Here is a 112157-nt window from a genome sequence, read left to right on the forward strand (position 1 = left end):
TTCATGCTCATCTTGACGTTGGCGATGTCCACACCCGTGCCGTCCGACTTCACGCGGACCTTGACGTTGTAGTCCACGACACGTTTGACGGGTACAAGGATTTTCATGAGAAAGCTCTTTCCTGGTTGATGAAGAGAGGCGGTCAGCGGGCCAGGCCGGCCAACCGCTCGTTGATCAGTGCATGGGCCTGGTCCATGATGCCGGCGATCAGTTGCGCAACCGTAGGCACATCGTGGATCAGGCCCGCGACCATGCCGCAGGACCAGACGCCGGCATCCATGTCGCCGTCGTGCATGATGCGCGGATAGACGCCGGCCACTTCGGGCGCGATGTCGGCAAAGGTGATGGCGGCGCCCAGTTCGCGCTCCTTTTGCAGCAGGCGTTCGGTGGCGAGGTTGGTCAGCACGCGTTCGGTGTTGCGCAACGGGCGCATGACCAGGCGGGTGTCCAGCTCGCTGGCCGCCACGATGGCCTGCTTGACCTTGTCGTGCACGGGTGCCTCTTGCGTGGCGACGAAGCGCGTGCCCATGTTGATGCCTTCGGCGCCCAGCGCCAGCGCGGCCACCAGGGAGCGGCCATCGGCCATGCCGCCCGAGGCGACAAAGGGAATCTTCAGCTCTTCGGCCGCGCGCGGCAGCAGGATGAAGTTGGGGATGTCGTCCTCGCCCGGATGGCCGCCGCATTCGAAGCCGTCCACGCTGATGGCATCGCAGCCTATGGCCTCGGCCTTGAGCGCATGGCGCACCGAGGTGCACTTGTGGATCACCTTGATGCCGGCCTCCTTGAGCGCGGGCAGCCATTTCTGCGGGTTGTTGCCGGCAGTCTCGACCACCTTGACGCCGCCTTCGATGATGGCCTTGACATAGCCCGGGTAGTCGGGCGGGTTCACCGAGGGCAGGAAGGTCAGGTTGACGCCAAAGGGCTTGTCCGTCATCTCGCGGCAGCGCGCAATCTCGCGCGCCAGCAGCTCGGGCGTGCGCTGGGTCAGGCCCGTGATGATGCCCAGCCCCCCGGCGTTGGAGACAGCAGCGGCCAGCTCGGCCAGGCCCACATGGTGCATGCCACCCTGGATGATGGGGTGCTCTATGCCAAAGAGTTCGGTGATGCGTGTCTTCATGTCGATGTCACTCCATTGCGATGCCCTTGTCGCGGATCAGCTGACCCCAGCGCGTGTAGTCCTGCTGGATGCGCTGACCCAGTTGGGCGGGATTCTGGAAGGCGGCGATGGCGCCCGCGTGGAGCAGCTTGCTCTGGACGTCCTTGTCGGCCAGGATCTGCTGGACTTCCGAGGCGATGCGCTCGACCACGGCCTTGGGCGTTCCCTTGGGCGCGAGCAGTGCGCCCCAGGAAACGGCGTCATAGCCCTTGATACCCTGCTCGGCAATGGTCTTGATGTCGGGCAGCATGCTCACGCGCTGGGGCGAGCCCACGGCGATGGCACGCAGCTTGCCGGCCTGGATATGAGGCAGCGCAGCCACAAGGTCGGCATACATGATGGGCACCTGGCCGCCGATGGTGTCGGTGATGGCGGGCACGCCGCCCTTGTAGGGCACATGCTGCATGTCGAAGCCGGCCATCTGCTTGAGCAGCTCCATGCTCAGATGACCAAAGCTGCCGGCCCCCGAGCTGGTGTAGTTGAGCGCTGATTTCTGAGCCTTGGCGTGCTCGATCAGGCTCTTGAGATCGGTGACATCGGGCAGCAGCGCAGGGTTGACCACGATGACGATGGGCAGGTCATAGACCGTGGCCACGGGCGCGAAATCCTTGACGGTGTCGTAGCCGGCCTTCTTGTACAGATGGGGAGCCAGCAGCGTGGGCGTGGCCAGCATCATCAGCGTGTAGCCGTCGGCCGGACTCTTGGCGACCTGCACGGCCGCGATGGAGCCCGAGGCGCCGGGACGGTTTTCCACGACCACGGTCTGCTTGAGGCGCTCGCCCAGCTTCTGCCCCACGATGCGCGATGCCGTATCGGTGGGGCCGCCTGCGGGGAACGGCACGACCAGGCGCAGCATCTTGCCAGGCCAGTCGGTCTCGGCCAGCGCGCCGCCGGCCATACCGGCCAGCAGCGGCGCTACGGCCAGTGTCAGAACGTGGCGCCGGGTGGCACCGGCCCGAGGTGCGGTATTGCGCGTGTACATGAAGTCTCCTGTCTGGACTGTCTGAGCAGTCGTCGGTAGCGGCCTGCTGCCGCAGGCCGGAAAAATCGGTGATGTGCGTGGCATCAGTCCAGCTTGGCGCCGGCTTGCTCGACCAGCGCTTTCCAGATCGGCATATCGCGCTGGTAGTTGTCGCGGAAGACCTGGGGGCTGTTCATCATGGGTATGAAGCCTGCGCCCGTGATGCGCTCCAGCACCTTGGGGTCCTTGATGATCTCGCGCAGATGGCCGTAGAGCTGATCCACGACCTCCTTGGGCGTGCCGGCGGGAGCGCCCATGGCCACCCAGCCGTAGATCGAATAGGCGTCGTCGGTCACTCCCTGCTCGAAGATGGTCGGCAGCTTGGGCAGGATTTCCATGCGCTCCTTGCCGGTCACGCCGATGGCTTTGAGACGGCCGGAATCGATGAAAGGCTTGGTGTTGAGCGCACTGGAAAAGCACAGCTGCAGCTGGCCGCCGATCAGCTCCTGGATCATGGGTGCCTCGCCCTTGTAGGCCGCATGGTTCATGTCGGCATCCATGGTCTTGCTCATATAGGCACCGGCCAGATGGGCATACGAACCCACGCCCCAGGAGCCATAGGACAGCTTGCCCTTGTGTGCTTTCACATAGGCCAGCAGCTCCTTCATGTTATTGGCCGGCACCGAAGGATGGACGACCAGCGTGACGGGCGCCGCCGCGACCTGGGTGATCAGCGCGATGTCCTTTTGCGGGTTGTAGGGCAGCTTGGTATAGAGGAACTGGTTGATCAGCATGGAGGTGCTGAGCGACAGCAGCAGCGTATGGCCGTCGGGCGCGGCCTTGGCCACGGCATCGGTGCCGAGGATGCCGGCCGCACCGGCCTTGTTGTCCACCACCACGGGCTGGCCCAGGCGCTTGGCCAGCACCTCGCCGATGGTACGCGCCATGATGTCGGTGGCGCCCCCTGCATTGAAGGGAACGACCACGCGGAGGGGCTTGCTGGGCCATGCCGGCTTGCCGGCCTGTGCGAGGGCGCTGCTGGCGCCCGTGGCCAGCAGGCTGCCGCCGCCGATGGCGGCCAGACCTTGCAGAAGATCGCGGCGTGTGACTGGGATGCTCATGGTTTGTCTCCTATGAAGTCGCTGTCTTTATTTGCCGTCTTATGCGGCCTTTAAACTTGCTTTTGAGTTATTTATGGCTCTGCCTGTGAGCCTGACACGGCCCAACAGGGACACCGAGCAAGGGCCGCCCCGCAGCGAGAGTGTCGTCCCCTCCCGCGAAGCGAGAGAGGGGAAGCCGCACAGCGGCTCAGGGGGTGCTTCATGAAGGCTCCTGGGGCAGCGTGAGAACGCCCTTGGCCTGCAGGTCCTGCAATTGCGCATCATCGAGCGTCAGCAGGCGCTGCAGCACTTCGCGCGTGCCCTCGCCCAGCGTTGGCGGCGCATGGCGGATGGGCAGGCGCTGGCCGTCCAGGCGGTAGGGCGGCGCGAACACGGGCGTGGTGCCGGCCACGGGATGGGGCATGTCGCGCAGCAGGCCGCTGCGGCGCGTGCGCTCGCTGGTCAGGGCCTCGTGCAGGCCGGCCACGCGGCCGCAGGGAATGCCGGCGGCCGTCAGGCGCTCGAGCAGCAGATCGCGCGGGAAGCTGCCGATCAGCTCCTTGAGCATGGGCAGCAGCTCCAGGCGGTTTCTGGCACGGTTGACGTTGGTGGAAAAACGCTGCTCCTCGACGATGTCGGGACGCAGCACGACCTGGCGGCAGAATTTGTCGAACTGGCTGTTGTTGCCCACGGCGATGATCAACGGCCCGTCGGCGGCCTCGTACATGCCGTAGGGCACGATGGAGGGGTGGGCATTGCCGTAGCGCTCGGGGTCGTGGCCCAGTTGCAGGGCATCCAGGCCGTAGTAGCCGGTGACCGTGATGCCGCTGTCGTACAGCGCCATCTCGATGAGCCGGCCCTTGCCCGTGCGCTCGCGGCGGAACAAGGCGGCCAGCACGGCCTGGGCCGCATACATGCCGGTCACCAGGTCCACCACGGCCACGCCGAATTTGAGCGGCGGCATGCCGGCATCGCCGTTGAGCGCCATCAGGCCCGCCTCGCCCTGGATCACCAAATCGTAGCCGGGACGCTTGGCCTCGGGGCCGCTGCTGTCGTAGCCGGCCACGGCGCAATAGATCAGGTCGGGCTTGATGGTCTTGAGCTGCTCGTAGCCCAGGCCCAGCTTCTCGGCGCCGCCGGTCTTGAAGTTGTGGATCACCACGTCGAACTGGGGCAGCAGTTCGTGGAGGATCTTCACGCCCTCGGGCGTTTGCAGATCCAGCGTGATGGACCGCTTGTTGCGGTTCATGCTGTTGTAGTAGGTGGTCTCGGTCTTGCCGATGCGCATGCCCCAGTCGCGCGTGTCGTCGCCACGGCCCGGGTGCTCGACCTTGACCACCTCGGCGCCGAAGTCGGCCAGCACCATGCCGCACAGCGGCCCGGCGAAGACGCGCGACAGATCGAGTACCTTCACTCCCTCCAGCGGGAAGTCGATGTCCGGGTTCTGTTCGGTATTGCTGTCGGCCATGAGCCTTGTCTCCTTGAAAATCTTGGTTTTGTTGAGCGCTCAAGCACGCAATTTGTTGAAATCGGCGCTGCGCTTTTCGAGAAAGGCGGCAATGCCTTCTCGGGATTCCTCGGTCCCCTGCGAGCGCACCATGTACTGCGCCTCCAGCTCCAGCTGCTGCTCCAGCGTGTTGCGCGGTGCCTGGCGGCACAGATCCTTGATCAGGGCCATGGCCTGGTCCGGGCCGGTCGCGATCTGGGCGGCCAGCGCGACGGCATCGGCCAGGGCCTGGCCGGGCTCGGCCAGCCGGTTGACGGGGCCCAGGGCGTGCAGGCGTTCGCCGCTGATGCGCTCGCCGGTTAGGCACAGCTCGGTCAGCACCTGGCGCGAGACGAACTCGGCCAGAAAGGCCGTGGCGCCGCCGTCGGGCGTCAACCCCACCTTCACATAGGCCACGGAGAACAGGCTGTTGCGCGCGGCCACCAGCATATCGCAGGCCAGGGCCAGCGACAGGCCTGCGCCCGCCGCCGCACCTTCGACGGCAGCGATGACAGGCTTGGGGCAATCGCGCACGGCGCGAATCAGGTCGTGCAGGCCTTCGAGCTTTTCACGGCGCTGCTCCACGGGCAGTTCGCGGCGCTTGGCCAGCTGGCGCAGATCGCCACCGGCGCAGAAATGACCGCCCTCGCCCGTGAGCACGACCGCGCCCACACTGGCGTCAGCCGCAGCCTCCGCCAGCGCCGTCGTGACGGCCGCGTAAAACGCGGGCGACAACGCATTGCGCGCAGCCGGGTTGTTATTGCTCAGCACCAGCACGGCACCTTCGCGGCGGGTCAGCAGGACTTCACTCATCTTCGTTCTCCAGTTTTAGGCAGCACTTACCGCCTGTAGCCGACCCACTCCGCCAGGGACAGCCAGCAAGGGCCTACGCCGGCCACGCCGCCCCGCAGCGAGGCTGTCGTCCCCCTCCCCTAGCGCGCAGCGCGTAGAGAGAGGGGGAAGGCGCGAAGCGACTCAGGGGGTAGCTCATTTCAGCCCAAGGCCATGAAACGCGCCAGGTGATGGTCCTCGTCGCCAAACTGGTGGTCGATCATGATCAGTCGCTTGGCGTAATGCGCCAGCGGCAGCTCCCAGGTCATGCCGATGCCGCCATGCATCTGTATGCTTTCCTCGGCCACCAGGGTCCCCACGGAGCCCACGGTGTACTTGGCAGCAGACAGCATCTTCTCGCGCTCGGTGCCCTGGGCGTTGTCGATGGCATCGGCCGCATTGATGACGGTGGAACGCACCTGCTCCACCTCCAGCAGCAGATCGGCCATGCGGTGCTGCAGCGCCTGGAAGCTGCCGATGGCCACGCCGAACTGCTTGCGCGTCTGCAGATACTCCAGCGTGTGCTGCTTGGCCACATCCATGGCACCCAGCGCCTCGGCAGCCAGCGCCAGCAGGGCAAAGCCCTGAACATGCTCGAGCACGCTATGACCCTGGCCCTCGGCACCCAGCAGCGCATCCTCGGCCAGTTGCACATTCTCGAAAGTCAGCTCGGCGGCGCGGCCGCCTTCCATGCGGCTATAGCCGCGCTTGGCGATGCCGGCGGCGTTGCCGTCGACCAGGAACAAGCTGATGCCGGCAGCATCGAACATGCCGCCTGCGGTGCGCGCGGACACCAGCAGCAGACCGGCTTTTTCGCCAAAGGCGACCACGCTCTTGGCGCCGTTGAGCACCCAGCCCGTGGCGCTCCGGGCCGCCGTGGCCGTGACCTTGTTGAGCTCGTAGTGGCTGCCTGGTTCGTCGTGCGCCAGAGCGGCGATCGCGCTGCCGGCGATGATGTCATCCAGCTGGCGCTTCTGCGCTTCGGTGCCGGCCGCAATCAGCGCCTGACCCACGACCAGCGCACCCAGCAGCGGCTCGGCCACCAGGCCACGGCCCAGGGCTTCGAACACCACGCTGATGTCAAAGCCCGAGCCGCCAAAGCCGCCCACCGCTTCGGGGAACAGCGCGCCAATCGTGCCCAGCTCGGCAAACTGCGCATACAGCGCAGGGCTGTGACCTTCTGCGCCATAGGCCAAATGGTTGCGCTGCTCGATGCCGTACTGCTCGGCCACAAAACGGTTCAGGCTGTCCGCCAGCATGCGGCGGTCTTCGGTGTGTGTGAAGTTCATATGCTCGATTCCTTCCCGTGCCCGATCACAGACCAAGGATCATCTTGGAGATGATGTTCTTCTGGATCTCGTTGGAGCCACCGAAGATCGACAGCTTGCGGTAGTTGAAATAGTTGGCCGAGGCCGTGGCGGCTTCGTCGATTCCGCCCACGGGCGCCTGGTTATAGCCTTCGTACTGGGCCTCGTCGATATAGGGCACGGCATACACGCCCATGGCGCGGCGGATCAGCGACAGGATTTCCTGGCGGATCTCGGTGCCACGGATCTTGAGCATGGAGCTTTCGGCACCGGGCACACCGCCACCGGCCACGGCGGCGATCACGCGCAGATTGGTGGTCTTCATGTTCTCCAGGTCGATCTCGACACGGGCCATGCGGGCCGCAAACAGCGGGTCCTGGTTCAGCGGCTGGCCGTTCTTGTGCACCTTGGCGGCGATGACCTTGAGCTTGGCCAGGGCCGAGATGCAAAAGCCCACGCCCGCAATGCCGGTGCGCTCGTAGGTCAGCAGATACTTGGCATAGGTCCAGCCCCGGTTTTCCTCGCCCACCAGGTTCTCGACCGGCACCTTCACATCGGTGAAGAAGACTTCGTTGACTTCCTTGTCGCCGTCCAGCGTGCGGATGGGACGCAACTCCACGCCGGGGCTGTTCATGTCCACCAGCAAAAAGCTGATGCCGGCCTGGGCCTTGGCCTCGCGGTTGGTGCGCACCAGGCAGAAGATCATGTTGGCATGCTGGCCCTGGGTGGTCCAGGTCTTCTGGCCGTTGACGATGTAGAAGTCTCCATCGCGCACGGCCGTGGTCTTCACCGAGGCCAGATCGGAGCCCGCTCCGGGCTCGGAATAGCCCTGACACCACCAGTCCTGCCCGCTCAGAATGCGCGGCAGCCAGTACTTCTTTTGCTGCTCGTTGCCGTACTTGATCAGCACCGGCCCCAGCATGTTCACGCCGAAGGGCACGATGCGCGGGCCGCCCGCCAGGGCGCACTCGGTGTCGAAGATGAACTTCTCGACCGCCCCCCAGCCCGGACCGCCATGCTCCTGGGGCCAGTGATTCGCATACCAGCCGCGCTCGTTGAGAATGGCATGCCATTCATCCTGATCAGCCTTGCTCAGGCGCTGGCCGGCCTTGACCTTGGCCGAAATATGCTTGGGCAGCTTGTCCTTGAGAAAGCTCTGCACCTCGGCGCGAAACGCCTCTTCCTGGGGGGTGAATTGCAAATCCATTGCTATTTCCTGGTAATCCATGGCGCTGCTTCTGGCGCCTTTAATCTTCAAACTGGCATGCCCTTGCGCCAGAGGCTGCAAGCAAGGGCCGCCCCGCAGCAATGCAGCCGTCCCCCCTTGGGGGAAGACGCGCAGCGGCTCAGGGGGATCAAAAGATTTCGAAGAGGCCCGCAGCGCCCATGCCGCCGGCGATGCACATGGTCACCACGCCGTACTTGACCTTGGGGTTGCGGGCCTTGCGGCGCTGGCCTTCAAGCAGGATGTGGCCGGTCAGGCGTGCACCCGTCATGCCGAAGGGGTGGCCGATGGCAATCGCGCCGCCGTTGACATTCAGGCGCTCGTTGGGAATACCCAGCTGACGCTGGCAATACAGGGCCTGCGAGGCAAAGGCTTCGTTCAGCTCCCACAGGTCGATGTCATCCACCGTAAGGCCGTGGCGCTTGAGCAGCTTGGGCACGGCAAACACGGGGCCGATGCCCATCTCGTCAGGCTCGCAGCCGGCCACGGCAAAGCCGCGGAAAGCACCCAGGGGCTTGAGGCCCAGGCGCTCTGCCAGCCTGGCTTCCATCACCACGCAGGCGCTGGAGCCGTCGGACAGCTGCGAGGCATTGCCGGCCGTGATGAAGTTGCCAGGGCCCTTCACTGGCTCCAGCTTGGCCAGGCCCTCCAGCGTGGTGCCGGCGCGGTTGCAGTTGTCCTGCGTGGCGACCACGTCGCGGTAGGTGACTTCGCCGGTTTCCTTGTTCTTCTCCATCATGCGTGTGGAGCAGGCAATGATCTCGTCCTTGAACAGATTGGCGGCCTGGGCTGCTGCCGTGCGCTGCTGGCTTTGCAGCGAGAACGCATCCTGGTCTTCACGCGTGATGCCGTAGCGCTTGGCCACCACATCGGCGGTGTCGATCATGGCCATGTACAGCTCGGGCTTGTGCTCCACCAGCCATGGGTCCATGTCGGTGGGCAGATTGTTGCCGGCCCGGATGCCGGAGATGGTCTCGATACCGCCGGCCAGCATCACGTCCACGCCCTCGGCCACAACGCGCCCCGCCGCGATGGCGATGGATTGAAGGCCCGAAGCGCAAAAGCGCGTGATCGTGGTGCCGGCGATCGACAGCGGCAGCCCGGCGCGCAACACGGTCTGGCGACCCAGATTGCGCCCCTGGAAACCGTCGGGGTTGCCGCAGCCCAGAATCAGATCCTCGATCATTTCGGGATCGACACCCGAGCGCTCCACCGCCGCCTTGACGGAGAAGGCAGCCAGCTGGGCGGCAGGAGTGATGTTGAACTCGCCACGATGCGACTTGGTCAGCGGTGTGCGGGCGGTGGAAACGATAACGGCTTCACGCATGGTGCTTGTCTCTGTGAATGTTGAAAACTATTTTTAATAGCTGTCTTCGCTTGTCATTCATTGTTTTCAGATACTTTTCATACTGAAATCAATACAAAAAAAGCGATAGCAGCTCCTATTTTTTATAAGCTGACCGCAAAAACTGGCGCGCTTTAAACGAAGGGACGCCGAGCAAGAGCCGCCTCGCGGTGGGGCCGCCCAGGCGAGGGCGTCGTCCCCTCCCGAAGAGAGAGGAGAAGCAGCGCAGCGGCTCAGGGGTGTTACTTGTTCAGGCTTTCGAAGTTCTTGCCCTCGGCCACCAGCTTCTGCAGCAGCGGCGCAGGCTTCCAGAACAGCGCGTCTTCCTTGGCAAAGGCTTCGATATCGGCCAGCACCTTGGGAAGGCCCTGCATATCGGCCCATTTCATGGGGCCGCCGCGGTGGCGCGGAAAGCCGTAGCCGGAGATAAAGGTCACGTCCACATCCAGCGGGCGCAGCGCAATGCCCTCGCCCACCACCTTGGCGCCTTCGTTGACCATGGCGGCCATGTAGCGGCGCATGATTTCCTCGGCCGTGAACGGGCGCGGTGTCACGCCCTTCCTGGCGCGCTCGGCATCCACAATCGCCAGCACCTCAGGGTCGGGCTGACCGATGCGCGCGCCTTGCGGGTAGAGGTAGAAGCCGCGCCCCGTCTTCTGCCCGAACCAGCCGTTTTCACAGATGCGGTCGGCAATCTCCACGTATCTGGCCTTGGGGTCGCGCGTGGCGGCGCGGCGCTTGCGCGTGGCCCAGCCGATATCGCCGCCGGCCAGGTCGGTGACCTGGAAAGGACCCATGGCAAAGCCGAAGCCGCGCACGGCCTCGTCGATCTCGTAGGGGCTGGCACCGTCCTCCATCAGGTAGTCGGCGGCCTGCTTGTAGGTGGCCAGAATGCGGTTGCCGATAAAGCCGTCGCAGACGCCGGCGCGCACGGGCACCTTCTTCATCTTCTTGGCCAGCTCGAAAGCCGTGGTCACCACAGCGGGCGCCACCTTGGCGGGCACGACGATCTCCAGCAGCTTCATGATGTTGGCCGGGCTGAAGAAGTGCAGACCGATCACGTCCTGCGGACGGCTGGTGACGGCGGCAATCGCGTCGATGTCCAGATACGAGGTGTTGGTGGCCAGCACAGTGCCGCTCTTGCAGACGCGGTCCAGCTCCTTGAACACCGCCTTCTTGACCTCCAGGTCTTCGAAGACTGCCTCGATCACCAGGTCCACATCGGCGATGTCGTCATAGCGGGTCGAGGGCGTATAGCGCGCAAGAATAGCGGCCTTGGCCTCCTCGCTCATGCGGCCCTTGGCGATCAGGCCGTTGTAGACCTTCTCCACATTGGCCTGGCCGCGTGCGATGGATTCGGCATCGCGCTCGATCATGGTCACGACCAGGCCGGCATCCAGCGCCGAGACGGTGATGCCCGCGCCCATGGTGCCGCCGCCGATGATGGCGATCTTGCTGAAGGCGCGCGGCTGGGCGGCGCGGGCTTCGGGAATCTTGGCCGTCTCGCGCTCGGCAAAGAAGGCGTGGATCAGGCCGGCGCGCTGCGGGCTGTCGATGCAGGCCAGAAACTGGGCACGCTCGAACTTCAGGCCTTCGGCAAAAGGCAGATCCAGCGCGGCCTGCACGCAGTCGATGATCTTCAGCGGCGAGAACAGGCCGCGCGACTTCTTGGCCGTGTCGGCACGCAGCGCATCGAGTTCCGCCTGGGCGGCGGCCTTGTCGGCCAGACGGCCCGGCGTGGCGCTGACGGGACGCAGCGGCGCGCCCTGCGCCAGCAACTCACGCGCATAGGCCAGGCCGGCGGCGACGGGGTCCGAGCCCTCTTCCAGCTTGTCCACCAGACCGGCTGCCAGTCCGGCCTTGGCGCCGATCTGCTGGCCGCTGAGCATCAGCTCGGTCGCGGCCTTGACGCCCATCAGGCGCGGTGCACGCTGCGTGCCGCCGGCGCCGGGAACCAGACCCAGGGAGACTTCGGGCAGACCCAGCTTCGCGCCAGGCAGCGCCAGTCGGTAATGCGCCGACATGGCGATCTCCAGACCGCCACCCAGTGCCGCGCCATGAATCACGGCCACCACGGGCGTGCTGCAGGCCTCGATACGGTTGCAGACATCGGGCAGGAAAGGCTGGACCGGAGGCTTGCCGAATTCGCGGATATCGGCACCGGCGATGAACGCCTTGCCCTGGCCCACGATCACCACGGCCTTGACCGCCGCGCTGGCATCGGCCTGCTCCATGGCCGCCATCAGCCCCTGGCGCACGGCAGCGCCCAGCGCATTGACGGGCGGATTGTTGACGCTGACGAGCAGGACGTCACCGTCTTGCCTGAGTTCAACGACAGAGGTGCTGGCTTGGGCGGTCATGCGTGTCTCCTGAATCTCTTTATGGAATGGGCTTTATTTTTACGACGACAATGTTTTCTAACAATCCCATGAATCATTGACAGACTGTCAAAGAAAATTAGACAAACACGCCATGGACTCCCAATCGCTGACCCTGCTGGTCGAAATCATTGATAGCGGCAATCTCAGCCAGGCCGCGCGCAAGCTCAAGATGACGCGTGCCAATGTGAGCTATCACCTGACCCAGCTGGAAAAGGCAGCGGGCGTGCAACTGGTCAAGCGCACCACACGCCGCGTGGAGCCCACGGAGATCGGCCTGCGCCTGTACGAGCACGGGCGCAACATCCACAACGAAATGCTGGCTGCGCGCGAGGCCATCACGGCGCTGGGCCAGAGCCTGCAGGGCCGCGTGGGCATCAGCGTGCCCAGCGGCTACGGCCAGATCGTGATGAGCGAATGGCTGATCGAGTTCAAGCGCCTGTACCCGGGCATCGTGCTCGACGTGCTGTTCGAGAACCGGGCCGACAATCTGCGCGACGATGTGGACATCATCGTCCGCGTGATCCAGGAGCCGCCGCTGTCCCTGGTGGCGCGCAGCCTGGGCACGGTGCGCTACCTGGCCTGTGCCTCACGCGAATACGCGCAGACCCACGGACTGCCCAAGACCTTGCATGCCCTGCGCGCCAGCCCGCTGATCACCGCCGGCGTGACCGGGCGACAGCTGCGCCTGGCCGCCTATCTGGGCGCCGAGCGCCACGAGGTGATGCTGGAGCCCACCATGATCTCCGAGCATTTCCCGTTTCTGCGCGACGGCATTCTGGCCGGCCTGGGAGTGGGCCTGGTGCCCGACTATGTGGTGCAGGACAAGCTGGCCAGCGGCGAGGTGCTGAGCACGCTGGACGAGTACCGGCTCAGCATTTTCGGCACCCATATGTATCTGCTCTACCTGCCCAACCGCCACCAGACCAAGGCCGTGCGCACCTGTATCGATTTTCTGCTGGCCAAGGCCCAACCCGAAGAGGCGGCCCTGGCGGCCGTGCAGCCAGGGCCGTAGAGCGCGGCATGGCGCGCCCTCGTCAGGCCGTCTTGCGCAGAAAGCCCTGGTTGCCGCCGTTGCGGTTGGGAGCGAAGCCGTTGGCGGCCAGGCTTTCTTCCACGCTGTCATAGAACACGCCGATGCGGCTGATCTCGCGAGCCTCCTTGGCCGTGGCGATCGGGCGGCCGAATTCGCGCGAGATGCGCACCAGCTGCTCGATCTGCGAAACCGTGCTGGCCTTCTCGCTACGCGTCTGGTTCCACAGGCAGTCCTCGGTGCCGCAGCGCACATGCAAACCGGCGGCAATACCCCACATATTCACGGGCAGCACGTTGCGCACATTGCTCTCCACGGTCAGCACCGCGCCATCGGGCACCGCACGCACGAAGTTGGCCAGGCTGTACAGGCTCGGCGTGTCCATGCCGCCGGCAATCGCCACCCAGTTCATCACCAGCGGACCCATGTAGAAGCCGCGGCGCATCAGGCGCTCCACCGATTCGAAGCTATTGAGGTTGTAGCACTGGAAGGCACTCTGGATGCCGGCCTTGGTCAGGCGCCGCACATGCTCTTCGACCCAGCCCGGCTGGGCCGGTACGGTCATCTCCTTGTAGGCATTGAACAGCACCGGATTCTGACGTGAGGTGCCGCGAAAGTCCTCATCCTCGGCCTGGTCGGTCACGTTCATCTGCGAGGTGTTCACCGTCACCGTCACCTGATCGGGCACCGGGTCCAGATCGGCCAGCATATGGCGCGTGTCGTCGGACAGCCATTTGGCGGCCTGGCCCTCGTCCTCGGGCGCAAAGCTGATGGAGCCGCCCACCTGGATGATCATCTCGGGCACGGCCTTGCGCACGCCGGCGATCAGCTCGTTGAACTTGGACAGGCGCTTGCTGCCCTTGCCGTCGAGTTCGCGCACATGCAGGTGCAGCACGGTGGCGCCGGCGTTGTAGCAATCCACGGCTTTCTGGATCTGCGCCTCCATGGTGACGGGGATGTCTTCGGGAAAATCGGAAGGCAGCCAGCCCGGCGCATAGGGCGCGGCGGTGATGATCAGGGGCTGCTGGTTTTCGGGGAACAGATGGCCGTCGAGGAAATTCATGAGTGTCTCCAGTGAAATGCAGGCTTCGGCGGACGGCAGAGGTCAGGCATGCGGCGAGACGCAGTCAGTCCCTGGGCAGTTGCCGGACAGCGGCAGCCCGTCGAAATCAAAAGCAAATTCAATGTAGGCCAGTTGCCTGGCAGAGCATTTGCCATATCGCGTTGCGGGCTTGGCAAAGTGCGCCAGCGATGCCCAGGCGGCCCATGCCCATGTGCTGGCGCTTCGGCCTCGGAAAGCAGGGAAGCAGGGAAGCAGGCCTTGCTCGATCCGGTCCGGACCAGATGCCTTCGCCTTTTGCCCCTCCGGCTGTTCTCCCGATCAAGGCGGCAAATCACTGCCCTATAATTTTTGCAGGAGCAAAGACTTCAGACCATGGTCTGCAATAGGCTTTCTTCAACGCAACAGGTGCCCGATTTTCCATCGGGTTAAACGGGAACAAGGTGGAAATCCTTGGCTGCCCCCGCAACGGTCAGCAGATCAACTCCATTTCAAGGCTCCTGCCAATGTCGGGAGCCAGCCACTGACGCTCCACGTGGCCTCGACGCATGAGGTGCGCGGCAGCGCCGGGAAGGCGAGATGGCATGCGTTCGCGCAATCTGCGAGCCCGGATACCGGCCTGTTGAGTGCTGCGCCGCCCGGAGTAAGACCTGGCGCTCGGCTTTCGTAATGGCCGCCTGCGGGGAGCAGCGTGATGGCAGCAAGCTGATACCGCCGCATTCCGCATGCGCCACGTGTAAGCATGGCCCCCTCACAAGCCGGCAGGCAGCCTCTTGGCTTGTCAAAAATGCGGTTCTTGTCTCTCGACCTGCCATTCGCACTGGCGATCACCCCATGATGGTGGCCGGCTTGTTCCTCCGACAGCGCCGTCAGCAGGCTCTATGGCTGGCAGCCCTGCTCATCGTGCTGCTGATATCGCTGACGCTGGCCATCACCCTGGGCCCGGTGCGCATGGCGCCACAGCAGGCCTGGCTCATCACGACCCATGAACTGGGCCAGCGGCTTGGCCTGGATTTGCAGCCCGGCAACTGGAGCACGGCCCAGTATCAAATCGTCTGGCGCGTGCGCCTGCCGCGCGTATTGCTGGCCGCACTGTCGGGCACAGGCCTGGCGCTGGTGGGCGTGGCGATGCAGGCCATGGTGCGCAATCCGCTGGCCGACCCCTATCTGCTGGGCGTGTCCTCCGGTGCCTCGGCGGGTGCGGTCAGCGTACTTGCCTTCGGCGCACTCGCATTTGCAGGAGAGCTCGCCCTGCCTCTGGGAGCCTTTGGAGGCGCGCTGGCCGCCTGCACGGCGGTCTACTTTCTGGCCTCGGCCAACGGAAAGCTGCTGGCTTCCCGGCTGATTCTGGGCGGCGTGGCCATCGCCTACTGCCTGGGTGGCCTGACCAGCCTGATTGTGCTGACGGCCGATCAGCGCGAGCTGGCCAACTCGGTACTGACCTGGACTCTGGGAAGCCTTGCCGGCACCCGCTGGAATGAGCTGGGTCTGCCAGCCATCCTGCTGCTGGCCGGCGTGGCTGCGCTGCTGACGCAGGCACGCTCGCTCAACGCCCTGCTCTCCGGCGAGGAGACGGCCGCCACGCTGGGCGTGGACACCACCCGCACGCGACGCTGGTTGTTCGTGCTGGTCTCACTGGTCACCGGAGTTCTGGTCTCGCTAACCGGCCCCATAGGCTTTGTCGGCTTGATCGTGCCCCATGTCACGCGCATGCTGGTGGGCACCGAGCATCGCCGCGTGCTGCCGGTCGCAGCACTGATAGGCGCCATCTTTCTGGTCTGGATGGACGTACTCTCGCGCATCAGCTTTGCACCGGCGGAAGTGCCCGTGGGCGTCATCACCTCGCTGCTGGGCGGCCCGTTCTTTGTCTGGATGCTGTGCCGCAGGAATACGCGCGAAAGGCTGAGCCTATGAACAGCGACAGCCCTTTGCTGCAAGCCAGCCAGCTGCGGTGGCAAGCCGCCGCAACCCATATCGTGCACGATGTCAGCCTGCATGTGGGCCAGGGCGAACTGGTCGGCCTGCTGGGCCCCAATGGCAGCGGCAAATCCACGCTGCTGCGCATGATCTACCGCATTCTCAGGCCAGCCAGCGGCACGGTACATGCGGACGGACGCAATATCTGGCAGCACGGCGCTCGCGACAACGCGCGCGCCATGGCCGTGCTGGCACAGGAAAATGGCAGCGAATTCGAGCTGTGCGTACGCGACGTGGTGCTGATGGGCCGCACCCCACACCAAAGCCCGTTTGCACGCGACAGCGCCGAAGACTTCCGCATCGTTTCCGAGTCGCTGGAGCGTGTGAGCGCCATGCCGCTGGCAGAGCGCATCTTCTCCACCCTCTCGGGCGGAGAGAAGCAGCGCGTGCTGATGGCCCGGGCACTGGCACAGCAGGCGCCGCTGCTGGTGCTGGACGAGCCGACCAACCACCTCGATGTGCGCCACCAGTTCGAGTTGATGAACCTGATTCGCGACCTGGGCCTGACAACCCTGGCTGCGCTGCACGAACTGCCGCTGGCGGCGCACTATTGTGATCGGCTCTACCTGCTCAAGAATGGACATCTGGTCGCGCAGGGGGCCCCCGCCGAGGTGCTGACGCCGGAGACCATTGCCGATGTCTATGGCGTCAAGGCTCAGGTACGGCCTAGCCGGCGCACGGGCAAGCCGCTGATTGAGTTCCTGCCGGATGAAATGCTCTGAACCGGAATCGATTGCCCCCACCAAGGGCTGATAGAATTTCTGCGCGCCTTGATGGCGCTTCGTTTCGGAAGGTGCTTGCTTTAAGAGCGAGTGAAACGGGAACAAGGTCTGATCCAAAGATCAGGAAGCCTTGGCTGCCCCCGCAACGGTAAGCAGGACAACACACTCACGCAAGTCGCAGCAGCGCTTGCAGCCACTGGAGACGACTCAAGCGCGCTTCGCCACGCATGAGTCTTCTGGGAAGGCGAGTTGTGCATTCGCACATGAATGACCTGTGAGCCCGGAGACCGGCCCGCCGATAACTCACACCCGCCCCTGGGCGGGTTTTGCCACAACTGTCTGCGGGGTGCGGATGGCCGCCAGATTGCTATAGCTTCCGCCCTTCGGGGCCGGGACTTTGTGCGCGCAGCTTTCCCATCAGGCAGTTCCGCCTTTTGTCGAAATGCGCTACACCACAACCCGTCTCTTCGCGTCCAACTCCTCACTCAAGAACCCACCTTTTGCGCTTCGCGCCGTGCAGCTGGCGCTGCTATGGCCTGCAGCCTCAATGGCGCAACAAACTCTGCCTGAAGTGACAGTGCAGGAAACACGCCAAGCGGAAGGCAGACTCGAAACCGATCGCCCGGCCACCTCGGCCACGCATGTCGATGTGCGCATTCTGAACCTACCTGCCAGCGTCAGCGGCGTATCGACCGAGCAAATGCAGGAGCGCGCCGACTATGGCGTCGTGGAGGCCGTGACGCGCACCGTGGGCCTGTCGGCCTCGGGCGAGCCCGGCAATGGTGGCCTGTCGTTCTCGAGCCGCGGCTTCGCGGGCCCGAATTCTGTGGGCGTGGCCGAGGACGGCATCATGCTGGGCGTGGCGGCCGGCACCATCGCCTATCCCAACAGCAGCTGGGGCTATGAGCGCCTTGACGTCCTGCGCGGCCCGGCATCGCTGATGTACGGTAGCGGCACCATGGGCGCCACCGTCAATGCCGTGCGCAAGCAGCCCGACCGCGAGCCCTCGACCGAGTTGCTGCTGAGCGCCGGCAGCCGTGGCACGGTGCGTGCGGGCCTGGGCAGCACCGGCGCCATCGGCGATACGCTGAGCTACCGCCTGGATGTCTATGGCGAGCGCTCCGACGGTGAACGCCCGCTCGACAACTCAAAAAGCGGAAAACTGATGAGTGCGCTGCGCTGGACGCCGCGCAGCGACCTCACCGTCGATCTGACGGCGGACATCAGCAACCAGGCCCCATCGCGCTACTACGGAACACCTACGGTGGACGGACGCGTGGTGCGCGAGCTGCGCAACATGAACTACAACGTGAGCGACAGCGACCTCCATTTTCAGGATCGCCGCTTCAAGGCCAAGGCCGAGTGGCGGGTGAACGACCTGGTCACGGTACGCAACGAGCTCTACCACTTCAGTGCCGATCGCCACTGGAAGAACATCGAGGGTTACGACTACAGCCCGGGCGCGGGCACGGTGAATCGCTACGACTATCTGGAAATCGGCCACGCGGTGCAGCAAAACGGCAATCGCATGGCGCTGGAGCTCAAGCCCGCCAACCACCGGATCGCCATGGGCTGGGATGCCTCGCAGGCCAATTTCCGCAGCTACAGCAATTCACCCTACACCGGTGATTCCACCGTGTCGGCCTTCAACCCGGTCAATGGCTACTGGGACAGCCCCGATCCCTATCTGCCTCGCACCGCTTCGCAACTCAAGCAGAACGCGCTGTTCATCGAGGATGCCTGGAAGATCAGCGAGCAATGGCTGCTGATGGGCGGCATCCGCCGCGACTGGTATGAATTCTCGCGCCTGGATCTGATCAGCAGTGCCGCATTCGACAAGAATCTGAACGGCACCTCATGGCGCCTGGGTCTCACACGCAAGCTGACGGAGAGCTCCAGCGTCTACGCCCAGGTCAGCACCGGCCATGATCCGGTCACCAGCCTGCTGTCCCTGTCCAAGTCGTCCACCGGCTACACCTTGAGCAAAGGGCGCCAGGAGGAGCTCGGCTTCAAGCAGCAATTGCCCGAAGGGCGCGGCGAGTGGACGGCGGCCTTGTTCCACATCGTCAAGAACGACATCATCACCAGTGATCCGAACAACCCGGCCCAGTCCATCCAGGGCGGCAAGCAATCGTCGCGCGGCCTGGAGCTGGCAGGGGCCTTCAATGTGAACCAGGCTTTCCGCCTGGAGGCCAATGCGGCCTATGCCGATGCCAGATACGACGAGCTGATGCGCGGCACGGTCAACCGCGCAGGCAACCGCCCGGCCAATGTGCCGCGTGTGACGGCCAATCTGTGGGGCCACTACCGCATCAACGACTGGCGCACCTCGCTGGGTCTGCGCTATGTGGGCGGCCGCTTCGCCGATGAGGCCAATTCCGAGCGCATGCCCGGCTACACAATGGTGGATGCGGTGCTGAGCTGGAACGTCAACCCCAAGACCACGCTGAGCCTGATAGGACGCAATCTGACCCATCGTGTCTACGCCACTTCCGCGTACAACACGCAGTGGTTTCTGGGCGCGCGCCGCAGCGTGGAGCTGATGGCGCAAATGCGCTTCTGATAGGCATGCTCAGGCCTTTGCTCACTGCCTGGACTCTGCCGCTGGCTCTGCTGGCGGCAGGATGCGGCGACCGCAATGCACCGCAGCCCGCGATGGCTCAGGCCCCGCAAAGCGCAGCGGCCGTTTCGATCGACGTCTGCGGCCAGCCCGTGCGCTATGCCAAGATTCCGCGGCGCGCTGTCACGCACGATGTGAACATCACCGAGATGTTCCTCTACCTGGGCCTGGGCAACAGGCTGGTGGGCTACTCCGGCATCCCTTCGCGCAAGGAAATCAGCCCGCAACTGCAGCCCTTGATGCAAGCCATCTCCAATCTTTCGTCCCAAGACATGAATCTGGAAGTGCTGCTGGGCGTAGAGGCCGATTTTGTCTTCGGCGGCTGGAGCTATGGTTTTCGCCCGGGCGGCGTAACGCCCGAGCGTCTGACCAGCCACGGCATCGCCTCCTATGTGCTGTCCGAATCCTGCATACGCGTGCAAAAGCGCGAGCGTGTTGCGCTCGACGACACCTTGCTGGACATGGAGAACATCAGCCGGATCTTCCGTGTCGCCGAGCAGACCCGACCGCGCATCGAGCAGCTGCGAGCCTCCCTGGCCCTGCTGCGCCAGCAGATGCAGGGCAATCGCACGCTGCCGCGCGTGTTCGTCTATGACAGCGGGCAGGACATTCCCGTCACCGTAGGCCACTTCGGCATGCCCCAGGCCATGCTGGACGAAGCGGGCGCCACCAATATCTTTGCCGACCTTCCCAACAACTGGCCGCGCGGCAACTGGGAAGACGTGATCGAGCGCAACCCCGAATGGATTGTGATCATCGACTATGGCCAACCCAACGCCCAAGGCAAGATCGATTTCTTGCTTCAAAAAAAGGAGCTGGAAGCCGTGGACGCCATTCGCAATCGCCGCTTCTTCGTGATGAGCTACGCCGAAGCCACGCCCGGCCCGCGCAATATGGAAGCAGCCCAGCGCCTGGCAGCTGCGCTGCATCTCGAGCGCAAGATCAGCATCCGGCCCGTGGAGTTTTCTGCAGGAGTGCTGCCATGAATGCGCCTCTTCCCATGCAACAGCTCGCAGACGCACAGAAGGCGGCGACAGCGTCGCTCTCCATCATCCTGCTCAGCCGCGGCGGCGCCTATACCGCCGGCCTGACGGAGCTGAACGATCTGGCAGCACGGCTGGAGACGGCCATGGCTGCCGCAGGCAAGCCCGTGCAGCAGATCACCACGGCCTATGTGGACCGCGCCCAGCCCACGCTGAACGAGGCGCTGGACCTTTGTGCCACTGCCCGGACCATTCTGATACTGCCCGTGATGGTGCCCGACGAGGCATCGCTGCGCCGCTGGCTGCACAAGCTCATCATGCGCTGGCGTGCAGCACGTGATTCCTCACGGCCCGCCCCGCGCCTGGTGTTCGGCCAGCCGCTGCTGCAGCTGTCTGGGCTAACCGAGCTGCTGACCCACACGGTGGACGAGGCACTGCGCCAGCCCGATGTTCCCGAGGTGCTGGGCGATGACCCATGGGAGCACGACCCCAAGGGCTGGTCGCTGGTGCCCGAACACCAGCACCATGTGCTGTGGTGCGTGGGCCCGCGCTGCGCGGCCAAGGGGGCGCTGCAGCTATGGCCCGCGCTGACGCGCGCGATACGCGAGACCCCGGCCCTCAGAAACTGCCTGCAGCCGCTGCAGACCGGCTGCCAGTACCCCTGCAACCATGGGCCGCTGATGATCGTCTACCCCGACGGCGTCTGGTACGGCCCCATGGATGCCGACAGCATCGCGCCCGTGCTGACCCGCCATGTGCAGCACGGCCAGGTGGACGAAGCCCGCCATGTTCACGGCCCTCGCCGCCTAGACCGCTCCTGAAGCGCTCCCGACCTTCACAATGTTCCCAACCGGAGATAGATTCATGCAAACCACCAAGATCCCCGCCACCATCGTCACCGGCTTTCTCGGCAGCGGCAAGACCACCTTGATGCGCCATATCCTCGAGCAGGCCAAGGGTCTGCGCGTGGCGGTCATCGTCAATGAGTTTGGCGAACTGGGCATAGACGGCGAAATCCTCAAGACCTGCGCCATAGGCTGCAAGGAAGAAGGCGGCGCGGATACGCAGTCGGGCCAGATCTACGAACTGGCCAATGGCTGCATGTGCTGCACCGTGCAGGAAGAGTTCTTCCCCGTCATGAAGGCCCTGGCCGAGCGCCGCGCCGACATCGATGTGCTGCTGATCGAAACCAGCGGTCTGGCCCTGCCCAAGCCCCTGGTCCAGGCCTTTCAGTGGCCCGATATCGCGAATGTCTTCACCGTGGATTCGGTGGTGACCGTGGTCGACACACCCGCCGCCGCCGCCGGCCAGTTTGCCCATGACCCGCATGCCGTCGACGAGCAGCGCCAGGCCGACCCCAATCTGGACCATGACGCCAGCCTGCACGAGCTGTTCGAAGACCAGCTCTCGGCCGCCGACCTGGTCGTGCTGTCCAAGGCCGATCTGGTCACGCCCGAGCAGCTCGGCCAGGTGCGCGCCATGGTGGCCGAAGAGGTGCCTGCCAGTGTGAAGATGATCGAAGCCGTGCAGGGCCAGGTGCCGCTGAACGTGCTGCTGGGTCAGCACCGCGCCGCCGAGCTGTCGATCAACGACAAGCACAGCCACCATGACCACGACGAGGATCACGAGCACGATGCCTTCGACTCCCTGCACATTGACCTGGGCGCCGTGGAGCGCGATCGCCTGATGCAGGCCCTGCAGGCCATCGTGGAGCAACATGGCGTGCTGCGCGTCAAGGGCTTTGCGGCTCTGCCGGGCAAGAAGATGCGCCTGCTGGTGCAGGGCGTGGGCCGCCGCTTCGATGCCTATTTCGACCGTGCCTGGGCCGAAGGCGAGGCTGCGGCCACGCGCCTGGTATTCATCGGCAAGCAGCTCGATGCCGCCGTGCTGCAGCAGGCGCTGAAAAGCGCCGAAGTCTGAGAACTTAGCCAAAACCGGCCCTAGCCCTTTGCTGAAAAGCGCCATCAGCTACTGTTTTTGAACCATGCATCTGCTCAGCACCCGCCCCGGCGGCTTTATCGAAGACGACAGCATCATCACCCGTCTGGACCAGACGCCTGCCGACATGGTGGTGCTCAGCTCTGCCGACACCACGCTGTCGCTGCTGGCAGATGCCTACCGGCTGTGGCTGCAGACCGAGCCCCAGGCCGCAGGGTCCATGCCCACGCTGAGGCTGGCCAATCTGCTGCATCTGCGCCAGAGCGCCTCGCTCGACCTGTATATCGACGAGGTGCTGCAGCATGCGAGGCTGGTCATCGTCGATCATCTGGGGGCCGAATCCACCTGGCCCTATGGCATAGAGCAGCTGCAAAGGCTGGCGCGCCGCAAGGGCCAGAAACTGGCCATGTTCTCTGGCGACAACCAGGAAGACCTGGAGCTGCTGGCCAAGGGCACGCTGGATCCCGAGCAAAGCCGTGCGCTATGGCAATACCTGCGCGCCGGCGGCCTGGGCAATGCACGTGAGTTCCTGCGCATGGCGGCGGCCTGGGGCCTGAACCAGGGCCGCGAGGGAGCGCCCGTGCGTGTGCTGCCCCCCGTGGCCGTGCATGTGCCGCAAAGCTGGCTGGATGACGATGCCGGACATCTGCCGGGCCTCGACGACCTGCAGGCCCGCTGGACGCCCGGCGCCCCCGTGGCCATGCTGGTGTTCTACCGCTCGCATCTGCTGGCGGCCAATACCGAGGCCTTCGACGCCATGGCCGAGGCCCTGCTCGCGCGCGGCCTGAACCCGCTGCCGCTGGCCCTGGAATCCCTCAAGGACGGGCTGTGCCTGCAGACGCTGCGCTCCCTGTGCATCGCCCACCAGGTGCAGATCATTCTCAACACCACGGCGTTTGCAGCCCTCGGAGAACATGCGCGCACCGGTGAAGCGGCCGATGCGCTGGCCGGCGACATTCCCGTGCTGCAGGTGATTGCCAGCGGCAGCAACCGCGAGGACTGGCTGGCCGACAGCCAGGGCCTGCGCCCGCGCGACATTGCCATGCAGGTGGTGCTGCCCGAGATGGACGGCCGCATCATGACGCGCGCCATGAGCTTCAAGGGCCTGGCCCATCGCTGCGAGCTGACGCAGACCGATGTGATCAGCTACCAGGCCGAGCCCGACCGCATTGCCTGGATTGCCGAGCTGGCCTGGCGCTGGTGCCAGCTGCGCAGCAAGCCCGCGGCACAGAAAAAAGCCGCGCTGATACTGGCCCACTACCCGGGCAGCGAGGCACGCATGGGCAGCGGCGTGGGCCTGGATACACCCGAGTCCGTCATGGCCCTGCTGGAACAGCTGACGCGCGATGGCTGGAACCTGGGGGATGCCTCCGCCCTGCCGGCATCGGGTCTGGCGCTGATGGACCAGCTGCAGCAAGGCATTGCCAACGATCCCGGGAAATGGCCGCTGCGCCCTGCGAGCCAGGGCTATTCCCTGCAAAGCTATCGCCAGCGGCTGGATCAGCTACCCGGTGATATGGCCCAGGCCATCGCCGCCCGCTGGGGAACGCCCGAGCAAGACCCCATGCTGCGCGATGGCTGGTTCATGATTGCGGGCCTGCAGCTGGGCCATGTGTTTGTCGGCATCCAGCCCGCGCGCTCTCTCGATGGACGCAATGACTATGCCAGCTACCACGATGCGGAGCTGGTGCCGCCCCATCACTATCTGGCGTTCTACTTCTGGCTGCGCGATGTGTTTGGCGTGGACGCCATGGTCCATGTAGGCAAGCATGGCAATCTGGAATGGCTGCCGGGCAAGAGCCTGGCGCTGTCGCAGCAATGCTGGCCCGACGCCATTCTCGGGCCTTTGCCGCATGTATATCCCTTCATTGTCAACGACCCCGGCGAAGGGGCTCAGGCCAAGCGCCGCAGCCAGGCCGTCATCATCGACCATCTGATGCCGCCGCTCACGCGCGCCGAAAATCACGGCCCCATGCAGGAGCTGGAACGACTGGTGGACGAATACTACGAAGCCTTGCTGGTCGACCTGCGTCGCTCCGGCCTGCTGCGCAAGCAGATTCTGGACTGTGCCAGACAGCAGGACCTGCTGCGCGAGCTAGGCCTTGAAGCAGCGAGCGCGCAACCCGATGCCGACGAGCAGTTGCTGGAACGCATCGATGCCTATCTGTGCGAACTCAAGGAAACCCAGATTCGCGACGGCCTGCATATCTTTGGCCGCTCGCCCGAAGGCGCTCTGCGCGACTCCACCCTGCTCTCGCTGGCGCGCTATCCCGGCAGCACCAGCAACGAGCAGGGCCTGCTCAATGCGCTGGCCGTCGATCTTTTCCCCGGCATGGACTGGAACCCGCTGGACATGGATGCAGCCGTCCCATGGAATGGCCCACGCCCGGCCGCGCTGCAACAACAGGATGGCGGCGCCTGGCGCCATGGCGGCGACACGCGCGAGCGGCTCGAGCTGCTGGCCTTGCAGGTCATTGCCAATCCCGCGCTGGCCCACGACTGGCCGCACACCCAGAAGGTGCTGACGCGCATAGAGCAGCAGATTGCACCTTCACTGGACGCCTGCGGCCCGCAGGAGTTGCTGCAGTTCTCGCGCGCACTGCAAGGGCGCTTTGTGCCACCCGGGCCCAGCGGCTCGCCCTCGCGCGGGCGCTGCGACACCTTGCCCACGGGGCGCAACTTCTACACCGTGGACACCCGTGCCGTCCCCACCCAGACCGCCTGGGCGCTGGGGCAGCAGTCCGCGCAGCGCCTGCTGGAGCGCTATCTGCAGGAGCATGGCGAATATCCGCAGGCCATCGGTCTTTCCGTCTGGGGAACGGCCACCATGCGTACCGGCGGCGACGATATCGCCCAGGCCTTTGCCCTGATCGGGGTGCGTCCCAAATGGGCCGCCGGCAGCCAGCGCGTGACCGACTTTGAAGTCATTCCTGCCGTGGGCCTGCGTCGCCCGCGCGTTGACGTGACGCTGCGCATCAGCGGTTTTTTCCGCGATGCCTTTCCCAATGTCGTGCAGATGTTCGATGCTGCGGTACGCGCCGTGGCCGAGCAGGACGAGGACGCCGAGGACAATCCCATCCGCGCGCGTGTGCTGCGGGATACGCAAACCGCCATGGACCAGGGCCTGGGCGCCGACGCGGCCCGCGAACAGGCGCTGTGGCGCGTTTTCGGAGCGCCCACCGGCAGTTACGGTGCCAGCATGCATGAGCTGCTGCGTACCGGCCAGTGGACCGATGCAGGCGACTTTGCACGCCACTATCTGCACTGGGGCGCCTACGCCTACGGCCAGCAGGCCGATGGCGTGCCGGCCCGCGCCGCGCTGGAGCGGCGTCTGCAGGCACTCGATGTGGTGCTGCAGAACCAGGACAGCCGCGAGCATGACCTGCTGGACTCCAGCGAGTACTACCAGCATCAGGGCGGCATGGTGGCGGCCGTGCGCCATCTGGGCGGTGCCGAGCCTGCCGTCTATCACGGCGACCATGGCAACCCTCAGTCGGCCAGAATTCGCTCCCTGGCCGAGGAGATCGGTCGCGTGGTGCGCGCCCGCGTCACCAATCCCAAGTGGATTGCCGGCGCCATGCGCCACGGCTACAAGGGCGCCTTCGAGATGGCGGCCACGGTGGACTATCTGTTTGGCTTCGATGCCACTACGGCGCTGGTCTCGGATGCCCACTACGCCATGGTCACCGAGGCTTATGTGCAGGATGATGCCGTGCGTCAGTTCATGCGCCGACACAATCCCCAGGCGCTGGGCGATATCGTCTCGCGTCTGCTGGAAGCCATAGACCGTGGCATGTGGGAGCAGCCCGGCGCGCTGCACCAGTGCCTGCTCGCCCAGATGCTGGAGCACGAAGAATTCATGGAAGGACAACTTTCCCAATGAGCCCGAACCACGATCCGGCACCCGTATTTCCACTCTCGGCCATACAAGGCCAGCCCGCGCTGGTGCAGGCCTTGCTGCTGGCCGCGATCGAGCCGCTGCTGGGAGGCGTGCTGATTCAGGGCCCGCGCGGCACGGCCAAGTCCACGGCGGCACGCGCGCTCGCAGATGTGCTGGCACCCGCGCCGTTTGTGACCTTGCCGCTGGGCGCGGCTATCGAGCATGTGATCGGCAGCCTGGACCTGGCCAAGGCGCTGGCAGGCAACGAGCTGGCTTTTGCGCCGGGCCTTGTCGCCAAGGCACACAAGGGCGTGCTCTATGTCGATGAAATCAATCTGCTGCCCGACGCCATCGTCGATGTACTGCTGGACGTGGCGGCATCGGGCGTGAACCGCATAGAGCGCGACGGCATCTCGCACAGCCATGCGGCGCGCTTTGTGCTGATCGGCACCATGAACCCCGAAGAAGGCATGCTGCGCCCCCAGCTGCTGGACCGGCTGGGCCTGTGCGTGCAGCTAGGCAACGCGCAAGATCCCCAGCTGCGCAGCAGCATCGTCAAGGCCAGGCTGCGCTTTGATCTGGATCCTCAGGCCTTTGTGCGCTCCCATGCGGCCCAGCAACTGCAGATCAGCGAGCGCCTGACACAGGCCCGCGACCGCTGTCGCGATGCCACCGAGCTGCCCTGGACCGATGCCGTCCATGAGGCCGTGGCCCGGCAGTGCATTGCCGCCCAGGTCGATGGTCTGCGCGCCGACCTGGTCATGCTGCGCGCCGCCCGTGCGCTGGCGGCCTGGCAAGGCTGCCCGGCCATCACGCCAGAGCATGCGGCAGAGGTCGCCCCTTTGGTGCTGCTGCACCGCACAGGCCGGCCGCATCCAGCCAGCAACCCAAGCCGGTCCGCACAGCCAACGGCCTCCACGCCTCCCAGCCCTGCTGTTCGCCCTCCTGCCCCGTCCGCCGCCGGCCCAGATGCAGAGGTCGGCACCCAGGCGCCCTCACCCAATGCCCAATCCTCTCTGCCCCAGGAAGCAGGGCCGGCCCCGGGCCTGAAGCAGCCGCCAGCGGACTGGGGCCAGCCTCGGCCTATCGGCAGCGCGGCCTTTGATGCGCAACAGGCCGATGCCATGGCACAGGCCGCCCTGGAGGCTCTGGCCGCAAAAAAAGCCCGAGCCCCCGGCTCGCAGCGCTGAGCGCCGGCCGGGGGCAAGCCGCTACCGCCAGCCATGGCGTGGCACTGGCCGGCCATGGAGCACCCTCTGCACGAAAAATAGCTGGCGCATCCGTCGACTGGCCCGCCACCTTGCGCGCGCGCCAGAACCGGCCATTGGCCCCCGAACATCTGCGCTGGCGTCAGCCCGAGAGGCCTTCGCGCAGCCAGCACCTGTTTTTGCTGGACTGCTCGGCCTCCATGGTGGAAAGCGGCGCGTTTGCGCAAGCCAAGGGACTGCTGCTGCAATGGCTGCGCTGGGCCTATCTGCAGCGCGAATCCGTGGCCCTGCTGTGCTTTGGCGCGGCTCAGGTGCGCTGGCTGCTTGAGCCCACGCGAGCTCCGCGCTGGAATGCAGATCTGATCGAGCCTTTGACGGGCGGTGGAGGCACGCCGCTGGCTTCTGCCTTGCAAGCGGCCTGGGACATGGCAGCCAGATATCCGCAACAGCCTTCCTGCCTGTGGGTGATCAGCGACTTCCGCAGCCCCGATGTGCTGCAGCTCAAGCAGCAGCCGGCACCCGCCGCAGCGCAGATATGGGTGGACTGTGAAGCGCCGTCAGGCGGCGCGCAACGCCGGTTTGACGGTGCCGAGCGACTGGCTAAGGCCTGGCCCGGCTCGCTGCGGCTGCCACTCGAAATATCGGCCCGATAAGCCTTTCGCACCCATACGGCAAGCGATACAAGCTATCTGTTTTTTGGGAATCGGCAGGCGCAGGCAGGTTTCGCAGGCATTCCAGAATTTGCCGGCCCGCCTCGTCGCCAAGCGGGTCAGGGCAAGAGAGCATCGAGGAAGCTCGCCGGAGTGGATTCCGAGCACTGCGATATCGCGTAAGATCCGTGCCACCACAGGTGCCTCATGGCGTGTTCTACGCCCTGGGGTGAAACGAGAAGCAGGTGATTGGACGCTCCATCAATCCTGCACTGCACCCGCAACGGTAATCAGAGATATAGAGATGCACGCCCTGGCTCACGGCCACGGCAGTCACTGCGAAAGCGGGAAGGCGCATCGAAATTCCACCTCGCAAGGTGGGCTCTGTAAGTCCGGAGACCGGCCTGATGTGTACAAGGCGCAGCGGGATTGCATGTGACTTGATAGGCCTGCACAGGCGTGCGCCAATCATCTGCATTTTTCCCCTGCACATTTCGTTTGTCTGGCCCGGGTACCGGCCATACCGACTGTGGATATCGCATGTTGCATGGAAATTACGGATCGAGTATGCCCTGGCGGGCCGGCTGTGCGCTGGCCGCACGGCATGGAGCAGAGCTTGTCCAGCCCTGACTCCATCCAGATTCGCGGCTGGTGCCCGAGCACATGGAGGCCCATGCAGGCGCAGGACGGCTGGATTGTGCGGGTGCGTCCCCATTGCGCATCGCTGACTGCCGCGCAATGGCTGGTACTGGCCAAACTTGCACAGACCCATGCCGCCCCCCAGATCGAACTGACCCGATTGGGCAATGTGCAGCTGCGCGGCGTGCATGAATCGGCCCTGCCCGCCCTGCGCTCAGAGCTCATCGCCTCAGGGCTGGCCCCTGCCGATGAACAGGCTGATCTGGCTCCGGCCGTGCACTGCACTCCCTTCTATGCCACGGGAGATCGCAGCCATGCGCTGGCGCAGGCGCTGTCTGCGGCGGCGGTCAGGTATCTAAGCCCTCTGGCTCTGCGGAAGCAGAGCGCAGGTGCCCTGCCCGGCAAATTCGGCATGCTGGTGGATGATCCGGAGCGGCGGCTACGCAGCATGAGCTCGGACCTGCATTTATGGGCGGCCCATGACGGCAGCTACGGCCTGGCTCTCGGTCAGGCGGATGAATGCTATTACTTTGAGAGCGACGAACATGCGGTGCAGGCGGCAATACAGGTCGCCCGGTGGTTTGCCCGTGAGCGCATGACGTCCGCAGCCCGGCCCGCTGCCCGTTTGCACCATCTTCTGAAGTCCCGCACGCCCAATGCACCGGCCCTCGGAGCTGCGCGGCATTACGCCATCTGGGCCAATGAAGGCGCCGGGCCGCTGCGGCCTGGAACGCCCAATCCGCAAGGCCTGCTCATCGGAGCTCCCCTCGGTCGCGTGGATGCCCCGGCCATGCAGAAGCTGGCAGCCGGCTTGCCCGCGCACTCCGAGATTCGGGTAACACCCTGGAAATCTCTCCTGGTGCTGCATGAGGAATCGCCTGCGCCTGTTCCTCTGCGCCATGCATCGCAATGGATTACCCGGCCCACGGACATGCGCTTGCGAGTTTCAGCCTGCACCGGCGCCCCCGGATGCCCGCAAGCCCATATTCCTGCCCAGTCCATGGCCTTGCAAATTGCAGACTGGCTGCTGGCCGACCAGCATCTTCACATCAGCGGCTGCGCCAAGCTTTGCGCGCTGCCTGCCGATGCCACTCACATTGTGTTTGCCGGCACCGATGCCAGCGGGCAGGTCTGGCTCAACACAGGCCCTGCTGGGCCACAACAACGGCCCCTGCCTGCGACCCGGTATCGGGCGTCGAGCTCCGATCTCCACGATATACAGCAACAGCTCCATGACCCACACCTATGAAAAGCGCGGTGAAGAGATTTACCGGCAATCGTTCAGCATCATCCGCCGCGAGGCAGATCTGAAACGTTTTAGCACGCTGGAAGAGCGTGTCGCCTGCCGCATGATCCATGCCGCCGGCATGGTGGAGCTGGCATCCCACATCCACTTTTCACCGAACTTCGCAGAAGTCGCTGAGGCGGCCTTGCAACGCGGCGCCCCGGTGCTCTGTGATGCACGCATGGTCAGCGAAGGCATCACGCGCAAGCGTTTGCCGGCCGGCAATCCCATCATCTGCACCCTGCAGGACCCGCGCGTGCCCGCGCTGGCAGCGGAAATCGGCAATACCCGCAGCGCGGCTGCGCTGGAGCTGTGGCGCGAGCATCTGGACGGTGCCGTGGTGGCCATCGGCAACGCCCCCACGGCCCTGTTTCACCTGCTCAACATGTTGCAGGACCCCGGCTGCCCACGTCCTGCGGCCATCATCGGCTGCCCCGTGGGCTTTGTGGGAGCGGCGGAGTCCAAGGACGCGCTGCGCGAATGGGGACAAGTTCCCTTCGCCATCGTCCAGGGCCGCCTTGGCGGCTCGGCGATCACCGTGGCCGCCGTCAACGCGCTGGCCACGCCGCTGGAGTGAAGGAAACACCATGAACCTCGGGAAGATTGTCTGTGTGGGCCTGGGTCCTGGCGATCCGGAAATGATGAGCGTGAAAGCCGACCGCCTGCTGCGCAATGCACGCCATGTGGCTTATTTCCGCAAGCGCGGCCATCCCGGCAAGGCAAGGCAGCTGGTCAATGGCCTGCTGCATGCCGAGGTCACGGAGTATCCGATGGAGTACCCGCTGACCACCGAAATCCCACATGACGACCCACGCTATATCGCCCAGCTGTCCAGCTTCTATCAGGACTGGCAGTCCAGGCTGACGGAGCTGACACGCAGCGAGGATGTGATCGTGCTCTGCGAGGGCGACCCTTTCTTCTACGGCTCCTTCATGCACCTGTATGTGCGCCTGCGCCAGGCAGGCCTTGTGGAGGTAGAAGTGCTGGCCGGCATTCCCGGCATGGTGGGCTGCTGGCATGCCACCGGCATCCCCATCACCTGGGGCGACGATGTGATGAGCGTTCTGCCGGCCACCCTGCCCGATGCTCCGCTGCGCGAGCATATGGCGCGCTCGGACGCGCTGGTCATCATGAAGGTGGGGCGTCATCTGGGCCGCATACGCACGCTGCTGACCGAACTGGGCAAGCTCGATCAGGCCTGGCTGGTGATCAACGGCAGCATGAGCGATCAGCAGGTGATGCCGCTGCGCGATGCGCCGGAGCGCTGTCCCTATTTCGCCATCGTGATCGTGCATGGACAGGGTCGCCGGCCAGCCAATGACCTTTAGCAGGCTCACGATGAACAGCAAGGAATTGCAGGGACAGTTGTGCGTCGTGGGACTGGGCCCCGGCGACGATGCGCTGCTGACGCAGCAGGTGCGCGCCAGCATCGCCAGCGCAACGGATGCCTTTGGCTACTTTCCCTATGTGGAGCGGCTGCAGGGCCTCGAGCACCTGCAGCTGCACGCCAGCGACAACCGCGAGGAACTGGAGCGCGCATGCAGTGCCCTGAATCTTGCGGCCCAGGGCCGCAAGGTGCTGATGTTGTCCTCTGGCGACCCCGGCGTGTTTGCCATGGCCAGTGCCGTGTTTGAGGTCCTGGAGCAGGCCTGCCCCGAGGAGCTGGCCCGCTGGCAGGCCGTGGACGTGCAGGTGCAGCCCGGCATCACCGCCATGCTGGCCGCCGCAGCCCGTCTGGGTGCGCCGCTGGGGCACGACTTCTGCACCATCAATCTGTCCGACAACCTCAAGCCCGCGCAGATCATCGAGCACCGCATCCGCCTGGCCGCGCAGGCCGATTTCGCCATGGCGTTCTACAACCCCTGCTCCAGGTCGCGGCCAGAGGGCTTTGTCCGCGCGCTGCGCGTGCTGCAGCAGGAATGCGAACCCGGCCGCCTGATCTGTTTTGCCCGCAATGTCAGCCGGCCCGATGAGAGCTTGCAGGTCGTCCGGCTGGAGCAGGCAAGCGCCGATATGGCCGATATGCGCACGCTGGTGATCGTCGGCAGCAGCCAGACCCGACGGGTGGGCAAGCATGTCTACACACCGCGCAGCTACGGAGTTGCAGCCCATGCCTGATCGCAGCGGTCCGCACTCAGCGCGTCTGACGCAACCAGTCCATGGCCTGCTGCGGAGTCTGGCATTGCTCGCGCCGGGTCAGCAAAGGCCTGTCCACCATGATGACCGGAATGCCCAGCGCACGCGCTGCCTCGATCTTCGCGTAGGTGTCCGCTCCACCGGCATTCTTGCTGACGATGCAATCAATGGCGCGCTGCTTGAGCAGCTCCAGCTCGTCGCCGAGCTGAAACGGGCCGCGCGCCACGATCAACTCATAGCTGGAGGCTGGCAACGGCAAGTCTTCCTCCAGCTGATCGATGACGCGCAGCACAAACCGGCGTGCATCGGTCTTGCCGGCAAATGCCGCCAGCTGCTTGCGTCCTATGGCAAGAAATACGCGTTGGAATTCCGGGCGCAGCATGCAGGCAGCCGCCGCCATGTCGGGGACATGGATCCACCGGTCCTGGGCATGGGCCTGCCAGGCGGGGCGCTCCATGGACAACAGAGGGACGCCGGCCTCCGCGCATGCGGCGATCGCATTGGCGCTCATCTGCGCGGCGAAAGGGTGGGTGGCATCAATCACATGACTGATGCGGTGCGCGCGCAGATACTGAAGCAGCCCCCGTACCCCGCCAAATCCGCCGACACGCATCGGCAATGCAGGCAGGCGCCTGGTCTGGGTGGCCCCCGCATACGAATAAATGGCCGGCACGCCCGCTTCATGCAGCAGGTTGGACAACACATGGGCATCGAAGGTGCCGCCTAGCAGGAGAACTTGAGTCATGGCCAATCCGTGGCTTTCAATTATCGGAATCCATCCGTCAGGGCTGCCAAGCTTGAGCCCCTCTGCCCGGAAAGACCTGGATGATGCCAGCATTGTGTTCGGCAGTCCTCGTCATCTCATGCTGGCGCAGGTGGGCGCGCGCGGCAGGACATGGCCGGTTCCCTTCAGCGTGGAGCCGGTGCTGCAGCTGCGCGGGCAAAGCCGGGTCGCGGTGCTGGCTTCCGGCGACCCCTTCCATTTTGGAGCAGGGGCATCGCTGGCCAGACACCTTGAAGTCGGCGAATGGCGCAATCACCCTCAGCCATCCACCTTTGCCTGGATTGCCGGTGAGCTGGGCTGGTCTCAGGAGCACAGCCATTGTCTCGGACTGCATGCCCGCAGCCTGCAAACCATGTCACCGCTGCTGGCCGGCGGCGAACGCTTTATCTGCCTTCTGCGGGACGCAGCGGCCGCGCAAACCCTGGCTTCATGGCTGACCGAGCAAGACTGGGGGGACAGCCCCATGTGGCTGGTTTCCCAAGCCGGCAGCCAGGAGCAGAGCATGCGCCGCGGCACGGCCCGGGAACTCGCGGCAAGCCTGCTCCAGCGGCCTGTGCCTGCCCCCGTCGCCGCGGCGTTCGAAGCCCGCGGCGGGCACGGCATGGTACAGGTGCCAGGCAGGCCAACAGCCTCATTTGCGCACGATGGCCAGATCAGCAAAAGTCCGGTGCGTGCCATGACGCTGGCAGCGCTGGCCCCACGCAGAGGCGAGTGCCTGTGGGATCTTGGTGCAGGCTCCGGATCCGTTGGCATCGAATGGTGCCTGGCGGGGGGCCATGCCGTCAGCGTGGAAAAGAATGCCGCGCGTGCGGCAAACATCTCGCGCAATGCCGAGCGCTATGCGGTGCCCTTGAAGCTGGTGCTGGGCGACTCCCTCTCCCTGCTGCCGACCTTGCACCCCGAGCCACAGGCGGTATTTGTCGGCGGTGGTTTCAACGCGGAGCTGTTCCAGGCACTGCGCACAAGACTGGTCCAGCCATGGCGCCTGGTGGTCAATGCGGTGGCGTTGCAGACCCAGTCGCTGCTGCTGGAGCTGCACCATGCCTACGGCGGCCAGTTGCTGCAGCTGCAATGGAGCGAAGCCTCCGGCCTCGGCAGCATGCATGCCTGGGCACCCGCACGACCGCTGGTTCAATGGGTGTGGAGCAGTTCATGACGCATCTGTTTGCAGGCTGGGGCTTCAAATCGGATGCCACGCAACAGTCATTTTCGGACTGCTGGACTCAGGCCTGTCAGCGGCTTTTGCCGCTCGGCAGCAGGCGATGCAGCTGGACATTCGCCATGCTGAGTTCCAGAGGCCACACCTCCGCCGCGATTGCCTTGCAGGACTGGGCGGCACTGACCTTGCTCCGCCCGCGCTGGCGCACCTACCAGGACACGGAGGTCCGGCACATGGCCACCCCCTCTGCCTCGGAGCGGCTGCTGCAGCGCTTCGCCACGGGAAGCGTTTCCGAAGCGCTGGCGCTGCGTGCCGGCGCCGAACAAGCTGGCAGCGAGCTGCTGTGGCCGCGCCTCGTCTCTGCAGACAGACGCGCAACGCTGGCCATTGCCGGCCTCATTCCGCTGTCTTCTCCTTTCACCACTGGAGCTTCTTCTTGACAGTTCACTTTATTGGAGCCGGTCCAGGAGCCGCCGACCTCATCACCGTGCGCGGGCGCAATCTGCTCGCCTCCTGCCCCGTATGCCTCTACGCCGGCTCGCTGGTACCCGGCGAGCTGCTCGCGCATTGCCCGCCCGAGGTGCGCCTGGTCAATACGGCGCCCATGTCCCTCGAAGACATCGTGGCCGAGATGCAGAGCGCTCATGCGCAGGGCCTCGATGTGGCACGTCTGCATTCGGGTGACCTGAGCATCTGGTCTGCCATGGGCGAGCAGCTGCGCAGTCTGCGGGCACTGGAGATTCCGTATACCGTCACGCCCGGCGTGCCCTCCTTCAGCGCGGCAGCGGCCGCCCTGGAGGCAGAGCTGACTCTGCCCGGCTCCTGCCAATCCGTGGTGCTCACTCGCACCTCGGGCCGAGCATCGAGCATGCCCGACGGAGAAACACTGGCCGCCTTCGCTGCAACAGGTGCAGTGCTGGCGATTCATCTGTCTGTGCATGTGGCTGCGCAGGTGCAGCAGGAGCTCATCCGACACTACGGTGCGCAATGCCCGGCAGCCATTGTCTGGCGCGCCTCATGGCCCGACGAGCTGGTGGTTCGCACCTGCGTGGGCGAAATCGCGGCCACCGCGCAGACAAATCCCTTGCAGCGCAGCGCGCTGATCCTGGTCGGTTCGACCCTGAGTCAGCAGGACTTCGGGGCTAGCCGCCTTTACGCGAACGACTACGACCGACGCTACCGTCCGCGCGGCGACGAGCCGCGCTTTCCCTCCGGATCCGAGGACGCCTGATGCTGGAGCTGTTTCTGATCGGCATCGGCACCGGCAACCCTGACCACATCACAAGACAGGCCGAGAAAGCCATTCGCGGCGCCGACCTGATCTTGCTGCCGCACAAAGAAGACAACAAAGCCGAACTGGCGCGAGTCAGACTGTCGCTTCTACGCGATCTCTCGATAGATGACCGCAGGATTTCCCACTTCGATATGCCTGTGCGCCGCCAGCAAGGCACAGACTACGACCGCCAGGTGGATGAATGGCATGACGCCATCGCCCAGCGCTGGCAGGCGAGCCTGCAAACCCATCTACCGGCCCATTCAGGGCGTGTGGCCCTGCTCGTCTGGGGCGACCCGGCCCTCTATGACAGCACATTGCGCATTGCTTCGCGCCTGGGCCTTGCCCATGACCAGGTTCAGGTTGTGCCGGGCATCACGTCCATGCAGGTTCTGTGCAGCGCCCACGGCATTGCCCTCAATGAGATCGGCGCTCCATTTCAAGTGACCACAGGCCGCCAACTGCGCGAGCACGGCTGGCCATCCGGCGTAGACACCTTGGTCGTTATGCTCGACGGCCAATGCTCGTACGAACAGGTGACGGAAGCCGACATCGACATCTACTGGGGAGCCTATCTGGGAATGCCCCAGCAGTTGCTCATGCACGGCAGGCTTGGCGACATCGCGCCGGACATCACCAGAAGGCGCGCTCGGGCCCGCGAGCAAAATGGGTGGATCATGGACATCTACCTGCTGCGCAGAACCTCACGGTGATCCCTCAAAAAGACCTGAGCCGGAGCGCCGTACCCCGCCCCACTCAACACCGCTGGGGAAAGTGACTTAGGCGGAATGAGCTTCAGCAAACCCGTGGCGGCAGCGCAGCCCTGCCCGCAGTCACGGAGCGGGCCCGCCAATTTCTACGGCACCAGAATGGAGCGCAGGCGGTCGCGCTCGCGGCCATTGCCGGCCAGCCCCTCGTCCAGACGCGACTTCAGGGCATCGATATGGGCAATCATCAGCTGCTCAGCCTTGGCGTTATCGCCGTCGGCCAGAGCCTCGACGATCGCTGCATGATCGTCATTGGACACCTGGGCCTCGGTCTTGGAATGGTAGAGCGCCGCAGCCAGCATGGACCGCGCCGACAGGTCGACGATCATCGACGTCAAAAAACGATTGCCCAGGCATTCGGCAAGGCAGATATGGAAATCCGCGAGCAACGAACTGCGCGTGGTGGCATCGTCGGCCGCAATGGATTCCTGCTCATCGGCAATATGTTGGCGCAAACGCTTGAGCGAAGCTTGTAGCGGCTTGCCTGCATCGCGCAGCATGCCCGACTCAATGACGCGCCGCGCGGCGTAGGTCTCCCGGGCTTCTTCAAAAGAAGGCTCGGCCACATACCACCCGACGCGCGAGCGCACCTCGACAAAGCCACGCGCCTGAAGCTGGATCAGGGCTTCCCGCACCAGGGTACGGCTGACTTCAAACATGTCGGCAATGTCCTGCTCGCCCAGCCTCAACCCGGGTCGCAGTCTGCCCGTCAGGATGGACTCGATCAGACGCTCCGCAATTTTGGTCTTGGTGATCACAGCAATACCTTCTGCATGGCTCTCCGTTCAATCAATAGGGGCCGCGGACAGGCCTTGAGCGGCAGCACCAATCACCGCTGCCGCTGTTTCGAGCCCAGCCGTCGCCCACTGGGTCGAAGCAATAGAGGCTGCAGTTTACCGTTGCTTACCTTGTCCCAGTCTCTCGTGGTTCAGAGCTCTTCCTTTCCATACCGCGTACCGCCAGCGCTCGCATTTTCATACCGCAACTCACCGCAAGCAGGCGCATTCGGAACTATTTGTCGGCACTCCAGTGACCAAGGGTTCCCACCAATTCGAGGCTGCTAGGGCTTGTATACATTTTTCGACTTATCTGATGTATACAAGATGATATTCAAGTTGGACACTTGACCCCTCTCATCTCCAAAGCATCGGAGTGCATGTCTGGCGCCCAACAGCCCAGGCATGCCAATGCCGCGTTGTCTGGGTGAGATGGGACTGATTGCCTAAGAAAAGCCCATGCACCGGACACGTGGTTGCTCCCCACAAAGGCAATAAATGAGAGACCTAGCAATCAACGAAGGCGGCCACTTCGCCCCCAGCCCGAGCACTGCAGCACCAAAGCCGCATGAAACCTTGCCAGCCGGGGTCTCACCGGCGCTCTACAACGCGGATCTGGCTCCCACAGCCAAGGAAGGTCGATCCTGGGGCGCCTACAGCCTGTTCACCTTATGGGTCAACGATGTCCACAACCTCGGCAACTACTCTTTTGCCATCGGCCTGTTTGCCCTGGGCTTCAGCGGCGGCCAGATCCTGACGGCCCTGCTTCTGGGAGCCGCATTTCTTTTCGCTCTTCTGAACCTCTCCGGCTTCATGGGCTGCAAGACAGGGGTCCCCTTCCCCGTGATGAGCCGAATCAGCTTTGGCACGCGCGGCGCCCAGATACCGGCCCTGATACGCGGCGGCGTGGCGATCGCCTGGTTCGGCATCCAGACCTATCTGGCCTCCAAGGTCCTCGATGTGCTGGTGCTGATGCTGCTGCCGCAACTGCAGCCTCTGAGCGAGCAGATCTTGCTGGGGCTGCCGCTGCTGGGCTGGATCAGCTTTACGCTGCTCTGGATGGTGCAGGTCGTCATCGCCTGCTGGGGCATGGAGAGCATCCGCAAATACGAGGCCTTCGCCGGCCCGGTGATCTTCATGACCTTTATTGCTCTGGCGGGCTGGATTCTCCACAGCTCGGGCGGACAGCTGCACTGGTCAGCTCCCTCCGTGGAGGCACATGGATCCAAATGGGTGCAAATTCTGGGAGCCGCCTCGCTGTGGGTTGCGCTTTACGGCACGTTCGTCCTGAATTTCTGCGACTTCACCCGAGGCACGACTTCGCGCCGTGCGGTGATCAAGGGCAATTTCTGGGGCATTCCCATCAATATGCTGATCTTTGGTCTGGTCGTCGTGGTCCTGACCGGCGGCCAGCTCTCCATCGACGGCACGCTCATCAACAGCCCCGTTGACATCATCCAGAAGATTCCCAGCAAGCCTCTGCTGGTTCTGGCCAGCTTCGCTCTGATCATCCTGACCATTGCCGTGAACCTGATGGCCAACTTTGTGGCACCCGCGCTGGCTCTGACCAATCTGCTGCCCAGAAAGCTCAACTTCCGCAAAGCCGCCCTGGTCAGCGCCATTCTCGGCTTTGTCATCCTGCCCTGGAACCTCTACAGCTCGCCGGTGGTGATTGTGTATTTCCTCGGCGGTCTGGGCTCTCTGCTCGGGCCTCTGTTCGGCATCGTCATGGCCGATTACTGGCTCATCCGCAAGCAACGCGTGGATGTTCTGGCTCTGTACACCCAGAACGCGAACGGCCCCTACCACTACCGCAACGGCTTCAACCCCAGGGCCATCCAGGCGCTGATTCCATCGGCCCTGATCTCGCTGCTCTTCGCCTTTGTGCCTTATCTGCAGTCCGCATCTGCATTTTCCTGGTTTATTGCCGCAGGACTGGGGGCCTTCTTTTACTGGCTGATCGCCCCCAAGGGCCAGACTTACGCCGATCAGGATGGTGAAGCCATCGCTGTTGCAGCAGCCAAGCACTAAACCACCCGGCCCATTTGCGACGGGCATAAGAAACGAGGCGCCTTGGCGCCTCGTTTTGCTTAAAGCCGTCTCTCAGCCCTGAGTAGCAGGCCGGCGGGCCATCGCCTCGGGCCTCAGAGCAGCACGATGTCGTACTGCTCCTGCGCCATCACGGTCTCGGACTGCAGCGAGATCGGCTTGCCGATGAAGTCGGAGAGACTGGCCAGATGCTGGCTCTCCTCGTCGAGGAACATCTCCACCACCTTGGGCGAGGCCACGACGCGGAACTCACGGGGGTTGAACTGGCGCGCTTCGCGCAGGATCTCGCGCAGCACCTCGTAGCAGATGCTGCGCGCGGTCTTCACATTGCCCTTGCCCGCGCAGGCCGGGCATGGCTCGCACAGCATATGGGCCAGCGATTCGCGCGTGCGCTTGCGCGTCATCTCGACCAGGCCCAGCTGCGAGAAACCGCCGGCCATGGTCTTGACGCGATCTCGGGCCAGCTGGCGGCGGAACTCGGACAGCACCTCGTCCTGGTGATCCTCGCGCACCATGTCGATGAAGTCCACGATGATGATGCCGCCCAGATTGCGCAGCCGCAGCTGGCGCGCGATCGCCTGAGCCGCCTCGAGATTGGTCTTGAAGATGGTGTCGTCGAAATTGCGCGCACCGACAAAGCCGCCCGTGTTCACGTCGATGGTGGTCAGGGCCTCGGTCTGGTCCACGATCAGGTAGCCGCCCGACTTCAGATCCACGCGCCGGCCCAGGGCTCTCGCGATTTCCTCGTCGATCGAATAGAGGTCGAAGATCGGTCGCTCGCCCTTGTACATCGCCAGCTTGGGCACGGCCGCCGGCATGTATTCCTGGCCGAAGCTCCTGAGCAGCGCGAACTGCTCCTTGGAGTCTATGCGTATGCTCTGGGTGTTCTCGCCCACCAGATCGCGCAGCACGCGCTGCAGCAGGTTTAGATCCTGATGCAGCACCGACATGGGCGGCAGCCTCTGCGCCGCGTCCTTGATGCGGGCCCAGGTCTTGCGCAGATAGCGGATGTCGTCGGCAAGCTCAGCATCGCTGGAGTCCTCGCCGTTGGTGCGCAGAATGAAGCCGCCGCCACCGCCGCTGTCCTTGGTGCCGACCAGCCCCTGCAGCCGTGCGCGCAGCGCATCGCGCTCGTTCTGCGGAATCTTCTGCGAGATGCCGATATGGTCGTCCTGGGGCAGAAACACCAGCAGCCGCCCCGCAATGCTGATCTGCGTGGACAGGCGCGCGCCCTTGGTGCCTATGGGGTCCTTGATGACCTGGACCATGATGATCTGGCCTTCGAACACCTGCTTCTCGATAGGCACCTGGGGCTGGTCCTTGCGCGCGAACATCGGGGCTTCGCCGTTTTCCTGGCGCTGCCAGACATCGGCCACATGCAGAAAGGCCGCGCGCTCCAGCCCGATATCGATGAATGCCGACTGCATGCCGGGCAGCACGCGCGAGACCTTGCCCAGATAGATGTTGCCGACCAGGCCCCGCTCCAGCGGGCGCTCCATGTGCAGCTCCTGCACGGCACCGTTCTCGACAATCGCCACCCGCGTTTCCTGCGGCGACCAGTTGATCAGAATATCTTGCTGCATTGACTGTCGTTCTTTCTTTATCTGTCTGGCTTTTTGCTGGGCCCAGTGTGCAACGCGCACATGGCGGGCGCAAGGCCGCCGCCATGTCTGGCCGGAGGACTCAGGACAAGAGTCCCGCCACCGGCAAAAGTTTCAAAGCGGCCAGCCCAGGCGGCGCAGAATCTCGGCCGTCTCGTAGACGGGCAGACCCATGATGGCCGAGTAGCTGCCCCGGATCTCGGCGATATGCGCGGCCGCCCGACCCTGTATGCCGTAGGCGCCGGCCTTGCCCATGGGCTCGCCCGTGGCCACATAGGCCTCGATCTGCGCCTCGCTCATGGGCGCGAAGCGCACCGTGGAGATGGACAGCGCCTGCAGGCGCTGCGCCCCGCTTTGCACCGCCACGGCGGTCAGCACCTCGTGCTCGGCGCCCGAGAGCAGGCGCAGAATACGGCGCGCATCTGCGCCATCCACGGGCTTGCCCAGAATCTGCATGCCCAGGGCCACCGTGGTGTCGGAGCACAGAATCGGCGCGGGCGCCAGGCCGCGGCGCGCATGGCGGGCCACGGCGGCATCGAGCTTGCCCGCGGTGACGCGCTGCACATAGCTGTGCGGCGACTCGCCGGCGCGCTCGGTCTCTATGGCCTCGGCGTCTTCGGCGATATCGCCGGCCGCATTGGGCAGCAGCAGTTCATGGGCCACGCCCAGCTGCTCCAGCAGCTGGCGACGACGTGGGCTTTGGGATGCGAGATAGATGAAGGGCGCCATGACTTTGATGAAAAGGCCGCTAGCGCATATGTACCAAGCGCATTAGGCTATCAAAATCATAGTATCACGCGCTGCGCAAAAATGCACGTGCGCGGGATCGCCGCCGCTTATTCGCGGTGATAGGGGTGGCCCGCATTGACCGACCAGGCGCGGTAGAGCTGCTCGATCAGCAGCACCCGCACCATGGCATGCGGCAGGGTCAGGTCCGAGAGGCGTATGCGCTCGTGGGCCGCAGCCTTGAACTCGGGGTCCAGGCCGTCGGGGCCGCCGATCACCAGGGCCACGTCGTCGCCTTCGAGCTGCCAGCCCTTGAGACGCTGGGCCAGGGCCTTGGTGGTCAGATTGGTGCCGCGCTCGTCCAGCACCACGATACGGGTGCCGCGGGCAATGGCGGCTTCTATGCGCTTGCGCTCGGCCGCGTACAGAGTCTCCACCGTCTTGGAGCCGCGCGGCTCGGTCTTGACGGCCTTGAGTTCGACCTTGAGTTCGGGCGGAAAGCGCTTGGCATAGTCGTCATAGGCCGTCTGTGCCCAGTCGGGCACATGCAGGCCTACGGCCACGATGGTCAGCCTCATTTAGGCCTTGGCGCGGGGGGCACGCTTTGCCGCAGGCTTGGCCGCTGCGCCAGCCTTGGCGGTGCGCGGCACGCTGGGCTTGACGACCACGGTCTTGACAGACTTGGCCGCAGGCTTCTTGGCTGCGGGCTTGGCGGCGGCGCTGGTCTTGGCCGCGGGCTTCTTGGCAGCAGCCTTCTTGGCCGCGGGCTTTTTCTCGACCACGGTGTTCTCGGCCGCGGCCTTGTCCACCGCCTTCTTGGCGGCCAGCTTCTTGGCGGCCACATCGGCGGGCTTGGGCTTGGCGGCACCGATCTTCATGCGCACCGGCGTCTCGCCCCAGATCTCTTCCAGACGGTAGTACTGGCGGATCGCGGGCTGCATGATGTGGCAGACGACGGGGCCGCAGTCCACGATGATCCACTCGCCGTTTTCTTCACCTTCCTGGCGCGGCACGGAAAAACCTGCGGTCTTCACGGCTTCGCGCACGCTGGAGGCCAGCGCCTTGGTCTGGCGGTTGGAAGTACCCGAGGCCACGATCACGCGCTCGAACAGCGGCGACAGCGCTTCGGTGTTGAACACCTGGATGTCGTGAGCCTTGACGTCTTCGAGGCCGTCGACAATGGCTCGCTGGAGTTTGGTGACGTCGCGCTTGGCTGCGGAATCCGCTTTGGTGGAGGTGGTCATCAGGCGATGGAATCTGTAAAAAATGGGCTCAATATAGCGTGAGCCGCGCCGCACCCGCATCAGGGTCGGACCGCGGCGGACTCCTGGGCTATTCGCAAGCCTTGTCCGTCACGCATTGAAAAAAGTCGATGCGCCAGTCAACCCGGCGCATCCAGCTATTGAAATTATAGTTTTCTAAAAATTTCCCTGCCGACAGTGCCTTATGCGCCATGGGCAGGGAAATCCGCGGTCACCCGGAACGCGTTCCTACAGCCAGTCACGGCGGATCAGGAATTTGTCCAGCAGCTCGCGCTCGGGCGTGCCGGGCGCATCCACGCGCTGATAGCTCCAGTCCGCATGCGGCGGCATGGACAGCAAAATGGATTCGGTGCGGCCGCCCGACTGCAGGCCGAAGTGGGTGCCGCGGTCCCAGACCAGGTTGAATTCCACATAGCGGCCACGGCGGTAGCGCTGGAAGTCCACCTGCTGCTGCGTGTACTCGGCATTCCGGCGGCGCTCCACGATAGGCAGATAGGCCTTCAGAAAGGCATCGCCCACCGAGCGCAGCATGGCAAAGCTCTGCTGCTGGCCGAGTTCGCTGAAGTCGTCGAAGAAGATACCGCCTATGCCGCGCTGCTCGTTGCGGTGCTTGAGATAGAAATACTCGTCGCACCACTGCTTGAAGCGCGGATAGAGCCGATCACCGAACGGCGCCAGCGCATCGCGGCAGGTCCGGTGGAAATGCAGCGCATCTTCTTCGTAGCCATAGACGGGCGTCAGGTCCATGCCGCCGCCAAACCAGCAGGTCTTGGGCTGGCCTTCATGGCCGGCAGCGATCATACGCACATTCATGTGCACCGTGGGCACCAGAGGATTGCGCGGATGGAACACCAGCGACACCCCCATGGCCTCGAACGGCGCACCCGCCAGCTCGGGCCGGTGCTGGGTGGCCGAAGGCGGCAGCTGCGACCCGCGCACATGCGAGAAGCCGCAACCCGCGCGCTCGAACACGCGCCCGCCTTCCATGATCCTGGTGATGCCGTCGCCCTGCAGCTTTTCGCCCGGCTCCTTGTGCCAGGCGTCGGCCAGAAAGCGCGCACCGCCCTCGCCTTCGATTTCCTCGAGAGCTCCGATGATGCGGGCCTGCAGCCCCGTCAGGTACTCGCGCACCTCGGCCACGGGCAGCATGTCGGCCGCGGAAGAAGACGCAGCTGCCGTCATCACTCGGCCTTCTTGATGGCGCGGAAGCCGATGTCGCGGCGGTACTGGGCACCATCGAAATGGATGCCGCGCGCCACGTCATAGACCTTCTGCTGCGCCTGCTTGACGCTGTCGGCCAGCACGGTCACGCACAGCACGCGGCCACCGCTAGTCACGGGCTGGCCGTCTGCCTGCAGTTGGGTGCCCGCATGGAAGACCATGGCGTCGTCGGCTGCCGCCGGCAGGCCGGTGATCACATCGCCCTTGCGCGGATCTTCGGGATAGCCGGCGGCCGCCATCACCACGCCCAGCGCGGTGCGGCGGTCCCACTGCAGCTCGACCTGGTCGAGCTTAGCGTCGCAGGCGGCCAGCATCACGTCCACCAGATCGCTCTTGAGGCGCATCATGATGGGCTGGGTTTCGGGATCGCCCATGCGGCAGTTGAACTCCAGCGTCTTGGGGTGACCGGCCTTGTCGATCATCAGGCCCGCGTAGAGGAAACCGGTGTAGGGCACGCCGTCTTTTTCCATGCCGCGGATGGTGGGCAGGATGATTTCGCGCATGGCGCGTGCATGCACGTCGGCCGTGACCACGGGCGCGGGCGAATAGGCGCCCATGCCACCCGTGTTCGGGCCCTGGTCGCCATCCTTGAGGCGCTTGTGGTCCTGGCTGGTAGCCAGGGCCAGCACGTTCTTGCCGTCGCACAGCACGATGAAGCTGGCTTCCTCGCCGTCGAGGAACTCCTCGATCACCACGCGGGCACCGCCCTCGTTGTGGGTCACGCCGTACTTGTTGTCCACCAGCATGAAGTCCACGGCATCGTGGGCCTCCTGCAGCGACATCGCGACGACCACGCCCTTGCCGGCGGCCAGGCCGTCGGCCTTGATCACGATGGGCGCACCCAGGCGGTCCACATAGGCGTGGGCGCCCACGGGGTCGCTAAAGGTTTCATATTGCGCCGTGGGAATGCCGTGGCGCGCCATGAAGTCCTTGGAGAAGGCCTTGGAGGACTCGAGCTGTGCCGCGGTCCTGGTCGGGCCAAAGACCTTGAGGCCATGGGCGCGGAACTCGTCCACCACGCCCGCGGCCAGAGGCGCTTCGGGCCCCACGACCGTCACGGCGATCTTTTCGGCCTGCGCCCATTCGCGCAAGGCCTTCACATCGGTGATGTCCAGGTTTTCCAGCTTGCCACCCGCCAGGGCGGTGCCGCCATTGCCGGGAGCCACATAGACCTTGGTCGCCTTGGGCGATTCGGCCAACTTCCACGCCAAAGCGTGTTCACGGCCACCGCCGCCAATCACAAGAATTTTCATAGTTCTGCGTTGTGGTAGACGTCCTGAACGTCATCCAGATCTTCAATCATGTCGAGCAGCTTTTGCATGCGAGCTGCGTCATCGCCTTCCAGAGCGATTGTATTTTCAGGGCGCATAGTCACTTCGGCCATGTCGGGCGTCAGGCCCGCGGCCTGCAGCGCATCGCGCACGGCTTCGAAGTCGCCGGGAGCCGTCAGCACCTCGATACCGCCCTCGTCATCGCTGATCACGTCCTCGGCACCGGCTTCGAGCGCCACTTCCATGACCTTGTCCTCGCTGGTGCCGGGCGCAAACAGGATCTGGCCCACATGCTTGAACTGGAAAGCCACCGAGCCTTCCGTGCCCATGTTGCCGCCGTATTTGCTGAAAGCGTGGCGCACATCGGCCACCGTGCGCACGCGGTTGTCCGTCATGGTGTCCACGATGATGGCCGCGCCGCCTATGCCATAGCCCTCGTAGCGGATTTCCTCGTAGGTCACGCCTTCGAGGTTGCCCGTGGCCTTGTCGATATTGCGCTTGATATTGTCGGCCGGCATGTTCGCGGCCTTGGCCTTGTCCACCGCCAAGCGCAGACGGGGATTGGCCGCGAGATCGCCGCCGCCCTGACGCGCCGCGACCATGATCTCACGGATGATGCGGGTCCAGATGCGGCCGCGCTTTTCATCCTGGCGACCCTTGCGGTGCTGGATGTTGGCCCATTTGCTGTGTCCTGCCACAGAGAGTCCTTTGATATTTGATTTAACCTTGCGGACGAGATTTTACTTTTGACTGCAAGCCCCCTTAAGAGGAAACCCGAAATGGCTTCACCCCTTTTGATTGCCCAGCACTCTGCCACAGAATGTGCGCTGCTGCCCGGCATGGCCAACCGCCATGGCCTGATCACCGGCGCCACGGGTACCGGCAAGACCGTGACCCTGCAGAAACTGGCCGAGAGCTTCTCACAGATCGGGGTGCCCGTGTTCATGGCCGACGTCAAAGGCGACCTGAGCGGCATCAGCCAGGCCGGCAAGCTCGGCGACAGGCTCGCGGCCTCGCTGCAGGAGCGCGGCATTGCTCCGCCCCAGTCCCTGGCCTGCCCCGCCACCTTGTGGGATGTGTTCGGCGAACAAGGCCATCCGGTGCGCGCCACGATCTCGGACATGGGGCCGCTCCTGATAGGCCGCATGCTCAATCTCAACGACACGCAGATGGGCGTGCTCAACATCGTCTTCAAGATTGCCGACGACAACGGCATGCTGCTGCTGGACCTCAAGGACCTACGCGCCATGCTCCAGCATGTGGGCGACAACGCCAAGCCGTTCACCACCCAGTACGGCAATATCAGCCCGGCCAGCGTGGGCGCCATCCAGCGCGGCCTGCTGCAGATCGAGCAACAAGGCGGCGACCAGTTCTTCGGCGAGCCCATGCTCGACATCAATGATCTGATGCAGACCGATGCCAACGGCAGGGGCGTGGTCAACATCCTGGCGGCCGACAAGCTGATGAATGCGCCGCGCCTGTACTCGACCTTTCTGCTCTGGCTTCTGTCCGAGCTGTTCGAGCAGTTGCCCGAGATCGGCGACCCCGAGAAACCCAAGCTGGTGTTCTTCTTCGACGAGGCCCACCTGCTGTTCAACGATGCGCCCAAGGTACTGCTCGAGCGCATCGAGCTGGTCGTGCGCCTGGTGCGTTCCAAGGGCGTGGGCGTGTATTTCGTGACCCAGAACCCGCTGGACGTGCCCGACTCTGTTCTGGGCCAGCTGGGCAACCGCGTGCAGCATGCGCTGCGGGCCTTCACCCCGCGCGACCAGAAGGCCGTGGCCGCAGCCGCCTCCACCATGCGCCCCAATCCGGGACTGGACATTGGGGCCGCCATCACCGAGCTGGCCGTGGGCGAGGCCTTGGTCAGCCTGCTCGACGAGAAAGGCCGGCCCGGCGTGACCGAGCGCGTGTTCGTGATTCCGCCCGGCAGCCAGATCGGCACTATCACGCCCGAGCAGCGCCAGGCCTTGATGCGCGACTCTCTGGTGGCCGGCGTCTACGAAAACGCGGTAGACCGCGAATCGGCCTTCGAGATACTGCGCGACCGCGCGGGCAGCGCCACTCCCGCCAAGCCCGGCGATGCGCCCGCGGCCGCCGGCGCGGCCCAGGCCGGCGCGTCCGACTCCATGATGGACGGCCTCAAGGAGCTGCTGTTCGGCCGCACCGGCCCACGCGGCGGCCAGCACGACGGACTGGTGCAGACCATGGCCAAGTCCACCATGCGCACCATGGGCAACAGCCTGGGCAAGGAGATTCTGCGCGGGGTGCTGGGCGGCATTCTGGGCGGCAAAAAGCGCTGACCTGCCACGCGCCAAAAGCCAAGGCCTTGGGCGCGGCCGTCAGGGAATCCCCCGGTTCGCGCAAGCCACATCCAGTCACCCGCGTGACTTGCGCGCGCCCAGGCCCGGGCCACCATCTGCGCATGCCCCATACCTCCGACACCCATCTGCTGACCGCAGGCCTGAGCTGCTTCCGCCTCGATCTGGCGGACCACATCGCGCATCTGGTGCTCAACCGACCGGAAGAGCTCAACACGCTGAACCCGCAGTTCTGGCACGAGCTGGACCGGGTGCTGGACACCCTGCACCGCAGCGGAGAATCCCGTGCCCTGGTCATCAGCAGCACCGGCAAGCATTTCTCGGCCGGCATGGCGCTGGACACTTTTGCCGATCCCAGGTTTGCGCCCGACGATCGCAGCCCCGAAGGCCGTGCCCTGCTCTGCGACACCCTGGCGCAGATGCAGGCCACCTTCAACAAGCTGGAGTCGCTGCGCATGCCCGTGATCTGCGCCATCCACGGCGGCTGCATAGGCGGTGCGCTGGATCTGGTTGCGGCCGCCTGCATACGCTATGCCAGCGCCGATGCCTTCTTCTGCATCCAGGAAATCAATATCGGCATGACGGCCGACCTCGGCAGCCTGCAGCGCTTGCCCAAGCTCATGCCGCTGGGCATCGTCAAGGAACTCGCCTATACCGGCCGGCGCATGGGCGCTCCGGAGGCCGCCTCCCACGGCCTGGTCAATGCCGTGCATGACAGCCAGGAGGCCGCCGTGCTCGCTGCCCTGGCCTGCGCGCGCGAGATCGCGGCCAAGCCGCCGATCGCCATCTGGGGCAGCAAGCAGGTCATCAACTATGCGCGCGACCACAGCGTGCAGGACTCCCTGCAGCAGATGGGCTGGGTGCAAAGCGGCATCTGGAGCAACCGCCATGTGATGGAGTCCGTCTCCGCCATGCAGGCCAGGCGTACCGGCGAGTTTCCGCCGCTGGCTACGCTGCGCGAGTTCCGCCCGCAGGGCCAGGAATCCTGATTTCATAGCTGGCAGCGCTGATGTAGAAAGCGCTTGCGAGCGATTCAAGCGAGTTTTAACTCCAAGCCTGTCCGCGGCGGCAGGCTTTTTTCATGGCCCGTGCCATCGCCGCCGCAGCGGTCCGGCGCCGTTATCATGGATTCATACCTCACCGCCACCTTGAATCACCATGAGCCTGACGCCCAATCTGCTTCCCACCTATGACGATGTTGTTGCCGCTGCCGCACGCCTGAAGGGCGTGGCCCACCAGACGCCGGTGCTGACCAGCCGCACCATGGACGAGCAACTGGGCGCCCAGCTGTTCTTCAAGTGCGAGAACCTGCAGCGCATAGGCGCTTTCAAGCTGCGCGGCGCCTACAACGCTCTGGCCCAGTTCACGCCCGAGCAGCGCAAAGGCGGGGCGCTGGCCTTTTCCTCGGGCAACCACGCCCAGGCGATTGCGCTGGCAGCCCAGATTCTGGACATGCCTGCGCTCATCATCATGCCCGAGGACGCTCCGGCCTCCAAAATGGCGGCCACGCGCGGCTATGGCGCCCAGGTGGTCACCTACAACCGCTTCACCGAGGACCGCGAAGCCATCGCCTGCAAGCTGGCCAGCGAACGCGGCATGACGCTGATCCCCCCGTACAACCACCGCGACGTGATTGCGGGCCAAGGCACGGCCGTGAAGGAGCTGCTCGAGCAGGTGCCCGACCTCGACTACCTGTTCGTCTGCCTGGGCGGCGGCGGCCTGCTCTCGGGCAGCCTGCTGTCGGCCAATGCGCTGGCGCCTCGCTGCAAGGTGATAGGCGTGGAGCCCGAGGCCGGCAACGATGTGCAGCAATCGCTGCGCGCCGGCCATATCGTCAAGATCGACACCCCGCGCACCATTGCCGATGGTGCCCAGACCCAGTCGCCGGGCGATCTCACTTTTGCCATCATCCGCCAGCGCGTGAACGATGTGCTGACCGTCAGCGACGAGCAGCTGGTCGAAGCCATGCGCTTCTACGCCGAACGCATGAAGATCGTGGTCGAGCCCACGGGTGCTCTGTCGCTGGCGGCGGCCATGAACAGCGATCTGCCCCTGGCCGGCAAGCGCGTGGGGATTGTGATCAGCGGCGGCAATGTGGATTTAGAGCGCTTCGCACAACTTCTGGGCGGCTGACGGCGAAAATAGCGCCTGTTGCGGCCTGCTCCGCATCCGATTCACCTCAAGGCAGGTGCCGGCCACAAGCCGGCCCGCCCCGTTTCCCCTACAAAGATCAAGAACATGAGCACTTTGCATCTGATCGACCATCCCCTGATCCAGCACAAACTGACGCTGATGCGCCGCAAGGAAGCCAGCACCAACAGCTTTCGCCGCATGCTGGGCGAGCTGTCCACGCTGATGGCCTACGAACTGACCCGCGACTTCCCGCTGCAGGACATCGAGATCGAAACGCCCATGGAAAAAATGGTCGGCAAGGTCATCGACGGCAAGAAGCTGGCCCTGGTCTCCATACTGCGCGCCGGCAACGGCTTCCTGGACGGCATGCTCAATGTAGTGCCGGGCGCCCGCATCGGCCATATCGGCCTGTACCGCGACCCCGAGACCCTCAAGCCCGTCGAGTACTACTTCAAGATGCCCGACAACATGGGCGAGCGCGATGTCATCGTGGTCGATCCCATGCTGGCCACCGGCAACTCTGCCGTGGCCGCCGTGCAGCAACTCAAGGACAAGTGCGCGCCCAAGTCCATCAAGTTCATGTGCCTGCTGGCCGCGCCCGAGGGCGTGAAGACCATGCAGGCCGCCCACCCCGATGTGGACATCTACACCGCCGCCGTGGACCGCGAGCTCAACGACCATGGCTATATCCTGCCGGGCCTGGGCGACGCCGGCGACCGTATCTTCGGTACGAAATAAGCGGTTCTGGCTGCAGTCAAAAAAGCCCCGGCAGTTCCCGGACTGCCGGGGCTTTGCATTGCCCGAAGCTTTCGTTCAAGCAGCAGCGCTTACCCAATCATCGCCCGAGCCGGTTTTACTCAAAGCTGGCGCAGCGCCACATTGTTGAGCTTGTCCAGCCGCGCGGGCCAGCTGCCCTCCTGGGCCGATTGCAGCAAGATACGCGTCCAGGCAATCCAGGCATCCCATTGCACACGCTTGTCCCAGGCATTGCCCCAGCTGCAAAAGCACTGCAGCGCGCTCTCGGCGGCCCGAGCGGCATCGGCGTTGCGACCCGCGCTCAGGTAAAGCTGGGCCAGCACCATCTGCGGCTCGCCCACCCAGGGGTTGAGGGCCACGGCCTGCTCCAACGTGGCGGTGGCAGCGTCCAGGTCGACCAGAGGCTGATCGAGCTGAATCACCGACCAGTACAGCGCCACGGCCGCAGCCTCGTTGCCTGCGCTCAGCAGCTGGCTGCAGTTCGCAAACACGGGCGGCAGCGGCAGCCGGGTCTTGAGTGCCGGATGCTGCAACGCCTGGCCCAGGCCGCTGATCTGGCTGAGCATGCGGCTACTGGGGCGCATGGGGCCGGGCCACAGCGACGCCGCCCAGTGCACGGCCTGCTGACGGCTGCTGTCCACGGCCGGAAAGCGCGAGTAGATATCCTCCTGCCAGCTGAACCACTGCTCCATGCTGTCGGCCATGCTGACGATCGCGAACACAGCCACTTCATAGGCCGTGAGCCTGATGCTCTCGTGCGGCTCGGGGCCGTTGCGCTCGATCTGCAGGCTGCCGTCGGCTCCCAGCTCGCCAGCCAGCAGCTTCTGCACGAACTGGGTACGGCTCATGGTGCAAAACAGATAGACCAGATGCTCGGCCTGCTCCCCGACCAGGCGCTTGAGCTGCTCGCGCTCGTTGCCGGCATCGAACTTGACCAGATCGACAAAGGCATTGCCGTAGACGCTGTGCAGCAGACCCAGCTGGCGCACCTCCCTGGGCTGCTGCCACAGCGCCAGAGAGCGCGCCACGCCTGCCAGATGGTGGCGAAAAGTGCCGGCCTTGTGCCAATCCTGGCCCACGCCGCGCTCCAGCACCACGGGCAGCAGCGGCGCCAGATCGGCGTCACGGCTCAGCCACTCCTCGTCCAGCAAGGCCTTGGCGCGCTCGAACAGCGCCGCATCCAGTTGACTCCAGGGCTGATTCATGCGCTCACCATGCGGTTGTGTAGGCACCCTTGAAGGTCTTTTCCACAAAGGCCTTGACCTCAGGTGACTGGTAGGCCTTCACAAAGGCCTGCAAGCCTTTGCTGTTTTCATGACCGGCGCGCGTGACGATGAGCACGGTCACATAAGGCGTGTTCACATCTTCCAGCGCCAGCGAGTCGCCCTGGGGGGACAGGCCGGCAGCCACGGCGTAGCTGCTGTTGACGGCTGCGGCATCGAGATCATCAAGGGCGCGGGCCAGTTGGGCCGCTTCGAGCTCGACAAACCTGAGCTTTTTGGGGTTGGCCGTGATATCCAGCACCGAGGCGCGCGCACCGGCATCGGCCTTGAGCGTGATCAGCCCCTGCTTGGCCAGCACCATCAGAGCACGCGAGCCATTGGTGGGATCGTTGGGAATGCCCACGCGTGCGCCGCTCTTGAGATCGGCCAGCTTCTTGACCTTCCTGGAGTACACGCCCATTTGCTGGTTCACGGCCTTGGCCACGGGCACCAGCTTGTAGCCACGGTCCTTGTTCTGGGCATCGAGGAAGGGCTGGTGCTGGTAGATGTTGGCGTCGATATCGCCGCTGGACAGCGCCGCATTGGGCTGGATGAAGTCGCCGAACTCCACCAGCTTGACCTTCAGGCCCTGCCTGGCCGCAACCTGCTTGGCCACTTCGGCAATCTGGGCATGGGGACCGGCCGTCACGCCAATGGTCACGGCCAGCTCCTGGGCCCGAGCCAGCAATGCGGCAGAAACCAAGGCGGCGACCGCCAGGGCTTTTACGAGAGAACGCTTGTGCACCATAGGCACCTTTCAAGACAGATCCGGGAAAACATTCGTCCGCAAAGCATGTACATGCTCAGGGACAGCGTCTTGAAACTTAACGCATAAAGCCAGCCGCAGCAGCCCCATCGGGGCCGGCGCCCATCACAAAGCGGGATGGCTGGCAGCGCGGCTCGGTAAATATTTAATAAGAATAAGCTTAAACCCTTATTCATCAAGCGCCAGACGCTATCAAATCAGGAATTCCACAAGGCATATATGGATGCCACGGCCCTGCAGCAGGCTCAGCTGCAGGGTTGATCGGGCTCACCCGCCTCATCGCCCTGCCCGAGCAGCCGCATTTGCGACAGCACGCGCCGCGCGTTGCTGGCGCAATCCATGTCTTCGTGCCTGGCCTCGATCTGCTCAATCAGCTCGCTCAGTTCTGCGCGGCTTTTCGTCAGCTGCGCCAGCATCAGGTCAATGCTCTGCAGCTTGCCGTGCAGCGTGGCCAGCAGCTCGTCATGCTGCCAATGCTCTAGATCGTCGGGCAGCAGCTGGCGCAGCTCATCCAGACTGAAGCCGGCCCGCTGCGCCGTGGCAATCAGCCTCAGCGCCAGCACCGCCTCTTCGGAATAGCTGCGATAGCCATTGGCCTGGCGCCGGGCGGCGCCCAGCAGGCCGATGCGCTCGTAAAAACGAATGCGCGATGCGGCAAGACCTGTGCGTTGGGCGAGTTCTCCTATCTTCATGCTCGCTATTCTCCTGCAATCTGCGCTTGACCTTGAACCGAGCTTCAAGCTTAGGCTTGCACTGTTTCCCGGCCATCGAGGCCGGTGAAGACTATTCTTCAAGGAGCTGGAATGCAGACCATTTTGGGCGCCAATGGGCAGATCGCCATAGAGCTGGCGCGCGAACTCAAGCGCAACTACGGCAGCGACCTCAAGCTGGTCAGCCGCCAGCCACGCAAGGTGCACGACACGGATAGGCTTCAAGCCGCCGATCTGCTCGATGCCGAGCAAACCGCCAGGGCCGTGCAGGGCAGCAGCGTGGTGTATTTCACCGCCGGCCTGCCGCCCGATACGCAACTCTGGGAGCAGCAGTTTCCGACCATGCTGCGCAACGCGTTGGCGGCCAGCCGCGCTGCGGGTTCCCCCTTTGTCTATTTCGACAACACCTATATGTACCCGCAGAACGCGCAGCTGCAGACCGAGCAGACGGCGTTTGCCCCCGTGGGGCGCAAAGGCCGGGTGCGCGCCGCCATGGCGGAGATGGTGCTGCAGGAGATGGCGCGCGGCGAGATCCCCGTGCTCATTGGCCGCGCCCCCGAGTTCTACGGTCCCGAGAAAACCCAGAGCATCACCAATACGCTGCTCATCGACAGCCTCAAGGCCGGCAAGAAGCCGCGGGTGCCGGTGCGCGACGATACCCTGCGCACGCTCATCTGGACGCCCGATGCCAGCCGCGCGCTGGCTGCGCTTGGCAATACGCCTGATGCCTTCGGTCAGACCTGGCATCTGCCCTGCTGGGACGAAAGGCTGAGCTACCGGCAGTTGGCGACCATGGCCTGCGAGGTTTTTGAGCGCAAGCCCTCCTACCAGGTGCTGAGCAAATGGATGTTGCAGGTAATCGGGCTGTTTTCAAAGCCGGTGGGCGAACTCCGTGAGCTCTTGCCCCGCTATGAGCAGGACAATCTGTTCGATTCGGGCAAGTTCAAGCGCCGCTTTCCCGAGTTTGAGATCACCAGCTACCGCCAGGGGCTGGAGCGGATTCGGCGGGAGTGGACAGAAAAACAGTCTTAGCACCCCGGGCCAGGGCGCAGATCCAGCCATCGGTGCAGGACTCATCGAGATCGATGCGTCAGCAGCAGCCATAAAAAAAGGAGCAGTGATCGCACTGCTCCTTGGGGCTGAAAGGCAAACAGCCTGAGATCAGTCCACCAGACCCGCGTACACATGCTGCACGTCGTCGTCGTTTTCCAGACCGGCCAGGAAGTCCTGCACTTCTTCCTGCTGCTCGGCAGACAGGCTGCTCATGCTGACGGGGTTCTTGGCCTTGTAGCCCAGCTTTGCCGACAACACCTTGATGCCCTGGGCAGGCAGGGCCTTGCTCACGGTATCCAGATCGGTAGGCTCGGTGATGAACAGGGTCACACCCTCTTCGTCGCCGGGCTCGAAGTCCTGCGCACCGGCTTCGATCGCGGCCAGCTCCACATCGGCGCCGCCCTCGGGTTCACCCTCGATCATGCCCACATGGTCGAAGTCCCAGGCCACGGCCGTCAGCTGGCCCTTGCGGAAGCACACGCGCATATTGGGGGCCGTGCGGTTGGGGTTGTCGGTCAGGCATTCGACCATCACCGGCACGCGGTGCGGCGCATAGCCTTCGAACAGCACGCTGGAATAGTTCACGGCATCGGCACCCGCGCCCGAGCCCTTCTTGATTGCACGATCCAGCGTGTCCTTGGGCATGGAGGCCTTGCGGGCAGCTTCGACGGCCATGCGCAGGCGCGAGTTTGCGGCGGGGTCGCCGCCGCCCAGACGGGCAGCGACCGTGATTTCCTTGACCAGCTTGCCAAACAGCTTGCCCTTGGCATCAGCGACCAGCGCCTTGCCCTTTGCTTTCCATTGCGCGCCCATGGGTGCGATTCCTTGATGAGTGGTGGATGGCCGACGCGAGCCGCGCGGCCTGCTGAAAAATTTCGAAGCGCGGTTATACACCCGCTGCACCGGCCCTGCTAGGCCCAGGGCCAGAGCTTGAGCGCCTGAAATAGCCTTCCGGCCCCTATCATCGGGCAGCACGATAGGCGACGGAACTGCGGATGGCGCCACAATCGGAGCTGATTCACGCAAAACCAGAAGATATCTCTATGCTCAATGCCTTGTGGCTAGGCTTTTTTCTCGTGGCAACCGTGGCCGCATTCGCGCAATGGCTGATAGGCGGCCAGGCCGAGGTGTTTGCCGCCATGGTCCAGGCCTTGTTTGCCATGGCCAGGCTCTCGGTCGAGGTCATGGTGCTGCTGTTCGGCACGCTCACGCTGTGGCTGGGCTTTCTGCGCATCGCCGAGAAAGCCGGCATCGTGGAATGGCTGGCACGCATGCTGGGCCCGCTGTTTGCCAAGCTCATGCCCGAGGTACCGCGCGGCCACCCGGCGCTGGGCCTGATCACGCTGAACTTCGCGGCCAACGGCCTGGGCCTGGACAACGCGGCCACGCCCATGGGGCTCAAGGCCATGCGCGCGCTACAGGAGCTCAATCCGCGGCCCGATACCGCCACCAATGCGCAAATCCTGTTCCTGGTGCTCAACGCCTCATCGCTCACGCTGCTGCCCGTCACCATCTTCATGTACCGGCTGCAGCAGGGCGCGCCCGACCCCACGCTGGTCTTTCTGCCGATTCTGCTGGCCACCTCGGCCTCCACGCTGGTCGGTCTGCTGAGCGTGGCCGTGGTGCAGCGGCTGCCGATTTTCAGTCCCGTGGTGCTGGCCTATCTGCTGCCCGTGGCGCTGGCCCTGGCCGCCTTCATGGCTTTTCTCACCACGCTGAGCGCGGCGGCGCTGGCCCACCTGTCCTCGCTGATGGGCAATCTCACGCTGTTTGCGCTGGTCGTGCTGTTCGTGGCCCTGGGCGCCTACAAAAAGGTGGCCGTGTACGACAGCTTCATCGAAGGCGCCAAGGAAGGCTTTGACGTGGCCAAGGGGCTGCTGCCCTATCTGGTGGCCATGCTCTGCGCCGTGGGCGTGTTTCGCGCCTCGGGGGCGCTCGAATACGTGCTCTCGGCCATACGCTGGACCGTCGATGCCGTGGGCATGGATGCGCGCTTCGTCGATGCCCTGCCCACGGCGCTGGTCAAGCCGTTCTCGGGCAGCGCCGCACGCGCCATGCTGATCGAGACCATGCAAAGCCATGGCGTGGACAGCTTTGCCGCGCTCACGGCCGCCACCGTCCAGGGCAGCACCGAGACCACCTTTTATGTGCTGGCCGTGTACTTCGGCGCCGTGGGCATACAGCGCGCACGCCATGCCGTGGCCTGCGCGCTGGTGGCCGAGCTGGCCGGCGTGGTGGCCGCGATCGCCGTGTGCTACCGCTTCTTTGGTTGACGCCTTACAAGGATGGCTGCATGACGAATTCAGAACCGCTGTTCGAGCGTTCCTGGCAGCGCGCCTGGCAAGGGCTGGGGGTCACACCGCCCGCGGGCCTGCTGCAGGCAATGCTGACCGCCTATGCCGAGCCCCAGCGCCGCTACCACACGCAGCAGCATCTGGCCGAATGCCTGGCCCATTTCGAGGCCGTGCAGAACCGGGCGCAGCACCCGGCCGAGGTGGAGCTTGCGCTGTGGTTCCACGACGCCGTCTACGACATCAAAGCCAAGGACAACGAACTGCGCAGCGCCCAATGGGCCGCCCAGGCCCTGGGCGAGGCCGGCCTTGCCGAAGCCATCTGCGGGCGCGTGCATGAACTCGTCATGGCCACGCGCCACGAAGTCCTGCCCAAGCATGACGATGCGAGGCTGCTGGTGGACATAGACCTCGCGATTCTGGGCGCGGACCCCGAGCGCTTTGCCGAATACGACGCCCAGGTGCGTGCCGAATATGCGTGGGTGCCGTGGCCGATCTACGGCATCAGGCGCAAGCAGGTGCTGCAGGGCTTTCTGCAGCGCCAAGCCATCTATGCGACGCCGTATTTCCACGCCCGGCTCGAACAGCAGGCTCGCGCCAATCTGCACCGCTCCATCGCGTTATAAGCATTCCAGCGCTCAGGTCGGCTCGGCTTTGATTGACGAGCACCACGCAGGGTTGTGGGTTGCCGCAGCCAATCACGACGCTACAATCCGGCCCATGTCGCGTGCGATCCAGAGACTTTCTCTGCGGAGCGCGGTGCTGCTGCTGATCATGGTGGCGCAACTGCTGATTCCGCTGCTGCACGGCCATTTCGGAACTCCGAATCAAGCTGGCCTGCATGTGCACGCGACGCCCTCGAGAATGGCTGATTCTCATTTCCATCTGTTCACCGGGCACGACTCCTCCAGCGATCTGCATGAACATCGGGCCCAGGCCGAGCCTTTCGAGGTCGATGTCCAGGATGCGCTGCAGCCGCTGGACCTGCTGCCCATGCCGCTGCTGGCCGTCATAGGTCTGGCCCTGCTGACCCTGGGCCTGCGCGCCGCACGCATGCGCTGCGTCGCCCCCCGGCCCTCACCGCGGCCCGAGCCCGCATGCCGGGTTCCGCTCTGGCGCGGTCGCGTGATACGGCCGTCGCCAGCCCAGGCCCCGCCTCTCGCTTCCTGATCTCCCAAGCCTTGCACAGGCTTGCCAGCATCCCTGCACGCGCGGGGATGGCTTTCATTGTTTTTCCGGAGTCAGGAATGTTCTTCCACCGATGGCTGCTGGCGGGCGCACTCGCGCTGCCAGCTTGCGTCCCCATTTTTGGCATGGCCGCCGAGGCCGTGACCCTCACCCCCGAGCAGGCGCGCACGCTGGGCGTGAGCTTCCAATCCATACAGAGCTCTGCCGAGCTCGAAATAACGGCCCATGCGCGCGTGGTGCTGCGTCCCGACGCCCAGGCCGTGGTCGCCGCGCCCTATGCGGGTGCCGTGCCGCGCGTGCTGGTGGCCCTGGGCCAGACGGTGCGCGCCGGCCAGGCCGTGGCCGTATTCACCAGCCCCCAGCTCTATGAAGCGCGGCGCGCACTGTCCGAGGCCGAATCGCAGTCGCGCCTGGCCCGGCAATCGCTGGCGCGCGACCGATCGCTGTACGACGACGGCATCATCGCGGCCAGCCGCTGGCAGGCCACTCAGGCCCGCGCCACGGAGGCCGCGGCCATGGCCCAGGCCAGGCGCGCCGAGCTGGCGAGCAGTGGCGTGACGCTGGCCGGCAACGAGGCCCAGCTGCTGACGCCTCGCGCCGGCATCGTGACCGAGGTCTTGGCCCAGCCGGGCGCGCGCGTCGAGGCTTCGGCGCCGTTGGTGCGCGTGGCCGACCCCAAGGCGCTGGAACTGGACCTGCTGCTGGGTCGCGAAGTGCCGCTGCCCGCCGTGGGCGACCGCGTGCAGGTGGGCTTTCGCGGTGCTGCGGGCCAGGTCGCGGGCATGGCGCCCGTGGGCGATGGCTCGGCTGGCATGCGTGTGCGCGTGGCCTTGAGCAAGAACGGCGATCTGCGCCTGGGCGAAAGCGTCACGGCCACGTTGGCCCTGAAGAATGCGGCCCAAACCGGCGAACGGCTGCGCATTCCGGCCGCAGCGCTTGCGCACTGGCAGGGCCAGACCGGTGTGTTCCTGGCCACCGACAAGGGCGTGCGCTTTGCTCCGCTGACGCTGGAAGCCAGCGACGAAGCCACGGCCGTGGTGCGCGGGGCGCTGCCGCCCAAGGCGCGCATCGCGGTCACCGGCATCGCCGCGCTCAAGGGCCTGCTGTCCGGAGGTGAGTGATGCTGGCCAGACTGATAGATTTCTCGCTGCGCCAGCGGGCTCTGGTGCTGCTCGCGGCCCTGGCCCTGGCGCTGGCCGGCGTCTGGGCCTATGTCCATCTGCCCATTGACGCTTTCCCCGACATCTCGCCCACCCAGGTCAAGGTGATCCTCAAGGTGCCGGGCATGACGCCCGAGGAGGTGGAGCAGCGCGTCTCCACGCCCGTGGAGCAGGAACTGCTGGGCCTGCCGCACAAGACCATCGTGCGCTCGGTCTCCAAGTACGGCATCAGCGACGTGACGGTGGACTTCGCCGAGGGCACGGACGTGTACTGGGCGCGCCAGCAGGTGTCCGAACGGCTGGCCGGCATACAGCGCGAGCTGCCGGCCACGGCCGAAGGCGGGCTGGCCCCCATCACCACGCCACTGGGCGAGATGTTCATGTTCACCATCGATGGCGAGGGCTATTCGCTGGCCGAGCGTCGGCGCGTGCTGGACTGGGTGATACGCCCCGCCCTGCGCACCGTGGCCGGCGTGGCCGATGTGAACGCACTGGGCGGTGCGGTGCGCGGCTACGAGGTGATTCCCGATCCGGCGCGGCTGCGCGCGCGCGGCGTGACGCTGGACCGGCTGCGCCAGGCACTGGAGGCCAACAACCGCAATGACGGTGCGGGCCGTCTGGACCGCGGCGAGGAGCACTGGGTGGTGCGCGTGGAAGGCGGGGTGCGCGGTCTCGAGGATCTGCGCGCCATCGTGGTCGAGCCGGCCCGTGGCGGACTGGCCGCAGCCACCGTGGGCGATGTGGCCACGGTGCGACTGGGCGAGGCCACGCGCAACGGCGCCGTGAGCCGCGACGGCCAGGGCGAGGCCGTCGAGGGACTGGTGCTGGGCCTGCGCGGCGTGGATGCGCGCAGCCTGGTCGAAGCCGTGCAGGCCAGGCTCGACGAGCTCGCGCCGCGCCTGCCCCGGGGCATGAGCACCCAGGTGTTCTACAACCGCGGCGAGCTGGTCTCGCGCGCGGCCGGCACCGTGGTGCGCGCGCTGGTCGAGGCCAGCCTGCTGGTGGTGGTCACGCTGTATCTGTTCCTGGGCGGCGTAAGCGCCGCTCTGGTGGTGGCGGCCACGCTGCCGCTGTCCATGCTGGCCACCTTCTTGCTCATGCACTATGTGGGCCTGACCGCGAATCTGATGAGCCTGGGTGGCCTGGCCATCGCGCTGGGCATGCTGGTCGATGCCTCGGTGGTGGTGGTGGAAAACATAGAGACCGCGCTGGCGCACAGGCCCGACGGCGCAACGCCGGCACAGCCCGCAGAGCGCCTGGCCCTGATCCGGGATGCCGTCTCCGCCGTATCCGCGCCCATGCTGGCCGGGGTGTCCATCATCGCCATCGTGTTCCTGCCGCTGCTCACGCTGCAGGGGCTCGAGGGCAAGCTGTTTTCCCCCGTGGCGCTGACCATAGTCCTGGCCCTGGGGGCTTCGGTACTGATAGCCTTCACCGTGGTTCCGGCGCTGGCCTCGCTGCTGCTGCGCGCGCATGCCAGCGACGCTCCCTGGCTGATGCGCAAGCTGGGTCATGGCTTTGCACGCCTGCAGCTCTGGAGCCTCGCGCACCGCCCCATGGTGTTCGGCATCGCGGTGGCGGCGCTGGCGGCAGCGGCCGCCCTGTATCTGTCGGTGGGCAAGACCTTTATGCCCACCATGGACGAGGGCGATCTCATCGTCCAGCTGCAGAAGGCGCCGTCCGTCTCGCTAGCCGCCTCGCTGGACATGGACCGGCGCGTGCAGCAGGCACTGCTCAGGGAGGTGCCCGAGATCCGCTCCATCGTCGCGCGCACGGGCTCGGACGATCTGGGCCTGGACCCCATGGGCCTCAACGAGACCGACACCTTTCTGGTGCTCAAGCCGCGTGCCGAATGGCGCGGCAGCAAGGAAGACATTGCCGTCGCCATACGCCGCGTGCTCGAAGGCTTTCCGGGCCTGATCTACGGCTTTACCCAGCCCATAGAGATGCGCGTGTCCGAGATGCTGACCGGCACGCGCGGCGACGTGGCCATCAAGATCTTCGGCGCCGACCTGGCCAAGATAGACGCGGCGGCCCAGGCGATTGCGGCCAGCATGCGCGCCGTGCCCGGGGCTTCCGAGGTCATCGCGCCCAGCAACAGCGGCGTGCAATACCTGCAGGTGGTGCTCAACCGCGCCGCCGTCGGCCAGTCGGGCTTCTCCGGCGACGCCCTGCAGGCCCAGCTGCGCGCCCTGGTCGAGGGCGAGCGCATAGGCATCGTGCCCGAGGGCATGGTGCGCACGCCGCTGGTGCTGCGCGGCGGCACGGCGCTGCGCCAGTCGCCAGAGGGCCTGGCCGGCCTGCTGGTAACCGCGCCCGACGGCACGAACTGGCCGCTGACCTCGCTGGCCACGCTGGCCGCCCAGGACGGCCCGGTGCGCATAGACCACGAGGACGGCGCACGCTTTGCCGTGGTCCAGGTCAACGTCGAAGGGCGCGACCTGGCCGGCTTTGTCCGCGAGGCCCAGGCCGCCGTGGCCCGGGACGCCGGCCTCAAGGACCTGCGCATCGTCTGGGGCGGCCAGTTCGAGAACCAGCAGCGCGCGGCCGCGCGCCTGGCTCTGGTGGTGCCGCTGGCGCTGGCCGCCATCTTCGTGCTCCTAGTGCTCACCTTCCGCTCGCCGCGGCAGGCGCTACTGGTCATTGCCAACATCCCGTTCGCGCTGGTGGGCGGCATGGCGGCGCTGCGCGCGGCCGGCGAATACCTGTCGGTGCCGGCCTCGGTGGGCTTTATCGCGCTGCTGGGCATCGCCGTGCTCAACGGCGTGGTGCTGGTCTCGCACTTCAACGCGCTGCTGACCGGCGGCATGGAGCTGACCCGGGCCGTACGCCAGGGCGTGCGCGACCGCTTGCGCCCCGTGCTGATGACGGCCTGCATCACCGCACTGGGCATGGTGCCCCTGCTGCTGGCCAGCGGGCCGGGCTCGGAAATCCAGCGGCCGCTGGCCGTGGTCGTGGCCGGCGGCCTGGTCAGCTCCACGGCGCTGACCCTGTTGCTGCTGCCGCTGCTGTTCGAACGCTTCGGCGTTCCCTACGCCGCCAAGGAGTCTCAAAAATGAGAGCTATCAGCACTTCACAGACAAGGGCTGAAGGCCTTTTTTATCGAGTTTTCAAGAAAATGAGCATGAAACCTCTGCTGCCTGCCTGGGGTGCGACCCTGCTGCTGGCGGGCGCGGCCCAGGCCCAGAGCTATCTGCCGCCCGAGGCTGCGGTGCGCGCGGCCGTGGAGCAGTCGCCCACGGTGCAGGCCGCCGATGCGGCCCGGCGCGGCACCCAGGCCAGAGCCGACGGCCTGCGCACCGGCCCGCATGAGACCGTGGTGCGTGCCATAGGCCAGCGCCGCTGGGTGCGCGATGGCTCGGGTCAGCGCTTTGGCGAAGGCCAGATCGCCATCGAACGCCCGCTGCGCCTATGGGGCAAGTCCGAGGCCGATGCCGAACTTGCCGACGCCACCCTGGCCACGGGGCGCGTGGCCGCGCAGGACGCAAGGCACGAAACCGCGCGCCAGTTGCTGGCGCTATGGTTTGCAACGCTACGCGCGGCTCAGGCCCGCCAGGCCGCACAGGACAATGCGAGCGCGGCCGCGGAGCTGGCCCGCATTACCGAGCGCCGCCTGCGCGCCGGCGACGCGGCCAGACTCGAAGCCGAGCTGGCCGCGGCCGAGCAGGCCCGCATGCAGGCCGCGCTGGCGGCCGCCGAGGCGACGGAAACCGCGGCCCTGGTCGAGCTGCAGGCACGCTTTCCCGGCCTATGCCCGCAGCGCTGCGCGCCCGCCGAAGCCCCGGCCGCCTTGCCCGAGCCGCCGGCCGCGTCTGTGGCCCAGATGCGCGCCCACTATATAGAGCACAGCCATGAGTACCTGCTGGCCCAGGCCGAGGAAGCGCTGGCACTGCGCCAGGCCCGCCGCATCGACCTGGAGCGCCACCCCGACCCCACGGTCGGCGTGTTTGCCACCAGCGAGCGCGGCGGCGCCGAGCGCCTTGCCGGTGTCAGCCTGAGCCTGCCGCTGGGTTCCGTCCACCGCGAAACCCAGGCCGCTGCGGCCCTGGCCGATGCCGACGCGGCCCTGTCGCGCCGCCTGGCCGCCGAGCGGCGCCTGGGCGCGGAGTTCGATGTACTCTGGAGCCAGCTGGGCGGCAAGCGTGCTGCGGCCCTGGCCCAGGCCCGGGCCGCCGCGCTGCAGCGCAGCGCCGCCGACCGCGCGCTGCGCGCCTACCGTGCCGGCGAATCGGGCTTGAGCGAGTTGCTGGCCGTGCGCCGCGTGCTGGCCGACGCGCTGCTGGCCGAGCGCCTGGCGCGCAGCGAGGCGCTGGAGAGCCACAGCCGCCTGCGACTGGATCTGCATGAGCTCTGGGACTTCGACGACTGATCTGCACCCCAGGCCACCTGGGCGTCTTGCCCCAAGAGGGCGGCGCCCAAGGACCTGATCGCGCCGGCCTTGCTCCCGGCGCGATAAATGACAGACATCAATACGCTGTTTAACTAAAGCGAAAAGAATCCATCATGACCCGTTCAGACACCTACCCCCGTCCGCTGGTGCTGCTGCACTGGCTGGTCTTTGCCGCGGCCGCACTGGCCGTGGCGGCCATAGAAATCAAGGGCTTTTTCCCCAAAGGCTCGCCCGAGCGCGCGCAGATGACCTTCTGGCACGAAAGCTTCGGCCTCGCCGTGCTGCTGCTCATGACGCTGCGCCTGGTGGTGCGCGCCAGCGTCAGAGTGCCGCCGCTGCCGCCCGGCCCGCGCTGGATGGAGCTCTCGGCCCAGGCCATGCACTGGCTGCTGTACCTGCTGATGCTGGCCATGCCGGTGCTGGGCGTGCTGGCCCTGGCCTGGTCGGGCAAGCCCGTGCCCTTCTTCGGAGCGTCATGGACGCTGCCGCTGACGGTGGATGTGCCGCTGGGCCGCAGCCTCAAGGATATCCACGAGGCGGGCGCCAACCTGGTGTTCGCCGCCGTGGGCCTGCATGCGGCGGCCGCACTATGGCATCAGTTCGTGCTCAAGGACGGGCTGCTGCGCCGCATGAGCTGAGGACCTCTGGCCGGCCCCCTGCTGGGGGCCTGCCCCGGCCTCAATCCGCTTCGGGCAGCATGGCGTCGGCATAGTCGTAGAGATCCCCCAGAATCTCCTCGCCGCGCTCGTCGGCGGTTTCGGACAGGGCGTCGATCATGGCGAACATCTGCTCGGCCGTGCGCGCCCCGCCCCGGCCTTCGATCAGGCAGGCCGCGCGGTGCTGCTCCCAGCGCCGCTGCTCGGCCTCGGTCAGCGTCTGCGGGAAGTTGCGCGCACGGTAGCGCCAGACCAGCTCCGTCAGACGCGCATCGTCAAAGCCCGTCTTGTCCAGCGCCAGCTCCTGCGGCGAAAGCTTTTTGATCTGCAGGAGACGGCGGCGGTCTTCATTGCCCACGAAACCGCCGTACAGGTCCTGGTCGGCATCCAGCGGCTCGCCGGCCTCGCGTGTGAACACGCTCTTCCACTGCGCACTCATATCGGGCAGATCGCGCGCCACGGCCGCATGCCTCAGGCACTGCTCCAAGTCCACGCCCCATTTCTCGGCCATGGCCGGGCTCAGGGTCTTGAGACTGCCCACCACCATGGGCGACTTGTTGACGTGAATGCTCTTGATAGGCAGACGGCTCACGCCCTCGGGCAGCTCGGCCTGGCGCGTGAACATTCGCAGGCGCAGGTCTTCGATGCTGATGCCGGCCAGCTCGCTCGGGTCGGCGGCCAGATCCCAGCAGATCACCTCGTTCTTGTTGCTCGGGTGCGTGGCCAGCGGCCACATCACGGCCAGGCAACCACGCGCGGGACTGATCATGCCGGTCACATGCAGGAACGGGCGCGCATGCTCCTGCGCGGCGGGCAGGCCCATCTCGCGCAGCGCCCCATCTTTTTTATGCAGGCCAAAGGCAAAGTCGAACAGCCGCGGCTGCTTGCTGCGGATCAGCCGCGCCAGTGCAATCGTGGCACGCACGTCGGAAAGCGCATCGTGGGCCTGCTCGTGCAGCAGGCCGTTGGCGCGCGCCAGATCCTCGAGCTTGAAGCTAGGCGAGCCGTCCTCCTTGCTCGGCCAGGCTATGCCCTCGGGGCGCAGCGCGTAGACCATGCGCACCACATCCAGCAGATCCCAGCGGCCGCAGCCGTTCTGCCATTCGCGCGCATAGGGGTCGGTGAGATTGCGCCAGAACATGAAGCGCGTGATCTCGTCGTCGAAGCGTATGGTGTTGTAACCCACGCCCACGGTGCCGGCCTGGGCCAGCTCAGCCTCGATACGGGCCGAGAACTCCGCCTCGGGAATGCCCTCCTCCAGCGCCCGCTGGGGCGTGATGCCCGTGATCAGGCAGGATTGCGGATCGGGCAGATAGTCGTTGGCCGGCTGGCAGTACCACATCACGGGCTCGCCGATCTCGTTGAGCTGGTCATCCGTGCGTATGCCCGCAAACTGCGCGGGACGGTCATAGCGCGGCTGGGCGCCAAAGGTTTCGTAGTCGTGCCAGAAGAAGGTATGAGCCATGGGGCCGAAGTATGCCCGCGAACGACGGCAAGCCGGACCTTAGGGCAGAGCTTTCACCTGTATTTCTCGCCAGGATGCCGGGCAGCACTGCGCCAGCAGCTATGAGTTTGATTGAGTCAACATATCCCAGCTCAGGCCGAACCTGTGCAGGTATTTGCGCAGCCGGTCCGCATCATTGACCACGGCTTTTTGCTGGCGCGACCGGTCAAACAGCTTGCGCCCCGCGTCCGAAAGATTGCTGGCCGTGCGGCATACCGCTATCACGGACTGCAGCTGCAGCCGGTCGAACAGGTCGATCTGGGCCACGGCTTCCCGGGGCAGATATTCGCCCAGATCCACCTCGGCCCCGGGCAGGGCATGAGCCTGGGAATGCTGCCACAGCCAGCCCAGGCGGCCGATCTCGGCCTGCACCTGATCGGTGGTGATGCGACCGCTGTCGGCCAATGTGGCCAGCCGCGTGATGCTGGCCGCGAGATCGCGGAAATTGCCGCTCCAGGGCGCTTGGGCAGACTTGGCAAATTGCAGATACAGCGCTCTGGCTTCGGCATTGAAACGCACGGAACTGCCGGTCTCGGCCACGGCGCGCAGCAGCAGATGGTCGATATTGGGCTCCAGGTCCTCGGGTCTCTGCGCCAGTCCCGGCAAGGTATAGGACCAGAGATTGATGCGCGCAAACAGGTCTTCGCGAAAGCGCCCCTCGGCCACATCGATGCGCAGATCGCGATGGGTGCCGGCGATGAGCTGGAAGTCGCTGGCCACCTCCTTGTCGCTGCCCATGGGGAAAAAGCGCTTTTCCTCCACGGCCTTGAGCAGCATGGCCTGCTCGTCCAGGCCCAGCTCGCCGATTTCGTCGAGAAACAGCACGCCCTCATGTGCGGTGCGCAGCAAGCCCGCACGGTCTGCCGCCGCCCCGGTGAACGCCCCTTTCTTGTGGCCGAACAAGGTGGACGCCGCGCCGTCGCCGCGCAGCGTGGCGCAGTTGACCTCGACAAACGCGCCCTGCACCTGATGGCGGGACTTTTTCAGCTCATAGATGCGCCGGGCCAGGTGCGACTTGCCCGCACCCGTAGGACCGGTGAACAGGACGGGGGCGCGGGAGCGTATGGCGACGCGCTCGATCTCCTCAATCAATCTGTTGAACTGCGGGTTGCGCGTGGCAATGCCGTTCTTCAGGAACTCCAGCGCCTCGGTCTGGGCCTGATGAAAGCGCTGGGCCAGAGCCTCGTAGCGCGACAGGTCCAGGTCGATCAGGATCATGCTGCCCGGCGAGCCGCGTTGCTGCTTGCGCGGCGGTGAGGACTGCAGCAGCACGCCGGGTATCTGGCGCGACTCCACCATCAGGAACATGCAGATCTGCGCCACATGGGTGCCCGTGGTGATGTGCACCCAGTAGTTCTCGCGCTCGGTATCGAAGCGGTAGCTGCGCGCCCAGTCGTAGAGCACGGCATACATCTCGCCAAAGTCCCAGGGGTCCTGCACTTGCGAGCTGACCAGTCTGACTTCGGTCTCGGGCGAGACATTGGCGATATCCGCTTGCAAGGTCTGGGCCAGAGCCTCGTAGCGTGGCGAATACAGCAGCTCCAGCCGATCTACCACCTGATCCTCATGCTGCACCAGAGACACCGTGGGGCGCCATTTCTCCCAGCGACCCGCACCCTGGCCCGAATCGAGCTGGGTGCCCATGAAACCGATTACGACGTTTTTCTTATTCATATATTTTTGGATAAATTTCTATATTTTTATCTATTTTTCTAGAGTTTATCCACAACACTGATTTTTGCAAAGCATGGCAAGCAATGAATTTTCATCAATAAATTCAAATACTTAATAAACAAACACATTGCTTCTCAAAAATCTGGCACACCGCTTGCAATAACAAAGACATCTGCAAGTTGAATACAACCAGGAGAAGACAAATGGTCAACACGCAACTGTTTCAAACCCGCCAGGGCCAGCTGGCCGCAGCCGCCACGGCACTGAACCACGAAGGCAAGGCAGCCTATGCTTTCAGCCCTCGCCATCAGCTGGCCCAGATGGCGGTGACCGGTTGCCTGAGCCAGACTTTCTATGCCAGCGCCGATGAACAGCTGGAGCAACTGGCCAATCTGGTGCTGGCGGTGGACTGCCGCTTTACCGCCCAGACGGCCGTCTATGCCCGTCAGCGCGGCTATATGAAGGACATGCCGGCCGCCTTGGCCGCCGCCCTGGCCGTGTGGGATACCGCGCTGCTGGCCCAGGTGTTCGGCCGCGTCATCGACAACGGCAAGATGCTGCGCAACTTTGTGCAGATCGTGCGCAGCGGCGCCATGGGCCGCAAGTCCCTGGGCTCGGCCCCCAAGAAGCTGGTGCAGAACTGGCTGCTCGCCGCGACCGAGAAGCAGCTGCTGAGCGCAGCCGTGGGCAACCAGCCCTCGCTGGCCGATGTGGTGAAGATGGTTCACCCCAGGCCCCAGGAGGCCTGGCGCGCCGCCTGGTTTGCCTGGCTGATAGCAAAGCCCTTTGATGCAGCGGCGCTGCCGCCCATCACCCAGGCTTTCGAGCGCTTCAAGCGCGATGTGGCCCAGGGCGTGACGCCCTCCGAGCTGCCCGATGTGCCGTTTCAGATGCTAACCGCACTGGAGCTGAACGCCCAGCAATGGGCGCAGATTGCCCGCGGCGGCTCATGGCAGATGGTGCGCCAGAACCTGAACACCTTTGCACGCCATGGCGTGTTCGAGATCCAGGGGATGACGCAACTGATCGCCAGCAAGCTGCAGGACGCCGACGCCGTGGCCAAGGCCCGCGCCATGCCCTACCAGCTGCTGTCGGCCTACCAGGCTGCCGGCGAGCAGGTTCCCGCCCTGGTGCGCGATGCCTTGCAGGACGCCATGGAGCACGCGATTGCCAATGTGCCCCGCTTTGCGGGAGCCGTGGTGGTGTGCCCCGACGTCTCGGGCTCGATGAGCAGTGCAGTGACGGGCTACCGTGCCGGCGCCACCACGGCGGTGCGCTGCATCGATGTGGCGGGCCTGATGGCCGCCGCCGTGCTGCGCAAGAACAGCACGGCCCGCGTGCTGCCCTTCGAGCAGAAGGTGGTGAAGTTGCAGCTCAACGGCCGCGACTCGGTGATGACCAACGCCCACAAGCTGGCAAAGATCGGCGGCGGAGGCACCAACTGCAGCGCGCCATTGAAGCAGCTGGCCGATGAAAAGGCACGGGTGGATATGGTGATTCTGGTCTCGGACAATGAGTCCTGGGTCGATGGTGTGCGCCGCGGCACCACCGAAACCATGTTGCAGTGGGAGCGCATCAAGCAGCGCAACCCCAATGCCAGGCTGGTTTGCATAGACATCCAGCCCTATGGCACGACGCAGGCGATGGAGCGTAACGACATCCTGAATGTCGGCGGCTTCAGCGATGCGGTGTTCGATGTGGTGGCGAGTTTTGCCGAAGGCAGGCTAGGCGCCGAGCACTGGGTGGGTGAGATCGAGAAGATCGCTCTCGAGCCTCAGTGATTTGAAGTGATCATCTGTCGTTGGCGAATGCTGGTGGGACTACATATCCAAACTGTCCCGTCTCACCAATTCCTGGTCGCCGGCGGCGAATGTCCGATTGAGATTGAAACGGTTTTGAATGACTGGCTGCGAATGCCGGTGGAACTACAGACTCTTAATCTCGTGGCCGCGGGTTCGAATCCCGCCAGCAGTTGCCAAGCTGTTGTAGCTCAGTCCGGTAGAGCACGATGTTTCACCAACCCTTGTCGCTGCAAGGCCGCCATCAATGCCATGAACAACGAGGAGATCAATATGTCCGAACAGAATTACCAACTGCTGGAGGTCGCCGGCGGCGTGCCCGTCAAGATGTGGACCAAGGGCGTGCCCGTGGAAACGGAGGCCCAGCAACAACTGGCCAACGCCGCGCGCCTGCCCATTGTGTTCAAGCACATCGCCGCCATGCCCGACGTGCACCTGGGCATAGGCGCAACCATTGGCTCGGTGATCCCGACCGTCAAGGCCATCATCCCCGCCGCCGTCGGGGTGGACATAGGCTGCGGCATGATGGCCGCCAAGACCACGCTGCGTGCCGAGGACCTGCCCGACAGCCTGGCCACGCTGCGCTCGGCCATCGAGAAAGCCGTGCCCCACGGCTCGGCACCCAAAAGCCGTGGCCGTGATCCCGACGCCTGGGAGAACCCTCCCGAGCTGGTGGACCAGAAATGGGCCACGCTGGTGGACGAATTCGACTCGCTGTGCGAGCTGCACCCTAGGCTCGAAAAGACCAATAACCGCAAGCACCTGGGAACCCTGGGGAGCGGCAATCACTTCGTGGAAGTGTGCCTGGACGAGGTCGGCTTTGTCTGGTTCATGCTGCACTCGGGCTCGCGCGGCGTGGGCAATGCCATAGGCAACCATTTCATCGAGCTGGCCCGGAAGGATGCCGAGCTGCACCAGCGCAATCTGCCCGACCGGGACCTGGCCTACTTCGAAGAAGGAGCCCGCTACTTTGGCGACTATGTGCGCGCCGTGTCCTGGGCGCAGAAGTTCGCCATGAGCAACCGCGAAGTGATGATGGCCAACCTGATCGCCACCGTGCGCAAGCTGATTGCCAAGCCTTTCGACGCCCATGTGGAGGCCGTGAACTGCCACCACAACTATGTGCAGAAGGAGCATCACTTTGGCCAGGATGTGTTCGTCACACGCAAGGGCGCCGTGAGCGCCAGACGCGGCGAGATGGGCATCATCCCCGGCAGCATGGGCGCGCGCAGCTATATCGTGCGCGGCCTGGGAAACCCCGAGAGCTTTGAAAGCTGCAGCCATGGCGCTGGCCGCGTGATGAGCCGCACCAAGGCCAAGAAGCTGTACTCGGTGGCCGACCAGATCAAGGCTACCGAAGGCGTGGAATGCCGCAAGGACGAGGGCGTGATCGACGAGATTCCCATGGCCTACAAGGACATCGATGCCGTCATGGCCGCCCAGAAGGACCTGGTGGAAGTGGTCCATACCCTCAAGCAGGTGATCTGCGTCAAGGGTTGAACGCAGCGGGAGCAAGAGCTTCCCGCTGCCTTGCAAAGAAAGAGAACCATCATGCAAACCGCTGAACAAGAACTCAAACCCCAAGAGAGCGTGCTGAGCGCGCACCCGGTATCCGACGCCATGCGTAGCGCCGTGCAGGCCCAGCTCGAGGCACTCGAACAGCAGCACGATGTAAGAGTGCTGTTTGCCTGCGAATCGGGCAGCCGCGGCTGGGGCTTTGCCTCGCCCGACAGCGACTACGACGTACGCTTTGTCTATGTGCACCGCCTGCCCTGGTATCTGCGCACCCAGGCCGGCCGCGACGTGATCGAGCTGCCGGTGAGTGCAGAGCTGGATGTGGGCGGCTGGGAACTGCGCAAGGCGCTGCAGCTGATGCAGGCTTCCAACCCGGTGCTGCTGGAGTGGCTGCGCTCACCCGTGGTCTATTGCAGCGCAGCGGCCTGGGTGCCGCGCCTGCGCGAGCTGGCGCTGCAAAGCTTCTCGCCGGTGCGCGGCTATCACCACTACCTGTCCATGGCGCGCAAGACCATGAAGAACCATCTGCGCGCAGACAGCGAAGTCGTGAAGTACAAAAAATACTTTTACGCACTCCGGCCCTTGCTGGCCGCACGCTGGATACGCGAGTTCGACGGCGTGCCGCCCATGCGCTTTGCCGAGCTGGCGACGACGCTGCTGCATGATGCCGACCTGCTGGCCGAGCTCAACGCCCTGCTGGCGGTCAAGATGCGCGCCGGCGAAGCAGCCACCAGCGCACCCTGGCCCCGCATACAGGCATTTCTGCAGGCCGAGCTGGCCGTGGCCGAGCAATATGCACCATCGGCCAGGCCGCTGAGCGCCGAGCTTGTGCAGGCTGCCGATGCTTTTTTGCTCGATGCCGTCACGCACTTCAACACCGAATAATCAAGAACAAGAGGAACAGAACCATGATAGAGATCGATGGCTCCCGGGGCGAAGGCGGCGGTCAGATACTGCGCAGCGCACTGGCCCTGTCCATGTGCACGGGCCAGGCCTTCACTTTGACCCGGATCCGCGCGGGCCGCGCCAAGCCCGGCCTGATGCGCCAGCACCTGAGCTGCGTGAACGCGGCCGCCGAAATCAGTAGCGCCCAGGTGGAAGGCGCGGAGCTGAACTCGCAAGCACTGCAGTTCACGCCTGGCGCCGTACGAGCCGGCAGCTATGCCTTCAATGTGGGCTCTGCCGGCAGTTGCACCCTGGTGCTGCAGACCGTGTGGCCGGCGCTGATGCTGGCCGCCGGCGAAAGCCGCGTGCAGCTCAAGGGCGGCACGCACAACCCCATGGCGCCGCCCTTCCATTTTCTGGAGCGCAGCTATGCGCCGCTGCTGCGCCGCCTGGGCGCGCCCGTGCAGCTGACACTGCAGCGCCACGGCTTCTATCCGGCCGGCGGCGGCGAATTCGAGGCCGTGATCGGCGGCGCCCGAGAAGCGCTGACTCCTTTTGACCTTAACGAGCGCGGCGGCACGCTTGAGGAATATGCGGACTGCCTGGCCCCGGCCCTGCCTTCGTCGATTGCACGGCGCGAGCTGAACAAGCTGGCCTCTCTCATGGGCTGGCCGCCCGAGCAGCTGCGCAATGCCGGCGTGCGCCAGAACGAAGGCCCGGGCAACGCGCTGCTGGCCACGCTGGCGCACCAGCATGTGACCGAAGTCTTCACCGAGTTCGGCGAAAAAGGCGTGACGGCCGAAGCCGTGGCCACCCGGCTGGCGCAAGAGCTGCGCCGCTACAAGAGCAACGACGGTGCACTGGGCCCGCACCTGGCCGACCAATGGGTGCTGCCGCTGGCGCTGGCCGTGCATCTGCGCCGGCAACCTGCCAGCTATAGCTGCACGGAGCTAACGCCCCATGCGCTGAGCAACTTCGAGGTCGTGCAGCGCTTTCTGCCGGTCGGCATCCGCACCCGGCCTCTGGGCAAGGGCCAGCAGGTACAGCTCACACCTGCCTAGCCAGCTCCGTCAGGGCCTGACCCACATCCCTGGCCTGCTTGAAGTCCAGCAGTGCGTCGGCCCGCGTCCGGCCCCGGTTGATGGCCACCAGGCTTTTGCCCTGCCTGGCCGCGGCCTCGGCGAAGCGAAAGCCCGAATACACCATCAGCGAAGAGCCCGCGATCAGCACGCCGTCGCAGCGCGCCACGGCATCCAGGCCGGCCTGCACGCGCTCGCGCGGCACGGATTCGCCGAAGAACACCACATCGGGCTTGAGCAGGCCCGTGCCGCAATGCGGGCAGGCCGGCACCTCGAAGCCGCTGAAATCCCGGTGCTCCAGATCGGCATCCCCGTCGGGCGCGGCCGCCGCATACAGTCCGGCCCATTCGGGGTTGCGGGCCAGCAGCATCTGCTGCAGCTCGGCACGCGCGTGGCGCCGACCGCAGTCCATGCAGCGCACGGTATCGATGCGGCCATGCAGGTCCAGCACCTCGCGACTGCCGGCCACGCTGTGCAGGCCGTCCACGTTCTGCGTGAGCAGCAGCTCGATGCGGCCCTGCTGCTCCAGCTGCGCGAGCGCCCCGTGCGCGGCCCCCGGCCTGGCCTGGCCCATGACGCGCCAGCCGAGCATGGAACGCGCCCAGTAGCGCCGGCGCACCAGCTCATCGCCCAAGAAAGCCTGGTAGGTCACGGGCTGCGGCCTTTTCCATTGCCCGTCGGCGTCGCGGTAATCGGGTATGCCCACCTCCGTGCTGCAGCCGGCGCCGGTGATGACCAGCCAGCGCGCATGGTTCCGCCCCCAGTCGAGCAGTTGCTGAAGATCGAGTTCGCTCATTTCGGCCTCCATGCCTACAGCAAGGGGGAGCTCAGCCGGGCGACCGAGCCGAACAGCCGCCGGCCCCAGCCTTTCTCGCTCTTGTAGCGCACCCGCTGCGACTGCAGCAGATCCCGCTGGAATTGCCGCGCCAGATCGGCGTTCAGCGCCTCGCCATAGCCTATCAGACAGACTTCGTAGTTCAGGAAAAAGCTGCGGTAGTCGAAATTGGCCGTGCCTATGATCGCCATATTGTCATCCACCACCAGGGTCTTGGAGTGCAGCATGCGCGCCTTGTATTCATAGACCCGCACGCCGCAGCGGATCAGCTCGTCGAAATAGGAGCGCGCGGCGGCCGTCACCAGCGCCGAATCCGACTTCCTGGGCACGAGAATCTGCACATCCACGCCGCGCAGCGCGGCATTGGTGAGCGCGGCCAGCGCCGCCTCCGTGGGCACGAAATACGGCGTGGTCAGCCAAATGCGCTGCTCGGCCGCATGGATGGCCGCCAGATGGGCGCGGTAGATGGCCTGCAGCCCGCTGTCGGGCCCCGAGGTGATGAGCTGCATGGGGAGCTTGCCGTCCTCGGCATCGGGCAGCAGCGCATCCAGATCGACGGGAATGCTCAGCGGGTCCTTGTCCAGCGCATAGGCCCAGTCCTCCATGAACACGGTCTGCAGCCAGTTGACCACGGCCCCCTCCACGCGCAAATGCACATCGTGATAGGCATTGCTCAGAATGCGCTCGTTTTCCTCGTCGGTCACGTTGACGCCGCCGACAAAGCCTACCTTGCCGTCGCAGACCAGAATCTTGCGGTGGGTGCGGAAATTGATCACGGGCCGCAGGCGCCGGCCGACCTTGGCATCGTGGAAGCGCGCCACCTCGGCACCCGCATCCAGCAAAGGCTGAAGAAATTTTGCATTCAGTTTCTTGGAGCCCAGAGCATCGACCAGCAGCCGCACCTGCACCCCGGCCCTGGCCTTCTCGATCAGCAGATCGCGCAGCGCCGTGCCCGTCTGGTCGGGCTCGTAGATGTAGTACTCCAGATGCACATGATGGCGTGCGGCGCTCACGGCCTCGGCAATCGCATCAAATGTGGCCGCGCCTCCCACCAGCAGCTGCATGGCGCTGGCCGTGCTGACGGGGAATTCGCTGGTGGCCGTCACCAACTGCGCCACCTGATGCACCCGCAGATCGACCTGCAGCATGCGTTCGCGCAGGCGCTGCATGCTGGCCCGGACCCTGGAGCGCTTGCGCGAGCGCAGCCGCTTGATGCGCTGGCGCTTCATGCGCTGCGGACCGAAGTAGTAATACACCATCAGCCCCACCACGGGCAGCGCCGCCATGGACAGCAGCCAGCTCAGCGTGGCAACGGGCTGGCTGCGCTGCATCAGAATCCAGACGCTGACCACGACGATGTAGAACGTCCAGCCCATGGACAGCCAAAGCTTGACGTGCTCCTGATTCAGCACACTTGCTATCCAGTCCAATTGCTAACTCCTGTTGTTCCTGCCATGCATCCCACCATGCTCGCACACTATGGCAGGCCGATGGCGCAGGCCACGCTATTTAGAATACTCACCCTCCAGCAAAGAGCCTTCAAGACAGCATGATTTCCGATCTGATCCTCACCCTGGCCCAGGCCCGCAAGACCGCCCGCATCACCCAGGCCGAGCTGGCCGAGCGCGCAGGCCTGTCGCGCATGGCCGTGCAGCGCACCGAAACCGGCGACGTGGACCCGCGTTTTTCGACGCTGCAGGAAATGGCCCGCGTGCTGGACATGGACCTGGTGGCCGTGCCGTCGGCGCTGCGCGCCGAGCTGCAGGCCTGGCTGCAGTCGCGCAGCAGCAGCCAGGAGGCGCCGGCCTCGGGCGCGGAGTGACGCTGCGCGGGGTTCGCCTCGGGCCGGCTCAGACCGCAACGCAGACCAGCCGCTGCTCGCCCAGGCCGTCGGCGCCCAGGCGCATCACATCTCCGGGCTTGAGAAAGACAGGCTCGGGCTTCTGGCCCAGGCCCACGCCGGCCGGCGTGCCGGTCAGGATCACATCGCCGGCCTCCAGCGTCATGAACCGGCTGATATAGCTGATGAGCTTGGGCACGCCGAAGATGAAGTTGCTGGTGTTGCCGTTCTGCATGCGCCGGCCGTTGACCTCCAGCCACAGCGCGATGCGATGCGGATCGCTCACCTCGTCGGCCGTCACCAGCCAGGGGCCCAGCGGCGCAAAGCTGTCATGGCTCTTGCCCTTGTCCCAGGTGCCGCCGCGCTCCATCTGCCAGGCGCGCTCGGACACATCGTTGGCCAGCACATAGCCGGCCACATGTTCCAGGGCCTGGGCCTCGGCCACGCGCGTGGCGCGGCTGCCGATCACGATGCCCAGCTCCACCTCCCAGTCGACCTTGGCGGCGCCCGGCGGAATCTGCACCGCGTCCGCGGGCCCGCCGATCGCCGTGACGGCCTTCATGAACAGCACGGGCTCGGCCGGTGCCGCGGCCCCCGTCTCCGCCGCATGGTCGGCATAGTTCAGGCCCACGCAGACGATCTTGCCCACCCGAGCCACGGGACAGCCCAGGCGCTCGCCGGCCGCCACCGCGGGCAGAGCCTCCAGCTGGTGGTCGCGCAGCAGCGCGAGCTTTTCGGGCGCGAGTTCGGCGCCGCACCAGTCGGCCACCAGCTGCGAGACATCCCGCAGCACGCCTTGCGCATCCAGCAGCCCGGGCTTTTCCTGGCCTGCCCGGCCGTATCGAAGCAGTTTCATCGAATCTCCTCGTTTTCCGCAGCCATCACCATAGAGCAGACCGGTATGAGCGCGGCCGATAGCTGATATGGCCGTCAAGCCATGTTTCGGGCCGCCCAATCAATTCATAATTTATAGCATCTTGCGCCGACTGCATGCGCACCACCAATGAACCCTGGCATGACCCCTGCTCCTAGCACGACGGCCGAGCGGCCGCGCCCACACAGTCTGCGCGAGCTCTTCTGGTCTCTGACCTTTCTGGCCCTGCAGGGCTTTGGCGGCGTGCTGGCCGTGGTGCAGCGCGAGCTGGTGGAAAAGCGCGGCTGGCTGAGCAACGAGGAGTTCATCGAGGATTGGGCCGTGGCCCAGATCATGCCCGGCCCGAACGTGGTCAATCTGTCCATCATGCTCGGCGAGCGCTATTTCGGCTGGCGCGGCGCCCTGGTGGGCTTGCTCGGCATGCTGGCCTTTCCCATGCTGGTGGTCATCAGCCTGACGCTGATCTACACGCAGTTCGCGGATCACGCTGCCGTCGCCGGTGCGCTGCGCGGCATGGGCGCCGTGGCGGCCGGGCTGGTCGCGGGCATGGGACTCAAGCTTGCGGCCACGCTGCGCCTGCATCCTCTGGGCAAATGGTATTGCGCCGGCCTGGCGCTGGCGGCCTTTGTGCTGGTCGCGGTGCTGCGCCTGCCGCTGTTCTGGGCGCTGCTGCTGGTGGGCGGCACGGGCTGCGCGCTGACCTACCGGAGACTCGCATGACTCCCCTGCTGATCCAGTTGCAGACCCAGGACTGGCTGCACCTGTTTGCCTATTTTCTGTCCCTGTCGCTGATGGCCGTGGGCGGCGCCATCGCCACGGCGCCCGATATGCACCGCTTTCTCGTCGACGGCAATCACTGGCTCACGGACACGCAGTTCACCAGCTCCATCGCCATCGCCCAGGCCGCCCCCGGCCCGAACGTGCTGTTCATCGCGCTGCTGGGCTGGAACGTGGGGCTGAACGCCGGCGGCGGCAGCGGCCCGCTGGCCTGGTCGCTGGGAGCGCTGGGCGTGGCCGTCTGCATGGCCGGCATTCTGCTGCCCAGCTCGCTGCTGACCTGGCAGGCCTCGCGCTGGGGCCAGCGCAACCGCGACAAGCGTGGCGTGCGCGCCTTCAAGCAAGGCATGGCACCGCTGGTGATAGGTCTGCTGCTGGCCACGGGCTGGCTGCTGGGCAGCGCCAGCGGCCAGCCGGCCCGGGACTGGCGGCTGTGGCTGCTGAGCCTGGTCTGCACGCTGCTGGTCTGGCGCACGCGCATCCACCTGCTGTGGCTGCTGGCCACGGGAGCTCTGTTGGGAGCGCTGGCCTGGGTGTAAAAAGGCGGTAGTCGCTGCGGACCCTCGGCTTGACAACCTGGCCATAAATCAGCCTCAATCCGATGTCCGGCAAGCGCTATCAGCTATCAAGTACATAGAGGACAGCCATGAGCAACACCGCCTTTCCCCTGCGCCCCCTGGGCCGCTCCAGCCTACAGGTTTCGCCGCTGTGCTTTGGCGGCAATGTGTTCGGCTGGACCGTGGACGCTGCCGCCAGCTTCGCCCTGCTGGACGCCTGGCTGGATGCGGGCATGAATTTTGTCGACACGGCCGATGTGTATTCGCGCTGGGTCGGCGGCCATGCGGGCGGCGAATCCGAGACCATCATCGGCCAGTGGCTCAAGAAGTCCGGCCGGCGCGGGCAACTGGTACTGGCCACCAAGGTGGGCAAGGACATGGGCGATGGCCGGATAGGCCTGCGCCCCGCATACATACGCCAGGCCGTGGACGCCTCGCTCAAACGCCTGCAGACCGACTACATCGACCTCTACCAAGCGCACGACGACGACCAGAGCGTGCCTCTGGCCGAGGTGCTGGGCACCTTCGACGAGCTGATCAAGGCCGGCAAGGTACGGGCCATAGGCGCCTCCAACTACGGCGCCGCGCGCCTGGCCGAGGCGCTGCAGACCAGCGAGACACTGGGCCTGGCCCGCTACGAAAGCCTGCAGCCGCTCTACAACCTCTACGACCGGGCCGTGTTCGAGACCGGGCTGCAGCCGCTGTGCGCCGCCCAGGGCCTGGGCGTCATCAACTTCTATGCACTGGCCGCGGGCTTTCTGAGCGGCAAATACCGGCGCCCCGAAGACGCGGCCAAGAGCGCACGCGGACCGAGCACCGTGGGCAAATACCTGAACCCGCGCGGCCTGGCGATTCTCGATGCGCTCGACGCCGTGGCTGCCCGCCTGCAGGCCCAGCCCAGCGAGGTGGCGCTGGCCTGGCTGCTGCGCCAGCCCGCCGTGGCCGCCCCCATCGCCAGCGCCACCAGCCTGGAGCAGCTGCAGTCGCTGCTGCGCGCGGCCCGCCTGCAGCTCGATGACGCCGCGCTGCAACAGCTGAGCAACGCCAGTGCGGAACACTGACGCCGGCACATGCCCTAGCATTCGCCAAGCCGTACAAGGAGCCCGCCATGACCGACAACGCTCCCGTGACCGAACATGCCAACGATCTGCTCATCACCCGCCTGATCCCGGCCAGCGCGCACACGCTGTTTCGCTGCTGGACCGAGCCCGAGCTGCTCAAGCAGTGGTTTGTGCCCAGGCCCTGGACCATTGCCCATGCCGAAATGGATGTGCGCCCCGGCGGGCAAAGCCTGGTCGTCATGCGCGACCCCGACGGCAATGAATACCCCAACCTAGGCACTTATCTGGAAGTCGTTACCGATCAGCGCCTGGTCTTTACCGATGCCTACGGCCCGGGCTGGACGCCCGCGGACAAGCCTTTCATGACTGCCATCATCAGCTTTGAGCCCGAGGACGGCCAGACCCGCTATACGGCCCTGGCGCGCCACTGGACCGAGGATGCGCGCCAGCAGCATATCGCCATGGGCTTCGAGCAGGGCTGGAATATCTGCGCCGACCAGCTGCAGGCCCTGGCGGCCACACTCGGCTAGCGGCAGCGCATGGCCCATGCCGGTATTGACGGGCCGCGGGCAGGCATTCATATCAACCCGGCCCACCATCAAAGCCGCCACGCCAAAGCCCGGGATATTGGTTAGCGTTGCAGCAACTCCCGAAAGGAGGCTCCCATTGATCAAGGAAGTTAGCGGCGATATTTTGCTCAGCCGGGCGGATCTGCTGGCGCATGGGATTTCCGCACAGGACCCGTTCGACAGCGGCCTGGCTTTGGCGCTGCGCGAGCGCTGGCCCTCGCTGGTGCGCGACTTCAGGCATCACACCCGCTCCAGGGCCATTGCCAGCGGAGAGGTCTGGTTCTGGACCGGCATACAGGATGGCGGCGGCACCCGCAAAATCCTGAACCTGATCACCCAGGACACCCTGGGCCAGGGCCCGTCGGCCAGGCCCGCCAAGGCCAGCATAGAGAACGTACGCCGCGCGCTGCAGAATCTGGCCAAGCTGGTCAGGCAGGAGAATATTTCCAGCGTGGCGCTGCCGCGGCTTGCCACGGGCGTCGGCAGCCTGGAATGGGCGGAGGTCAGCCCGCTGATCCGGCAATATCTGGGCGATCTCGGGATACCTGTGATCGTCTACGCCACCTACCGCCAGGGCGAGATGGCGGACGAGGGGCTTTGATCCCGGTCCCGGCTGGACGATTTTCTCGTGCCAGCGAATAGGCCGGGCGGACCGCGCGCCCCGCCCGGCACGGCACGGCCACCGCAGCGCACTCAATCCTGCAGCAGCTCGGGCAGGGCTTGAGCCGCAGGCAGCGGGATCAGCGCGTCGGCCACGGCGTCGAGTTCGCTGGCGCGCGGGTTGACGATGACCACCCTGGCGCCGTTGCGCCGTGCGATCTGCGCCAGCCCCGCGGCCGGGTAGACGGCTCCCGAGGTGCCAACCACCAGCATGAGATCGCAGCGATTGGCCGCCTGCTCGGCCCGGGCCCAGACTCCGGCCGGCAGGGTCTCGCCAAACCAGACCACGGCCGGGCGCAACAGATTGCCGCAGGCCGGGCAGGACGGCGGCTCGCCGGGCGCCGCATGCTCCAGATCGCATTGCGCGCAGCGCCGGTTGAGCCAGCGGTTCTTCATGAGTTCTCCATGCAGGCACAGCACCTCCTCGCTGCCAGCGCGCTGGTGCAGTCCGTCGACATTCTGGGTCACCAGAGTCATGCGCTGCGGATGCCTCTGTGCCCAACGCGCCAGGGCTTCATGGCCGGCGTTAGGCACGACCTGGGCCACACGCTCGCGCCGGTACTGGTACCAGCGCCAGACATGCGCGGGATCGCGGCGGTAGCCGGCTTCGCTGGCCATGTCCTCGGGCCTGAACTGCGACCAGTAGCCGGTTTCGTCATCCCTGAAAGTGGGTATGCCCGATTCGGCGCTCACTCCGGCGCCAGTGAGCACGGCGAGCTCCTTCGCGGCGGCTATCCACTGCCTGGCCTGCTCCATCCCATCCATGATTTGTTGCATTTTGTTTCTTATTGGTAAGAGCACCTAATTCACTTTGCATCTCCGGCTGCAGAATGTCAGAGCCGGGAAAAACACCTCTTCACTGAGCCGCTGCAGATGACAGTATCCGAGCCTCTTCAAACCCTGAAACTAGCCATGGAGCATGCAGCGCTTCCCTGGGGGCTGCTCGGCCTGTCCCAGCTGCAGCTGAATTTTGCCAACAAGGCGCTGCAAGCGCATTTGCAGTCCTGTCGGCTGCCCCCCTCGCTGGGCTTGAGCCTGCACGGTCCGCTGCAGCAGGCCGTCGAGAACTGCCTCGCCAGCGACATGGAAACCACGGCCCGCCTGCCCGCCTGCCCCGGCATCTGGCATTTCACCCCGGTCATGGTCGAAGGCAAGGCCGCAGCCGTGCAATGCTATGTGCTGCCGGAGGCTGCGGCGCCCAGCGAAGGCCCGGCGTCTGGCCTCGAGCACAGCGACCGCTTCGAAGTCTTTCTGGACCACCTGCCCTATCAGGTCTGGATTGCCACGCCCCATGGCGAGGTCACCTGGCTGAACAAGGCTCTGACCCAGTATGCCTACAACCACAGCCGGCGCCTGGACCTCAGGGAAGGCATCTGGATAGACATCGTCCATCCCGACGATCTGGCCAGCGTCAACGCCGGCCTGTCGCGTGCCCTGATTACCGAGAAACCCACCCGCTACCGGCTGCGCATCAAAAGCCATGGCGGACCCTATCACTGGTTTTTTGCCACGCTGGCACCGGTCAAGAACCGCGAGGGACAGACCCAGTACTGGGTGGGAGCCAATATCGGCATCGACGGCATCAAACAGGCCGAGGACCAGTTCCGCGACCAGATCGCCACGCTCAAACATCAGCTCAAGCGCGGCCACCAGGAGCTGGATCAGGCCCGTGCCGCCCTGGCTCAGCTGCAAAAGCTGGACATGGTCTCCAAGCTGTCCGCCGGCGTCGCGCACGATCTGAACAATCTGCTGTTCATCACCGGCCTGCATGCCGGCCTGCTGGAGAAAAAGCTCCACGAACCCGAGCACCGCGAGCATGTGGAAGTCATCCACGACACCATCAAGAAGGCCGGCCGCCTGGCCTCCCAGCTCACGGGCTTCAGCAGCCGCAAGCCCATGGAGCTCAGCGCTGCCGACCCGGGCCAGCTGGTGCGCGATATCGAGCAGCTGCTGCGCAACGCCGTGGGCGCCGAGGCGGAGTTTCAGCTCCACATGGCGACAGGCCTCTGGCCCATCAATGTGGATCGCATGTTTTTCGAGAACTCGCTGATCAATCTCTGCATCAATGCGCGCGACGCCGTCAACGGCAGAGGCCATATCCGCGTGAGCGTGGAAAACGCACTGCTCAATCACGGCGGCCACCCGGGTGAGCATGTGATGATCAGCGTCAGCGATGACGGCGTGGGCATGGACGAGAGCGTGCGCGCGCGGATTTTCGAGATGTTCTTCACCACCAAGCCCGACGGCAAGGGCGCGGGCCTGGGCCTGCCCATGGTGAAGAATTTCATGGACCATGCCAAGGGACTGATCGAAGTCGAGTCCACCAGGGGCCGGGGCAGCTGTTTCAGGCTGTACTTTCCGCGCGCCGAGCCAAGCTCGGCCGCCAAGCCCCCGGTGCAGGCCGTCGCCGAGGGCGAGCAGCAGACCATCTTGCTCATAGAGAACAATCTGGACATGCGCAACGCCATGGCCATGGTGCTCTATGAACTCGGCTACCAGGTGGCCACCGCCTACAAGCCCGAAGTGGCTCTGCGCTATATCAACAGCGGCCTCAGGGTGGATCTCATCATCGCCACGGCCAGGATGCCGGGCCAGCTCTCGGCCATGGAAATGCACCGGCAGCTCAAAGCCGAGCAGGTGGACATCCCCTTGCTGCTGACCACGGGCCGCAACTGCGAGCAGGCCGCGGACCTGGACAGCAGCGAATACACCGTGCTTTTCAAGCCCGTGTCCATGCCCGACCTGGCCCAGGCCGTGCACGACCTGCTGCACCGGGACCCTGCCGCCACCCAGTCGCTGCACCAGTAAAAAAGGCGCGCCCGCATCTGCGGCCGCGCCTTGGTGGACGGTCGCCGAAAAATCAGGCCTTGATCGCAACCCCTGCGGCCAGGCGCTGGCGCAAAGCCTCGTACAGGCAGACACCGCTGGCCACGGACACGTTCAGGCTCTCCACCGCACCCTGCATGGGGATGCTGACCAGCGCATCGCAGGTCTTGCGCGTGAGCTGGCGCATGCCATCGCCCTCGGCGCCCAGCACCAGGGCCGTGGGGCCGCTCAGGTCCACCTGATAGAGATGCTGCTCGGCATCGCCGCTGGTGCCTATGATCCAGATATTGCGCTCCTTGAGCTCCTTGAGCGTGCGCGCCAGATTGGTCACCATGAAATAAGGCACGGTCTCGGCCGCGCCGCTGGCCACCTTGGCCACGGTGGCATTGATGCCGGCCGCGTGGTCCTTGGGCGCGATCACCGCGTGCACGCCGGCACCGTCGGCCACACGCAGGCAGGCGCCCAGATTGTGCGGGTCGGTCACGCCATCGAGCACCAGCAGCAGCGGCGCTTTGACGCCTTCGGCCTCCAGGTCGTCGAGCAACTCGTCGAGCGTGCGGTTGTCCTTGACCTCTTCGACGCGCGCGGCCACGCCCTGGTGGCCATGAGAGCCCGCGAGCTTGGCGATGCGCATGGCATCCGCCTCGATCAGGCGCACCCCGGCTTCCTTGGCACGCTCCAGGAACTGGCGCATGCGCGCATCGCGGCGCGTGGCCTCGAAATAAACCTCGATGATGGACTTGGGGGCGGTTTTCAGACGCACGCCGACGGCGTGAAAGCCGAAAAGAACTTTGGGGGACGACATGGGGCCGCATTATCCCGGGCTTTTCACCGCAGCCGGGGCGCAGCGGACCAAGCCAGGGCTGGCGACTGTGTTTTTACGTTGCCGCTACACTGCGCCACCTTGGGACGGACTGCGGCTCATGCTGGCCCGCACTGCTCCTTCATGCACGGCCGGTCTTTGCACGAGAGCTGCCGCCGCCCCACCGAACCCATACCGCGAACACAGCCGCCCCGGCTCCAAGCCGATGCCCCGGGGAGCGCCAGCCCGTTCGCCTCCATCCCATCGCACAACAAACGTTTTCCTAGCATGCTCAAAGCTTTGCTTGATTGGCTCAACCGCACCAGCCTGGTGCTGCAAATCGTGATTGCCCTGGTACTGGGCGGCCTCGTCGCCTGGCTCTGGCCGGCGGCTGCCGAGCCGGCCTCGTTGCTGGGCACGCTGTTCATCTCCGCCCTCAAGGCCGTGGCACCCGTGCTGGTGTTCCTGCTGGTCATCGCCGCCATCAGCAACCACCGCCCGGGCCAGGAAACCCAGATCAAGCCCGTGATCTGGCTGTATGCCGTGGGCACGCTGGCTGCGGCCTGCGTGGGCGTGGCGGCCAGCATGCTGTTTCCCTCGGTGATCCACTTCCGTGAAGCGCCCGCGGCCCAGGGCGTGCCCGGAGAAATCGGCCAGGTGCTGATGAATGTGATCAAGAGCGCGGTGGACAATCCCGTGAATGCGCTGGTGCAGGCCAATTACATCGGCATTCTGGCCTGGGCCATCGCCCTGGGCATTGCGCTGCGCCATGCCAGCCCGGGCACCCGCACCATGCTGGACGACCTGGGCCAGGCCATCACCGGCGTAATCCAGGGCGTGATCCGTCTCGCGCCCTTCGGCATCTTCGGCCTCGTGGTGGCGACCTTCTCCGCGGCCGGCCTGGATGCGCTTCAGGACTATGCACACCTGCTGGTGGTCCTGGTGGGCTGCATGCTGTTCGTGGCGCTGGTGGTCAATCCCGCCATCGTCTGGACCCAGACCCGCCGCAACCCCTACCCGCTGGTGCTGACCTGCCTGCGCGAAAGCGCCGTCACGGCCTTCTTCACACGCAGCTCGGCCGCCAATATCCCCGTGAATCTGGCACTGGCCAAAAAGCTGGAGCTGGACGAGGACACCTACAGCATCTCCATTCCGCTGGGCGCCACCATCAATATGGCGGGCGCGGCCATCACCATCAGCGTGCTGTCGCTAGCGGCCGCCCACACGCTGGGCGTGGCGGTGGATGTGCCCACGGCCATCCTGCTGTGCGTGGTGGCTTCGGTCTGCGCCTGCGGCGCCTCGGGCGTGGCAGGAGGATCGCTGCTGCTGATCCCGCTGGCCTGCAGCCTGTTCGGCGTCTCCAACGATGTGGCCATGCAGGTGGTCGGCGTGGGCTATGTGATTGGCGTGATCCAGGACTCGACCGAAACCGCGCTCAACTCCTCCACCGATGTGTTGTTCACGGCCGCCGCCTGCCGCTCGGCCCAGCGCAAGGCCGGCAAGATCGTGCCCGCCATCTGAAGCAGTTATCTGCCGGTACCGCAACAAAGGCCTGCCCCATGCAGGCCTTTGCGTTTTTCAGGCCACGCACCCGGCCTCGATGGTGATGCTGCGATCGCACTGGGCGGCGATATTGCGGTCGTGCGTGACCAGGATCAGCGTCGTGCCGCGCTCACGGTTCAACTCGAACATCAGCTCCATGATGGTCTGCCCCGTGGCGAAGTCCAGGCTGCCCGTGGGCTCGTCCGCCAGCAGCGCCGCGGGCTCCACCACAAAGGCGCGCGCCAGGGCCACGCGCTGCTGCTCCCCGCCCGAGAGCAGCTTGGGATAATGGCCCAGGCGCTGCCCCAGGCCCACGCGCTCTAGCATCTGCGTGGCGCGCAGGCGCGCATCGCGGGCACCGGCAAGCTCCAGCGGCAACATCACGTTCTCCAGCGCCGTGAGATTGCCCAGCAGCTGGAAGCTCTGGAACACAAAGCCCATCTTCTGCGCCCGCATGGCCGCGCGCTCGTCCTCGCTGAGCGCAAACAGATCCTGGCCCTGCAGGCGGACCGTGCCACGACTGGGGGTATCGAGCCCCGCCAGAATCGACAGCAAAGTGCTTTTGCCCGAACCCGACGCGCCCACAATGGCAACCGCTTCGCCTTCGGCAAAACTCAGGTTGATATCCCGCAAAATATCCAGCACTCCCGTGGAGTCGCTGACCGATTTCGACAACTGCTCTACGGCAATCAAAGGAATGGCAAGAGTTTCTGACATGAATAAGTTGGACAGCAAAAACGTCAAAGGCCGCAGCCCGAGCTTTGCGCTGCAGCGCCGCCACTGTATCGCGCTTGCCCTGGCTCTGGGAATTGCGGGGACATGCGGCCAGGCCGCAGCCTCCGCTCAGGCCAGGCCCGCCCAGCCCCCGCAGGGTCCGGTGCTGGTGCTGGGTGACTCGCTGAGCGCCGAGTACGGCCTCACGCGCGGCAAGGGCTGGGTTCAACTGCTGCAGCAGCGCCTCGAAGCCGACAAGAGCCCGCGCAAGGTGGTCAACGCCAGCATCAGCGGCGAAACCACGGCCGGCGGCAAAGCGCGCCTGACCGCGCTGCTGGCACAGCACCAGCCCTCGGTCCTGATTCTGGAGCTGGGCGGCAACGATGCCCTGCGCGGCCTGGCGCTGCAGAGCACGCAGCACAATCTGGAAGCCATGGTCAAGGCGGCCCGGGAGGCGCAGGCCCGGGTGCTGCTGGTCGGCATGCAGGTGCCGCCCAACTACGGCGCCGCATATACCGAGCAGTTCGCCGAGATGTTCCAGAAAATCGCCGACGCGCAGAAGCTGCCGCTGGTGCCGTTTCTGCTCGCCGGCATTGGCGATGCGCCCAATGCCGAGCAATGGTTCCAGAACGACCGCATCCACCCCAATGCCAAGGCCCAGCCGCAGATGCTGGGCAATGTCTGGCCCAAGCTCAAGCCTCTGCTGAAGTAAGCCTCAGCCGCTGCGGCCGGGTCCTTGGGCAGGCTCGCCGCCAGGCTCTTGCGCCTCGTCGAAATAGCTGTCGTCAAAGACGATTGCTGCCATCGGCTCGGCGGCTGGGCGAGGTCCAGGCCAGCAGGGAATCCCGACCTTTCTCGCCCTCTTCGGACTCGGGGCCCAGCAGCTGGCCCAGCCAGCTCCATGGCGTCATGGCGGCCTCGCTCTGCTTCTCAATCACCGCTCTCCCGGGCCTCGCCGTCCACGCTGGCACGGTAGGCGTGCCAGCTGGCGCAGCCCAGCAGCGGCCCCACCAGAATCAGGCCCGCGCCATAGAGCAGCAGCGACGCCGTCACCAGCACGGTGATGATGCAGCCCCACAACCCCATCACCCCCAGGTTCGCGCCCACCACGCGCATGCTGGTGATGCAGGCGGTCAGCGCATCGGTGTCGCGATCCAGAATCGTGGGCAGGGCCACCACGGTGCAGGCGAACACCAGCGCGGCAAACACGCCGCCGACGGCGACATAGGCCAGCAGGAATTCCCAGTTCTCGGGCCGCAGCACGGTCTGCAGCATGCCGGCCGTGCTCGGCATGCCTGTGTCGAACGAGACCGCAAACACCACCAGGGCGGCGCGGCCCCAGAGCATCTCCAGCACCATCAGCACCATGACCAGCATGCCCATGCTGGACAGATGCGCATCCCAGCAGGTCAGCGATGCCGCCAGGCTGGGCCTGTGCCCCTGCTCCAGACGCTTGCTCACCTCATACAGACCCATGGTCATGAACGGTCCCACCAGCAGGCAGCCGCTGGCCATGGACATCACATATTCGGGGCTGGCGCGAAACACCCAGCCCATGAGCAGCGCCATGCCCCAGAAGCACAGGCCGTAGAACAGCGCGATGCCGGGCGCCCGTCCCACGTCGCGCAGGCCTCGGGCCAGCCACAGCCAGGGCTGGGTCCAGCGCAGCTGCCGGATCTGCAGATTGCCCGACTCGGCCTTGACCTCGGAAACAGGGGATGCTTGCATGCGAGAACCTCCTTGCTGTTCCGGCGCGCTGCCGCGCCCATGGTCACAAGTTACTCCCGCCCATCGTCATCCGTACTGCGGAAAGCCCGCATACAGCACCGCGCACGCCATGCATTCGTGAGCCCTCGGCGCCGGCACGGGCTTGATGAGCAGCTTCACCTGCCATCAAGCCTTTGACTGGAAAGCGCAGTGCGCTTTCAAATAAATAGCATCAGCCGAATGCCTTGGCCATGGCCTGGGCCAGATCGGCCTGCAGATCGGCCACGTCTTCAAGGCCTATGGCAAGGCGCACCACCGTGCCCGGCCGGATCTGCGGCGTGGCGCAGCTACGCATCGAGTGCAGCTCGTAGGGCACGACCAGGCTGACGGGGCCACCCCAGCTGTAGCCTAGCTTGAACAGGCGCAGGCTGTCGCAGAAGCAATCCACCGCGGCCTGGTCGAAACCGGCGTCGATCACCACGCTGAACAGGCCTGCGGCCACGCCGCCGGGGTTCTGCTCGCTAGCGCACAGCTGCTTCCAGTGCGCATGGCCGGGGGCCTCCGCCATGGCCGGATGCAGCACCTGGGCCACAGCGGCCTGGGTCCCCAACCACTGCGCCAGCTGGCGCGCCGCACGATCCTGGGCGTGATAGCGCAGGCCGATGCTGGGCAGGCTGCGCAGCACGGCTTCGGCATCGTTGGCGCCCACGCCCAGGCCCAGGCGCATATGGGCGAGCTTGATGCGCATATGCAGCGGCTGGCTGCGCGTGACGATGCTGCCCATCAGCACATCGCCACCGCCGCTGGGGTACTTGGTCAGCGCATGCGCGCTCACGTCCACGCCCAGGCTGCCGTCGCCGAGCAGGTCGAAGGCGCTGAAGGCCAGACCCGCGCCCCAGGTGTTGTCCAGCACCGTGGTCACGCCTTTGTCGCGGCACAGGCGCACCTGGGCGATCAGGTCCGGGAACTCCATGGTGACCGAGCCCGGTGCCTCCAGCCACACCAGCTTGGTCAGCGGCGTGATCTTGGCGGCCAGATCCTCGAGGTTCATGGGATCGTAGTACTGGTGGCTGATGCCGAAGTGGGCCAGCTCGCCCTCGGCCAGCGTCTTGTTGGGGCCATAGACGTTGTCGGGGATCAGCACCTCGTCGCCGGTCCTGAGCAGCGCCAGCGACACCGTGGCGATCGCCGCCAGCCCGCTGGGCACCAGCAGGCACTGCTGCCCGCCCTCCAGGGTTGCCAGCCGCTCCTCCAGGATATAGGTGGTGGGCGTGCCGTGCAGGCCGTAGGTGTAGCTGCTCTTGTCCAGCCAGCGGCGCTGGCGCATGGCCTGGACGTTCTCGAAGAACACGGTCGAGGCCTTGTGCACCGCGGGCTGCGGGCCCGCGAAGTCCGCGGGTGCCTGGTAGGCGTGATGGATCAGGTGGGTGGAGATCTTGGGGTCGGCTTGGGTCATGGCTGAATCTTAGCTTTCATGCGGGCGCAAAAAAGCCAGAGGGCTTGCGCGCTCCGGCTGGCGAGCGGGGTCCAGGCAGGCTAACCGGCCTTGACGCTCAGATGGTTGCTGACCGAAACCACGCCCTTGACGGCCTTGGCGATCTCTGTGGCCTTGGTCTTGAGCGCTTCGGAGGGGACGGTGCCGGTCAGCGTCACGACCCCGGCCTTGGTCTCCACATCGATGCGCAAAGCGCTGATCTCGGAGGCCTTGAACAGATCGGTCTTGACCTGGGCCGTGATGCCCGCATCATCGAGGGCCGCACCGGCCTTGGCCGCGCCCTCTTCCATCTTGGCGCTGGCCATGTCGGCCGCGCTGACGATCTTCTCGCCGGCCCTGTCCAGAGCTGTCGCGGTGGCGTCGCCGGCCTTGACGGCGCTGTCTTCGAGTTGGCTGCCGGCCTTCTCGGCCGCATGCTGGGTGTGCGAGATCGCGGAGTCGAGCTTCTGGCCGGCCGTCTTGCCGTCGTCCGCCTTGTCGCAGGCCGCCAGGCCAAAGGCCAGCGCCGTCACGGCCAGGACATGCACGGAACGCGTGAGTACGATGGACGTCATCTTCTGGCTTCTCCTTTTGTGCTTATACAAAAACCGGAAACTAGAGTATATAAGTGCCCCTGCTGGCGGCAACAGCCCGCAGCCATCCGTAGTAAAAGCCCAAGGCTTGGCCGCTTTGCCCGCCCATATCCTGCGCGGACCGCCGGCAAGCCCGTCCAGTTCCCCGACAATCATCTCCATGCACTCCCTGGCTCGCTGGTTTCCGTTTCTCAATTGGCCCAAACCCACGTTGGCGCTGCTGCGCGGCGAGCTCTGGGCCGGGCTTACCGTGGGGCTGATGCTGCTGCCCCAGGGGGTGGCCTATGCGGCACTCGCGGGCATGCCGCTGATCACGGGGATTTACGCCTCCATCGTGCCAGCGACCGTGGCCATTCTGTTCAGCCCCTCGCCGCGCCTGGGCGTAGGCCCCACGGCCTTGAGCGCGCTGCTAATAGGCGCTTCGCTGACCGGCATGGCCGAGCCCGGCTCGGCCCAGTGGGTCGCGCTGGCGGCCTGGATGGCGATTCTCGCGGGCCTGCTGCAGTGGGTCCTGGGCCTGGTGCGCGCGGGCTGGCTGCTCAATCTGGTCACCTCGCCCGTGCTCGCCGGCTTCACACAGGCAGCCGCCCTGCTGATCCTGGCCTCGCAGCTGCCCACGCTGCTGGGCATGCGTGCCGACTGGTCCACGGTCTGGCATTCGCCCTCGCTGTATCTGTTTGACTGGAACTCGATCGCCTATGGCCTGGGCAGCATGGCCTTGCTGATGCTGGCCAAGAAGTGGCGCCCGGCCTTTCCCTCGGCCATCTTCATCATCGCGCTCACGGGCCTGGTGAGCTGGGCCACGGGCTTTGCCGACTCGGGCGGCGCCGTGGTCGGCCATCTGCCCGCGGGGCTGCCGCACTTTCAATGGCCGGGCATGCTGGGCTGGGAGGACTTCGGTGCGCTGGTCATGCCGGTGCTGGTGATTTCCCTGGTCAGCTTTCTGGAAACCGCCTCCAGCGCACAGGTCGAGCACCAGCAGGCGGGCACGCGCTGGAACGAGAACCAGGACCTGATCGCCCAGGGACTGTCCAAGCTCAGTGCCGGCCTGTTCGGCAGCTTTGCCACCAGCGCCTCCTTCTCGCGCTCGGCCGTGAACCTGCTGGCGGGCGCCAAGACCGGCTACTCGAATGTGTTCTCCATCCTGCTGGTGATCGCCGTGGTGCTGTGGTTCATTCCCTGGCTCTACCATGTGCCGCAGGCGGCGCTGGCCGCCATCGTGATCACGGCGGTGCTGAATCTGGTCAAGCCCAAACTCATACTGGGCCTGTTCAAGATCTCGCGTGTCGAAGGCTGCATCAGCGTGACCACCCTGATCCTGACCATTCTGAGCGCGCCGCGCATGTACTGGGGCGTGTTTGCGGGCCTGGCGCTGAACCAGGCCTACTTCCTCTACCAGCATCTGCACCCGCGCATCATCGAGGTCGGGCTGCACCCTGACGGCAGCCTGCGCAGCCGCCAGCTCTGGCAGCTGCCGCCGCTGGCGCCCAAGCTGATTGCGCTGCGCATGGACGCGGACATGGACTTCGCCACGGCCTCGGCCCTGGAGCGCTACGCCACCGAGGCCTTGCAGCAGCATCCCGGGGACACGGACATCGCGCTGCTCATGCAGTCCATCAACAACATCGACATCACCGGCGTGGAGACCTTTGCGCGGCTGGAGCGCATGGTCTCGCTGCGGGGCGGAACCCTGCATGTGATCGGCCTGAAACTGCCTGCCGAGCAACGCCTGCACCGCGCGGGCCTGCTGGAGCGCATGGGCTCCATCGTCAAGCTCTACCGCACCAGCGAGGAGTTCCTGGCGCAGCTGCGGCGGCAGACCGGGGACAAACCCGTGCCATAGCGGCCTAATAGACAGGCACTTACAAAGTTAGGCGGCCGACTGCTACACTTGATTCATATTCAGTAGCCAGTCGTGACCTCCTCCGCCCCTCATCAATCCGTGTTTCTGCGCGAACTGCGCCTGGCCACCGCTCACAATCTGGTGACCCGTGCAGGAGGCGGCGAGATCCGCTTGCCCACAGACACCCCCACCCAGTACCTGCAGGCCCTGATTGATGGCCTGTGTGCACTGTCGCTGCGCGACCCGCTGACCGGACTGGCCAATCGCCGGCATTTCCGCGCCGTGATCGAGCGCGAGATCGACCGCGTGGCCCGCTCCGGCGACGCGGCCTTGCTGCTGATGCTGGATATCGACCACTTCAAGCAGATCAATGACGAGCACGGCCACATCGCGGGCGATATGGTGCTGCAGTCCGTGGCCCGGACGCTGACCCAGGGCATCCGCCCCATGGACACGCTGGCCCGCTACGGCGGCGAGGAATTCGCCATCGTGCTGCCCGTCTGCCCCGAGCACTTCGGCTATCTGGTGGCCGAGCGCCTGCGCCAGGCCATCGAAAGCACGCCCATCCACATTTCCCCCGGCCAGTCGCTGAACGTGACGGTCAGCATTGGCGGGGTCTATGCGCTGCAGTGGATTCGCAGCACCGCCCAGCTGTGGACCGAGCGCGCCGACCGCCAGCTCTATCTGGCCAAATCCGCGGGCCGCAACTGCGTGCGCCTCGAGGCGCCACCCGACAGTACCGTGAGTGCCGAGGAAAAAAGCCTTCTTTTCAGCCCTTTGCAACCCGTCCCGTTTGAGGAAAATGGCTCCGAGAACAATACCGCACCTGACGTGAATATCGACGCCGCAAGCCAGGTCGTAACTCCCCTGAGATGATGGACACCTTGGCCCCTCTCCCCACCCTACCCGCTCACATTTCCATGGAAGATGCCTTGCGGGCGCCTGGCCGCAGCAAGCAGGCCCACATCATTGCCATCACCAGCGGCAAGGGCGGCGTGGGCAAGACGTTTGTCTCTGCCAATCTGGCCGCGGCCCTCACGCGCCATGGCTTCAACGTGCTGGTGCTGGACGCGGACCTGGGTCTGGCCAATCTGGACGTGGTGCTCAACCTCTATCCCAAGGTCACGCTGCATGACGTGTTCACGGGCCGCGCTTCGCTGGAAGAGGCGGTGCTGCCCACGCCCGGCGGCTACTCGGTGCTGCTGGCCGGCTCGGGCATGATCGAGTATTCGCGCCTGACGCCCGAAATCCGGGCCCAGTTCATGCGCACCATGGAAACGCTGCGCCCGCGCTACGACATCATCCTGCTCGACACCGGCGCCGGCATCTCGGACGTGGTGCTGTTTTCCGTCTCCATGGCCACCGAGGTGCTGGTGGTCGCCACGCCCGAGCCCACCTCGCTGACCGATGCCTACGCGGCCATCAAGGTGCTGGCCAAACAGCAAAAGCGCGAGCAGATCCGCCTGGTCATCAACCAGGCCCAGCGCCCCGGCGACGGCCGCGCCATCACCGGCCAGCTGCAGCAGGTGCTCAACCGCTTTGTGACCACGGAGTCGGGCCAGCCGCTGCAGCTCACGCATTGGGGCGATATCCCGCTGGACCCCGCGGTGCGCGAGGCCGTGATGCGCCGCCAGCTACTGCTGCAATCCATGCCCGGAGCGCCCGCATCGCTGGCAGTGGCACAGCTGTCCAATAAAATCAAGGCCGCGCTTGCGGCCTCGGTCTAAGCCCGTCACCCCGGCGGAGCGGCCTGAGGGCCGTGCCCCCTATACCGACGTGGCCGACATACTCAACATCTCCTGCTACAAATTCATCTCCCTGCCCGATGCCGCCCAGCTGCGCGAGACGCTGCTGGAACGCGCGACTGCGCTGGCACTCAAGGGCACGGTGCTGCTGGCCGAAGAAGGCATCAACTTCTTTCTCGCCGGCCCCGCCCAGGCCGTGCGCAGCTTCGTGGACGCCCTGCGCCAGGACCCGCGCTTTGCCGATCTGAACCCCAAGGAAAGCTGGTCGGCCGCCGTGCCGTTCCGCAAGATGCTGGTCAAGGTCAAGCGCGAGATCATCCGCATGGACCACCCCTCGATCCGTCCCGCCAGCGGGCGCGCGCCCTCGGTCAGCCCAGCCACGCTGCGCCGCTGGCTGGAGCAAGGCCATGACGATGCGGGCCGCGAAGTGGTGACGCTGGACACGCGCAACGACTACGAAGTGGACGAAGGCGCGTTCGCCGCCGCCGTGGACTGGCGCCTGACCAAGTTCACCGAGTTCCCGCCCGCGCTGCGCGCGCACAAGGCCGAGTTTGCAGGCAAGACCGTGGTCAGCTACTGCACGGGCGGCATACGCTGCGAAAAAGCCGCCATCCTCATGCAGGATGAAGGCATAGAGCATGTCTACCAGCTCGAAGGCGGCATCCTCAAGTACTTCGAGGAAACCGACGGCAAGTTCTACAACGGCGGCTGCTTTGTGTTCGACGAGCGCGACTCGCTGAGCACCGACCTCGAGCGCACGACCCTGGTCCACCCGCGTCCCGTCAAAAAACACCTGCTCTAGATCGGCCCGCCCACAAAAAGCAAAGCAGCCAGCGCTCGCCACGCAAGGATTTCAAATGGAAATTCATCTGAAATCGAAGCACAGCAGGCGCAGGCCGCTCCTGATGGAATAGTGTTTACTTGACCCAGCGCGCCGCCGTCCTGGCCACGCGCTCGCCGAACTGGCGCGCCGTTTCCAGATCGCCGGCCAGCATCTCGGCCACCGAGGCATCGGAGGGCGTCTGGGCCATGGCGCCCGAGCAGGCCCCCATCCAGTTCACGTCGTTGCGCTGCGCGGCCTTGGTATTGGACGGCAGCATGCCCAGCCCCACCCAGATGCCGCTGTGCTGCATGGCCAGGTGGTAGAGATAGTCGAGCGTGCCCTGCTTGTCGCCCTGCACGCCGGCACTGTTGGTGAAGCCCGCGAACAGCTTGTCCTTCCAGCTCTGGGAAAACCAGGCCTTGGACGAGGCATCGGCAAAGCGCTTGAACTGCCAGCTCGGTCCGCCCATATAGGTGGGAGCCCCCATCACGATGGCGTCGGCGCCGGCCAGCAGCTGCCAGCCGCCCTCGGGCAGATTGCCGTCGGCATCGATGGCCAGCAGCTGGGCGGCCGCGCCCTGCGCCACGGCCTGCGCCATGCGCTGGGTATGCCCGTATCCCGAGTGATAGACGACCACGATATTGCTCATGAATTCTTCCTTGGTATGTTGCTGAAGCGGCGCCGCGCTTCGGGCGCGCCTTCCCATGCAGGCCCCAATCGAAAGCCCGCCGGATTTGCATCCGGCGGGCCTTGTGTGGCTAGGCGCAGTAGCCTATCAAATTTATAGCAGGCTGCGCGCCTGAAATCCGCGTTATGCCTTGCGTCCGTCCACGCTCCAGGCACCGGCGCCATGTGCGGCGTAGCCCAGCAGACCGCCCACCACGGCGATGTTCTTCCAGAACAGCAGCTGCTGCACCATGGCCGCATCGGCGGGCACGCTCCAGAAGTTGTGGAAGAAGAAGCTGGCCACCAGGGTGAAGAAGCCCAGGATCAGGGCCACGCAGCGGGTCTTCCAGCCCAGCAGGATGGCCAGGCCGCCCACGATTTCGATCACCAGACCGACGGCCACCGCGATCTGCGGCAAAGGCATGTGCGCCGCTGCGGCATAGCCCACGGAGCCGGCAAAGCCGGTGAGTTTCTGTATGCCGGCAGGCAGGAACAGCAGTGCGATCAGCACGCGGCCCAGCAGATCCAGCGGATTTTTGCATTGATTCAACATTTTTCGCTCCCATAGTTGCGGCCCGATGCCGCGTTCACTCAGCAATGCAGTCCCGGCTCTCAGGGCTGCAGATCAAACACCAGCACTTCCGCACCCTGGCCATGGCCAAGGACCAGACGCGCTTCATTTTCAATAAGCGCGGCATCGCCGCCTGTCAGCTTTTGTCCATTCACCTCCAGTTCGCCGCGCACCAGGTGCACATAGGTCTTGCGGCCCGCGGGCAAGGGCAGATCGGCAGCTTCCGCCCCATCGAACAGGCCCGCATACAGGCGCGCATCGGCATTCATGGGAACCGAGCCCTCAGCCCCATCGGGCGACGCCACCAGGCGCAGGCGCCCGCGCTTTTCCGCTTCGGGAAAGGCTTTTTGCGCATAGCCGGGCTCGATGCCGGTGCGGTCCGGCAGCACCCAGATCTGCAGAAAATGCGTGGTCTGGCCCTGCGCATGGTTGTGCTCGCTGTGCACCACGCCCGAGCCTGCGCTCATGCGCTGCACCTCGCCGGGGACTATGGTCTGCTCGTTGCCCATGCTGTCCTTGTGCGAGAGGCCGCCCTCGAGCACATAGCTGATGATCTCCATGTCGCGGTGGCCGTGGGCGCCAAAGCCGGTACCCGGTGCAATGCGGTCCTCGTTGATCACGCGCAGATTGCCGAAGCCCATGTGGCGCGGGTCGTAGTAGCCGGCAAACGAGAAGCTGTGAAACGATTTGAGCCAACCGTGATCGGCATAGCCACGCTCCTGGGATTTGCGCAAAGTCATCATGTTGAGTTCCTTTCGTTCGGTGATTTGTCTCTATGCCTCTACTGTAGAAGTTCGGCACCTGGCTGTGGCTGAGCGCCGTTGATGGCATCATTCAAACTCTTTGAACACTCATTTCCGCCATGCCCAGCTCCCGCGATGTGTTGACTCCCGACAGCCTGGCCATGCTGCAAGCCATTGCCGAAACCGGCAGCTTTGCCGCCGCCGCCCGCTCCCTGGGGCTGGTGCCCAGCGCCCTGACCTATCGCGTGCGCCAGATCGAGGACGCGCTGGACGTGCTGCTGTTCGACCGCCGCTCGCGCCACGCCCAGCCCACTGCGGCCGGCCAGGCCCTGCTGCAGGAAGGGGTGCGGCTGCTGCAGGAAATCGATGCGGTCGCGCACCGCGTCAAGCGCGTGGCCACGGGCTGGGAGCCCAGGCTGACCATCGTGGTCGACGGCGCCGTGGCGCGCACTCCGGTCTTCGAGCTGGTCGAGGCCTTCTACGCGCTGAATCCGCCGACCAGCCTCAAGCTCATGGACGGCATACTCAGCGGGACCCTGGAGGCTCTGACCAGCGGCCACGCTGATCTGGCCATAGGCATCGCCGTCAACGCCAGCAATGCGGCCGAGCTGCAGACCCGCGAAATCGGCGAGATGGACTTCATCTTCGCCGTGGCCCCCCACCACCCGCTGGCCCAGGCGCAGGAGCCGCTGTCCGACGAGGAGCTGGTGCGCCACCGGCTGATCGCCGTGGCCGATTCGGGCGTGCGCAGCAATATCAGCTACGGCCTGGTCAGCGGCCAGGACGTGCTGACCGTGGACAGCATGCAGGCCAAGGTCGAGGCCCAGGTGCGCGGCATAGGCGGCGGCTTTCTGCCGCGCGGCATGGTCCAGGCCTATCTGGACGCCGGCCTGCTCGTCACCCGCGAAGTCAAGCGCGCAAACCGCAATCTGCGCCTGCACTATGCGTGGTCGGGCTCGGCCCAGCGCGTGCCCGGCCGCGCGCTGCAATGGTGGCTGGAACAGCTGGAGAGCCCCGCAACCCGCAGGGCGCTCATGGAAAACCATCAGCGCCACTGAGGGCCGCCGCACCATGCCCGTCATGCCGGCGGTGTAGAGTGGGCCGCGTGGCAAGAGCATCGGCATTCGGTGCTTGCTCTCTTTTGAAGAGCTGCTACGCTATGAGACAAACGGTGTTGAAAAGGCTTTTTCATGAATGCTTCCCGCGCTCACCCCTCTGCGTCCGCATCCGCTCACACCTCCAGCCCCCCCTCTTCCAGACCCCAGCGCATCGCCATCGTCGGTGCCGGCATTGCCGGTCTGGCCTGTGCGCGCACCCTCATGCAGGCTGGCCATGACGTCCATGTCTATGAGCGTCTGCCCCAGGCCGGCGGACGCCTGCGCTCGGTCAACGGCCCCTATGGGAGCTTCGACATAGGCGCGCAGTACTTCACCGTGCGCGACCCGCGGTTTCAGCTGGCGCTGGATACCGCGACCCACAATCTGCGCGGCTGGAGCGTCAACAGCGTCCAGACGCGCAACGCCCAGGGCCGCAAGACCGACAATCCGGCCTCGGCACGCGAAACCCACTGGGTGGGCGTGCCCGATATGCAGGCCCTGCCGCTGGCCTGGGCCGCCCCACTGTGGGAAGCCGGCCGCCTGCACCTGGGCCAGTCGGTCAGGGCCTTGCAGCACCATATCGCCAGTGGCAGCCGCCACAGCCATCACCAGTGGACGCTGATGCTGGACACCGAGGACCATGGCCCGCAAAGCGCCGCGGCCTTCGATTCCCTGGTGCTGGCCACGCCCGCGCCACAGGCCGCGCAACTGCTGCAGACCGTGCCCCAGGGCGCGGAACTCGCCAAAACGCTGTCCCATGTGGAAATCGCCCCCTGCTGGGCCATGACCCTGTCCTACCCCATGGCCGCGCAAGCTGGCCTGACCACGCTGGGCCCGCAGTGGAACGCGGCGCGCAGCACCCACGACCGCATTGCCTGGGTGGCGCGCGAATCCTCCAAGCCCGGCCGCGCCCAGACCGAGCGCTGGACCGTGCACGCCAACCCGCTATGGTCCAACGAGCACCGCAACGACGACCCCACGCGCGTGCTCACCAAGCTGCAAAAAGCCTTTGGCGAAATCACGGGCATACGCGTGGCACCGCGCCATGCGAGCGTCTACCTCTGGCCCCATGCCCAGACCCTGGCGCCGCTGGGCCGCTCCTTCGCCCATGATCCGTCCACGGGCCTGGGCCTGTGCGGCGACTGGTGCCTGGGCCGGCGCGTGGAGGATGCGTTTGTCTCGGGCCTGGAGATGGCGCTGGCTCTCGCCTAGAGCCGGCCCGGGGGCGTAAGATTGCGCCCTCATGACCGCGGCCCTCGCCTCTTCCCCAGTCTCCTATGTCGGGCGCTTCGCCCCTTCGCCAACCGGCCCGCTGCATGCGGGCTCCCTGGTCGCCGCGCTGGCAAGCTGGCTGGACGCCCGCGCACATGGCGGCCGCTGGCTGATCCGCATCGAGGACATCGACCCGCCGCGCTGCCAGCCCGGTGCGGACCAGGAGATACTGCGCCAGCTTGCGGCCTGCGGCCTGCATGCCGACGCGCCCGTGAGCTGGCAGTCGGCGCGCCATAAGCTGTATGAAAAAGCGCTGGCGCAGCTGCAGGAGCGGCAACTGGCCTATCCCTGCGGCTGCACGCGCAAGGACATAGAGGCCGCCTGGCAGGCCCTGGATCTGGTGCACGAGCGCCATGTGGAGCGCCCCTACCCCGGCACCTGCCGCCACGGCCTGCAGGGCAAGCCCGCCCGAGCCTGGCGTTTCGCGCTGGAGCAGCGGATTCAAGACCTGCAGAAAAATCACGCTCAAGCCCTTTCCGACAGAGCGTCGACTGCTACGCAATACATAGCAATCAACGGCAGCCGGCTCGAGCCCGCAGCCCCCGTGCTGCATTGGCAGGACCGCCGCCTCGGCGAGCAGCAGCAGAATCTGGCGGCCAGCGTGGGCGACTTCGTGCTGCGCCGCGCCGACGGACTCTGGGCCTATCAGCTGGCCGTGGTCGTCGACGACGCCGAGCAGGGCATCACCCATGTCGTGCGTGGCGAGGATCTGGCCGACAATACGCCGCGCCAGATTCTGCTGCAGCATGCGCTGGGCCTGGCCCAGCCGCACTATCTGCACACGCCGCTGGTACGCATGGCCAATGGAGAAAAGCTCTCCAAGCAGCATGGCGCGCCGGCCGTGGACCTGAGCCAGCCTTTGGCCGCGCTGTGCGCGGCGGCTGCGCAGCTGGGCCTGCCACAAGCGCCGGCCGGCACCGGCGGCGGCAGTGAAAGCCCCGCATCGGCCCTGACTTTGGCATTGGACTTCTGGGTTCGCTGCTGGCGCCAAACCTACAATATCGCCCCGTGACTTCTTCTATTCCAACCCCCTCCTCCGATATGGACGCCACCGCGCCAGCCCCAGACACCTCCGCAACCGGCCAGGCGCCCGAGGGCGTGGCCTATCCCAAGACCATCAAGAGCTATGTGCGCCGTGCCGGCCGCACCACCACGGGCCAGGCCAAGGCCTTCGAAGAGCTGGGTCCGCGCTTTCTGCTGCGGTATCAGAAGGCTGAGCTGGACGCCGCGGCGGCCTTCGGCCGCACTGCGCCGCTGATCCTGGAAATCGGCTTTGGCATGGGCGAAGCCACCGCCCATATCGCGCGCGTGCGCCCCGACGACAACTTCCTGTGCTGCGAAGTCCACGAGCCCGGCGTGGGCGCGCTGCTCAAGCGCATCGGCGAGCAGGAGATAGAGAACATCCGCATCCTGCAGCACGATGCCGTGGAAGTCATAGACAATATGCTGCCCGAGGCTTCGCTAGACGGCGTGCACATCTTCTTCCCCGACCCCTGGCACAAGAAGAAGCACAACAAGCGCCGCCTGATCCAGTCGCCGCTGATCGCCAAGCTGGCCGCCCGCATCAAGCCCGGCGGCTATATCCACTGCGCCACCGACTGGGAACCCTATGCCCAGCAGATGCTGGAGGTGCTGAGCGCCGAGCCGCTACTGCACAACAGCGCCGAAGGCTATGCGCCCAAGCCCGACTACCGCCCCCTGACCAAGTTCGAGAACCGCGGCCTGCGCCTGGGCCATGGCGTGTGGGATCTGGTGTTCCGCCGCAAGAACTAAGGCTGGCTTTCCTGGCTGCCCAGCGCCGAAGGCCGCTCCATGGCCGCGGCGCTTTTTTTATGTCCGCGCGCGTGGATTTCCGAAACGCGCACGCAGTCCCGGCCCGCGGCCTTGGCCTCGTACAGCGCCGCATCCGCACGCTCAAGCATGGATTCCATGCTCTCCTCGCCCTGCAGCTGGGCCACGCCGAAGCTGGCCGTCACCGTCAGATGCAGCCCGTCCACATCGATAGGCCGGCCGCGAATCACGCGCCCCAGCCGCGAAGCGAGCTGGCTGGCTTCGGCCGCCTGGGACTCGGGCAGCACGGCGAGGAACTCCTCGCCACCATAGCGCGCCAGCCAGTCCACCTGGGTGCGCAGCTCCCGCTGGCAGCGCAAGGCCACCTCGCGCAGCACCACATCGCCGGTCGCATGGCCGTGCTCGTCATTGACGCGCTTGAAATGGTCGAGGTCCATGAACACCACGCTGAGTGGGCGGCCATAGCGCCGGCAGCGCTCTACCTCGGACTGCAGCCGCTCGTCGAGCGCACGCCGGTTGTAGCAGCTGGTCAGGGCATCGGTCATGGACAGGCGCTTGACCTCGTCGACCATCTGTTCCAGCTGCGCCGTCCGCTCCGCCACCAGCTGGTCCAGATCGGCAATATGGCTTTGCAGATTGTTCTGCAGCTGCACAAAACCTCTGGCGACCAGATCGATCTCGTCGATATAGGCACGCCGCGGCCGTCCCAGCACCAGCGTCTGGGATTGGCCGCCGGGCTTGAGCCCACGCGCGAAATGCGCAATATCGCGCAAGGGATCGCGCAGCTGCCGGCGCATGACCATCGCCACCACCATGCAGACCAGGGTGGTGAAAAGCACATAGCCCAGAACCACGCCCAGAATGGAGTTGCGCATCAGTTCCAGGTAATAGCTGCGGCTTTCCCAGATTTCCAGCGTACCCAGAGGGATCTCCCCGGCCGTTTGTATCTGGCGCGGAGCCGGGATGTTGATCGCGATGGCCGGCGGGCGCGGCTGCGCCAGCTGGCCGCCCTCAAAAAGCTCCCCAGTGGTCGTGGCGCGCACACGCACGAAGCCCACCTGGGGCAGTTTCGCCAGCCAACTCACCTGGTTGCGCACCATGGCCGGGTCTATGTCCCACATGGCGCTGGACAGCAGCAGCAGGCTGGCATCCGCATGCTGCTGCATGTCGCGCCTGAAGTTCTGCTGGCCCGCCCGATATTCCCACCAGGCCAGAGCGCCCACGAACACGCACATGCTCAGCAGCGCCAGCAGCACGATGCGGGCGATCAGCTGCGTGGCGATGGAGCGGAACCGTGAGCTCGGGGGTAGTAGTTGAAGCATGGCATCCTATCAACGCAAAAGCCTGTCGGTTTCAAAGCCGTAAACCTTGAGCCTGGAGTTCAATACCTTGCTGTATTTGCGAAAGTCCAGCAGCTTGTGCGGCGCGCCTAGGCGTTGCTCGAACCTGTCGATCAAGAGCGGATCGACCAGCACGAACATCGGCCTTTGCAGCTCCAGCCCCTCCGAGCTGAAATCGCGTCCATGCGCATAGTCGTACAGCATGACCATCGCCCAGGCCCCCGCCAGATAATGCCCGCCGGCCAGGGCCGCCAGCTCGCCGGAGCGCATCGCCGCCAATGCCGCGGCCGAGGTGTTGATGGCGCTGAAGAAACCGTCGCGCCCCGGCGATCCGCCACGCGCGCGCCAGGCATCCATGGCGCCAAAAGCCATGTCGTCATTGCCCGACCAGACCAGCCGCGCCTCGGGGTAGCGCAGCATCAGCACCCGCATCTGCTCGGCGGCCCGGTCGCGGCGCCATTCCCCATAGACCTCCTGCTCCAGCAGCACGTCGCCGGCCTCGGCCACGGCTTTGCGCATGCCCTCGTTGCGCGCCAACGAGCTGGGAGTGGAGCGGTCTCCGGCGATCGCCAGCATATGCAGCTTGCCGTCCTTGCCGCCGACGATGCGCGACTCGCGCGCGGCCTCGATCAAGGCCTTGGCCGTCATATAGCCGGCCTCCTGCGCCTGCGGCTCCAGGCTGCCCAGCCAATGCCTGAATTTTTCGCGCGGCCGCCCCAGTGCGTCCCGCTGGCTGTCGGGCACGCCGCTGAAAGCCATCAGGCTGTCGATGCGCGCGGCCTCCAGCGTCCGGAGAATCTCCGGCGCCACGCTGTGATCGTTACTGAGTATCACGAAGCGGGGTCTGGAACCCGAAGGCCTTGCAGCAATCTCGCGCGCAATCGCTATGGCCTGCAGCGGATTGCGCTCTGCATAACGCACCTCCAGCGACATGCGCAGACTGCGTGCCGCCGACTCCATGGCTTCCGAGGCCGTGTGCCAATAGACTTCGCTGCTGCGCCCCGGGTTGATGAAGACCACGCTTTGCGCCGCCCCATAGGCCGGCCCGCCCAGCAAAAAAGCCAGCAGGCAGAGGCGCCAGCACTTTTGCAGCAGCGAGACAAGGGGTACCGGAGGCAGCGCCATGGGTTGGATCATTGAGTTGAAAGTGGTTGCTCCGCCTTAATCTAACTCAATGTCACCATCTGTAAATGTCAGACATCCATAACAAAAAACCCCGAAGCCCGGGGTTTTCTGTTTGCAGGGCACCCGATGGGTGCCAGATCCGGCGCTTAGAGGCGCTCGGCCGCCCAGGCCTGGACCGAGGCCAGGGCCGCAGGCAGGCCGGCCGCGTCGGTACCGCCGGCCATGGCCATATCGGGCTTGCCGCCGCCCTTGCCGCCCACCTGCTGGGCCACAAAGTTCACCAGCTCGCCGGCCTTGAGCTTGGCGGTCTCGGCCTTGGTCACGCCTGCGGCCAGTTGCACCTTGTCGCCGTCCACGGCGGCCAGCACGATCACGGCTGCGCCCAGCTTGTCCTTGAGCTTGTCCATGGTGTCGCGCAGGGTCTTGGCGTCCGCTCCTTCGAGCTTGGCGGCCAGCACCTTCACCCCCTTGATATCGGCGGCCTGGGTCACCAGCTCGTCGCCCTGGCTGGAAGCCAGCTTGCCCTTGAGCGCGGCGATTTCCTTTTCCAGCACCTTGATCTGGTCGAGCGCACCGCCGATGCGGTGGGTCAGCTCGGCAGCGGGGGCCTTGAAGGCCGCGGCAGCCTGGTCCACGGTGGACTCCAGCGACTGCAGATAGGCCAGCGCGTTCTCGCCGGTAATGGCTTCGATACGGCGCACGCCAGCGGCCACGCCGGATTCGCCCACCACCTTGAACAGGCCGATGTCGCCGGTGCGCTGCACGTGGGTGCCGCCGCAAAGCTCGCGGCTGGAGCCGATGTCGAGCACGCGCACGGTCTCGCCGTACTTCTCGCCGAACAGCATCATGGCGCCGGTCTTCTGGGCCGACTCAATGTCCATCACGCGCGCATCGGTGGCGGTGTTGGCCAGCACTTCGGCATTCACGCGGGCTTCGATCTCGCGGAGCTGCTCGGCCGTCACTGGGGCGTTGTGTGCAAAGTCGAAACGCGTGCGCTCGGCATTGACCAGCGAGCCCTTTTGCTGGACATGGGCACCCAGCACTTCGCGCAAGGCCTTGTGCATGATGTGGGTCACCGAGTGATTGCGCATGGTGGCGGCGCGCACGGCGGTATCCACCTCGGCCTGCACGGCATCACCGACCTTGAGGCTGCCGGACTCCAGCTGGCCGTGGTGACCGAATACATCGGCCTTGATCTTGAGCGTGTCCTGCACGGCAAAGCGGTTGCCGCCGGCCGTGATCAGGCCCTGGTCGCCGACCTGGCCGCCCGATTCCGCATAAAAAGGAGTGGCATCCAGCACCACCACGCCGCTTTGACCCGCTTTCAACTCGGAAACCGAGGCACCGTCAGCGTACAGCGCTACGATTTTCGCTGCTTCGGCGAGCTTCTCGTAGCCAACAAAGGTATTCGCCTCGCCCGAATACTCCAACGCGCGGTCCATTTTGAACTTGCCTGCAGCACGGGCCTGGCTCTTCTGCTGCTCCATGGCGGCATGGAAGCCGGCCTCGTCCACAGTCACGCCACGTTCGCGCGCCACGTCGTTGGACAGATCCAGCGGGAAGCCGTAGGTGTCGTGCAGCTTGAAGGCCACATCGCCGGGCAGCACCTTGACGTCGCCGGCCAGCGCGCTGTCCAGGATTTCCATGCCATGGGCGAGGGTCTCGAAGAAGCGCTCTTCCTCGGCCTTGAGCACGCTGGTGATATGCGCTTCCTGTTCGCGCAGCTTGGGGTAGGCCTCGCCCATCTGCTGCACCAGGTCGGTCACCAGCTTGTGGAAGAACGGAGTCTTCTGACCCAGCTTGTAGCCGTGACGGATGGCCCGGCGGATGATGCGGCGCTGCACATAGCCGCGGCCTTCGTTGGAAGGAATCACGCCGTCGGACACCAGGAAGGAGGTGGCGCGGATATGGTCGGCAATCACCTTCAGCGAAGGGTTGGCCAGATCCTCGATATGGGTTTCGCGCGCAGCCGCCTTGATCAGCGCCTGGAACAGGTCGATCTCGTAGTTGCTGTGCACATGCTGCAGGATGGCCGCCAGGCGCTCCAGGCCCATGCCGGTGTCCACGCAGGGCGCGGGCAGCTTGACCACGGAGCCGTCTTCCTTCATGTCAAACTGCATGAACACATGGTTCCAGATCTCGATGAAGCGGTCACCGTCTTCGTCGGGCGAGCCGGGAGGGCCACCGGCAATGTGCTCGCCGTGGTCGTAGAAGATTTCCGAGCAAGGACCGCAGGGGCCGGTATCGGCCATCATCCAGAAGTTGTCGCTCTTGTACTTGCCGCCCTTGTTGTCGCCGATGCGGATGATGCGCTCGGCCGGCAGACCGATGACGTTCTTCCAGATGTCATAGGCCTCATCATCCTCGTGATAGACCGTGGCCAGCAGCTTCTCGGCGGGCAGACCGAAGACCTTGGTCAGCAGCTCCCAGCCCCACTCGATGGACTCCTTCTTGAAGTAGTCGCCGAAGGACCAGTTGCCCAGCATTTCGAAGAAGGTATGGTGGCGAGCCGTATAGCCCACGTTCTCCAGGTCATTGTGCTTGCCGCCGGCGCGCAGGCAGGCCTGCACCGAGGTAGCGCGGTTGTAGGGGCGCTTGTCCGTGCCCAGGAACACATCCTTGAACTGCACCATGCCCGAGTTGGTGAACATCAGCGTCGGATCATTGCCGGGAACCAGCGAGCTGGACGCAACAACGGTGTGGCCCTTGGAAGCGTAGAAATCCAGGAACGTCTTGCGGATGTCCGCAACGGAAAAAGTGGGTGTGCTCATGGTGTTTTGAATGACGACGCCGGCATGACGCCTGCGATCAATATGGCCCGGCGCTGCTTTTTCAGGAGCTGCACGCGAAGGCAAATCAGCCGGACATTATAGGTTTGCGACCGCGGGCCCGCGCACCGGGGTGCTGTTACGGTCATTGCATACGGCGCAGACCTGGTGTTCAGGTCGCCATCAGCGGCATGCGCATAATAGCCAGCCAACATGAACCCGACACCCAATCCCGAGGCGACAAGGCCTCAAGCCCCCGCCAAAAGCCGACTTGTTCCGTGGCTGATCGGCCTGCCCGTGAGCATTTTTGCCATCCTCATGCTGATAGGCCGCCTGATGGACGACCCGCAGAGCGAGCAGCGCTGGGTGGACCGCGAGACCATCAAGATCTGCTGGAAGCAGACTGCCAAGCCCGAAGCCGAGCGCAAGGCCCAGGAATTCCGCTCCCAGGCCGACTGCGAACAGCTGGAATTCGCCTTCAAGCAGAAATATGACGAAAACCCCTGAAGCGCAAAGCCGCGCTCAGTCGTCTTCGCTCTCTCTTTCTTCCTGCGCCAGATGCGCCAGGGCCAGCATGCGGTCGAAGGTCGCGACCAGCGTGGCCCTGCGGCCCTGCTTGTAGTCTTCACTGGGTTCGAGCTCGTCGATGCTGGAATCCCAGACCTCCAGGTAGATACGCTTCCACTCGGCCAGAGTCTCGACGTCGGGCCACTGGGGCGGCATGCCTTTTTCGGCCATGGCGCATAGCAGCTCTATCCTGCAGGGCACGAGATCCGCATCGGGCTCGTCGGCCTCCAGGCATGCGGGCGACTCCATGGCCTCGGCAATTTCGTCCAGCAACTGGCCCGTGATGTCATCCAGCCAGTCCAGCGCCGTGTCGTTGTCGAAGTTACCGTGCGACCAAGTACCCATGGCGAGCCTCCTTGAAAATGCTGGCTGCCAACATAGCGGCCGGCCGTGTCAAAACCGTGTCAAGAAGGCTGGGGCCGGCGCCCGCTAGCGGTGGCGGCTCTTCATGGCGCGCTCGACCTCGCGCTTGCCTTCCCTGTCCTTGATCACGTCGCGCTTGTCATGTTCGGCCTTGCCCTTGGCCAGCGCAATCTCGCATTTCACAAAGCCATTCTTCCAGTGCAGGTTGATGGGCACCAGGGTGTAGCCTTTTTGCTCCACCTTGCCGATCAGGCGACGGATCTCGTCCTTCTTCATCAGCAGCTTCTTGATGCGCGCCGAATCCGGGCTCACATGGGTGGACGCGGTCTTGAGCGGATTGATCTGGCAGCCCAGCAGATACAGCTCGCCATCCTTGATGATGACGTAGCCGTCGGTCAACTGGACCTTGCCGCTGCGCAAGGCCTTGACCTCCCAGCCGTGCAGCACCATGCCGGCCTCGTGGCGCTCCTCGAAGAAATAGTTGAATGCAGCTTTTTTATTGTCGGCAATGCGCGACGATGTTTCTGGTTTCTTGGCCATGGAGTATTAGTTGCAGCGCAGACCGGAGATGAAAGCTCTCCCTACAATACTGGATTGCCGTCTCGCCTCTGAGTGGCGATTTTAGTTTCGCATGACGGACATGGGTAGATTGCCTATCGCCAATACCCTGTACTTGCGCCATGCTGATTGCTCTTTTTCATGAAAAACGTCAACAAGTCCGTCCTGATCTGGTACAGCCCCGAAGAAATGTTTGCCCTGGTGACGGACGTGGCCCACTATGCCGACTTTCTGCCCTGGTGCAATCACGCCAAGGTGCTGGAGCAGGATGACAGCGGCATGACCGCCGAGGTGGGCATGGCCTTCGGCGGCCTGCACAAATCCTTTGTGACGCGCAACACCCATATCGCCATGGACGACGGCGGCCAGCAGGTCAGCATGCGCCTGGTCAAAGGCCCGTTCTCCCGCCTCGAGGGCAACTGGCGCTTTCATCCCGTGGGGGACGGCAAGCAGCGCGCCTGCAAGGTGGAGCTGCAGCTCGACTACGGTTTTGAGAGCAGCGCGGTGGCCGCCATCATAGGCCCGGTCTTTGACCGCATCGCGGGCTCGATGGTTGACGCCTTCATCAAGCGCGCCGAGCAGGTCTATGGCTAAGCCCCTGCAAATCAGCGTCTGCGCCTCACCCAGAGCCGGCGTGGTGCACGAGGCCTGCCTGCAGCTGCCGCCGGGCAGCACCGTGCAGCAAGCACTGGCGGCAGCCGCACAGCTGCCGCAGCTGGAACTCGATCTACCCCGGATCTCCGCGTCCATGGTCGGCATCTGGGGCAAGACGGCGCGCCCCGAGCAGATGCTGGGCGACGGCGACCGCCTCGAAATCTACCGCCCACTGACCGTAGACCCCAAGATCGCCAGGCGCGAGCGCTTTGCGCGCCAGGGCGCCAGAAGCACCGGATTGTTCAAGCGCCAGCGGCCTGGAGCCAAGGCCGGATATTGAAAGCCCGCGCATAAAAAAGCACCCGCCCAGGGTGCTTTTTTCTTGGGACCGGGAGCAGGCCTATTGCGCTGGCTCGGGTGCCGGGCCGCAATCCGAGGCAATCACCGCATCGGCACGCTTGACCTCGGCATCGCGCGTGGCCTCGTCCATGAAGCCGCGCTCGCCGTTGGCGTTGACGCTGGAGAGCATGCGCCCGGAGGTCAGCGTGGCCCTGGCCTGCTTGGCACGGTTGCAGTTGTCGAGGCGCTGCTTTTCGCGCTGCATTTTGTCGGCCTGGGCCTTGGCGACCTCCTGGGCTTCCTGCTTGCGCTTTTGCTCTTCCAGACCCTTGTCCACGCCTTTGTCCGCCGCAGGCCTGGCCGGCGCCGGGGCCGGAGCGGCTTCGGCGGCAGCCGTTGCAACGCCCGCCACCTTGCCCGAGCCGCCGGGCCGGCGCAGTATGTTCTTGGCGGGAATATCGGGCGGCGGAGCGCGGTCGCTAAATACCTTGTGGCCTTGGCCATCGATCCATTGCCACTGAGCCGAGGCAGGAACCGAACAGCAGGCAAGAGCTGCGATCAGAGCGAACTTGATGGTATGCATGAGAGTCGATTGTCTGAGGCGAGCCATGGGGGTTCTGGGCCGCAAGCCCACATTGTGCGGCAAGTCACAGGTACAATCCTTCTTTTGGAGCCTTCACATGCGCCTTCTCGGAAAAGCACTGACCTTTGACGACGTCCTGCTCGTTCCCGCCTACTCCGAAGTCCTGCCCAAGGACGTTTCCCTCGCCACCCAATTCACCCGCAATATTCGCCTGAACCTGCCCCTGGTGTCTGCCGCCATGGACACGGTGACGGAAGCGCGTCTGGCCATCGCCATTGCGCAAGAAGGCGGTATCGGCGTGATCCACAAGAACATGACGGCCGAGCAACAAGCGGCCGAAGTGTCCAAGGTCAAGCGCCATGAGTCCGGCGTGGTGCACGACCCCGTGGTCATCACCCCCGAGCACACCGTGCTGCAGGTGCTACAGCTGTCCGAGGAGCGCGGCATTTCGGGCTTCCCCGTCTGCGACGGCGGCAAGGTGGTCGGCATCGTGACCAGCCGCGATGTGCGTTTCGAGACCCGCTATGACGTCAAGGTCCGCGAGATCATGACGCCGCGCGAAAAGCTCATCACCGTCAACGAAAAAGACGGCACGACTCCGGCCGAAGCCAAGGCGCTGCTGAACAAGCACAAGCTGGAGCGAATCCTGGTGGTGAACGACGCCTTTGAACTCAAGGGTCTGATCACCGTCAAGGACATCAACAAGCAGACCACCTTCCCCAATGCCGCACGTGATGCCGCTGGCCGCCTGCGCGTGGCCGCCGCCGTCGGCGTGGGTGCCGGCACCGAAGAGCGCGTGGACCTGCTGGTCAAGGCCGGCGTGGATGCGCTGGTGGTGGACACGGCCCACGGCCACAGCAAGGGCGTGATCGACCGCGTGCGCTGGGTCAAGCAGAACTACCCCCAGGTGGACGTGATCGGCGGCAACATCGCCACCGGCGCGGCTGCCCTGGCGCTGGTGGAAGCCGGCGCCGACGCTGTCAAGGTCGGCATCGGCCCCGGCTCCATCTGCACCACCCGTATCGTGGCCGGTGTGGGCGTGCCTCAGATCATGGCCATCGACAGCGTGGCCCAGGCCCTGAAGGGCACGGGCGTGCCTCTGATCGGCGACGGCGGCATCCGCTTCTCCGGCGACATCTCCAAGGCTCTGGCCGCTGGCGCTTCGACCATCATGATGGGCGGCATGTTTGCGGGCACCGAGGAAGCTCCGGGCGAAGTCATCCTGTACCAGGGCCGCTCGTACAAGAGCTACCGCGGCATGGGCTCTATCGGCGCCATGCAGCAAGGCTCGGCCGACCGCTACTTCCAGGAGTCCTCCACCGGCAACCCCAATGCCGACAAGCTGGTGCCCGAAGGCATCGAAGGCCGGGTGCCCTACAAGGGCTCCATGGTGTCCATCGTCTACCAGATGGCAGGCGGCGTGCGCGCTTCCATGGGCTACTGCGGTTGCGCCACCATCGCCGAGATGAACGACAAGGCCGAGTTCGTGGAAATCACGGCGGCCGGCATCCGTGAATCTCACGTGCATGACGTGCAGATCACCAAGGAAGCGCCTAACTACCGCGCCGATTAAGCCTTTTGATCCGGCCAGATTGCTTATTCTGGTCTGAATGCTAAAATCTGGTCTGATCTAAATATCGGACCAGATTTTTTCTTTTTTGCGCAGCACCACCATGCAATCCGTGGGCATCTACGAAGCCAAGACCCGTTTCTCCGCCCTGATCGAACTCGTCGAACAGGGCGAGGAAGTGCGCATCACGCGCCACGGCAAGGAAGTGGTGCGCATGCTGCCGGTGCGTCGCCGCCCGGTGATTAGCGATGAGCAAATTGCGCGCGAACTGGAACAGATCTCGGCTCTGCAGGCCACGGTACAGGCGCCGGCAGCTACGGATTCCGCAGCAGATCTGCGCCGAACCGGCAGGAGCCAGGCATGACGACGGGCTTTTCCGCCTTTGTGCTGGACGCCTCGGTCACCGCGGCCTGGCTGCTGCCCGACCATGCCAGCGAACACACGCAGCGCCTCTATACCCGTATCCGCCGCGACGAGATCGATCCGCAAGCTCCCAACCTCTGGCAGTGGGAATGTGGCAACCTGATCGCCTCGGGCGTGAACAGCGGCCGTATCCCGCACACCAGCGTCGAAGGCCTGTGGGGCGTGCTGGAAGCCATTCGCCATCGCGTGGAACTGCATGAGCTGGCCCCGGCGCAGCACAAGGCAGTGCTGGATGTGGCGCTGGACACGGGACTGCCTGTTTACGACGCGGCCTATCTATGGCTGGCGCAGTCCCTGCGCCTGCCGCTGGCGACTTTTGACGAAGCTCAGCGGGCTGCCGCCAGCAAGCGCGGCATTGCGCTGCTGGGCGCCGAAGATTTCTAACCCTTTTTGTCACCCTCTTGCCCTTGATCACCATGCAACACGACAAGATCCTCATTCTCGACTTTGGCTCCCAGGTCACCCAGCTGATCGCACGCCGCGTGCGCGAGGCCCATGTTTATTGCGAAGTCCACCCCTGCGACGTAAGCAGCGACTGGGTGCGCGAATTTGCGGCCGACGGCAAGCTCAAGGGCATCATTCTTTCGGGCAGCCATGCCAGCGTCTACGAAGTGGACGACCGAGCACCCGATGCCGTATTCGAGCTGGGCCTGCCCGTGCTGGGCATCTGCTACGGCATGCAGACCATGGCCACCCAGCTGGGCGGCAAGGTCGAAGGCAGCAACAGCCGTGAATTCGGCTACGCTGAAGTCCGCGCCCATGGCCATACCGAGCTGCTCAAGGGCATCGAGGACTTCGTCACGCCCGAAGGCCACGGCATGCTCAAGGTCTGGATGAGCCACGGCGACAAGGTCACCGAGCTGCCCCCGGGCTTCAAGGTCATGGCATCCACTCCGTCCTGCCCCATCGCCGGCATGGCCGACGAGGCGCGCCGCTATTACGCCGTGCAGTTCCACCCCGAAGTCACGCACACCGTGCAGGGCCAGGCGCTGCTCAACCGCTTTGTGCTGGACATCTGCGGCACCCATGCCGACTGGATCATGGGCGACTACATCGAAGAAGCCGTGGCCAAGATCCGCGAGCAGGTCGGTGACGAGGAAGTGATTCTGGGCCTGTCGGGCGGCGTGGACTCCTCCGTGGCTGCAGCCCTGATCCACCGCGCCATCGGCGACCAGCTGACCTGCGTGTTCGTGGACCACGGCCTGCTGCGCCTGAATGAAGGCGATATGGTCATGGAGATGTTCGAGGGCAAGCTGCACGCCAAGGTCATTCGCGTGGATGCATCCGAGCTGTTCCTGGGCAAACTGGCCGGCGTGTCCGAACCCGAAGCCAAGCGCAAGATCATCGGCGGTCTGTTTGTCGACGTGTTCAAGGCCGAGGCCTCCAAGCTCAAAGCCGCCAATGCCGGCAGCAAGGGAGCAACCTTCCTGGCCCAGGGCACGATCTACCCCGACGTGATCGAATCCGGTGGCGCCAAGAGCAAGAAGGCCGTGACCATCAAGAGCCACCACAACGTGGGCGGCTTGCCCGAGCAACTGGGTCTAAAGCTGCTGGAGCCGCTGCGCGACCTGTTCAAGGACGAAGTGCGCGAACTGGGCGTGGCTCTGGGCCTGCCCCGCGGCATGGTCTACCGCCACCCCTTCCCCGGCCCCGGCCTGGGCGTGCGTATCCTGGGCGAAGTGAAGAAGGAATATGCCGACCTGCTGCGCCGCGCCGACGCCATCTTCATCGAAGAGCTGAACAACTGGATCGACGAAAAGACCGGCAAGAGCTGGTACGACCTGACCAGCCAGGCCTTCACCGTCTTCCTGCCCGTCAAGAGCGTGGGCGTGATGGGCGACGGCCGCACCTACGACTATGTCGTGGCCCTGCGCGCCGTGCAGACCAGCGACTTCATGACGGCCGACTGGGCCGAGCTGCCCTACGGCCTGCTGAAGAAAGTCTCCGGCCGCATCATCAATGAAGTGCGCGGCATCAACCGCGTGACCTACGACGTGAGCACCAAGCCGCCTGCAACTATCGAGTGGGAATAAAAAGGCGTCGTGAACTGACACACAACCTTTAGACTTTTTTCTCATGCAAGCCCGTGAATTCACGGGCTTTTTTCATTTCTATCTGGCGCTTTCTGGAGCTAGCCGGTCTTACGAAGTCGGCGGGTTTCGATGGCACTTTGCGTGGGCGGGCTCCGAGTCAGTTGGACTGTCCCCTGGCAAGCAGACAACCCCGGCCTATCTATAGACCGCCCAACTTCGCCAGCCCCACACCTGGGCCGGCGGCACCCGGTAGGGGATCGCCTGCAAGAAAGCAGGCGACAGCCCGGGCTAGCTATTCCTGCTCATCCACCGATCGAGACAGCGCGGTCAGGACGCGCCAGAAACGGAGCCCCGCCACGGGAAGATTCTTGATTTCATGCTGCTGGCCATCGTCATCGTCATCGTCATGGCGATGCTCTGGCTGACCAAGCCATCCGCCAAGGCCTATGAGCCGCAGTCCATCACCAGACCCCTGCGCGATGAATTCGTCTGCCCCGGCATACAAGACGGGGGGCTGGACGACAAGACCTTGCAGTGCCCAAAGGAAACACCTTTAGGTGC

103 protein-coding genes, 2 pseudogenes and 3 riboswitches (1 of these 108 running past the window's edge) are annotated in these 112157 nt (G+C 65.1%); of the genes and pseudogenes, 60 read left to right on the plus strand and 45 right to left on the minus strand.

What is annotated here, in order from left to right:
• The 10 genes and pseudogenes from AB6724_RS12550 to AB6724_RS12595 form a co-directional block, all read right to left on the minus strand.
• A pseudogene (locus tag AB6724_RS12550) lies at positions 1-107 on the minus strand (electron transfer flavoprotein subunit beta/FixA family protein); the annotation flags it as partial.
• Positions 108-142: 35 nt separating this feature from the next.
• Entirely contained in the window at positions 143-1117 is a 975-nt protein-coding gene (locus AB6724_RS12555; protein WP_369338862.1) for an NAD(P)H-dependent flavin oxidoreductase, read from the minus strand.
• 7 nt (positions 1118-1124) lie between these two features.
• Positions 1125-2138: a Bug family tripartite tricarboxylate transporter substrate binding protein gene (locus AB6724_RS12560; RefSeq protein WP_369338863.1), complete on the minus strand. Its 1014-nt coding sequence runs from the start codon at positions 2136-2138 to the stop codon at positions 1125-1127.
• Positions 2139-2221: 83 nt separating this feature from the next.
• Entirely contained in the window at positions 2222-3238 is a 1017-nt protein-coding gene (locus tag AB6724_RS12565) for a Bug family tripartite tricarboxylate transporter substrate binding protein (protein WP_369338864.1), read from the minus strand.
• A 199-nt stretch (positions 3239-3437) separates the two neighbouring features.
• Complete coding sequence (locus tag AB6724_RS12570; RefSeq protein ID WP_369338865.1) at positions 3438-4685, minus strand: CaiB/BaiF CoA transferase family protein; 1248 nt, start codon at positions 4683-4685, stop codon at positions 3438-3440.
• Between the two features lie 39 nt (positions 4686-4724).
• Complete coding sequence (locus AB6724_RS12575; protein ID WP_369338866.1) at positions 4725-5516, minus strand: oxepin-CoA hydrolase, alternative type; 792 nt, start codon at positions 5514-5516, stop codon at positions 4725-4727.
• A 179-nt stretch (positions 5517-5695) separates the two neighbouring features.
• Positions 5696-6823, minus strand: coding sequence for an acyl-CoA dehydrogenase family protein (locus AB6724_RS12580; protein ID WP_369338867.1), 1128 nt, complete (start codon positions 6821-6823; stop codon positions 5696-5698).
• A 25-nt stretch (positions 6824-6848) separates the two neighbouring features.
• Positions 6849-8048: an acyl-CoA dehydrogenase family protein gene (locus tag AB6724_RS12585; RefSeq protein ID WP_369338868.1), complete on the minus strand. Its 1200-nt coding sequence runs from the start codon at positions 8046-8048 to the stop codon at positions 6849-6851.
• A gap of 148 nt (positions 8049-8196) precedes the next feature.
• Positions 8197-9393, minus strand: a complete 1197-nt coding sequence (locus tag AB6724_RS12590; RefSeq protein WP_369338869.1) for an acetyl-CoA C-acyltransferase — start codon at positions 9391-9393, stop codon at positions 8197-8199.
• Between the two features lie 260 nt (positions 9394-9653).
• A complete protein-coding gene (locus AB6724_RS12595) occupies positions 9654-11771 on the minus strand; it encodes a 3-hydroxyacyl-CoA dehydrogenase NAD-binding domain-containing protein (protein WP_369338870.1) in 2118 nt (705 codons plus the stop codon).
• Positions 11772-11883: 112 nt separating this feature from the next.
• Between AB6724_RS12595 and AB6724_RS12600 the strand changes: the two genes are divergently transcribed.
• Positions 11884-12804, plus strand: coding sequence for a LysR family transcriptional regulator (locus AB6724_RS12600; protein ID WP_369338871.1), 921 nt, complete (start codon positions 11884-11886; stop codon positions 12802-12804).
• A gap of 22 nt (positions 12805-12826) precedes the next feature.
• Here AB6724_RS12600 and AB6724_RS12605 read toward each other — a convergent pair whose 3' ends face one another.
• Positions 12827-13885, minus strand: coding sequence for a beta-keto acid cleavage family enzyme (locus AB6724_RS12605; protein ID WP_369338872.1), 1059 nt, complete (start codon positions 13883-13885; stop codon positions 12827-12829).
• A 386-nt stretch (positions 13886-14271) separates the two neighbouring features.
• Positions 14272-14519: riboswitch (cobalamin riboswitch) on the plus strand.
• Positions 14520-14731: 212 nt separating this feature from the next.
• Here AB6724_RS12605 and AB6724_RS12610 point away from each other — a divergent pair.
• From AB6724_RS12610 to cobJ, 13 genes are all read left to right on the plus strand, one after another.
• Positions 14732-15796: a FecCD family ABC transporter permease gene (locus tag AB6724_RS12610; RefSeq protein ID WP_369338873.1), complete on the plus strand. Its 1065-nt coding sequence runs from the start codon at positions 14732-14734 to the stop codon at positions 15794-15796.
• Complete coding sequence (locus AB6724_RS12615; protein ID WP_369338874.1) at positions 15793-16581, plus strand: ABC transporter ATP-binding protein; 789 nt, start codon at positions 15793-15795, stop codon at positions 16579-16581. The genes AB6724_RS12610 and AB6724_RS12615 overlap by 4 nt, the downstream gene beginning before the upstream one ends.
• A 52-nt stretch (positions 16582-16633) precedes the next feature.
• A riboswitch (cobalamin riboswitch) is annotated at positions 16634-16891 on the plus strand.
• Positions 16892-17152: 261 nt separating this feature from the next.
• A complete protein-coding gene (locus tag AB6724_RS12620) occupies positions 17153-19144 on the plus strand; it encodes a TonB-dependent receptor (RefSeq protein WP_369338875.1) in 1992 nt (663 codons plus the stop codon).
• A gap of 5 nt (positions 19145-19149) precedes the next feature.
• Positions 19150-20187: an ABC transporter substrate-binding protein gene (locus tag AB6724_RS12625; protein ID WP_369338876.1), complete on the plus strand. Its 1038-nt coding sequence runs from the start codon at positions 19150-19152 to the stop codon at positions 20185-20187.
• The gene (locus AB6724_RS12630) at positions 20184-21005 is read left to right on the plus strand and encodes a (2Fe-2S) ferredoxin domain-containing protein (RefSeq protein ID WP_369338877.1); all 822 of its coding nucleotides are present in this window, start codon (positions 20184-20186) and stop codon (positions 21003-21005) included. Before AB6724_RS12625 ends, AB6724_RS12630 begins: the two co-directional genes overlap by 4 nt.
• 43 nt (positions 21006-21048) lie before the next feature.
• The gene (cobW, locus tag AB6724_RS12635) at positions 21049-22104 is read left to right on the plus strand and encodes a cobalamin biosynthesis protein CobW (RefSeq protein ID WP_369338878.1); all 1056 of its coding nucleotides are present in this window, start codon (positions 21049-21051) and stop codon (positions 22102-22104) included.
• 64 nt (positions 22105-22168) lie between these two features.
• Positions 22169-26005, plus strand: coding sequence for a cobaltochelatase subunit CobN (gene cobN / locus AB6724_RS12640; RefSeq protein ID WP_369338879.1), 3837 nt, complete (start codon positions 22169-22171; stop codon positions 26003-26005).
• Complete coding sequence (locus tag AB6724_RS12645) at positions 26002-27192, plus strand: magnesium chelatase ATPase subunit I (protein WP_369338880.1); 1191 nt, start codon at positions 26002-26004, stop codon at positions 27190-27192. The genes cobN and AB6724_RS12645 overlap by 4 nt, the downstream gene beginning before the upstream one ends.
• A gap of 38 nt (positions 27193-27230) precedes the next feature.
• On the plus strand, positions 27231-27863 hold the full coding sequence (locus AB6724_RS12650; protein WP_369338881.1) for a vWA domain-containing protein: 633 nt from the start codon (positions 27231-27233) through the stop codon (positions 27861-27863).
• A 178-nt stretch (positions 27864-28041) separates the two neighbouring features.
• Positions 28042-28282, plus strand: a riboswitch (cobalamin riboswitch).
• A gap of 194 nt (positions 28283-28476) precedes the next feature.
• Positions 28477-29748, plus strand: a complete 1272-nt coding sequence (locus AB6724_RS12655) for a ferredoxin-like domain-containing protein (RefSeq protein WP_369338882.1) — start codon at positions 28477-28479, stop codon at positions 29746-29748.
• Entirely contained in the window at positions 29732-30361 is a 630-nt protein-coding gene (locus AB6724_RS12660) for a precorrin-8X methylmutase (protein ID WP_369338883.1), read from the plus strand. The genes AB6724_RS12655 and AB6724_RS12660 overlap by 17 nt, the downstream gene beginning before the upstream one ends.
• A 10-nt stretch (positions 30362-30371) precedes the next feature.
• The gene (gene cobI / locus AB6724_RS12665) at positions 30372-31112 is read left to right on the plus strand and encodes a precorrin-2 C(20)-methyltransferase (protein ID WP_369338884.1); all 741 of its coding nucleotides are present in this window, start codon (positions 30372-30374) and stop codon (positions 31110-31112) included.
• 10 nt (positions 31113-31122) lie between these two features.
• Complete coding sequence (gene cobJ, locus AB6724_RS12670; protein WP_369338885.1) at positions 31123-31902, plus strand: precorrin-3B C(17)-methyltransferase; 780 nt, start codon at positions 31123-31125, stop codon at positions 31900-31902.
• A gap of 16 nt (positions 31903-31918) precedes the next feature.
• On the opposite strand, the gene AB6724_RS12675 is transcribed toward cobJ, so the two are convergent.
• Positions 31919-32671 (minus strand): cobalt-precorrin-6A reductase, encoded by a 753-nt coding sequence (locus AB6724_RS12675; RefSeq protein ID WP_439329865.1) that lies wholly within the window; start codon positions 32669-32671, stop codon positions 31919-31921.
• On the opposite strand from AB6724_RS12675, the gene AB6724_RS12680 reads away from it, so the two are divergent.
• Genes AB6724_RS12680 through cobF form a run of 4 tightly spaced genes read left to right on the plus strand, consistent with a single transcriptional unit; the run spans position 32664 to position 35849 of the window.
• Positions 32664-33860, plus strand: coding sequence for a bifunctional cobalt-precorrin-7 (C(5))-methyltransferase/cobalt-precorrin-6B (C(15))-methyltransferase (locus AB6724_RS12680; RefSeq protein WP_369338887.1), 1197 nt, complete (start codon positions 32664-32666; stop codon positions 33858-33860). The two genes, AB6724_RS12675 and AB6724_RS12680, sit on opposite strands and share 8 nt — an antisense overlap.
• The gene (locus tag AB6724_RS12685) at positions 33857-34303 is read left to right on the plus strand and encodes a cobalamin biosynthesis protein (protein ID WP_369338888.1); all 447 of its coding nucleotides are present in this window, start codon (positions 33857-33859) and stop codon (positions 34301-34303) included. The genes AB6724_RS12680 and AB6724_RS12685 overlap by 4 nt, the downstream gene beginning before the upstream one ends.
• Entirely contained in the window at positions 34300-35094 is a 795-nt protein-coding gene (gene cobM / locus AB6724_RS12690) for a precorrin-4 C(11)-methyltransferase (RefSeq protein WP_369338889.1), read from the plus strand. The genes AB6724_RS12685 and cobM overlap by 4 nt, the downstream gene beginning before the upstream one ends.
• Positions 35094-35849, plus strand: coding sequence for a precorrin-6A synthase (deacetylating) (cobF, locus tag AB6724_RS12695; protein ID WP_369338890.1), 756 nt, complete (start codon positions 35094-35096; stop codon positions 35847-35849). The genes cobM and cobF overlap by 1 nt, the downstream gene beginning before the upstream one ends.
• A 143-nt stretch (positions 35850-35992) precedes the next feature.
• Here cobF and AB6724_RS12700 read toward each other — a convergent pair whose 3' ends face one another.
• Complete coding sequence (locus AB6724_RS12700; protein ID WP_369338891.1) at positions 35993-36661, minus strand: GntR family transcriptional regulator; 669 nt, start codon at positions 36659-36661, stop codon at positions 35993-35995.
• A gap of 516 nt (positions 36662-37177) precedes the next feature.
• Between AB6724_RS12700 and AB6724_RS12705 the strand changes: the two genes are divergently transcribed.
• The gene (locus tag AB6724_RS12705) at positions 37178-38710 is read left to right on the plus strand and encodes an NCS1 family nucleobase:cation symporter-1 (protein ID WP_369338892.1); all 1533 of its coding nucleotides are present in this window, start codon (positions 37178-37180) and stop codon (positions 38708-38710) included.
• A gap of 113 nt (positions 38711-38823) precedes the next feature.
• Here the strand turns inward: AB6724_RS12705 and rng are convergent, their stop codons facing one another.
• The 7 genes from rng to AB6724_RS12740 all read right to left on the minus strand — a co-directional run bounded on the left by rng (position 38824) and on the right by AB6724_RS12740 (position 45507).
• Entirely contained in the window at positions 38824-40311 is a 1488-nt protein-coding gene (gene rng / locus AB6724_RS12710; RefSeq protein WP_369338893.1) for a ribonuclease G, read from the minus strand.
• Positions 40312-40443: 132 nt separating this feature from the next.
• Positions 40444-41058 (minus strand): Maf family protein, encoded by a 615-nt coding sequence (locus AB6724_RS12715; RefSeq protein ID WP_369338894.1) that lies wholly within the window; start codon positions 41056-41058, stop codon positions 40444-40446.
• Positions 41059-41165: 107 nt separating this feature from the next.
• Complete coding sequence (gene rlmH / locus AB6724_RS12720) at positions 41166-41633, minus strand: 23S rRNA (pseudouridine(1915)-N(3))-methyltransferase RlmH (RefSeq protein WP_158384311.1); 468 nt, start codon at positions 41631-41633, stop codon at positions 41166-41168.
• Positions 41634-42299: a ribosome silencing factor gene (rsfS, locus tag AB6724_RS12725; protein ID WP_369338895.1), complete on the minus strand. Its 666-nt coding sequence runs from the start codon at positions 42297-42299 to the stop codon at positions 41634-41636.
• Between the two features lie 246 nt (positions 42300-42545).
• Positions 42546-43499, minus strand: coding sequence for an oxygen-dependent coproporphyrinogen oxidase (gene hemF / locus AB6724_RS12730; protein ID WP_369338896.1), 954 nt, complete (start codon positions 43497-43499; stop codon positions 42546-42548).
• Positions 43499-44791, minus strand: a complete 1293-nt coding sequence (gene purD / locus AB6724_RS12735; protein WP_369338897.1) for a phosphoribosylamine--glycine ligase — start codon at positions 44789-44791, stop codon at positions 43499-43501. Before purD ends, hemF begins: the two co-directional genes overlap by 1 nt.
• Complete coding sequence (locus tag AB6724_RS12740; protein WP_369338898.1) at positions 44788-45507, minus strand: YebC/PmpR family DNA-binding transcriptional regulator; 720 nt, start codon at positions 45505-45507, stop codon at positions 44788-44790. The genes purD and AB6724_RS12740 overlap by 4 nt, the downstream gene beginning before the upstream one ends.
• Before the next feature lie 81 nt (positions 45508-45588).
• Between AB6724_RS12740 and AB6724_RS12745 the strand changes: the two genes are divergently transcribed.
• The 4 genes from AB6724_RS12745 to upp all read left to right on the plus strand — a co-directional run bounded on the left by AB6724_RS12745 (position 45589) and on the right by upp (position 50001).
• Complete coding sequence (locus tag AB6724_RS12745) at positions 45589-47112, plus strand: helicase HerA-like C-terminal domain-containing protein (protein WP_369338899.1); 1524 nt, start codon at positions 45589-45591, stop codon at positions 47110-47112.
• A 122-nt stretch (positions 47113-47234) separates the two neighbouring features.
• The gene (locus tag AB6724_RS12750) at positions 47235-48119 is read left to right on the plus strand and encodes an enoyl-CoA hydratase-related protein (RefSeq protein WP_369338900.1); all 885 of its coding nucleotides are present in this window, start codon (positions 47235-47237) and stop codon (positions 48117-48119) included.
• Between the two features lie 169 nt (positions 48120-48288).
• Positions 48289-49263, plus strand: a complete 975-nt coding sequence (locus AB6724_RS12755; RefSeq protein WP_369338901.1) for a threo-3-hydroxy-L-aspartate ammonia-lyase — start codon at positions 48289-48291, stop codon at positions 49261-49263.
• A gap of 105 nt (positions 49264-49368) precedes the next feature.
• Positions 49369-50001 (plus strand): uracil phosphoribosyltransferase, encoded by a 633-nt coding sequence (gene upp, locus AB6724_RS12760; RefSeq protein WP_369338902.1) that lies wholly within the window; start codon positions 49369-49371, stop codon positions 49999-50001.
• A 119-nt stretch (positions 50002-50120) separates the two neighbouring features.
• Here upp and AB6724_RS12765 read toward each other — a convergent pair whose 3' ends face one another.
• The 3 genes from AB6724_RS12765 to AB6724_RS12775 form a co-directional block, all read right to left on the minus strand.
• The gene (locus tag AB6724_RS12765) at positions 50121-51224 is read right to left on the minus strand and encodes a DUF6817 domain-containing protein (RefSeq protein WP_369338903.1); all 1104 of its coding nucleotides are present in this window, start codon (positions 51222-51224) and stop codon (positions 50121-50123) included.
• 4 nt (positions 51225-51228) lie between these two features.
• Positions 51229-52029, minus strand: coding sequence for a MetQ/NlpA family ABC transporter substrate-binding protein (locus AB6724_RS12770; protein ID WP_369338904.1), 801 nt, complete (start codon positions 52027-52029; stop codon positions 51229-51231).
• A gap of 263 nt (positions 52030-52292) precedes the next feature.
• On the minus strand, positions 52293-52739 hold the full coding sequence (locus AB6724_RS12775; protein WP_369338905.1) for a MerR family transcriptional regulator: 447 nt from the start codon (positions 52737-52739) through the stop codon (positions 52293-52295).
• 111 nt (positions 52740-52850) lie between these two features.
• On the opposite strand from AB6724_RS12775, the gene AB6724_RS12780 reads away from it, so the two are divergent.
• Positions 52851-53789, plus strand: coding sequence for an NAD-dependent epimerase/dehydratase family protein (locus tag AB6724_RS12780; RefSeq protein ID WP_369338906.1), 939 nt, complete (start codon positions 52851-52853; stop codon positions 53787-53789).
• A gap of 129 nt (positions 53790-53918) precedes the next feature.
• Here the strand turns inward: AB6724_RS12780 and AB6724_RS12785 are convergent, their stop codons facing one another.
• Positions 53919-54623 carry a YebC/PmpR family DNA-binding transcriptional regulator gene (locus AB6724_RS12785; protein ID WP_369338907.1) on the minus strand — a complete coding sequence of 235 codons (705 nt, stop codon included), beginning with the start codon at positions 54621-54623 and terminating at the stop codon, positions 53919-53921.
• 230 nt (positions 54624-54853) lie between these two features.
• On the opposite strand from AB6724_RS12785, the gene AB6724_RS12790 reads away from it, so the two are divergent.
• The 7 genes from AB6724_RS12790 to AB6724_RS12820 all read left to right on the plus strand — a co-directional run bounded on the left by AB6724_RS12790 (position 54854) and on the right by AB6724_RS12820 (position 63477).
• Positions 54854-56083, plus strand: a complete 1230-nt coding sequence (locus tag AB6724_RS12790; protein ID WP_369338908.1) for a nucleoside recognition domain-containing protein — start codon at positions 54854-54856, stop codon at positions 56081-56083.
• 20 nt (positions 56084-56103) lie between these two features.
• Positions 56104-56727 carry an HD domain-containing protein gene (locus AB6724_RS12795; RefSeq protein ID WP_369338909.1) on the plus strand — a complete coding sequence of 208 codons (624 nt, stop codon included), beginning with the start codon at positions 56104-56106 and terminating at the stop codon, positions 56725-56727.
• 94 nt (positions 56728-56821) lie between these two features.
• Positions 56822-57271: a hypothetical protein gene (locus tag AB6724_RS12800; RefSeq protein ID WP_369338910.1), complete on the plus strand. Its 450-nt coding sequence runs from the start codon at positions 56822-56824 to the stop codon at positions 57269-57271.
• 77 nt (positions 57272-57348) lie between these two features.
• Complete coding sequence (locus tag AB6724_RS12805; protein WP_369338911.1) at positions 57349-58410, plus strand: efflux RND transporter periplasmic adaptor subunit; 1062 nt, start codon at positions 57349-57351, stop codon at positions 58408-58410.
• Positions 58410-61508 (plus strand): efflux RND transporter permease subunit, encoded by a 3099-nt coding sequence (locus tag AB6724_RS12810; RefSeq protein WP_369338912.1) that lies wholly within the window; start codon positions 58410-58412, stop codon positions 61506-61508. The genes AB6724_RS12805 and AB6724_RS12810 overlap by 1 nt, the downstream gene beginning before the upstream one ends.
• A 65-nt stretch (positions 61509-61573) precedes the next feature.
• Complete coding sequence (locus tag AB6724_RS12815) at positions 61574-62818, plus strand: TolC family protein (RefSeq protein WP_369338913.1); 1245 nt, start codon at positions 61574-61576, stop codon at positions 62816-62818.
• Positions 62819-62952: 134 nt separating this feature from the next.
• Complete coding sequence (locus AB6724_RS12820) at positions 62953-63477, plus strand: cytochrome b (RefSeq protein ID WP_369338914.1); 525 nt, start codon at positions 62953-62955, stop codon at positions 63475-63477.
• A 40-nt stretch (positions 63478-63517) separates the two neighbouring features.
• Here AB6724_RS12820 and sbcB read toward each other — a convergent pair whose 3' ends face one another.
• Positions 63518-64960, minus strand: a complete 1443-nt coding sequence (gene sbcB, locus AB6724_RS12825) for an exodeoxyribonuclease I (protein WP_369338915.1) — start codon at positions 64958-64960, stop codon at positions 63518-63520.
• 174 nt (positions 64961-65134) lie between these two features.
• Positions 65135-66673 (minus strand): annotated as a pseudogene (gene rtcR, locus AB6724_RS12830) (RNA repair transcriptional activator RtcR); the annotation flags it as partial.
• Positions 66674-66876: 203 nt separating this feature from the next.
• On the opposite strand from rtcR, the gene AB6724_RS12835 reads away from it, so the two are divergent.
• From AB6724_RS12835 to rtcA, 4 genes are all read left to right on the plus strand, one after another.
• Positions 66877-68454, plus strand: coding sequence for a vWA domain-containing protein (locus AB6724_RS12835; protein ID WP_369338917.1), 1578 nt, complete (start codon positions 66877-66879; stop codon positions 68452-68454).
• Positions 68455-68745: 291 nt separating this feature from the next.
• Positions 68746-69972 (plus strand): RtcB family protein, encoded by a 1227-nt coding sequence (locus AB6724_RS12840; protein ID WP_369338918.1) that lies wholly within the window; start codon positions 68746-68748, stop codon positions 69970-69972.
• Positions 69973-70023: 51 nt separating this feature from the next.
• On the plus strand, positions 70024-70872 hold the full coding sequence (locus AB6724_RS12845; protein ID WP_369338919.1) for a nucleotidyltransferase domain-containing protein: 849 nt from the start codon (positions 70024-70026) through the stop codon (positions 70870-70872).
• 23 nt (positions 70873-70895) lie between these two features.
• On the plus strand, positions 70896-71933 hold the full coding sequence (gene rtcA / locus AB6724_RS12850) for an RNA 3'-terminal phosphate cyclase (protein WP_369338920.1): 1038 nt from the start codon (positions 70896-70898) through the stop codon (positions 71931-71933).
• Here the strand turns inward: rtcA and AB6724_RS12855 are convergent.
• Positions 71920-72747: an NAD-dependent protein deacetylase gene (locus AB6724_RS12855; RefSeq protein WP_369338921.1), complete on the minus strand. Its 828-nt coding sequence runs from the start codon at positions 72745-72747 to the stop codon at positions 71920-71922. The genes rtcA and AB6724_RS12855 overlap by 14 nt on opposite strands.
• A 14-nt stretch (positions 72748-72761) precedes the next feature.
• Positions 72762-74162 carry a cardiolipin synthase gene (gene cls, locus AB6724_RS12860; RefSeq protein ID WP_369338963.1) on the minus strand — a complete coding sequence of 467 codons (1401 nt, stop codon included), beginning with the start codon at positions 74160-74162 and terminating at the stop codon, positions 72762-72764.
• Between the two features lie 173 nt (positions 74163-74335).
• On the opposite strand from cls, the gene AB6724_RS12865 reads away from it, so the two are divergent.
• Complete coding sequence (locus AB6724_RS12865) at positions 74336-74608, plus strand: helix-turn-helix domain-containing protein (RefSeq protein ID WP_369338922.1); 273 nt, start codon at positions 74336-74338, stop codon at positions 74606-74608.
• A gap of 28 nt (positions 74609-74636) precedes the next feature.
• Here AB6724_RS12865 and AB6724_RS12870 read toward each other — a convergent pair whose 3' ends face one another.
• Positions 74637-75482 carry a fumarylacetoacetate hydrolase family protein gene (locus AB6724_RS12870; protein WP_369338923.1) on the minus strand — a complete coding sequence of 282 codons (846 nt, stop codon included), beginning with the start codon at positions 75480-75482 and terminating at the stop codon, positions 74637-74639.
• Positions 75483-75641: 159 nt separating this feature from the next.
• Here AB6724_RS12870 and AB6724_RS12875 point away from each other — a divergent pair, with 159 nt between their 5' ends.
• The 5 genes from AB6724_RS12875 to AB6724_RS12895 all read left to right on the plus strand — a co-directional run bounded on the left by AB6724_RS12875 (position 75642) and on the right by AB6724_RS12895 (position 79065).
• Positions 75642-76220 carry a chromate transporter gene (locus tag AB6724_RS12875; protein WP_369338924.1) on the plus strand — a complete coding sequence of 193 codons (579 nt, stop codon included), beginning with the start codon at positions 75642-75644 and terminating at the stop codon, positions 76218-76220.
• Complete coding sequence (locus AB6724_RS12880) at positions 76217-76816, plus strand: chromate transporter (protein WP_369338925.1); 600 nt, start codon at positions 76217-76219, stop codon at positions 76814-76816. Before AB6724_RS12875 ends, AB6724_RS12880 begins: the two co-directional genes overlap by 4 nt.
• A 107-nt stretch (positions 76817-76923) precedes the next feature.
• Complete coding sequence (locus AB6724_RS12885) at positions 76924-77895, plus strand: aldo/keto reductase (protein WP_369338926.1); 972 nt, start codon at positions 76924-76926, stop codon at positions 77893-77895.
• A gap of 47 nt (positions 77896-77942) precedes the next feature.
• Positions 77943-78425, plus strand: a complete 483-nt coding sequence (locus AB6724_RS12890) for an SRPBCC family protein (protein ID WP_369338927.1) — start codon at positions 77943-77945, stop codon at positions 78423-78425.
• A gap of 136 nt (positions 78426-78561) precedes the next feature.
• A complete protein-coding gene (locus tag AB6724_RS12895; protein WP_369338928.1) occupies positions 78562-79065 on the plus strand; it encodes a macro domain-containing protein in 504 nt (167 codons plus the stop codon).
• Positions 79066-79157: 92 nt separating this feature from the next.
• Here AB6724_RS12895 and AB6724_RS12900 read toward each other — a convergent pair whose 3' ends face one another.
• Complete coding sequence (locus AB6724_RS12900; RefSeq protein ID WP_369338929.1) at positions 79158-79901, minus strand: SIR2 family NAD-dependent protein deacylase; 744 nt, start codon at positions 79899-79901, stop codon at positions 79158-79160.
• A gap of 96 nt (positions 79902-79997) precedes the next feature.
• Here AB6724_RS12900 and AB6724_RS12905 point away from each other — a divergent pair, with 96 nt between their 5' ends.
• Complete coding sequence (locus AB6724_RS12905; RefSeq protein WP_369338930.1) at positions 79998-81932, plus strand: ATP-binding protein; 1935 nt, start codon at positions 79998-80000, stop codon at positions 81930-81932.
• Between the two features lie 52 nt (positions 81933-81984).
• On the opposite strand, the gene rlmB is transcribed toward AB6724_RS12905, so the two are convergent.
• Positions 81985-82755 (minus strand): 23S rRNA (guanosine(2251)-2'-O)-methyltransferase RlmB, encoded by a 771-nt coding sequence (gene rlmB, locus AB6724_RS12910; protein WP_369338931.1) that lies wholly within the window; start codon positions 82753-82755, stop codon positions 81985-81987.
• 285 nt (positions 82756-83040) lie between these two features.
• Here rlmB and sstT point away from each other — a divergent pair, with 285 nt between their 5' ends.
• A complete protein-coding gene (sstT, locus tag AB6724_RS12915) occupies positions 83041-84273 on the plus strand; it encodes a serine/threonine transporter SstT (protein ID WP_369338932.1) in 1233 nt (410 codons plus the stop codon).
• A gap of 57 nt (positions 84274-84330) precedes the next feature.
• Here sstT and AB6724_RS12920 read toward each other — a convergent pair whose 3' ends face one another.
• On the minus strand, positions 84331-85011 hold the full coding sequence (locus tag AB6724_RS12920; RefSeq protein ID WP_369338933.1) for an ABC transporter ATP-binding protein: 681 nt from the start codon (positions 85009-85011) through the stop codon (positions 84331-84333).
• On the opposite strand from AB6724_RS12920, the gene AB6724_RS12925 reads away from it, so the two are divergent.
• Positions 85010-85720, plus strand: coding sequence for an arylesterase (locus AB6724_RS12925; RefSeq protein ID WP_369338934.1), 711 nt, complete (start codon positions 85010-85012; stop codon positions 85718-85720). The two genes, AB6724_RS12920 and AB6724_RS12925, sit on opposite strands and share 2 nt — an antisense overlap.
• Before the next feature lie 73 nt (positions 85721-85793).
• On the opposite strand, the gene AB6724_RS12930 is transcribed toward AB6724_RS12925, so the two are convergent.
• The 4 genes from AB6724_RS12930 to AB6724_RS12945 all read right to left on the minus strand — a co-directional run bounded on the left by AB6724_RS12930 (position 85794) and on the right by AB6724_RS12945 (position 88764).
• Positions 85794-85946 (minus strand): hypothetical protein, encoded by a 153-nt coding sequence (locus AB6724_RS12930; protein ID WP_369338935.1) that lies wholly within the window; start codon positions 85944-85946, stop codon positions 85794-85796.
• A complete protein-coding gene (locus AB6724_RS12935; protein WP_369338936.1) occupies positions 85939-86736 on the minus strand; it encodes a DUF2189 domain-containing protein in 798 nt (265 codons plus the stop codon). Before AB6724_RS12935 ends, AB6724_RS12930 begins: the two co-directional genes overlap by 8 nt.
• A 211-nt stretch (positions 86737-86947) precedes the next feature.
• Entirely contained in the window at positions 86948-88171 is a 1224-nt protein-coding gene (locus AB6724_RS12940; protein WP_369338937.1) for a PLP-dependent transferase, read from the minus strand.
• 80 nt (positions 88172-88251) lie between these two features.
• Positions 88252-88764: a BON domain-containing protein gene (locus AB6724_RS12945; RefSeq protein ID WP_369338938.1), complete on the minus strand. Its 513-nt coding sequence runs from the start codon at positions 88762-88764 to the stop codon at positions 88252-88254.
• 178 nt (positions 88765-88942) lie between these two features.
• On the opposite strand from AB6724_RS12945, the gene AB6724_RS12950 reads away from it, so the two are divergent.
• From AB6724_RS12950 to AB6724_RS12965, 4 genes are all read left to right on the plus strand, one after another.
• Positions 88943-90625 (plus strand): SulP family inorganic anion transporter, encoded by a 1683-nt coding sequence (locus AB6724_RS12950; protein ID WP_369338939.1) that lies wholly within the window; start codon positions 88943-88945, stop codon positions 90623-90625.
• A 72-nt stretch (positions 90626-90697) separates the two neighbouring features.
• Positions 90698-91501 (plus strand): GGDEF domain-containing protein, encoded by an 804-nt coding sequence (locus AB6724_RS12955; RefSeq protein WP_369338940.1) that lies wholly within the window; start codon positions 90698-90700, stop codon positions 91499-91501.
• Positions 91498-92352: a MinD/ParA family protein gene (locus tag AB6724_RS12960; RefSeq protein ID WP_439329866.1), complete on the plus strand. Its 855-nt coding sequence runs from the start codon at positions 91498-91500 to the stop codon at positions 92350-92352. The genes AB6724_RS12955 and AB6724_RS12960 overlap by 4 nt, the downstream gene beginning before the upstream one ends.
• A gap of 49 nt (positions 92353-92401) precedes the next feature.
• Positions 92402-93172 (plus strand): sulfurtransferase, encoded by a 771-nt coding sequence (locus AB6724_RS12965; protein WP_369338964.1) that lies wholly within the window; start codon positions 92402-92404, stop codon positions 93170-93172.
• A gap of 115 nt (positions 93173-93287) precedes the next feature.
• Here AB6724_RS12965 and AB6724_RS12970 read toward each other — a convergent pair whose 3' ends face one another.
• From AB6724_RS12970 to AB6724_RS12980, 3 genes are all read right to left on the minus strand, one after another.
• Entirely contained in the window at positions 93288-93842 is a 555-nt protein-coding gene (locus tag AB6724_RS12970) for a flavodoxin family protein (protein ID WP_369338942.1), read from the minus strand.
• A 162-nt stretch (positions 93843-94004) separates the two neighbouring features.
• A complete protein-coding gene (locus tag AB6724_RS12975) occupies positions 94005-94412 on the minus strand; it encodes a DoxX family protein (RefSeq protein ID WP_369338943.1) in 408 nt (135 codons plus the stop codon).
• Positions 94413-94471: 59 nt separating this feature from the next.
• Positions 94472-95173, minus strand: coding sequence for a pirin family protein (locus AB6724_RS12980; protein ID WP_369338944.1), 702 nt, complete (start codon positions 95171-95173; stop codon positions 94472-94474).
• A 119-nt stretch (positions 95174-95292) separates the two neighbouring features.
• Between AB6724_RS12980 and AB6724_RS12985 the strand changes: the two genes are divergently transcribed.
• The 4 genes from AB6724_RS12985 (at position 95293) to trmB (ending at position 99315) form a co-directional block, all read left to right on the plus strand.
• Positions 95293-96231 (plus strand): LysR family transcriptional regulator, encoded by a 939-nt coding sequence (locus AB6724_RS12985; protein ID WP_369338945.1) that lies wholly within the window; start codon positions 95293-95295, stop codon positions 96229-96231.
• 132 nt (positions 96232-96363) lie between these two features.
• A complete protein-coding gene (locus tag AB6724_RS12990; protein ID WP_369338946.1) occupies positions 96364-97482 on the plus strand; it encodes an NAD(P)/FAD-dependent oxidoreductase in 1119 nt (372 codons plus the stop codon).
• Positions 97483-97513: 31 nt separating this feature from the next.
• Positions 97514-98554: a tRNA glutamyl-Q(34) synthetase GluQRS gene (gene gluQRS, locus AB6724_RS12995; RefSeq protein ID WP_369338947.1), complete on the plus strand. Its 1041-nt coding sequence runs from the start codon at positions 97514-97516 to the stop codon at positions 98552-98554.
• A 29-nt stretch (positions 98555-98583) separates the two neighbouring features.
• A complete protein-coding gene (gene trmB / locus AB6724_RS13000; RefSeq protein WP_369338948.1) occupies positions 98584-99315 on the plus strand; it encodes a tRNA (guanosine(46)-N7)-methyltransferase TrmB in 732 nt (243 codons plus the stop codon).
• Here the strand turns inward: trmB and AB6724_RS13005 are convergent.
• The 3 genes from AB6724_RS13005 to alaS form a co-directional block, all read right to left on the minus strand.
• On the minus strand, positions 99312-100655 hold the full coding sequence (locus AB6724_RS13005; RefSeq protein WP_369338949.1) for a GGDEF domain-containing protein: 1344 nt from the start codon (positions 100653-100655) through the stop codon (positions 99312-99314). The two genes, trmB and AB6724_RS13005, sit on opposite strands and share 4 nt — an antisense overlap.
• Positions 100656-100664: 9 nt before the next feature.
• Entirely contained in the window at positions 100665-101810 is a 1146-nt protein-coding gene (locus AB6724_RS13010; protein ID WP_369338950.1) for an ABC transporter substrate-binding protein, read from the minus strand.
• A 134-nt stretch (positions 101811-101944) separates the two neighbouring features.
• On the minus strand, positions 101945-104569 hold the full coding sequence (gene alaS, locus AB6724_RS13015; RefSeq protein WP_369338951.1) for an alanine--tRNA ligase: 2625 nt from the start codon (positions 104567-104569) through the stop codon (positions 101945-101947).
• A 210-nt stretch (positions 104570-104779) separates the two neighbouring features.
• Between alaS and AB6724_RS13020 the strand changes: the two genes are divergently transcribed.
• The gene (locus tag AB6724_RS13020) at positions 104780-105073 is read left to right on the plus strand and encodes a hypothetical protein (RefSeq protein ID WP_369338952.1); all 294 of its coding nucleotides are present in this window, start codon (positions 104780-104782) and stop codon (positions 105071-105073) included.
• Positions 105074-105088: 15 nt separating this feature from the next.
• Here AB6724_RS13020 and AB6724_RS13025 read toward each other — a convergent pair whose 3' ends face one another.
• Both AB6724_RS13025 and smpB read right to left on the minus strand, forming a co-directional pair.
• The gene (locus AB6724_RS13025) at positions 105089-105478 is read right to left on the minus strand and encodes a DUF4259 domain-containing protein (RefSeq protein WP_369338953.1); all 390 of its coding nucleotides are present in this window, start codon (positions 105476-105478) and stop codon (positions 105089-105091) included.
• Between the two features lie 84 nt (positions 105479-105562).
• A complete protein-coding gene (gene smpB, locus AB6724_RS13030; protein WP_369338954.1) occupies positions 105563-106036 on the minus strand; it encodes an SsrA-binding protein SmpB in 474 nt (157 codons plus the stop codon).
• A 159-nt stretch (positions 106037-106195) separates the two neighbouring features.
• Between smpB and AB6724_RS13035 the strand changes: the two genes are divergently transcribed.
• Both AB6724_RS13035 and AB6724_RS13040 read left to right on the plus strand, forming a co-directional pair.
• Positions 106196-106648 (plus strand): type II toxin-antitoxin system RatA family toxin, encoded by a 453-nt coding sequence (locus tag AB6724_RS13035; RefSeq protein WP_369338955.1) that lies wholly within the window; start codon positions 106196-106198, stop codon positions 106646-106648.
• Positions 106641-106988 carry an RnfH family protein gene (locus AB6724_RS13040; RefSeq protein ID WP_369338956.1) on the plus strand — a complete coding sequence of 116 codons (348 nt, stop codon included), beginning with the start codon at positions 106641-106643 and terminating at the stop codon, positions 106986-106988. Before AB6724_RS13035 ends, AB6724_RS13040 begins: the two co-directional genes overlap by 8 nt.
• A 60-nt stretch (positions 106989-107048) precedes the next feature.
• Here AB6724_RS13040 and AB6724_RS13045 read toward each other — a convergent pair whose 3' ends face one another.
• Complete coding sequence (locus AB6724_RS13045) at positions 107049-107570, minus strand: DUF4124 domain-containing protein (protein WP_369338957.1); 522 nt, start codon at positions 107568-107570, stop codon at positions 107049-107051.
• Between the two features lie 97 nt (positions 107571-107667).
• Between AB6724_RS13045 and guaB the strand changes: the two genes are divergently transcribed.
• The 5 genes from guaB to AB6724_RS13070 form a co-directional block, all read left to right on the plus strand.
• Complete coding sequence (gene guaB, locus AB6724_RS13050) at positions 107668-109143, plus strand: IMP dehydrogenase (protein WP_369338958.1); 1476 nt, start codon at positions 107668-107670, stop codon at positions 109141-109143.
• Between the two features lie 100 nt (positions 109144-109243).
• On the plus strand, positions 109244-109504 hold the full coding sequence (locus tag AB6724_RS13055; protein WP_369338959.1) for a type II toxin-antitoxin system Phd/YefM family antitoxin: 261 nt from the start codon (positions 109244-109246) through the stop codon (positions 109502-109504).
• Positions 109501-109947, plus strand: a complete 447-nt coding sequence (locus tag AB6724_RS13060) for a type II toxin-antitoxin system VapC family toxin (protein WP_369338960.1) — start codon at positions 109501-109503, stop codon at positions 109945-109947. Before AB6724_RS13055 ends, AB6724_RS13060 begins: the two co-directional genes overlap by 4 nt.
• Positions 109948-109979: 32 nt before the next feature.
• Entirely contained in the window at positions 109980-111596 is a 1617-nt protein-coding gene (gene guaA, locus AB6724_RS13065) for a glutamine-hydrolyzing GMP synthase (RefSeq protein ID WP_369338965.1), read from the plus strand.
• 376 nt (positions 111597-111972) lie between these two features.
• Positions 111973-112157, plus strand: partial view of a hypothetical protein gene (locus tag AB6724_RS13070; protein WP_369338961.1) — the 5' portion only. 58 nt of this gene lie beyond the right edge of the window; 185 of the gene's 243 nt are visible here — the first part of the coding sequence; it begins with the start codon at positions 111973-111975; the stop codon falls past the right edge of the window.

Source organism: Comamonas guangdongensis (assembly GCF_041079535.1).
GTDB classification, from domain to species: domain Bacteria; phylum Pseudomonadota; class Gammaproteobacteria; order Burkholderiales; family Burkholderiaceae_C; genus Comamonas; species Comamonas guangdongensis.

What these genes read in the sequence shown, in the direction of transcription:
- AB6724_RS12805 (WP_369338911.1), top strand. Translation starts at nt 57,349, where the DNA reads ATGTTCTTCCACCGATGGCTGCTGGCGGGCGCACTCGCGCTGCCAGCT.
- cobF (WP_369338890.1), top strand. Translation starts at nt 35,094, where the DNA reads ATGCTGGAGCTGTTTCTGATCGGCATCGGCACCGGCAACCCTGACCAC.
- AB6724_RS12920 (WP_369338933.1), bottom strand. Translation starts at nt 85,011, where the DNA reads ATGTCAGAAACTCTTGCCATTCCTTTGATTGCCGTAGAGCAGTTGTCG.
- AB6724_RS12905 (WP_369338930.1), top strand. Translation starts at nt 79,998, where the DNA reads ATGACAGTATCCGAGCCTCTTCAAACCCTGAAACTAGCCATGGAGCAT.
- AB6724_RS12555 (WP_369338862.1), bottom strand. Translation starts at nt 1,117, where the DNA reads ATGAAGACACGCATCACCGAACTCTTTGGCATAGAGCACCCCATCATC.
- AB6724_RS12770 (WP_369338904.1), bottom strand. Translation starts at nt 52,029, where the DNA reads ATGGTGCACAAGCGTTCTCTCGTAAAAGCCCTGGCGGTCGCCGCCTTG.
- AB6724_RS12745 (WP_369338899.1), top strand. Translation starts at nt 45,589, where the DNA reads ATGGCTTCACCCCTTTTGATTGCCCAGCACTCTGCCACAGAATGTGCG.
- AB6724_RS12810 (WP_369338912.1), top strand. Translation starts at nt 58,410, where the DNA reads ATGCTGGCCAGACTGATAGATTTCTCGCTGCGCCAGCGGGCTCTGGTG.
- AB6724_RS12570 (WP_369338865.1), bottom strand. Translation starts at nt 4,685, where the DNA reads ATGGCCGACAGCAATACCGAACAGAACCCGGACATCGACTTCCCGCTG.
- rtcA (WP_369338920.1), top strand. Translation starts at nt 70,896, where the DNA reads ATGATAGAGATCGATGGCTCCCGGGGCGAAGGCGGCGGTCAGATACTG.
- rlmB (WP_369338931.1), bottom strand. Translation starts at nt 82,755, where the DNA reads ATGTCGTCCCCCAAAGTTCTTTTCGGCTTTCACGCCGTCGGCGTGCGT.
- AB6724_RS12580 (WP_369338867.1), bottom strand. Translation starts at nt 6,823, where the DNA reads ATGAACTTCACACACACCGAAGACCGCCGCATGCTGGCGGACAGCCTG.
- AB6724_RS12600 (WP_369338871.1), top strand. Translation starts at nt 11,884, where the DNA reads ATGGACTCCCAATCGCTGACCCTGCTGGTCGAAATCATTGATAGCGGC.
- AB6724_RS12685 (WP_369338888.1), top strand. Translation starts at nt 33,857, where the DNA reads ATGACGCATCTGTTTGCAGGCTGGGGCTTCAAATCGGATGCCACGCAA.
- AB6724_RS13035 (WP_369338955.1), top strand. Translation starts at nt 106,196, where the DNA reads ATGAAAAACGTCAACAAGTCCGTCCTGATCTGGTACAGCCCCGAAGAA.
- AB6724_RS12560 (WP_369338863.1), bottom strand. Translation starts at nt 2,138, where the DNA reads ATGTACACGCGCAATACCGCACCTCGGGCCGGTGCCACCCGGCGCCAC.
- AB6724_RS12750 (WP_369338900.1), top strand. Translation starts at nt 47,235, where the DNA reads ATGCCCCATACCTCCGACACCCATCTGCTGACCGCAGGCCTGAGCTGC.
- AB6724_RS12880 (WP_369338925.1), top strand. Translation starts at nt 76,217, where the DNA reads ATGACTCCCCTGCTGATCCAGTTGCAGACCCAGGACTGGCTGCACCTG.
- AB6724_RS12755 (WP_369338901.1), top strand. Translation starts at nt 48,289, where the DNA reads ATGAGCCTGACGCCCAATCTGCTTCCCACCTATGACGATGTTGTTGCC.
- alaS (WP_369338951.1), bottom strand. Translation starts at nt 104,569, where the DNA reads ATGAGCACACCCACTTTTTCCGTTGCGGACATCCGCAAGACGTTCCTG.
- AB6724_RS12870 (WP_369338923.1), bottom strand. Translation starts at nt 75,482, where the DNA reads ATGAAACTGCTTCGATACGGCCGGGCAGGCCAGGAAAAGCCCGGGCTG.
- AB6724_RS12885 (WP_369338926.1), top strand. Translation starts at nt 76,924, where the DNA reads ATGAGCAACACCGCCTTTCCCCTGCGCCCCCTGGGCCGCTCCAGCCTA.
- AB6724_RS12815 (WP_369338913.1), top strand. Translation starts at nt 61,574, where the DNA reads ATGAAACCTCTGCTGCCTGCCTGGGGTGCGACCCTGCTGCTGGCGGGC.
- AB6724_RS12940 (WP_369338937.1), bottom strand. Translation starts at nt 88,171, where the DNA reads ATGACCCAAGCCGACCCCAAGATCTCCACCCACCTGATCCATCACGCC.
- AB6724_RS12840 (WP_369338918.1), top strand. Translation starts at nt 68,746, where the DNA reads ATGTCCGAACAGAATTACCAACTGCTGGAGGTCGCCGGCGGCGTGCCC.
- AB6724_RS12855 (WP_369338921.1), bottom strand. Translation starts at nt 72,747, where the DNA reads ATGAGCGAACTCGATCTTCAGCAACTGCTCGACTGGGGGCGGAACCAT.
- AB6724_RS12935 (WP_369338936.1), bottom strand. Translation starts at nt 86,736, where the DNA reads ATGCAAGCATCCCCTGTTTCCGAGGTCAAGGCCGAGTCGGGCAATCTG.
- AB6724_RS12785 (WP_369338907.1), bottom strand. Translation starts at nt 54,623, where the DNA reads ATGGGCGCGCAATGGAAAGCAAAGGGCAAGGCGCTGGTCGCTGATGCC.
- AB6724_RS12790 (WP_369338908.1), top strand. Translation starts at nt 54,854, where the DNA reads ATGCTCAATGCCTTGTGGCTAGGCTTTTTTCTCGTGGCAACCGTGGCC.
- purD (WP_369338897.1), bottom strand. Translation starts at nt 44,791, where the DNA reads ATGAAAATTCTTGTGATTGGCGGCGGTGGCCGTGAACACGCTTTGGCG.
- rng (WP_369338893.1), bottom strand. Translation starts at nt 40,311, where the DNA reads ATGCAGCAAGATATTCTGATCAACTGGTCGCCGCAGGAAACGCGGGTG.
- AB6724_RS12950 (WP_369338939.1), top strand. Translation starts at nt 88,943, where the DNA reads ATGCACTCCCTGGCTCGCTGGTTTCCGTTTCTCAATTGGCCCAAACCC.
- AB6724_RS12765 (WP_369338903.1), bottom strand. Translation starts at nt 51,224, where the DNA reads ATGAATCAGCCCTGGAGTCAACTGGATGCGGCGCTGTTCGAGCGCGCC.
- trmB (WP_369338948.1), top strand. Translation starts at nt 98,584, where the DNA reads ATGGACGCCACCGCGCCAGCCCCAGACACCTCCGCAACCGGCCAGGCG.
- upp (WP_369338902.1), top strand. Translation starts at nt 49,369, where the DNA reads ATGAGCACTTTGCATCTGATCGACCATCCCCTGATCCAGCACAAACTG.
- AB6724_RS12865 (WP_369338922.1), top strand. Translation starts at nt 74,336, where the DNA reads ATGATTTCCGATCTGATCCTCACCCTGGCCCAGGCCCGCAAGACCGCC.
- AB6724_RS12925 (WP_369338934.1), top strand. Translation starts at nt 85,010, where the DNA reads ATGAATAAGTTGGACAGCAAAAACGTCAAAGGCCGCAGCCCGAGCTTT.
- AB6724_RS12630 (WP_369338877.1), top strand. Translation starts at nt 20,184, where the DNA reads ATGAATGCGCCTCTTCCCATGCAACAGCTCGCAGACGCACAGAAGGCG.
- cobN (WP_369338879.1), top strand. Translation starts at nt 22,169, where the DNA reads ATGCATCTGCTCAGCACCCGCCCCGGCGGCTTTATCGAAGACGACAGC.
- AB6724_RS12585 (WP_369338868.1), bottom strand. Translation starts at nt 8,048, where the DNA reads ATGGATTTGCAATTCACCCCCCAGGAAGAGGCGTTTCGCGCCGAGGTG.
- sstT (WP_369338932.1), top strand. Translation starts at nt 83,041, where the DNA reads ATGCTCAAAGCTTTGCTTGATTGGCTCAACCGCACCAGCCTGGTGCTG.
- AB6724_RS12875 (WP_369338924.1), top strand. Translation starts at nt 75,642, where the DNA reads ATGACCCCTGCTCCTAGCACGACGGCCGAGCGGCCGCGCCCACACAGT.
- AB6724_RS12985 (WP_369338945.1), top strand. Translation starts at nt 95,293, where the DNA reads ATGCCCAGCTCCCGCGATGTGTTGACTCCCGACAGCCTGGCCATGCTG.
- AB6724_RS12845 (WP_369338919.1), top strand. Translation starts at nt 70,024, where the DNA reads ATGCAAACCGCTGAACAAGAACTCAAACCCCAAGAGAGCGTGCTGAGC.
- AB6724_RS12680 (WP_369338887.1), top strand. Translation starts at nt 32,664, where the DNA reads ATGGCCAATCCGTGGCTTTCAATTATCGGAATCCATCCGTCAGGGCTG.
- AB6724_RS12565 (WP_369338864.1), bottom strand. Translation starts at nt 3,238, where the DNA reads ATGAGCATCCCAGTCACACGCCGCGATCTTCTGCAAGGTCTGGCCGCC.
- AB6724_RS12800 (WP_369338910.1), top strand. Translation starts at nt 56,822, where the DNA reads ATGTCGCGTGCGATCCAGAGACTTTCTCTGCGGAGCGCGGTGCTGCTG.
- cobI (WP_369338884.1), top strand. Translation starts at nt 30,372, where the DNA reads ATGAACCTCGGGAAGATTGTCTGTGTGGGCCTGGGTCCTGGCGATCCG.
- guaA (WP_369338965.1), top strand. Translation starts at nt 109,980, where the DNA reads ATGCAACACGACAAGATCCTCATTCTCGACTTTGGCTCCCAGGTCACC.
- AB6724_RS12890 (WP_369338927.1), top strand. Translation starts at nt 77,943, where the DNA reads ATGACCGACAACGCTCCCGTGACCGAACATGCCAACGATCTGCTCATC.
- AB6724_RS12590 (WP_369338869.1), bottom strand. Translation starts at nt 9,393, where the DNA reads ATGCGTGAAGCCGTTATCGTTTCCACCGCCCGCACACCGCTGACCAAG.
- hemF (WP_369338896.1), bottom strand. Translation starts at nt 43,499, where the DNA reads ATGACGGCAGCTGCGTCTTCTTCCGCGGCCGACATGCTGCCCGTGGCC.
- sbcB (WP_369338915.1), bottom strand. Translation starts at nt 64,960, where the DNA reads ATGGCTCATACCTTCTTCTGGCACGACTACGAAACCTTTGGCGCCCAG.
- AB6724_RS12660 (WP_369338883.1), top strand. Translation starts at nt 29,732, where the DNA reads ATGACCCACACCTATGAAAAGCGCGGTGAAGAGATTTACCGGCAATCG.
- AB6724_RS12975 (WP_369338943.1), bottom strand. Translation starts at nt 94,412, where the DNA reads ATGTTGAATCAATGCAAAAATCCGCTGGATCTGCTGGGCCGCGTGCTG.
- AB6724_RS12795 (WP_369338909.1), top strand. Translation starts at nt 56,104, where the DNA reads ATGACGAATTCAGAACCGCTGTTCGAGCGTTCCTGGCAGCGCGCCTGG.
- AB6724_RS13060 (WP_369338960.1), top strand. Translation starts at nt 109,501, where the DNA reads ATGACGACGGGCTTTTCCGCCTTTGTGCTGGACGCCTCGGTCACCGCG.
- smpB (WP_369338954.1), bottom strand. Translation starts at nt 106,036, where the DNA reads ATGGCCAAGAAACCAGAAACATCGTCGCGCATTGCCGACAATAAAAAA.
- AB6724_RS12960 (WP_439329866.1), top strand. Translation starts at nt 91,498, where the DNA reads ATGATGGACACCTTGGCCCCTCTCCCCACCCTACCCGCTCACATTTCC.
- AB6724_RS12615 (WP_369338874.1), top strand. Translation starts at nt 15,793, where the DNA reads ATGAACAGCGACAGCCCTTTGCTGCAAGCCAGCCAGCTGCGGTGGCAA.
- AB6724_RS12970 (WP_369338942.1), bottom strand. Translation starts at nt 93,842, where the DNA reads ATGAGCAATATCGTGGTCGTCTATCACTCGGGATACGGGCATACCCAG.
- AB6724_RS12900 (WP_369338929.1), bottom strand. Translation starts at nt 79,901, where the DNA reads ATGCAACAAATCATGGATGGGATGGAGCAGGCCAGGCAGTGGATAGCC.
- AB6724_RS13055 (WP_369338959.1), top strand. Translation starts at nt 109,244, where the DNA reads ATGCAATCCGTGGGCATCTACGAAGCCAAGACCCGTTTCTCCGCCCTG.
- gluQRS (WP_369338947.1), top strand. Translation starts at nt 97,514, where the DNA reads ATGACCGCGGCCCTCGCCTCTTCCCCAGTCTCCTATGTCGGGCGCTTC.
- AB6724_RS13005 (WP_369338949.1), bottom strand. Translation starts at nt 100,655, where the DNA reads ATGCTTCAACTACTACCCCCGAGCTCACGGTTCCGCTCCATCGCCACG.
- cls (WP_369338963.1), bottom strand. Translation starts at nt 74,162, where the DNA reads ATGGGCTGGACGTTCTACATCGTCGTGGTCAGCGTCTGGATTCTGATG.
- AB6724_RS12625 (WP_369338876.1), top strand. Translation starts at nt 19,150, where the DNA reads ATGCTCAGGCCTTTGCTCACTGCCTGGACTCTGCCGCTGGCTCTGCTG.
- AB6724_RS12980 (WP_369338944.1), bottom strand. Translation starts at nt 95,173, where the DNA reads ATGATGACTTTGCGCAAATCCCAGGAGCGTGGCTATGCCGATCACGGT.
- AB6724_RS12780 (WP_369338906.1), top strand. Translation starts at nt 52,851, where the DNA reads ATGCAGACCATTTTGGGCGCCAATGGGCAGATCGCCATAGAGCTGGCG.
- AB6724_RS12990 (WP_369338946.1), top strand. Translation starts at nt 96,364, where the DNA reads ATGAATGCTTCCCGCGCTCACCCCTCTGCGTCCGCATCCGCTCACACC.
- AB6724_RS13010 (WP_369338950.1), bottom strand. Translation starts at nt 101,810, where the DNA reads ATGATCCAACCCATGGCGCTGCCTCCGGTACCCCTTGTCTCGCTGCTG.
- AB6724_RS12575 (WP_369338866.1), bottom strand. Translation starts at nt 5,516, where the DNA reads ATGAGTGAAGTCCTGCTGACCCGCCGCGAAGGTGCCGTGCTGGTGCTG.
- AB6724_RS12595 (WP_369338870.1), bottom strand. Translation starts at nt 11,771, where the DNA reads ATGACCGCCCAAGCCAGCACCTCTGTCGTTGAACTCAGGCAAGACGGT.
- rsfS (WP_369338895.1), bottom strand. Translation starts at nt 42,299, where the DNA reads ATGACCACCTCCACCAAAGCGGATTCCGCAGCCAAGCGCGACGTCACC.
- cobJ (WP_369338885.1), top strand. Translation starts at nt 31,123, where the DNA reads ATGAACAGCAAGGAATTGCAGGGACAGTTGTGCGTCGTGGGACTGGGC.
- AB6724_RS12945 (WP_369338938.1), bottom strand. Translation starts at nt 88,764, where the DNA reads ATGACGTCCATCGTACTCACGCGTTCCGTGCATGTCCTGGCCGTGACG.
- cobW (WP_369338878.1), top strand. Translation starts at nt 21,049, where the DNA reads ATGCAAACCACCAAGATCCCCGCCACCATCGTCACCGGCTTTCTCGGC.
- AB6724_RS12715 (WP_369338894.1), bottom strand. Translation starts at nt 41,058, where the DNA reads ATGGCGCCCTTCATCTATCTCGCATCCCAAAGCCCACGTCGTCGCCAG.
- AB6724_RS12835 (WP_369338917.1), top strand. Translation starts at nt 66,877, where the DNA reads ATGGTCAACACGCAACTGTTTCAAACCCGCCAGGGCCAGCTGGCCGCA.
- AB6724_RS12775 (WP_369338905.1), bottom strand. Translation starts at nt 52,739, where the DNA reads ATGAAGATAGGAGAACTCGCCCAACGCACAGGTCTTGCCGCATCGCGC.
- AB6724_RS12605 (WP_369338872.1), bottom strand. Translation starts at nt 13,885, where the DNA reads ATGAATTTCCTCGACGGCCATCTGTTCCCCGAAAACCAGCAGCCCCTG.
- AB6724_RS12705 (WP_369338892.1), top strand. Translation starts at nt 37,178, where the DNA reads ATGAGAGACCTAGCAATCAACGAAGGCGGCCACTTCGCCCCCAGCCCG.
- AB6724_RS12645 (WP_369338880.1), top strand. Translation starts at nt 26,002, where the DNA reads ATGAGCCCGAACCACGATCCGGCACCCGTATTTCCACTCTCGGCCATA.
- AB6724_RS13040 (WP_369338956.1), top strand. Translation starts at nt 106,641, where the DNA reads ATGGCTAAGCCCCTGCAAATCAGCGTCTGCGCCTCACCCAGAGCCGGC.
- guaB (WP_369338958.1), top strand. Translation starts at nt 107,668, where the DNA reads ATGCGCCTTCTCGGAAAAGCACTGACCTTTGACGACGTCCTGCTCGTT.
- AB6724_RS13045 (WP_369338957.1), bottom strand. Translation starts at nt 107,570, where the DNA reads ATGCATACCATCAAGTTCGCTCTGATCGCAGCTCTTGCCTGCTGTTCG.
- AB6724_RS13025 (WP_369338953.1), bottom strand. Translation starts at nt 105,478, where the DNA reads ATGGGTACTTGGTCGCACGGTAACTTCGACAACGACACGGCGCTGGAC.
- AB6724_RS12820 (WP_369338914.1), top strand. Translation starts at nt 62,953, where the DNA reads ATGACCCGTTCAGACACCTACCCCCGTCCGCTGGTGCTGCTGCACTGG.
- AB6724_RS13020 (WP_369338952.1), top strand. Translation starts at nt 104,780, where the DNA reads ATGAACCCGACACCCAATCCCGAGGCGACAAGGCCTCAAGCCCCCGCC.
- rlmH (WP_158384311.1), bottom strand. Translation starts at nt 41,633, where the DNA reads ATGAGGCTGACCATCGTGGCCGTAGGCCTGCATGTGCCCGACTGGGCA.